We start from the raw sequence: 115,343 nt of genomic DNA, 5'->3' as shown, positions 1-115,343 counted from the left end.
AACGTCGCGGCCAGTAACATGGCGAATGCGGATAGCGTCAGCGGACCCGACGGTCAGCCGTATCGCGCGAAACAGGTTGTTTTTCAGGTAGATGCTGCGCCAGGTGCAGCAACCGGTGGCGTAAAAGTTGCTGACGTCATTGAAAGTCAGGCACCGGATAAGCTGGTTTATGAACCCGGTAATCCGCTGGCCGATGCGAATGGCTACGTAAAAATGCCGAATGTGGACGTCGTTGGCGAGATGGTCAACACCATGTCAGCCTCGCGTAGCTACCAGGCAAACGTCGAAGTGCTCAACACCGTGAAAAGCTTGATGCTCAAAACGCTTACGTTAGGCCAGTAAAGGAGGCGCATATGTCTATTGCTGTAACCATGAATGACCCGAGCAATGCAGGCGTTAAAGCTGCCACCGGGAATAGCTCCCTGACGGGCAGCAATGCCGCTGACCTGCAAAGCAGTTTTCTGACGCTGCTGGTCGCACAACTGAAAAACCAGGACCCAACTAATCCGCTGCAAAACAACGAACTGACTACCCAGTTGGCGCAAATCAGTACCGTGAGCGGGATTGAGAAACTGAACACCACGTTAGGGTCGATCTCCGGGCAGATCGACAACAGTCAGTCGCTGCAGGCCAGTACGCTGATTGGCCACGGGGTCATGATCCCGGGTACCACCATCCTGACCGGTAAAGGGGCGGAAGAGGGTGCCAAAACCACGACAACACCATTTGGCGTTGAGCTGCAGCAACCGGCAGATAAGGTTACCGCAACCATTACCGATAAAGACGGCAAAGTGGTACGCACCATTGACATTGGCGGATTGAAAGCGGGCGTTCATACCTTTACCTGGGACGGCACCATGACCGATGGCACGGATGCACCAAGCGGTTCTTACAACGTGTCAATTGCTGCCAGCAATGGCGGAACGCAACTGGTGGCACAGCCGCTTCAGTTTGCGCTGGTGCAGGGCGTTATTCGCAGTAACGGCGGTAATACGCTGGATCTGGGCACCTATGGAACCACCACCCTCGACGAAGTACGGCAGATAATTTAAGCCTTCACACTTATCAGGAGTAAGTCATGGCCTTTTCTCAAGCGGTCAGCGGTCTGAACGCTGCAGCGACCAACCTCGATGTCATTGGTAACAACATCGCCAACTCCGCCACCTACGGTTTTAAATCCGGTACGGCATCTTTTGCCGATATGTTTGCCGGTTCGAAAGTCGGTTTGGGCGTTAAAGTTGCGGGTATTACTCAGGACTTTACCGACGGTACTACCACCAACACCGGACGTGGTCTGGATGTTGCTATCAGCCAGAACGGTTTTTTCCGTATGGTAGACAGCAACGGTTCCGTTTTCTACAGCCGTAACGGTCAGTTCAAGCTCGATGAAAATCGCAATATCGTTAACATGCAGGGGCTGCAGTTGACGGGCTATCCGGCTACCGGTACCCCACCGACAGTTCAGCAGGGTGCAAACCCGGCACCGATCACTATCCCGAATACGCTGATGGCGGCTAAATCAACCACCACTGCGTCAATGCAGGTCAACCTGAACTCCACTGACAAGGTCCCTACCAAAACCCCGTTTAACCCAAGCGATGCCGATTCCTACAACAAAAAAGGCAGTGTTACCGTTTTCGATAGCCAGGGTAACGCTCATGACATGAACATTTTTTATGTCAAAAATGCGCAGAGCAACACTTGGGAAGTTTTCACTCAAGATGCTTCTACTGGGGATGCTGAGAAATCGGCAGGGTTTATGCGTTTTGATAATAATGGTTTGTTTTTAGGTATTAGTGCCACGGCAGCCGAGTTACCACCGACGGCTCCAGCCGTCTGGCCAAAGGATATCAAAATTACAACCGGTCCGATCAATGGCGCAGTTCCGGCGAACTTCTCCCTGAGCTTCCTGAACTCCATGCAGCAGAACACCGGTGCCAACAACATCGTTGCCACGAATCAGAACGGCTACAAGCCGGGCGATCTGGTGAGCTACCAGATTAACAATGACGGTACGGTGGTCGGTAACTACTCCAACGAACAGCAACAGGTTCTGGGGCAGATCGTGCTGGCAAACTTTGCCAATAACGAAGGTCTGGCGTCTCAGGGCGATAACGTCTGGGCGGCGACTCAGGCTTCCGGCGTGGCGCTGCTGGGTACCGCAGGCGAAGGTAACTTTGGCAAACTGACCAACGGTGCGCTGGAAGCGTCAAACGTGGATTTGAGTAAAGAACTGGTGAATATGATTGTCGCCCAGCGTAACTATCAGTCGAACGCGCAGACTATCAAAACCCAGGATCAGATCCTCAACACGCTGGTCAACCTGCGCTAAGCGCCTGACGGGATGGCTTAATGGATCACGCAATTTATACCGCCATGGGCGCGGCCAGTCAGACGCTGAATCAACAGGCGGTGACGGCCAGCAACCTGGCAAACGCCTCCACGCCAGGGTTTCGTGCGCAGCTCAATGCACTGCGCGCGGTTCCTGTAGAAGGATTGTCTTTACCGACACGTACGCTGGTCGTGGCCTCCACGCCGGGGGCCGATATGACGCCGGGTCAGATGGACTATACCTCCCGCCCGCTGGATGTGGCGCTGCAACAGGATGGCTGGTTGGCTGTGCAGACCGCAGATGGTAGCGAAGGATATACCCGTAACGGCGCTATTCAGGTAAGCCCAACGGGTGAACTGACTATTCAGGGACACCCGGTAATTGGCGAAGCCGGACCGATAGCCGTACCAGAAGGTTCAGAAGTCACCATTGCGGCGGACGGGACAATTTCTGCACTTAACCCTGGCGATCCGGCTAATACGGTCGCGCCAGTGGGGCGGTTGAAGCTGGTGAAGGCAACAGGGATCGAAGTGCAACGTGGCGATGACGGTATGTTCCGTCTGACCCAGGCCGCGCAGGCTACCCGTGGTGCGACGTTACAGGCCGACCCCAGCATCCGTGTGATGTCGGGCGTGCTGGAAGGCAGTAACGTTAAACCGGTTGCTGCGATGAGCGACATGATCGCCAACGCCCGCCGCTTTGAAATGCAGATGAAAATTATCAGTAGCGTGGATGATAACGCGGGCCGCGCCAACCAACTGCTGTCGATGAGTTAATACAGGACATTTTATGATCAGTTCATTATGGATCGCCAAAACCGGCCTGGATGCGCAGCAAACCAACATGGATGTGATTGCCAACAACCTGGCAAACGTCAGCACCAACGGATTTAAGCGCCAGCGCGCCGTGTTCGAAGATCTGTTGTACCAGACGATTCGTCAGCCTGGCGCACAGTCTTCTGAACAAACCACGCTGCCGTCTGGTTTGCAGATTGGTACTGGTGTACGTCCGGTTGCAACCGAGCGTTTACACAGCCAGGGTAACCTGTCGCAGACCAACAACAGTAAAGATGTGGCGATTAAAGGCCAGGGCTTTTTCCAGGTCATGTTGCCCGATGGTACGTCCGCTTATACCCGCGACGGTTCTTTCCAGGTGGATCAGAACGGTCAGTTGGTGACTGCGGGTGGTTTTCAGGTTCAGCCTGCCATCACTATTCCGGCTAACTCGCTCAGTATCACCATTGGACGCGACGGTATTGTCAGTGTGACCCAACAGGGACAGGCGGCGCCTGTTCAGGTTGGGCAGCTTAACCTGACAACCTTTATGAACGATACCGGTCTGGAAAGCATTGGTGAGAATCTGTACACCGAAACGCAGTCATCCGGTGCGCCGAACGAGAGCACGCCGGGGCTGAACGGCGCGGGTCTGCTGTATCAGGGCTATGTTGAAACCTCTAACGTCAACGTGGCGGAAGAGCTGGTAAACATGATCCAGGTTCAGCGCGCTTACGAAATCAACAGTAAAGCGGTATCGACCACCGATCAGATGCTGCAAAAACTGACGCAACTCTAAAGTGGAGTCCGGTGGGGTGAAAACCTCACCGGCACACTGATTTTGAAGATGACCGCAATGCGAAAACACGCGCTTCACCCATACCCTATTTTAGCCCTGCTGGTGGTTTCACTAACAGGATGTGCCTGGATCCCGGCCACGCCCCTCGTGCAGGGCGCGACGACTGCCCAGCCCGTTCCAGGTCCAACGCCGGTGGCGAATGGCTCAATCTTCCAGTCGGCACAACCGATTAACTATGGTTATCAGCCACTCTTTGAAGACCGTCGTCCACGCAATATTGGCGATACGCTGACCATCGTATTGCAGGAAAACGTCAGCGCGAGCAAAAGCTCTTCGGCGAATGCCAGTCGCGACGGCAAGACAAACTTTGGCTTTGATACCGTACCGCGCTATCTGCAAGGTCTGTTCGGTAACGAACGTGCCGACGTAGAAGCCTCAGGCGGTAACTCCTTTAACGGTAAAGGCGGCGCGAACGCCAGAAATACCTTCAGCGGTACGCTGACCGTAACGGTCGATCAGGTACTGGTGAATGGCAACTTACATGTCGTGGGTGAAAAACAGATCGCCATAAATCAGGGCACTGAATTCATTCGCTTCTCCGGGGTCGTTAACCCGCGCACCATCAGTGGCAGCAACTCCGTACCGTCAACCCAGGTTGCGGACGCGCGTATTGAGTACGTCGGCAACGGCTACATCAATGAAGCGCAAAATATGGGCTGGTTGCAGCGTTTCTTCCTTAATTTGTCGCCGATGTAAGCGAGGTACCCCGTGTTTAAATTTTTTGTTGGAATGGCACTGGTGCTGGTAACCGCCTTCGCGCATGCCGACCGTATTCGTGACCTGACCAGCGTGCAGGGCGTGCGGGAAAACTCGCTGATTGGTTATGGGTTGGTGGTGGGTCTGGATGGTACAGGTGACCAGACCACCCAGACGCCGTTTACCACGCAAACGCTCAACAACATGCTGTCGCAGTTGGGGATCACCGTGCCCACCGGCACCAATATGCAGTTGAAAAACGTGGCAGCGGTAATGGTCACCGCGCAGTTCCCGGCCTTTGGTCGTCAGGGGCAAACTATTGACGTTGTGGTCTCTTCCATGGGTAATGCTAAAAGTCTGCGCGGCGGAACGCTGCTGATGACCCCGCTGAAAGGGGTCGATAGCCAGGTATATGCGTTGGCGCAAGGGAATATTCTGGTTGGCGGTGCGGGCGCGGCTGCGGGTGGCAGCAGCGTGCAGGTAAACCAGCTCAATGGCGGACGCATTACCAACGGCGCGACCATCGAACGTGAATTACCCAGCCAGTTCGGCGGCGGTAACACCATTAATCTGCAACTGAATAATGAAGATTTCACGATGGCGCAGCAGATTACCGACACCATTAACCGCTCGCGTGGCTTTGGCAGCGCAACGGCGTTGGATGCCCGCACTATTCAGGTGCGCGTGCCAAGCGGCAACAGCTCGCAGGTGCGTTTCCTTGCTGATATCCAGAATATGGAGGTGAACGTCACGCCGCAGGATGCGAAAGTGATTATCAACTCACGCACCGGATCTGTCGTCATGAACCGCGAAGTAACGCTGGATAGCTGTGCCGTGGCACAAGGCAACTTGTCGATCACGGTGAACCGCCAGGCGAACGTCAGCCAGCCGGACACACCGTTTGGCGGTGGACAAACCGTAGTGACGCCACAAACCCAGATTGACCTGCGCCAAAGCGGTGGTTCGCTGCAAAGCGTACGTTCCAGCGCCAACCTGAACAATGTTGTGCGTGCGCTGAATGCACTGGGGGCAACGCCGATGGATCTGATGTCCATTCTGCAATCGATGCAGAGCGCGGGTTGCTTACGCGCCAAACTGGAAATCATCTAATGATTGGTGACAGCAAACTGCTGACCAGTGCCGCCTGGGATGCGCAATCTCTGAACGAACTGAAAGCGAAAGCGGGTCAGGACCCGGCGGCGAATATCCGCCCGGTCGCCCGTCAGGTTGAAGGGATGTTCGTGCAAATGATGTTGAAAAGCATGCGTGAAGCGCTGCCGAAAGATGGCATGTTTAGCAGCGATTCAACGCGCTTGTATACCAGCATGTATGACCAACAAATTGCACAGCAGATGACCGCAGGCAAAGGTCTGGGGCTGGCTGAAATGATGGTCAAGCAGATGACTGAAGGGCAAGCGCAACCTGCGGGTGACGCGCCGCAGGTGCCGATGAAGTTTTCACTGGAAACGGTGACCAGCTATCAAAATCAGGCACTGACGCAACTGGTCCGCAAAGCCATCCCCCGGGCGACAGAAAGCAATGATGAGCCGCTGTCAGGTGACAGCAAAGACTTCCTCGCCCAGCTGTCACTGCCGGCTAAGCTGGCCAGTCAGCAGAGCGGGGTCCCGCATCATCTGATTTTGGCGCAGGCGGCGCTGGAGTCCGGATGGGGGCAGCGACAAATTCGTCGCGAGAATGGCGAACCGAGTTTCAACATTTTTGGTGTGAAGGCTTCGGGAAGCTGGAAAGGTCCAACCACTGAAATCACGACCACTGAATATGAGAACGGTGAGGCGAAAAAGGTGAAAGCCAGATTCCGCGTCTATAGCTCTTACCTTGAGGCGTTGTCGGATTATGTCGGTCTGATATCCCGTAACCCGCGCTATGCGGCGGTGACCGCTGCTGCGACCGCCGAACAGGGGGCGCAGGCATTGCAAAATGCGGGTTACGCCACAGACCCTAACTATGCACGTAAATTAACCAGCATGATCCAGCAGTTGAAATCGATGAGCGAAAAGGTGAGTAAAACCTACAGCACGAATCTCGATAATCTCTTTTAAATAGCTCAAGTCTACCGACCTGCTGCCGATAATAACGAGTATTGAAGGATTACAAGGAACCTCCATGTCCAGCTTGATTAATAACGCGATGAGTGGACTCAGCGCAGCGCAGGCCGCGTTGAATACTGCCAGTAATAACATCTCCAGCTATAACGTTGCCGGATATACCCGACAAACAACAATTATGGCGCAAGCGAACAGCACGCTGGGTGCGGGGGGCTGGGTAGGCAATGGCGTCTATGTTTCTGGTGTACAACGTGAATATGACTCCTTTATCACTAACCAGTTGCGAGCAGCGCAGAACCAGAGCAGCGGTCTGACGACGCGTTATGAGCAAATGTCAAAGATAGACAATTTGCTCTCCAGCAAAACCAGTTCTATTTCGACCTCAATGCAGGACTTTTTTACCAGCCTGCAAACGCTGGTCAGCAACGCCGAAGATCCGGCGGCACGCCAGGCGCTGATCGGTAAAGCTGATGGATTGGTAAATCAGTTTAAAACGACCGATCAGTATCTGCGCGATCAGGATAAGCAGGTTAATACCGCGATTAAAGCCAGCGTCGATCAGATCAACAACTATTCGAAGCAAATTGCCAGCCTCAACGACCAGATTTCTCGTATGACAGGCGTCGGCGCAGGTGCATCTCCTAACGACCTGCTTGACCAACGCGACCAGCTGGTCAGTGAACTGAATCAGATTGTCGGTGTTGAAGTCAGCGTTCAGGATGGTGGCACCTACAACCTGACAATGGCCAACGGCTATTCGCTGGTGCAGGGCAGCAATGCACGTCAACTGGCGGCAGTGCCTTCCAGCGATGATCCTAATCGTACAACGGTGGCCTACGTTGATGGCGTTGCCGGAGCTGTTGAAATTCCTGAGAAACTGTTGAATACCGGTTCACTGGGCGGACTGCTCACCTTCCGTTCTCAGGAGCTGGATCAGACGCGTAATACCCTAGGCCAACTGGCGCTTGCATTTGCCAGTGCATTTAACGCCCAGCATAAAGAAGGTTTTGATGCCAACGGCGATAAGGGTGAGAATTTCTTCGATATCGGCAGCCCGTCTGTACTGAGTAATGCTAAAAATACTGGCAAAGCGGAATTAACTGCAGAAGTTGGTGACAGTTCGAAAGTACAGGCTACCGACTATAAGATTGTGTTCAGTGGCGGTAAGTGGCAGGTGACGCGTCTGGCAGATAACACAACGTTTGAAGCTAAACCTGGTACAGACGGAAAACTGGATATTGATGGTCTGAAAGTAACGGTTAAGGCTAATCCAACCGGAGCTAATGATAACGACAGCTTTATTCTGAAACCGGTAGAAAACGTTATCGTCGATATGAAAGTCAAGGTGACCGACGAGTCGAAAATCGCCATGGCGTCAGAGAAAAACACTGATCCTGCTGCGGATACAGGTGCAAGCGATAACCGTAACGGTCAGAAACTGCTGGATCTGCAAACCAAAGAAACTGTTGGTAAAAAAACCTTTAATGACGCTTACGCCACACTGGTGAGCGACGTGGGCAACAAAACGGCGACGCTGAAGACTAGCAGTACCACGCAAAATAATGTGGTCAAGCAGCTTTATAACCAACAGCAGTCTATTTCCGGCGTTAACCTCGACGAAGAGTACGGTAATTTACAGCGTTTTCAGCAGTATTACCTGGCTAACGCTCAAGTGCTGCAGACCGCGAATGCGTTGTTTGATGCACTGATTAATATCCGCTAAGGGAGAGGGACACAATGCGTATCAGCACCCAGATGATGTACCAGCAGAATATGCGTGGCATCACTAACTCTCAGGCTGAATGGATGAAGTTCGGCGAGCAAATGTCAACGGGTAAACGCGTGATCAACCCATCAGACGATCCGATTGCCGCCTCGCAGGCCGTGGTACTTTCTCAGGCTCAGGCGCAGAACAGCCAATATACGCTGGCACGCTCGTTCGCGACGCAAAAGGTGTCGCTGGAAGAGAACGTTCTGAGCCAGGTGACGACGGCAATTCAGGCTGCGCAGGAAAAAATTGTTTATGCCGGGAATGGAACGTTAAGCGATGACGACCGTGCATCGCTGGCCACCGACCTGCAGGGGATCCGCGATCAACTGATGAACCTGGCAAACAGTACCGACGGTAATGGTCGCTATATTTTCGGTGGATATAAAACAGAATCCGCACCGTTTGCGCAGGCTGATGGTTCCTACAGTGGTGGTGCCACAAATGTGACCCAGCAGGTTGATGCTTCCCGTACCATGGTCATTGGCCATACGGGCGATAAAATCTTCGCCAACCTGACCAGCAACGCCGTACCGGAACCAGGTGGCGGTACTCAGGAAAAGAACCTGTTCAAAATGCTGGATAGCGCGATTAAAGAGCTAAAAATTCCTATTGCAGGTAATGATGTGGCAAAGGACAAAGCCGCAGCAGCTATCGATAAAACCAATCGAGGTCTGAAAAACTCACTGAATAACGTGCTTTCCGTTCGTGCAGAATTAGGTACGCAACTTAGTGAATTAAGCTCGCTGGATTCACTGGGCGCCGATCGTGCATTAGGGCAAACCCAACAGATGAGTAACCTGGTGGATGTCGACTGGAATGCGGCTATTTCGTCCTACGTCATGCAGCAGGCCGCACTTCAGGCTTCTTATAAAGCGTTTACCGATATGCAGGGAATGTCGTTGTTCCAGCTTAATCGGTAATAACTCTTTTTGAACATATCTTGAAACTGGGTATGTTTGACTGCCCGCTCCTTTAACACCCCGGAGCGGGCATTTTTTTAGGCAACCGACGCCTTACTAAGCGACAGGTTCCCCGTCAGTCTTATGACCAACGCGATCGCACTGCTGAAGGTTGCCAGCGTCACCACACCTTCCCAGTTGGCAAGCGCATAGACCTGACTCCCGAGAACGGAACCCAGCGCCATACCGATAAACACCATCGTAAACAGCAGAGCGTTCAATCGTCCTCGTGCCTGAGGCTCCAGGCTATAGACCAGGTTTTGGTGGGCAACCAGGCTGGATTGCAATCCGAGATCAAAACCTACCGCCGAAAGGGCGATAAGCAGCCACTGCCCCTGAACGGGCAGGGCGGGTAACAAAAACATCAGTGCGAAAGATACCGTTACCAGCAAAGCACCCAATTGCGTCACTTTTGCTGCACCCACTTTATCGGCAAGATGGCCCGCCATCGGTGCAGCAAGCGCTCCGGCTGCTCCCGCGATACCAAAAGCACCCGCTATAGCGCTACCCAAGTGGTAATGCTCAGATAACATTACCGCCAGCGTAGACCAGAAGGCGCTAAAAGCAATGGACAGAAAGCCTTGTGCCAGTGCTGCGCGGCGTAAGGTGGAATATCGTTGCCAAAGTTGCACCATCGAGAGCATTAATGATGGATAGCTCAACGCGGAATGGACCGTAAAACGAGGCAGTGCTTTCCACATAATCGCGGTAATTACGGCAATACTGACGGCAGCAAGTTGGTACATCTCACGCCAGCCAAACGCCTCACCGACCAGTCCACTGACGGTACGTGAGAGTAAAATTCCCAGCAGAAGGCCCGTCATCACGGTGCCCACCGTTTTTCCCTGTTTGCCTTCGGGTGCCAGTATTGCCGCCGCAGGCACAATATCTTGTGCCATGGTTGCCGCCATGCCCATCAACAGGCTCACTATTAACAGTGAATGCAACTGCCCGGTAAAGCTGCATGCCAGAAGCAGCACAGCAAGAGAGATACTTTTCAACAGGATTAATGTCCTGCGGTCATAACGATCGCCCAATGGCAATAAAAACAAAATACCCAGCGCGTATCCCGCTTGGGTCAGCGTCGGGACCAACCCCATGCCGGTAATACTTAAGTTCAGATCCTGACCCATTAAAGGCAGAAGGGGTTGAGCATAGTAGATAGCAGCGACACTGAATCCGGCACCTACTGCCAGAACGAAAGTGACCCAACGGGAAAGTGCGATATATGTGTTCACAAATGATTCCTCAATCACAGGATGTGCGGCTATTTTTATCCTTCAGCGAGTGGCGTGGTAGCGAGCGCAGTGGTAAAACAGTTATACGTCAGACGTATGATGAAACTGAAAATGATAAAAAATGAGCGTATAGACAGGGTGGAGCTGATGCGTACGTTTGTGCGTATTGTCGAAGCAGGATCGCTTTCGGCAGCGGCAAAACAGATGGGGACAACGCAAGCGACCGTAAGCCGACGGTTGCAATCCCTGGAAACTCTGCTGGGTGTGAAACTGATCATGCGTACCACGCATGCGATGAAATTGACCGACGACGGCGAAAGAGGCTACCAGCATGCCAAGAAGATTATTGATGCCTGGCTGGCGCTGGAAGATGGACTTAATGTCACGGAAGATGAACCGGTGGGGACGTTGCGAGTCCGTGCACCGCATGCGTTCGGGCAACAACAACTGCTTGAGCCGCTTTTGCAGTTTCTTTCGCGCTATCCCCAGGTGGCAGTAGAGTGGATGCTCAACGATAAAACCGTTGATTTTCTGAGCGATAATATTGATTGCGCTATCAGGGTTGGTGCCGAGGTGGATCCGGCCACGGTTGCCGTTTTACTGGCTGAAGTTCCCCGTAGTATGGTGGCGAGCCCTGGGCTGCTGGAGCAATACGGCGAGCTTTCTCATCCTGAGCAGTTATCAGCACTGCCCTGGATTGCCGTGAATACGTTTTATCAACATAGCGTTTCGTTGTTGCACCAATTGCGTAATGAGCCAGTCACGTTGAATATTTCACCCAGATTAAGTACCGACAGTATTTATGTCGCAGGGAATGCCGCGCTGGCGGGGTTGGGAGTGACTATTGTTTCAAGTTGGATGGTGGCGGAGGATATTGCCAACGGACGTCTGGTTGCGTTGCTACCTGAGTGGCATGCAGCGCCGTTGCCTGTACATTTGGTTTATCCGTGGGCGCGTTACTATCCGACTCGCTTACGCAAGTTTCTGGCCTTAATGAAGGAGGTTATGCCGCAGCTGACGGGGATGAAAGGTGTAGATCAGATATAAAAAAGCCGACCCGAAGGCCGGCTTTGATATTGATTATGGCTTACTCGACAGGCTGAGGACGTGTTGCTGGCGCAGTCGCTTGATGCGTTGCGCTGTGTCCACCTGCGGCACCTTTGCCTTCAAAGGCGAATGCCGGACGCTGCCAGTCGCTATGACGCGGCGCTTCTGGCACATATTCTGGTGCCGGGGCGCGGGTCATCGGTGCGGTCGCATGGCTGTGAAGGTGTTCAGCGTCAACACTGGCTGCGACAACTTCAGGCTTAACGACAGTCGCTTCTACAATTGGCGCTGCAACAACTTCCTGCGGTGCAGCAACTTCTTCAACAACTGGCGCTGTTTCCACAACTTCGGCAATCTCTTCAACCACTTCTGGCTGGGAAATAACAACCTCTGCAGGCTCTTCAACAACCGGCGCAGTCACAACGTCAGCCACAGGTTCGGCTTCAGCGGCGATTTTTTCTGCAACGGGCGCATCAGATGCAGCGATAATTTGTGGTTGTTCCTCGACCGGGGTCGCAATGACTTCCGGATGCGTGGTTTCAACCTGTGTGGTTTCAACAACGGGGGCCTGAGGCTCAGCTACGACAATCTCTGGCTGCATGGCTTCAACCGGCGCAGGGGCATCCACAATATGTTCCACGGCAGCTGCAGCAACCTGAGGCTCTACGGCGACAGGTGCGACTTGCTGCTGGACCATTTCTTGTTCGCGCTGTTCTTCAACCTGCTGATCCTGAGGACGTGCGACAGGGTAGCGGATCCAAACTTTACCGGACGCTAATTCAGGAGATGCACAGGCGACAGTTAACGGCATTGGTGACTGAACCGGATAACGCTCGTCACGGTAACGACGACGACGCTGTCCACTGACGCGCAAATGGCGAGGGGAGCGACGGGAACGACGCGGCATACCATTGGAGTCACGCGCGTCGCTGTTGTCTTCCTGCTCAGTCGCAACGACGGCTGGCAGATCAACTTTCGCCAGTTCGGTGCGTTGTGCTGGTGCAGGCTGTTCTGTTGGCTGAGCGGCAGCGGTTTCAGCAACTACTGCGGCAGTTGCTACTTCGGCTTCAACCGCCGGGCTGTCAGTGAAACGCACTTTCTGAGTCAACTGACGCTGTTTACGGCGAGTCTGAGGCTGACGTACGCGCTCTTCCTGCTCGGCATCCTGCACAGGTTGTTCAGCCTGGTTCAGCTCTTTAACTTCCTGCTGAGCCTGACGCTTGTCATCGTTACGACGGCGGTTGCGTTCGCGACGCGGAGCCTGCTGCTCATCGCCAGATTTCGCTTTGTCTGCAACGTCAGTAGTTTGCTGGCGGTTATCGCGAGCTTCCGCATTTTGCTGCTGTGACTGACGACGGTTACGGCGGTTATCTTCACGGTTTTCGCCGTTTTCTGAACGTTCGTTACGGTTGTCACGGTCACCGCGATTATCACGGTTATCACGACGATCGTTACGGTCGCGACGATTGTTCTGACGCGGTTTACGACGATCCTGCTGGCGTTCGGTTTTCTCTTCAGCTTTCGGTGCAGGCTGTTCAACCGGTTTCACTTCTTCGCTACCACCGAAGATGGACTTCAGTGCGCCAAAGAAACGGCTAATCAAACCGGGCTGTGCGGCAACGGCTGCGGTCGCTGCCGCTGCTTTAGGCGCGGCGGCTTTCGCGGCAGGTTCCTGCAGAGCAGGGGCTGGCGGAACGTCTGGCATGGCGAAGGTGGCCAGCGCCGGTTGCTCAGGCTGTTTACGCTCGACGTACTCTTCTTCCGTCGGCAATGCCATTGCCTCTTCATGCAGTTTCGGCAGTAGATAGCTCAGGGTCGGCGTTTCTTCCCCTTTACGTACGCGCAGCACAGAATAGTGCGGGGTTTCCATCTGATCGTTTGGCACGATCACACAGCGCACGCCATTCTGACGCGTCTCGATTGCATTTACCGCGGTACGCTTTTCGTTGAGCAGGTAGGAAGCGATCGGCACAGGAACAATAGCGTGTACTTCCTGCGTATTTTCTTTCAGTGCTTCTTCTTCGATCAGACGCAGAATAGACAGCGACAGTGATTCGTTATCACGTACGGTACCAGTACCGGAGCAGCGCGGGCACACGTGATGGCTGGATTCACCCAGTGACGGGCTCAGACGCTGACGGGACATTTCCAGCAGACCGAAGCGAGAAATATGGCTGATCTGAATACGCGCTCTGTCCTGGCGTACGGCCTCGCGCAGACGGTTTTCAACCGCGCGCTGGTGACGAACCGGCGTCATATCAATGAAGTCGATTACAATCAGACCGCCGAGGTCGCGCAGACGCAGCTGACGTGCAATTTCATCGGCTGCTTCAAGGTTGGTGTTGAACGCTGTTTCTTCGATGTCGCCGCCGCGGGTTGCGCGTGCGGAGTTGATATCGATAGCGGTCAGTGCTTCAGTGCTGTCGATAACGATTGAGCCGCCGGACGGCAGACGCACTTCGCGTTGGAACGCGGACTCAATCTGAGACTCGATCTGATAGTGGCTGAACAGCGGGATTTCGCCGGTGTACAGTTTGATTTTGCTGCTGAAATCCGGACGACCCAGCGCCGCGATGTGCTGACGCGCCATCTCCATGACTTTTGGGTTGTCGATGAGGATTTCGCCGATGTCCTGGCGCAGATAGTCGCGGAAGGCACGCACGATTACGTTGCTTTCCTGATGGATCAGGAACGGAGCAGGGCGGCTGTCAGCGGCTTTTTGAATCGCTTCCCAGTGCTTCAGGCGGAAGCTCAGGTCCCACTGCAGCGCTTCGGCGGATTTGCCTACCCCTGCGGTACGCACGATAAGCCCCATGCCATCAGGCAGTTCCAGGCTTGCCAGCGCTTCTTTTAATTCGGTACGGTCGTCGCCTTCAATGCGACGGGAGATGCCGCCCGCGCGCGGGTTGTTCGGCATCAGAACCAGATAACTACCCGCCAGGCTGATAAAGGTAGTCAGCGCAGCGCCTTTGTTGCCGCGTTCTTCTTTATCGATCTGAACGATGACTTCCTGACCTTCACGCAACACGTCTTTAATGTTGGGGCGACCATGGGAGTTGTAGTTAGCGGGAAAGTATTCGCGGGCAATTTCTTTTAACGGGAGGAAACCGTGACGTTCAGCGCCGTAATCAACAAAAGCAGCTTCCAGACTCGGTTCAATACGGGTAATTTTGCCTTTATAGATGTTGGCTTTTTTCTGTTCGTGTCCAGGACTTTCGATATCCAGATCGTACAGACGTTGCCCATCTACAAGGGCGACACGCAACTCTTCCTGCTGAGTCGCGTTAATTAACATTCTTTTCATCGTAACTTACTCATTATTCTTACATTGACGACTAAGCTGCGGGCAGAGTAATGCCTTTCCGGGTGTGAACCGATGGCCTCGTGTCTATTCGCGTCGCCAACCTCACGGTTATCGTCAGCTCAAAGAGGCGCAGAGTGTCGGTTGCCTGTATTTCATACGGAAACACAGCGCAATTATCAGGGGAACAGTCTGGGTGTTACTCTCCAGAGAAGCTTCCATTGTGCTTGTCGTCTTTCACGCTGTCGGTGCGTTGGCTTTATCTTCTCACCCTGGTCACTTACAGGAGTAAGAACCTGGGGGTATCCAGACTTGCCGCCTTCCTACAATGTGAAATCCATAGAGCACTTACCGGTAAGGACTGCAACCCGCAGCCCGCTAACTGCCTGAAAGATCAATACGTCTTACGCCATTGCTGCGTTGATGATCGGTCGGGCAAAATTGGGTCATTCCGGAAAAGTTCTTGTTTTAACAAGATTCAACACGGAAACAACCGCATTATTCCACTGCTAACCTTGTTATAGCAAGATGACTTTTGCCATTTATCACCCGGTTACTCACAGTTTTTTCACTTCCGCGTAGTGATTGCTTTAATAACCACCAAATCGGCTATGTCAAACTTAAGTAATAAGGTATAGCAGTTAATATAAGCATAGAAAAATGTGTGGCGCGAATCTTGATGGCTATTTAAAATCGGCCCCCATGAAAACAGAGACTCCAGCCGTAAAAACAGTTGCCATTACTGCCGACGAAGCAGGGCAACGCATCGACAACTTTTTGCGCACCCAGCTTAAGGGCGTGCCGAAAAGTATGATTTATCGCATTTTGCGTAAAGGCGAAGTGCGGGTGAATAAAAAACGCATTAAACCCGAGTACAAACTCGAAGATGGGGATATTGTGCGTATTCCACCTGTGCGTGTCGCTGAACGTGAAGAAGAGGCCATTTCGCCAAACCTGCAGAAGGTTGCGGCGCTGACCGATGTCATTTTATATGAAGATGACCACATTCTGGTGCTTAACAAACCTTCAGGTACGGCCGTGCATGGCGGAAGCGGGTTAAGCTTTGGCGTCATTGAAGGATTACGTGCGTTGCGTCCGGAAGCGCGTTTCCTTGAGCTGGTGCATCGCCTCGACCGGGATACCTCCGGTGTGCTGCTGGTTGCCAAAAAACGCTCAGCCTTGCGTTCATTGCATGAACAACTGCGTGAAAAAGGCATGCAGAAAGATTACCTCGCGCTGGTTCGAGGCCAATGGCAGTCGCATGTCAAAACCGTGCAGGCGCCGCTGTTAAAGAACATTCTGCAAAGCGGTGAGCGTATCGTGCGGGTGAATCAGGAAGGCAAACCGTCAGAAACACGTTTTAAAGTGGAAGAGCGCTATGCGTTTGCCACACTTGTGCGCTGTAGCCCGGTGACCGGACGTACGCACCAGATCCGTGTGCATACCCAGTATGCCGGTCATCCAATTGCTTTTGACGATCGCTACGGTGACCGTGAGTTCGATAAGCAACTGGCGGATACGGGGTTGAACCGACTTTTCCTGCATGCCGCAGCGTTGAAGTTTACTCATCCGGGAACGGGGGAAGTGATGCGTATTGAAGCGCCAATGGATAAGCAGTTGAAGCGCTGCCTCGAGGTATTACGCAGCAAAGCCTGATGCGCGTTGCTTATCAGGCCTACAATCGAGTGATGGACCGTAGGCCTGATAAGACGCATCGCGTCGACATCATGCAGATTAATCAGGCATTCAACGGGTTCATTTCTTCCCGCCGCAGCATTTGACACAACGCGATCAGCGGCAAACCTACCAAGGTATTTGGGTCACGACCCTCCAGGCGTTCAAAGAGTGCAATACCTAACCCTTCACTTTTGAAACTACCTGCACAATGGAGCGGACGCTCTTTGCGCAGATAATCGTCAATTTCCGCCTCGCTTAAATGACGGAAATGGACGTCAAAAGGTTCTACTTCAGTTTGTAAATGTCCGCTCGCAGAATTATACAGCGCCAGTCCGGTGTAAAACGTCACAATATTGCCACGGGCTTTGAGTAACTGTTGGCGCGCATTTTCTTCTGTTAATGGTTTGCCGGTTATTTCACCATCAAGAACACAAATTTGATCGGAGCCAATAATCAGATGCGAGGGATAACGGTGGGCGAGTGATTGTGCTTTTTGCTGCGCCAGTCGCAACACCAGATGACGCGGCGCCTCGCCTGGTAATGGTGTTTCATCAACCTCTGGTGCTGCGCATTCGAACGGAATTGCCAGTTTTTCGAGTAAAGCGCGACGCCAGGGAGAGGTGGAAGCAAGAATAAGTTGAGGCATATTTTTTCCCTCGCATATAGCGTATTGATGAGAGCCATTTTAAACTATGGACTTCGACCTACAAGCTGGCTGTAGTGGCTTGTCTTGAGCGATTTTAAGTCGATGACCCGCAATGTGTGCGAATTATTGGCAAAAGGCAACCACAGGCTGCCTTTTTCTTTGACTATATGACGTTACAAAGTTAATATGCGCGCCCTATGCAAAAGGTAAAATTACCCCTGACTCTTGATCCGGTTCGTACGGCTCAGAAACGCCTCGATTATGAAGGTATCTATACTTCTGATCTGGTTGAGCGCGTCGCCGATTCTGTAGTCAGTGTGGACAGTGATGTGGAATGCTCCATGTCGTTCGCTATCGATAACCAGCGTCTCGCCGTTATAACCGGTGATGCGAAGGTATCGGTTACGCTCGAATGTCAGCGTTGCGGGAAACCGTTTCCACTTCATGTTCACACAACATATTGTTTTAGTCCTGTCCGTTCTGACGAGCAGGCTGAAGCACTCCCGGAAGCGTATGAGCCGATTGAGGTTAACGAATTCGGTGAAATCGATCTGCTTGCAATGGTTGAAGATGAGATTATCCTCTCCTTGCCGGTAGTTCCGGTGCATGATTCTGAACACTGTGAAGTGTCCGAGGCGGACATGGTCTTTGGCGAATTGCCTGATGAAGCGCAAAAACCAAACCCATTTGCCGTATTAGCCAGCTTAAAGCGTAAGTAATTGAGGAGTAAGGTCCATGGCCGTACAACAGAATAAACCAACCCGTTCCAAACGTGGCATGCGTCGTTCTCATGACGCTCTGACCGCAGTCACCAGCCTGTCTGTAGACAAAACTTCTGGTGAACAACACCTGCGTCACCACATCACTGCCGACGGTTTCTACCGTGGCCGTAAGGTAATCGCTAAGTAATCACGCATGACTCAATGGCTTTCCACCGCTGGTGAGAAAGACAAAGAGTGAACGCGTGATGAAGCTTAGTGAGGCTTTCCCCGGGTAACTGGGGAAACACCTAACCGGGCAGCGACGATACCTTGACACGTCTAACCCTGGCGTTAGATGTCATGGGGGGAGATTTTGGCCCTACCGTGACAGTGCCTGCAGCATTGCAGGCACTGAATTCTAATTCGCAACTCACACTTCTTTTAGTCGGGGATCCCGATACAATCACGCCATTACTTGCCAAAGCTGACTTCGAACAACGTTCGCGTCTGCAGATTATCCCTGCTCAGTCAGTTATTGCCAGTGATGCCCGGCCCTCGCAAGCTATTCGCGCCAGTCGTGGAAGCTCAATGCGTGTTGCCCTGGAGCTCGTGAAAGAAGGTCAGGCACAAGCTTGTGTCAGCGCCGGTAATACGGGCGCACTGATGGGACTTGCGAAGTTATTGCTCAAACCCCTTGAGGGGATTGAGCGTCCGGCGTTGGTGACGGTTTTACCGCATCAGCAAAAGGGCAAAACGGTGGTGCTGGATTTGGGCGCCAACGTAGATTGTGATAGCACGATGTTGGTGCAATTTGCCGTCATGGGTTCCGTGCTGGCAGAAGAGGTTGTTGGCATTGCCAATCCTCGCGTAGCGTTACTCAACATCGGCGAAGAAGAAACGAAAGGTCTCGACAGTATTCGAGATGCTTCAGCTGTGCTAAAAACAATCCCTTCCATTAATTATATCGGCTATCTTGAAGCCAATGAGTTACTGACTGGCAAAACCGATGTGTTGGTCTGTGACGGCTTTACAGGTAATGTCACATTAAAGACGATGGAAGGTGTTGTCAGAATGTTCCTTTCACTGCTGAAATCTCAGGGTGAGGGCAAAAAACGGTCGTGGTGGCTTCTGTTATTAAAACGTTGGTTACAAAAAAGCCTGACAAGGCGATTTAGTCACCTCAACCCCGACCAGTATAATGGCGCCTGTCTGTTAGGATTGCGCGGCACGGTGATTAAGAGTCATGGTGCGGCCAATCAGCGAGCATTTGAAGTCGCGATTGAACAGGCAGTGCAGGCGGTGCAGCGACAAGTTCCTCAGCGAATTGCCGCTCGCCTGGAATCTGTATACCCAGCTGGATTCGAACTGCTGGACGGTGGCGAAAGCGCAACCTCACGAGCACACAGATAACGGTGCGTTTGTGAATGTGGCCAACGTATCAGCGATTTGCTCGTGGCGGTATATAACCAAAAAGTGACTGAGCGTACATGTATACGAAGATTATTGGTACTGGCAGCTATCTGCCTGAACAAGTGCGTACTAACGCCGATTTGGAAAAAATGGTTGAGACATCTGATGAGTGGATCGTCACTCGTACAGGTATCCGTGAACGCCATATTGCAGCGCCAAATGAAACAGTTGCGACGATGGGCTTTGCCGCCGCAAACCGTGCGATTGAAATGGCGGGCATCGACAAAGAGCAAATTGGTCTGATTGTGGTTGCTACCACATCATCCACTCACGCATTTCCAAGCGCGGCGTGCCAGATCCAAAGTATGCTGGAGATCAAAGGCTGTCCGGCGTTTGACGTTGCAGCAGCTTGCGCTGGTTTCACTTACGCCCTGAGCGTTGCCGACCAGTATGTTAAATCTGGCGCAGTTAAGCATGCTCTGGTCGTTGGCTCTGATGTTCTGGCGCGCACCTGTGATCCAACCGATCGCGGAACGATCATCATTTTCGGTGATGGGGCGGGCGCGGTTGTACTGAGCGCATCAGAAGAGCCAGGCATTCTCTCCACGCATCTGCACGCTGACGGTCGCTATGGCGAACTGTTGACGCTGCCTAACGCCGATCGCGTGAACCCAGAAAACCCGATCCATCTGACGATGGCGGGTAACGAAGTATTTAAAGTCGCGGTGACCGAGCTTGCGCACATCGTTGATGAAACGCTGGAAGCCAATAATCTCGACCGTTCTGCGCTGGACTGGCTGGTACCGCATCAGGCTAACCTGCGCATTATCAGCGCGACAGCTAAAAAGCTGGGTATGTCGATGGATAATGTTGTCGTGACGCTCGACAGACATGGTAATACCTCTGCTGCCTCCGTACCGTGCGCGCTGGACGAAGCCGTCCGCGACGGGCGTATTAAAGCTGGGCAGTTGATATTGCTTGAAGCCTTCGGGGGTGGATTCACCTGGGGCTCCGCGCTGGTTCGTTTCTAGTATAAGGATTTAAACATGACGCAATTTGCATTTGTGTTTCCGGGGCAGGGTTCCCAGACCGTTGGGATGTTGTCTGAAATGGCAGCAAACTACCCAATTGTTGAAGAAACATTTGCTGAAGCATCAGCTGCGCTGGGCTATGATCTGTGGGCGTTGACTCAGCAGGGGCCGGCCGAAGAACTGAATAAAACCTGGCAGACGCAGCCAGCGCTATTGACCGCATCTGTCGCGCTTTACCGCGTATGGCAGCAGCAGGGTGGTAAAACACCTGCGCTGATGGCGGGTCACAGCCTGGGCGAATATTCTGCGCTGGTCTGCGCAGGCGTGATCGCATTTGCTGATGCCGTACGTCTGGTAGAACTGCGCGGTAAGTTCATGCAGGAAGCTGTACCAGAAGGCACAGGCGGTATGTCTGCGATTATCGGTCTTGATGATGCGTCTATCGCTAAAGCATGTGAAGAGTCAGCAGAAGGTCAGGTTGTTTCTCCGGTTAACTTCAACTCGCCAGGCCAGGTGGTTATCGCGGGTCATAAAGAAGCGGTTGAACGTGCGGGCGCTGCCTGTAAAGCTGCGGGTGCGAAACGTGCTCTGCCACTGCCAGTTAGCGTGCCGTCTCACTGTGCGCTGATGAAGCCTGCTGCTGAGAAACTGGCCGTTGAGCTGCAGAAAATCACCTTTAACGCACCGACAGTTCCGGTCGTGAACAACGTCGATGTGAAGTGTGAAACCACGGCAGACGCAATTCGCGATGCGCTGGTTCGTCAGCTGTATAGCCCGGTTCAGTGGACTAAAACCGTTGAATTTATGGCATCCCAGGGCGTAGAGCACCTGTATGAAGTCGGTCCGGGTAAAGTTCTGACCGGTTTGACGAAACGTATTGTTGACACCCTGACTGCTTCGGCACTGAATGAGCCGGCGGCACTGTCTGCGGCGCTAGAGCAATAAAAGAGGAAGACCATGAGTTTTGAAGGAAAAATCGCGCTGGTTACCGGTGCAAGCCGTGGCATTGGCCGCGCAATTGCTGAGACACTCGTTGCCCGTGGCGCGAAAGTTATCGGTACTGCTACCAGCGAAAGCGGCGCGCAGGCCATTAGCGATTATTTAGGTGCAAATGGTAAAGGTCTGATGTTGAATGTGACCGATCCTGCATCTATCGAATCTGTTCTGGAAAATATTCGCGCAGAATTTGGTGAAGTCGATATCCTGGTCAATAATGCCGGGATTACTCGTGATAACCTGTTAATGCGCATGAAAGATGACGAGTGGAACGATATCATTGAAACCAACCTGTCATCTGTTTTCCGTCTGTCAAAAGCGGTAATGCGAGCTATGATGAAAAAGCGTCATGGGCGTATTATCACTATCGGTTCTGTGGTTGGTACCATGGGAAATGCAGGTCAGGCTAACTACGCTGCGGCGAAAGCGGGTCTGATCGGCTTCAGTAAATCACTGGCGCGCGAAGTTGCGTCTCGTGGCATTACTGTAAACGTTGTTGCTCCGGGCTTTATTGAAACGGACATGACGCGTGCGCTGTCTGATGATCAGCGTGCGGGTATTCTGGCGCAGGTTCCTGCGGGTCGCCTTGGCGGCGCTCAGGAAATCGCCAGTGCGGTTGCATTTTTAGCTTCTGACGAAGCAAGTTACATCACAGGTGAGACTTTGCACGTCAACGGCGGGATGTACATGGTTTAACCACGATTGAAAAATATTTGCGTTATTAGGGTGAATGGCCTCAAAATAGCGCAAAATCGTGGTAAGACCTGCCGGGATTTAGTTGCAAATTTTTCAACATTTTATACACTACGAAAACCATCGCGAAAGCGAGTTTTGATAGGAAATTTAAGAGTATGAGCACTATCGAAGAACGCGTTAAGAAAATTATCGGCGAACAGCTGGGCGTTAAGCAGGAAGAAGTAACCAACAATGCTTCCTTCGTTGAAGACCTGGGCGCAGATTCTCTTGACACCGTTGAGCTGGTAATGGCTCTGGAAGAAGAGTTTGATACTGAGATTCCGGACGAAGAAGCTGAGAAAATCACTACCGTTCAGGCTGCCATTGATTACATCAACGGCCACCAGGCGTAAGTGAACATCTCCAGGCGGTCATTCGACCGCCTGAGTTTTATCTTTTTATCCCACTTGAATTATTTTCCCTCCCTGGAGGACAACCGTGTCTAAGCGTCGTGTAGTTGTGACCGGACTGGGCATGTTGTCTCCTGTCGGCAATACCGTAGAGTCTACCTGGAAAGCTCTCCTTGCCGGTCAGAGTGGCATCAGCCTGATCGACCATTTCGATACTAGCGCCTATGCAACGAAATTTGCTGGCTTAGTAAAGGATTTTAACTGTGAAGACATTATCTCGCGCAAAGAACAGCGCAAGATGGATGCTTTCATTCAATATGGAATTGTCGCTGGCGTTCAGGCCATGCAGGATTCTGGCCTCGAAATAACGGAAGAGAACGCCCACCGTATTGGCGCCGCTATCGGCTCTGGTATTGGCGGTCTCGGTCTTATCGAAGAAAACCATACCTCTCTGGTAAATGGTGGACCGCGTAAGATCAGCCCGTTCTTCGTTCCGTCGACGATTGTTAACATGGTGGCAGGTCACCTGACCATCATGTACGGCCTGCAAGGGCCAAGCATCTCCATCGCGACCGCCTGTACTTCAGGCGTGCATAACATCGGTCATGCCGCACGTATCATTGCATACGGGGATGCGGACGCGATGGTTGCGGGTGGTGCAGAAAAAGCCAGTACGCCGCTGGGCGTGGGTGGTTTTGGCGCGGCACGTGCGCTGTCTACACGTAATGATAACCCGCAAGCGGCAAGCCGTCCGTGGGACAAAGAACGTGATGGCTTTGTGCTGGGCGACGGCGCAGGCATGGTTGTACTGGAAGAGTACGAACATGCGAAAGCGCGCGGTGCAAAAATCTATGCTGAAGTCGTTGGCTTCGGTATGAGCAGTGATGCTTACCACATGACGTCACCACCGGAAAACGGTGCAGGTGCTGCGCTGGCAATGGTCAACGCGCTGCGTGATGCGGCTATCGAAGCGGGTCAGATTGGCTATGTCAACGCGCATGGTACGTCTACGCCTGCAGGCGATAAAGCAGAAACCCAAGCAGTGAAATCTGTCTTTGGTGATGCGGCAAGCCGTGTAATGGTAAGCTCCACCAAATCTATGACCGGACACCTGTTGGGTGCGGCGGGCGCGGTAGAGTCTATTTTCTCTATCCTGGCGCTGCGCGATCAGGCTATTCCGCCAACCATCAACCTGGATAATCCGGATGAAGGTTGTGATCTGGACTTCGTACCTCACGAAGCGCGTCAGGTTAGTGGTCTGGAGTATGCGCTGTGTAACTCCTTTGGCTTCGGTGGTACCAACGGCTCTTTGATCTTTAAAAAGATTTAAGCCCGTTAGGTGATGCGCTAGCATCGATAGCAAATTGAAAAGGTCCGCTTGTCGGGCCTTTTTTTATTCGGTTTTCCGCCCTTGTCCTGTGTTACTCATCCTGCCAAACTAGCGGACCAGAAATAAGGAGCCACCATGTTCTTAATTAATGGCTGCGAGCAGAATATGCTGGCAGCAAGCGATCGAGCGACCCAATTTGGTGATGGCTGTTTTACCACTGCCTGTATTATCGACGGCGAAATCCCTCTCTTTGCAGCGCATCTTGAGCGTTTACAAGACGCTTGCCAAAAACTGCTGATCTCTTTTGAAAATTGGTCCGAGCTGCAAAATGAAATGAAAATGCTGGCGAAAGGGCACGTACGCGGGGTGTTGAAAGTGATTATCAGCCGTGGCAGTGGAGGCCGGGGCTACAGTGGCAAAAATTGTCACAGCGCCACACGCATCCTCTCCGTTTCAGCCTGGCCCGTTCATTACGATCGTTGGCGGCAAGATGGCATTATGCTGGCGCTAAGCCCAGTACGTCTGGGACGTAATCCACTGCTTGCCGGGCTTAAACATCTGAATCGACTGGAGCAGGTGTTGATTCGCTCTCATCTTGAACAGACGGACGCAGATGAAGCACTGGTTCTTGACAGCGAGGGATGGGTTACGGAATGCTGTGCGGCTAATTTGTTCTGGCGTAAAGGTGATGTGGTTTACACGCCCCGCCTGGATCAGGCCGGAGTAAACGGCATTATGCGACAATTCTGTATCCGGATGCTGGCACAATCGCCATTCAGTATTGTCGAAGTGTATGCCGGGTTGGAGGAGGTTATGCAGGCTGATGAAATCGTCGTCTGTAACGCGTTAATGCCCATTATTCCCGTGCGTGCCTGTGGCGACACATTGCTGTCTTCACGTTTGTTATTCGATTTTTTAGCCCCACTTTGTGAGCACCCGAATTAGTCATGAAAAAACTGTTACTCGTTGTCCTGTTATTGCTGGTTGTGCTGGGCATTGCCGCGGGAGTGGGAATGTGGAAAGTTCGCCATCTGGCGGACAGTAAATTATTGATTAAAGAAGAGACGATTTTTACGCTGAAAGCGGGGACGGGCCGCCTGGCCCTGGGCGAACAGCTGTATGCGGACAAGGTTATTAACCGTCCGCGCGTGTTCCAATGGCTGCTGCGTGTGGAACCCGAACTGTCGCATTTTAAGGCCGGAACCTACCGTTTTACACCCGACATGACGGTTCGGGATATGCTGCAACTGCTGGAAAGCGGAAAAGAGGCGCAGTTCCCGTTACGTCTGGTTGAAGGGATGCGCCTAAGCGATTACCTGAAACAGCTGCGCGATGCCCCGTATATCAAACATACGTTAAGCGACGATAGCTATGAGACCGTGGCCCAGGCGCTGAAGCTGGAAAACCCGCAATGGGTGGAAGGTTGGTTCTGGCCAGATACCTGGATGTATACCGCCAATACGACTGACGTAGCGTTGCTAAAACGCGCGCATCAGAAAATGGTTAAAGCGGTGGATACTGTCTGGGAAGGACGCGCTGATGGCCTGCCTTATCAGGACAAAAATCAGCTGGTAACTATGGCTTCTATTATTGAAAAAGAGACTGCGGTTGCCAGCGAGCGTGACCAGGTGGCTTCGGTGTTTATTAACCGTTTACGTATTGGTATGCGTTTACAAACCGATCCAACGGTGATTTACGGTATGGGGTCACGGTATAATGGCAAATTGTCGCGTGTGGATTTAGACACCCCGACCGCTTATAACACCTATACCATTACAGGACTGCCACCTGGCCCGATTGCCATGCCGGGAGAGGCATCATTGCAGGCCGCGGCACATCCGGCAAAAACGCCGTATCTTTATTTTGTGGCTGACGGTAAAGGTGGCCACACGTTTAACACCAATCTTGCCAGCCACAACCGGTCCGTGCAGGATTACCTGAAAGTGCTTAAGGAAAAAAATGGGCAGTAACTATATCGTCATCGAGGGCCTGGAAGGCGCCGGAAAAACCACCGCGCGTAACGTAGTGGTAGAGACACTTGAGCAACTCGGTATTCGTGACATGGTTTTCACCCGCGAACCTGGCGGCACGCAGCTGGCTGAGAAACTAAGAAGCCTGGTGCTGGACATTAAGTCGGTGGGTGACGAGGTTATCACTGACAAAGCCGAAGTTCTGATGTTTTACGCCGCGCGCGTACAGCTGGTCGAAACCGTTATTAAACCTGCGCTGGCGAAAGGCGCGTGGGTAATTGGCGATCGTCACGATCTGTCGACTCAAGCGTATCAGGGCGGCGGACGCGGCATCGATCAAAACATGCTGGCAACCCTGCGCGATGCAGTGCTCGGCGATTTTCGCCCGGATCTGACTATCTATCTGGATGTGACACCAGAAGTCGGGTTGAAGCGTGCACGCGCACGCGGCGAGCTGGATCGTATTGAGCAGGAATCTTTCGATTTCTTTAATCGTACCCGCGCGCGCTATCTTGAGCTGGCTGCCAAAGACGCCAGCATTCGCACTATAGACGCTACGCAGCCGCTGGAGGCTGTGATGGCTGATATTCGCAATACCATCACCCAATGGGTGAAGGAGCAGGGCGCATGAAATGGTACCCATGGTTACGACCGGATTTTGAAAAACTGGTGGCCAGCTACCAGGCGGGTCGTGGTCACCATGCGTTACTGATTCAGGCGTTACCCGGAATGGGCGACGACGCGCTTATTTACGCCCTCAGCCGCTATTTAATGTGCCAGCAGCCGGAAGGACATAAAAGCTGCGGACAGTGCCGTGGCTGTCAGCTGATGCAGGCGGGGACACACCCTGACTACTATTCGCTGCTGCCAGAAAAAGGCAAAAGCTCGCTGGGGGTTGATGCTGTACGCGAAGTCAGTGAAAAGCTGTACGAGCATTCGCGTCTCGGCGGTGCGAAGGTCGTGTGGATCCCTGATGCCGCCCAGTTAACCGATGCTGCCGCCAATGCCCTGTTGAAAACGCTGGAAGAACCCCCGGCACAGACCTGGTTTTTCCTCGCCAGCACAGAGCCAGCTCGTTTGCTGGCGACATTACGCAGCCGTTGTCGGTTACATCATCTTGCGCCACCTCCGGAGTCGTATGCTATCTCCTGGCTTGCTCGTGAAGTGACTGCGTCGTCAGAAGCGCTGCTTAGCGCGTTACGTCTAAGTGCCGGTTCGCCAGGCGCGGCACTCACGCTGTTACAGGCTGAAAGCTGGGCACACCGTACAGATTTTTGTGCGGCACTGGTGAATACATTAAACGCCGGTGATTGGTATATCTTGCTCGCGGCGTTAAACCATGATCAGGCTGCCGCCCGTTTACACTGGCTGGCAACGTTGTTTACGGATGCGTTGAAACGTCCGTATGGGATTGCCCATTTAACCAATCCCGATGCCCTGGACCTGATATCTTCCATCGCAGAACGGTTATCCGTTGCCCAGATACAGGCGATACTCGGTGACGTTTGTCATTGCCGTCAGCAGTTGCTGAACGTGACGGGCGTAAACCGCGAGCTGGTATTAACCGATCTTATTCTTCGTATTGAGCATTACCTGCAACCAGGCACCGTACTGCCTGTTCCCCATCTTTGAGAGAGACATTATGTTTTTAGTCGACTCACACTGCCATCTTGATGGCCTGGATTATCAATCTCTGCATAAGGACGTGGACGACGTGCTGGCGAAAGCGGCCGCACGCGATGTGAAATTCTGTCTTGCCGTTGCAACCACCTTGCCAGGATACCGCAGTATGCGTGAACTGGTTGGTGAGCGTGACAATGTGGTTTTTTCCTGCGGCGTGCATCCGTTAAATCAGGATGAAACCTATGATGTTGAGGAGCTGCGTCGTTTTGCCGCCGAAGAGGGGGTTGTGGCGATGGGAGAAACCGGGCTGGACTATTTTTACACGCCGGAAACAAAGGTGCGCCAGCAGGAATCTTTTATCCACCATATTCAGATTGGCCGTGAGTTACAGAAGCCAGTTATCGTGCATACCCGCGATGCGCGAGCCGACACGCTGTCTATTCTGCGCGAAGAAAAAGTGACGGATTGTGGCGGCGTACTACACTGTTTTACAGAGGACAGAGAAACGGCGGGCAAATTACTGGACCTTGGATTCTATATCTCGTTTTCCGGCATCGTCACGTTCCGAAATGCAGAGCAGCTCCGTGATGCCGCCCGCTATGTTCCTCTGGACCGGTTATTGGTCGAGACGGATTCTCCCTACCTTGCGCCTGTACCGCATCGTGGAAAAGAGAACCAGCCCGCCATGACTCGTGACGTTGCAGAGTACATGGCCGTAGTGAAAGGTGTTGCCGTTGAAGAACTGGCGCAGGCAACCACTGATAACTTTGCCCGCCTGTTTCACATCGACGCTTCTCGCCTGCAATCTGTTCGTTAACTGACTTTTTTTAAAGCTCGTAATTAATCACTAATGCGAGTAAAGTTCACCGCCACAAAATGGGCGGTGAATAACCAGCTTGACACATTCAGAAACGCATTTTATCGGAATGTGCGGATTTTGCGGCCATTCACGACTGAACTGTGATAGCCGTCAAACAAAAACAAACTGAATTATTTTACTCTGTGTAATAAATAAAGGGTACTTAGATGCCCTGTACACGGCGAGGTTCTCCCCCCTCGCTAATGCGTGAGAACGTAGAAAAGCACAAATACTCAGGAGCACTCCTAATTATGTTTAAGAATGCATTTGCTAACCTGCAAAAGGTCGGTAAATCGCTGATGCTGCCGGTATCCGTACTCCCAATTGCAGGTATCCTGCTGGGCGTCGGTTCCGCTAACTTCAGCTGGCTGCCAGCCGTTGTATCGCACGTAATGGCAGAAGCGGGCGGTTCTGTTTTTGCGAACATGCCGCTGATTTTTGCTATCGGTGTTGCATTAGGCTTCACTAATAATGACGGTGTATCTGCACTGGCATCCGTTGTTGCTTACGGCATCATGGTTAAGACCATGGCTGTAGTTGCGCCGCTGGTTCTGCATTTACCTGCTGAAGAGATCGCAGCTAAACACCTTGCTGATACGGGTGTTCTCGGGGGGATTATCTCCGGTGCGATTGCAGCGTATATGTTCAACCGCTTCTACCGTATTAAATTGCCTGAGTATCTTGGCTTCTTTGCGGGTAAGCGCTTCGTTCCTATCATTTCTGGTCTGGCTGCTATCTTCACAGGTGTGGTTCTGTCCTTCATTTGGCCACCAATCGGTACTGCTATTCAGACGTTCTCCCAGTGGGCTGCATACCAGAACCCGGTCGTGGCGTTCGGTATCTATGGCTTCATTGAACGCTGCCTGGTGCCGTTTGGTCTGCACCATATCTGGAACGTCCCATTCCAGATGCAGATCGGTGAATACACCAACGCTGCAGGTCAGGTGTTCCACGGCGACATCCCTCGCTATATGGCGGGTGACCCGACTGCGGGCAAACTGTCCGGTGGCTTCCTGTTCAAAATGTACGGTCTGCCAGCTGCTGCTATCGCTATCTGGCACTCTGCTAAACCAGAAAACCGCGCGAAAGTGGGCGGTATCATGATCTCCGCGGCGCTGACCTCGTTCCTGACCGGTATTACCGAGCCGATCGAGTTCTCCTTCATGTTCGTGGCGCCGATCCTGTACATCATCCACGCGATTCTGGCTGGTCTGGCATTCCCGATCTGTATCCTGCTGGGTATGCGTGACGGTACGTCGTTCTCCCACGGTCTGATCGACTTTATCGTTCTTTCCGGTAACAGCAGCAAACTGTGGCTGTTCCCGATTGTCGGTATCGGTTATGCGATTGTTTACTACACCATCTTCCGTGTGCTGATCAAAGCGCTGGACCTGAAAACTCCGGGTCGTGAAGATGCCACCGAAGACAGCAAAGCAGGTGCGTCAGGCGAAATGGCTCCGGCTCTGGTTGCGGCGTTCGGCGGTAAAGAAAACATCACTAACCTTGATGCGTGTATCACCCGTCTGCGTGTCAGCGTGGCTGACGTTGCCAAAGTGGATCAGGCTGGCCTGAAGAAACTGGGTGCGGCGGGCGTTGTGGTAGCTGGTTCCGGTGTTCAGGCGATTTTCGGTACTAAGTCCGATAACCTGAAAACTGAAATGGATGAGTACATCCGTAACAGCTAAGCAGTAAGAAATTGGGGAGAACTAAGGCAGCCTACGGGCTGCCTTTTTTATTGCATTAATTAGCCTGAACGCGAATCGGCGCGGTGACGGCGAACAGCCACGGACGAGCCTCTGCATTCACGCGAGGGGATAACGTCTCTCTGACCTGCTGGTGGTAATCATCAATCCATTGCTTTTCAGCTTCACCCAACAGATGCAGTTCAACCAGGTTCAAATCAATCGGCACCAGCGTCAGCGTTGAGAAACGACAGAAGCCAGGGCGGCTGTTGATTATTTCCACCTGGTTCTCAATACGGATCCCATATTGCCCGGCCAGATAGTAACCCGGTTCGATAGTGATGATATTGCCCGCGACCAGAGGCCAGGGGTTTACTTTCTTGGCAATGCGATGGGGCTGTTCATGGATAAGCAACTGGTGGCCTACTCCGTGTCCTGTTCCATGATCAAAATCCAGGCCTAAATCCCACAACGCCCGACGGCTAAAGGCATCCAGTTGATGGCCCTGAGTGCCGCTGGGAAACTGCAGTGAAATAAGCGACAAAAAGCCTTTCAGCACGGCGGTGTAATGCAGACGACGTTGCGGATCCTGTGGACCAAACGCGAAGGTACGCGTCGTATCCGTCGTACCATTGTGGTACTGGCCGCCGGAATCATTCAGATACATGGCCTGCGAGGTAATTGGCGTATTGGTTTTTTCACTGGAGTGGTAATGACACATCGCCGCATTGCTGGCAGAGGCCGATATCGTGCTGAAGCTTTGCTCAATAAATCCCGGCTGCTGCTGGCGAAATTCCAGTTGCTTTGCCTGGGCTTCCAGTTCGGTGACCGGATTGCCAGCCGCTTCGCGCAAAGGGACTTCATGGGCCAGCCAGGCAAGGAAATTAACCCAGGCTGCGCCATCTTGTTCATGGCATTCCCGATAGCCCGCCAGTTCAACGTCATTTTTGTGGGCTTTCATCAAGGTGATGGGATCAGGGGCCCATAAGACGTTGCCACCGTGTTCTTCAATGGCAAAACGCAACGCAACCGGGGCGTAGTCTTTATCGACCAGGAAGCGTTTCCCACTGGCCAGTTGCTGGCAACGTACCAGGAAACTCTCTTGCGGGGCCAGCGTGAGCGTGTTCAGCAGTGATACGGGGAGTTGCTGCGTTTTGTTGCTATCCACAAACCATTCCAGCTCACCGCTGCGATGGAGCAGGGCAAACGAAAACGGTACTGGCACCATAGCCAGATCTGAACCGCGTACATTCAACAGCCAGGCAATGTTATCCGGCAGGGTAATTGCCAGTACGTCAGCCTCATGTTGAGCGAGTTGTTCCACGACGCGGGCACGCTTTTGCGTGCTGTTTTCCCCGCTGATTTCAATGGGCATTTCACGAATGATGCCGCAGGGGGCTGCCGGTCGGTCAAGCCACACCTGGTCAAAAGGATCTTGCTCAAGAGGTACCAGCTCGCAATGAGTTGCCGACAAGGCTTCAAACTGGCTGTTGACCATCAGCAGCGGTTCAAAGCCGATACGTGTACCCGCTGCAACGTGAGACTGCAAATAGTCGGCCAGCGGTTCATCGTGTAAATGATGAATTTCAAAATCATCCAGCGAGACTTCATTGCGTACCTGGACCTGATAGCGTCCATCGACAAACATTAACGCGCGATCCCGAAGGACCAACGCGAGGCCGGCAGAGCCGCTAAATCCGGTCAGCCAGGCCAGTTTATTGTCATGCGGCGTACAATCTTCGCTTTGATGAGCGTCGGCGCGCGGAACAATCATGCCATCCAGCCCCTGCGCTATCAGCAGGTTGCGCAGGGCGGAAAGAGGAGTTGAGTTGTGCATAGTTAACCTTCAGGTCTTAACGGAACGGCGGTTCGTTGAATGTACGTAATTTACGGGAGTGCAGTCGGTCGCCTTCAGCACGCAGACGATCGATAGCCCGGATACCTATTTGCAGATGCTCAGAAATAGCACCTTCATAAAAACGGTTGGCCTGACCAGGTAGTTTGATCTCACCGTGCAGCGGCTTGTCGGAAACGCACAGCAGCGTGCCGTACGGAACGCGGAAACGGTATCCCTGAGCGGCGATGGTGGCGCTTTCCATATCGATAGCCACCGCGCGACTGAGGTTGAAACGCAGCGCAGAAGCGGAATAGCGTAGCTCCCAGTTACGATCGTCGGTGGTGACGACAGTACCGGTACGCAAGCGCTGTTTAACTTCTTCACCGGGCATACCGCTGACTTCTTTGGTGGCGTCATACAGGGCGCGTTGTACTTCCGCAATGCTCGGAATCGGAATATCCGGCGGTAGTACGGCATCCAGAACGTGATCGTCACGCAGATAAGCGTGGGCCAGAACATAGTCGCCAATCGCCTGGCTTTCACGCAGACCACCGCAGTGACCAATCATCAGCCAGACGTCAGGACGCAGTACGGCCAGATGATCGCAAATGGTTTTGGCGTTAGACGGGCCAACGCCGATATTGACCAGCGTGATCCCCTGACCGTCAGCCGTGATTAAATGCCAGGCGGGCATCTGGTGTTTCTTCCAGGCGAGATCGGAGATGGCTTCTTCTGGCGCTTCGGTTTCGGCGGTGATCCAGATCCCACCCGCACAAGAAAGCGCGATATATGGGCTGTTCGGGTCGAGGATCTGGCTGCAACCCCAACGCACAAACTCATCGACGTAGCGGGTGTAGTTGGTGAACAGCACAAAAGGTTGAAAATGTTCAACCGGCGTTCCCGTGTAATGACGTAGTCGCGCCAGCGAAAAATCCACGCGTCGGGCATCGAAGTGAGACAGCGGAGAAAATTCCGCCGGATGAAAAATCCCGTCTGCCGTTTCGTCACCAATCTGCGACAATTCAGTGGTGGGGAAATGGCGCGTTAATCCGGCGCTCATCGAGCGATCCAGCGTCAGTTCTGAACCGTCAATCACATAGGGATAGGGGATTTCATGCTGCGACGGCTCGACGGAGATATGCGCATCATAATCCTGATACAGCAGCGTGAGCTGTTCTTCAAGATACGGACGAAAAAGCGACGGGCGGGTAATCGTAGTGGTGTAGCTGCCCGCATGGGTAAAACGACCATAGGCTCGGGTTTTCGGGGGATTGGTGGCGATGCCATCCCAGGTGACACACAGTGATGGGTAAACAAAAAGACCGTTATGGCGGGCGATTACATCAGGGAGCGTCCCTGTTTCAATATACTTACCAATGGCGCTACGCAGTGCTTTAACCGACTGCTCGTACAGCGCGTCCAGTTTATCCAGTGCCTGAGCCGGGGTCAGGCTGGAGCCCTTATTGTTCATGTCTGTCTCCTTGTTCCACAGATGTACTGCTCTCCCGATAGTATGTCACAGGAATGTGAAACAAAAGTCAGACGTTGAGGAAGATTGCGCGAAGACCGGACGGCCTCCGCACCCTGGCTTAACCGTGCTGCTTATCCCGCATCAGCAATGCTGTAGTCGCGGAAATAAGACAACCCGCCATCAGATAAATGGCTACACTGTGCCAGTCTCCGCCGGAGAATGTTACCAGTGCAGCAGCAATGAAGGGGGTAAAACCGCCGCCAACTACGCTTGCTACCTGATAACCAACGCCTGCGCCGCTGTAACGATAGCTTGCGCCAAACAAACCGGTAAACATAGGCTGCTGTACGCAGACCACCATATCGTGTGCAATGTTGGCCAACATAATCGCGAAGAACACGATCCAGAAAATGGATTGCGCTTCTAACGCCATAAAGAACGGGAATGCGCTAAGCGTCCCGACCAGTGCGCCAGTAATGTAAACGCGCCGGCGACCAAAGCGGTCGGCGAGCCAGGCAAAGCAGGGGATGGTCAGACAGCTCAGTCCACCCACCAACAAGCCGATATTCAGAAACAGTTCACGAGGTAAACCCAGATTCTGCGTGGAGTAATTAAGGGCAAACGCGGTGACGATATACATCGTCAGCAGTTCACACAGGCGCAGAGCGATAATTTTCAAAAACGCACCTGGATGACGGATTAATGCCTCGACTACCGGTAGTCTCTTTTTCTCTGGTTGCGGTGCCTGCTGCTGCTGTTCGAATTCGGCCGATTCATCCATTCGGTTACGCATCCACAACGCGCCCAATACCAGCACGATGCTGAACAGGAATGGAATACGCCAGCCCCAACTCAGGAACTGCTCATCGGTGGTTTGCGAGCTAATCAGCGAGACCAGACCGGTAGAAAGTAACAGTCCGACGCCGTAACCAACCTGGACGCCGCTGCTGTAGAAGGCTTTTTTATTTTTCGGCGCGCTTTCGACCGAGAGCAACGCTGCGCCGCCCCATTCACCGCCAACGGCGAATCCCTGAATGGCGCGTAGTGTCACCAGCAGCACAGGAGCCCACCAGCCAATGGTGTCAAAAGAGGGAATAATCCCGATCAGCGCAGTGGCAATACCCATCATCCAGACGGTAAGCATCAGCATACGTTTACGGCCCAGACGATCGCCGAAGTGGCCGAAGATCACCCCGCCTAACGGACGGAACAAAAATCCGACGCCAAAGGTAGCAAATGCGGCAAGTGTCCCCATCGCTGGGCTGACCTGCGGGAAGAACTCGCGGTTAAAGACCAGTGCGGCAGTAATGCCATAAAGCAGAAAATCATACCAGTCGACCACGGCACCCGCGAAGCTGCCAAGCGCAGCGCGTCGGGCGCGGTTAAGCGAAGAGGCGTCCTGTTGGGGACCCGTGGAGGTGAGGGTGGAATCCATAGTTATCCTGTCTGTACTGTTTTTTAGTTATTAGTATTTGAGTTGGGTTACACACATTGCAGTCGCAATATTAACGACCGTTATGAGATTACCGCGACAGACGGGAAGTGAAAACGATTATCTCCCTCATCTGATGGCAACATGAAAAATAAGATGAATGAAAAATCTGAATCTGGTGGAATCGTGGCCTGTCAGGAGTGTTCTGATTTCAGGCGGAGCATTAGGAGTACTGTATTTGGGGAAGCTATAAACCCACTTTCATAATGGCATACGGAGATTCAGTGAAACCACATCGCTCATAAGCACGAATCGCACGCCTGTTATCTCCGTAGACATATAAGCGAAGCTCCAGTGCCTTTTGTTCAAAGTGCGTGCGGTAGCCCAGCGCATTAAGCAACATCGCGTCGGCCGGTGTGGCCACGGATTTGTAATGTCATGAATGATTCCCATCCTGGTAATAAATTGACGATTACTGAATTATATCAAAACTGTCAGTGATACAGTGGGATGCGAATATTTCAGAGGCTTGTCAGTATGAAGATTGTTTTTATCCCTGCGTTGATCGTAGTCCTGATTGATAAAGAACAGGACATAGGACGGGAATTGACCCGCGATGAGGTTGAGTCCATTCGCGATGGCGCTACAGCCATCCGCCTGCCGGCCGAAGCAGCCGAGGATATAATCAGAGAGCGTGGCTACCGCGATATTGATCCTGAGAATGTCTGGCGCGAGTGGCAGGCGTATAAAGCTGACTGAATGTCGATGGGAACACACTGCTTTAGTGCCACATGAAAATTGTGCACTTACACGGATGCGTTTGTTCAGCAGCTGGCGTGGAGCTGAGGGGCAACTTTGAGCGAGGAGCAGACGTTCTTGTACAAAGCATGTCGCCAGATTACAGTGAAGCCATTGATTGACAAGTGAGTCGAATCACACGCGCAACAGGCTTGCATGTAATAGTGAGCGCTTTAAAAAACGTGGTCGTCTCAGGCCGGACTGGAATCGTGCATTGTTTCATCCGTGTTGGGAAGACGTGCCGATTGTTGAGCCTAAAGGCACAGTTTCCTGTGCTGCTACATACAGATGAGGCGATCCTCGATTTCGACCTGTCCATAGAAAAGGCCCTCTTTCCTGGCAAGCTAAATGGTTCATTCAGATAATTGATCGGTTCCTGAGGACAACAAATAATGCTTTTCAATAATAAAAATCTGTTTATTACTCTCTTATCCCTCTGCACGTTCCAGACTTATGCAGCACAATGCACAGCGGAAACCATCGCTAAAAACAAACTGAACAACTTCATTCTCATGAGCCAGCAGACAAGAACAGAAATCCCCAAATCGGTTGAAATGACTATTGATAGTCCTGATTGGTATCTTCGTGCATCGGTTCAAGGCAACTTCAGTCAGTGCGGTGAGCTAATTGGCGGCAGTGTAAAAGAGGTCAAAACCTCAAGAGGCCCGAAAGCAGTATTCACGGCTACCAATGAAATTCAGCTGAACAGAACGGACTTTGGCTGGCGCATCCAGATGGATGCAAACGGGGTCATAGTCGATAACAACAGTAAGAAGACCACACAGCTATACCAGCAGACTCTGGAGGGAATGTACCTGCTTAACAATAAAGGATTAATCAGCCACGCAGTTACACGCTCGACTATCGCGGCCACAAAAGCAGAAGATAAAGACAAAACCACAGTGAGCAAAATAGATTACGTTTTCAATTCATCAGGGTTGCTGGCAAGGATGGTAAGCAAAGGAAGTTTGCCGATAGATAACAATACGATTGTATACAGCTATGATGACAATCATCGCCTGATCAAAACCCAGTCCCCCTCAACCATAGAAGAGTATACCTATGATAACGAGGGCCGTGAGCTGACCCTGAGCAAGACCCAGACCTATTTCACCATCGAAAAAAACCTGTCCACGTGCGAGGAGTGGAACTCGCATGGAGAATGCACACGCGCCAATATGAACATCATGATTGTCCCAGTCGATCAGACGGGTAAACAGGATGTGGACAAATATAAAGCCGTCATAACAGCGAAATACGAATACTGGAACTGACTATTTCATCCGCCATATCGGTTGCCAAAATGATACTGGCTCCTTTATCACATCCTGATACTGAGCTGAGCAGCTCCGGTATTCATTCAGAGCATTAACGTCCGCTTCTGGCACGAATCTGACGTTTACTATGCTCTGCAGAATGGCTCGACACCTGGATTATTATTTCAGAGATTAGCGCTGACTTTTTTCTCGCTTCCAGGCAGCAGAATGAGGCCAATTTTTAACACCCGACCATGGCTTGCACGGCCGGGTAATGGCTAAGAATGCGCGTAAACAAAAGGTTATGCCACTTATGTGCCTAAATGTTTATAAAAGAATGGAATAATCTCCGACAGTGCTTGTGCCGTCGCTTCCGGACGATCATACAGATCATAGTGAGATACCCCTTTCACAACCTGCAGCGTCTTCTCAACGGAGCGCGCGCGCTGATAAAGTTCATAACCGTCGCGATAAGAACCAAAACCACCAGGAACATCGCCAATAACAATATGTAATGGCTGTATCAGTAGCTTTTCCGTAAAGGCAAAAGCATCCCAGTTTAAGGCCGGTGCGGTGCTGGTAAGTCGCAGTTTGTTAGGCGAGCCTGGCTTTTGCCCGCGCGGGGTCGTGTAGTAATCAACTGCCTCAATGAGGTCGATATCGTTGATGTTCGCATTCGCCAACGCTTCTGCATTGTCAGGAATATAACCGACAACAAGAGCAGCGGCTCCCCGAGCTTCAGCAGTACGCTGTTTACCCAGCGCGTCAATCGTTCTGAGCGCGGCATCCGGACTGGAGTCCCCCTCACGCATAATGCGCCCATAATTGGCGGCAACCACAGTGGCAACGGCTTTGAAACGGTGATCAATGGTAGCGGCGCTAACGGCATATCCACCGCCGCCACAAACGCCTAAAACCCCAATACGATCTTCATCCACGTAGGCTAAAGTCACCAGATAGTCTATCGCGCAGCGAAAGTCTTCCACGCGGGTGGATGGATTTTCGCTAAAGCGTGGTTCACCCCCACTTTCACCCTGGGTAGAGGCATCGAAAGCAAGAGTAATAAATCCAGCTTCAGTCAGCTTCTGGCCGTAGACTGCGCCGGATGTCTGTTCTTTACAACTGCTGATAGGATGGGCGCAAACAATCGCCGGGTATTTCTGGTTGGCATCAAATCCCTCAGGTAAGCGGAGAGTGGCGGCAACTTGCCAGCTGTTGTGCCGGAATGAAACGACTTGTTCATGAGACATAGCAGGAGTTCCTCAAGTTAATGGCGACGTTCTGAGCATTAATGCGGGACGTTAATGTAAGGATAGACGGGTGACTTAAGCATCAACTGGCGGTCGGTATTGACGATGCCCACCGTACTGTCGCTGTCAAACAGTTGCCATGTGTAATCCGCCAGCTTTTCCGCGGTAATAAATGAGTCCTCGGCAAACAATCCATCGCCACTGATGCCACCATTGTCTGAAGAATGAACAACGAATTCACTCTGTGTTGGACCTGGCGCGATCACCTTAGCCCGCATTTTTTTGCCCTTGTCACGCAGATTCTGCGCCAGTCCCTCGGTAAATGCGGCAACAAAGAACTTAGTCGCGCAATAGGTAACGGCGATATCAAAGAGTGAATAACCGCCGACGGATGACACGTTAATCAGCGTCGCCTCCCGATCGGCATAATCCCGTGTATACAGAAGGGAGAGCGTGGTCAGGGCCTTAACATTTAAATCCAGCATCCGAGTCGCTTTCGCTAAATCGATATCCCAGGGCATGGAGAAATCGCCAAACCCCGCATTATTGATAAGCATAACGAGATCGAAATCAGCCAACTGGCGATACAGGTGTTCTGCCTGGCCTTCCTGAGCCAGATCGCACGGTTTTGTGATGACCTGCATCGCATACCGGCTTTCAATATCCTGTTTAAGTTTCTGCAACTCGTCCTCGCGCCGGGCGGTGAGAATCAGGTTGTAGCCGCGAGAAGCGAACTTATAGCTAAGGGCTTTGCCGATGCCTGAACTGGCGCCGGTGATAAGGGTATATTTCATGATGTCGTTCTCTGGTCAGTGGTAGCCCGGTGGGCAAGGCGTGGGTCTACAGGTGTTCTGCGAAGAAAGAGACAAATTTGCCTGCCGCTTCCGACACATATTCAGGCTGGTCATACATGGCGATATGGGTAGCACCATTAACGATATGCAGGTTTTTATTCTGGCTTGCGGCTCGCTGATAAATCTCTTCCGTCATCCAGCGCGTTCCCGCCTCGCTGCCCGCAATTACCAGCATGGGCTGAGTCAAAAAAATATTGGCGAGGTTGAAGGCATCATAGGTAACCAGCTGAGCAAGGCTACGAGTGGTGAATCGACTGGGTGCGTTTCGGTGCATCGCTCGTGGCGTACGGTAATACTCATAAGCCTCAGCAAAATCCCTGTTTTGTGCCTCCTCTACGGAGCTTGGGGTGGTGGGCAGATAGCCAGTGGCTGCGCCTTTTGCCTCCGCAGTACGTTGTTCCGCAGCCATTTGCAGAAGTTCAAGGGATGATGCAGGCTGTTGATTGCCTTCCCATCCCTGGCGATACATGTCGCCATAGTTAACGGCGCTGACGGTGCCAAGTGCTTTAATTCGGCGATCCAGCATGGTGGCGTGAATGGCATAGCCGCCGCCAGCGCAGATGCCAACGACACCGATTCGCTGCTCATCGACGCAGTGCTGAGCCACCAGATAGTCTATAGCTGCGCTGATATCTTCCACCCGGTGATATGGGTTTTCAAGCTGACGAGGTTCTCCGCTGCTTTCACCCTGATAAGCGGCATCAAACGCCAGGGTAATGTAGCCATGACGCGCCAGTTCTTCAGCATACAGGCCTGACGTTTGTTCTTTGACGCCGCCGCTCGGGTGAACGACCACAATAGCTGGATAGCATGCGGATTCGTTAAAATTCTCGGGCAGGAACAGATTCCCCGCCATGGTGATTTCGGCATTGGTAAAGCGAATGGATTTCATCATTTTGTCCCCCCGGAGTCGACGTGTGTTGTGACGGTGAAATGATGATAGAACTGGACAGTTCATTTGATTAGCGTGGATAATTTGATGTCAGTTATTAGCGTGGCTTATTAATCAATGAAAGAGAATCTTAACGACCTGATCACCTTCCTGACGGTTGTTCAGGAGGGAAGCTTCACGCGGGCGGCAGTGAAATCAGGGACATCACAGTCGGCGGTGAGTCAGACTATCGGGAATCTTGAAGCGCGTCTGCAGCTAAAGTTACTTAATCGCACGACGCGGAGCCTGACTCTGACGGAGGCGGGAGAGCGTCTGGCACAGTTGATTGGCCCGGCTATCGAAGAAATTTCTACCGGTCTTGATCAGCTTGCTGACCTGCGGGATAAACCCGCGGGCAGAGTGCGTATATCTGCCGATGAATACGCTATCCAGCAGGTTCTGTGGCCAAAACTGGCACCGGTTTTGAAGGACTATCCTGATATTCACCTGGAACTGATCACTGATTATGGCCTAGTTGATATCGCCAAAGAGCGTTTTGATGCCGGCGTGCGGCGAGGTGGCTTGATAGCCCAGGATATGGTGGCCATTCCGATTAGCGCGGAACACCGTATGGTGGTCGTAGCCTCGCCTCAGTGTCTGCAGGAACAGGATTTCCCGACAACTCCCGCACAATTGCTGACGCTGCCGTGTATCAATTTACAGTTACCCACTCATGGACAGAATTTGCCGTGGACGTTTTTAATTAACGGGCAAGAGCAAAAGTTGCGCGTTCAGGGGCAGGTTATCGTTAACGGCATCAATCAGGTTCATCAGGCCTGTCTTGACGGTTACGGGCTGGCTTATGTTCCGCAGGCATTAGTGCAGGATGATATCGCCTCTGGCCGACTGCTCACCGTTCTGGACGACTTCACTATCACTTTCCCGGGGTATTATCTGTATTACACCAGCCGGCTGAAATCCTCGGCTGCGTTTAATATCATTGTTGAAGCGCTGAGAATGCCCGCATTATAGCGACGTGTTATCACTCGTTAAATGCAAAAATTACCGAAGTTACGAGAACTTGCATTAGCCACGGATAATCAGCGTACCGAAACCTGCATTTCACGGGTTGCTAAGGTGCCGAGAGTAATCCCTGAACACCGCCTGTCTGCAGTTTATGAACCGATGATTAACATGGTTTTACTGGTCCTAAACGCATGATGATTGATGATAGAACGCTGCAATATTATTCAGCTCAGAACAGTTGAAATGTTACCTGGGCAGAGCGAAGTCATCACAGCGCAAGTGATATGACAGGCGACCTGTTGAGACCATGGTAACATTACAGCTTGTGTCATTTACCTAACTACACACATCGGCCTACCAGATACTGGTTCGGGGTGTATTTCCGTATCCACGTTGAATACGGTTCTCAGCAATCCAGGGTTCATCACCGCTTCTGGTGTGCCTTGCGCCATAATATGTCCGTTCGCCATTACCACCAGATGATCGCAGTACCGGCTGGCCTGATTAAGGTCGTGCAGCACTGCGACTACCGTTTTCCCCTGAGCCCGGAGTTCGCCCATCAACCGCATCAGTTCCACCTGGTGATTGATATCGAGATAGGTGGTTGGCTCATCGAGTAGTATGACGGGTGTATTCTGGGCCAGGACCATCGCCAGAAAGGCGCGCTGGCGCTGACCGCCGGAAAGATCGGTTAACCGTCGGTCGGCAAGATGTTGGATCCGGGTCTGGTGCATAGCATCTTGGACCCGCGCATTGTCTTCAACGGAGAGGCGCCCCCAGAGTGACAACCACGGGTTGCGACCGTACGAAACAAGCTCCTGGACGGTGATCCCCTCTGGCGTTAAATGGTGCTGGGGCAGCAGCGCTAGCCTGCGGGCTAGCTGGCGTGATGAGAGCGTGTTGATGGCATTATCGCCGAGAAATACGCCACCGGATTGCGGCGCTAACAGCCGTGAAAAACAGTTTAGCAACGTCGATTTCCCGCAGCCGTTAGGGCCGAGCAGGGCGGTTGTCTTCCCCGCTGGTAGGGCGAGTGAAACGCCATCAAGGATCTTGTTTGTACCGTAACAGACCGTCAGATTTTCAGTTCGTAATGTCATTTATCGCATTCTCACAAGCAGCCAGACAAACCACGGTGCACCGATAATGGCGGTCAGTACGCCAGCCGGAAGCTCCAGCGGGGGATGAGTAATTCGCGCCAGCAGGTCGGCAACCACCAGTAGCAACGCACCTGTCATGGCCGATATGGGCAGCAGCCAGCGGTGACGCCCACCGGTAATACTGCGCACCATATGCGGCACCACAAGACCAATAAAACTAATTGGGCCGCAGACGGCCACGCCGGTAGATGTCATGGCGACGGCCAGTAGCAAAGCCAGGAACCGGATACGCGGCACCGACATACCGAGCGTGGTGGCGCGCGCATCGCCCAGTGCCAGAAGGTCGAGATCGCGGCAAAAACTCAGGCTCAGCGGCAGAAACAACATCAGCAGCGGGACGGCAATCTTCACAAAGCTCCAGTCACGGCCCCATAAGCTGCCGGTTAGCCACAGCAGAGCGCTGTTCACATCTTGCGGGCGCGAAAGCATCAGCCAGTCCGTCAGGCTGGCCCAGCAGGCAGACAGCGCGATACCCGTGAGTGCCAGCTTCATCGGCTGGCTGGTGTTCGCCAGCATTCTCAGCAGGATCAGGCCCACCATGCCACCGGCAAAGGCCAGCAGCGGCAGAGCAATCACCGGCAGTGACGGTACGAGAAGCAGTGCGCCCACAGAGGCAAGGCTGGCGGCATGGTTTACGCCGAGAATATCCGGCGACGCCAGAGGGTTACGAACGATCCCTTGTACCAGAACGCCTGCCACCGCGAGGGCTGCACCGACAAACAACGCCAGCAGCAGTCGCGGCAGGCGGTACGCCGTTAACACGTAATGATACTCACGCCCGGCCTGCCAGTCGGTCAGCAGGGCGCGCCAGGGAACGGCGATCACCCCCATTTGCAGAGACAGCAGCGAAAATCCTGCCAGTGCGAGGGCGATAAAAATGACTAACACAATTTTCAACCACGCCTCCTAACCAGCCAGACAAAGCAGGGCGCACCAATCAGAGCCACCACAGCCCCCGCGGGTAATTCGCCAGGGAAGGCCAGCGCGCGGGCCAGAACATCCGCCACTAGCATCAGCGTGGCGCCCATCAGTATGCTCATCGGCAGGACCTTGCGCTGGTCGAATCCTACCCAGAAGCGAGCCAGATGCGGCATCAACAGACCGATAAAAGCCACCGGGCCGGCCACGCTGACGCAGGTACCGACCAGAAGCAGCACCAGAATGTTGATGATTAAACGCAGCTTCGGCAGATTCACCCCCAGCGTACGGGCGGTGCTGTCGCTGACGTTAAGCAGATTCAGTTGATTGGCCAGCAGCAACACCACCGGTATAGCAACTGCCACCACCGGGAAAAGCTGCCAGAACTCCTGCCAGCGTACGTGGGATACGCCTCCCGCGAGCCAGTAAAAAATGCCGTAGGCGTGATCTTCCGTCAGCAGCAGGGTGATGCGGGTCAGGGCCATGCAAAACGCCGAGAACGCGATACCCGCGAGGATCAGTTTGTTTCTGTCCTGGGTATGGCGAAATCCGCCGCCTGCGGTCATCACCAGCAGCCAGCTTACGCCGCCGCCACAGGCGGCGATAAAGGCGATGGAGTAACCCGCGACGGGCACGGGGCTGAGCGCGCTGGTCAGTGCCATCGCCAGCGCCGCGCCGCTGTTAATACCGAGCAGCGAAGGAGATGCCATTGAATTATGCGTCAAAGTCTGCAGCAGCGTTCCCGCGAGAGCCAGGCTTGCGCCGATCAGAATGGCGACCAGGCTTCGCGGCAGACGTAGGTTTTGCACCAGCGTTTGTGGAAGCGTCGGCGCGTGGCCCGGCAGCAGGGCGCGAATGGCGTCAACGCCAGAAACAGGAATGGCCGAGTAGCAAAACAGACTCAGCCAGAAAACTGCGATAAGCGCGGCAAGGGGTAGCCCCCATTGCAACGCCGGATGTCTGAGAACTGTCATTTCACATCGGATAAAGGCTGGTGATGGAAGATTTTTACCGTGTCGCTGGCAATACGTTCGGCCGCAAAAATGCCGCGCATCCGCGCCCAGGCGTTACTGTCGACCGACGCCGTCTGCTGTTTTTGCGCAGCCGTTAACATCTGCCACAGCGGGTCTTGCTGCCAGCGTTTCACGATGCTCTCTTCGCGATAATGTGCGACCAGCAGCCATGCAGGATTGAGCGCCAGCAGCTGTTCCAGGCCGATGGACGGCATAGACGCACCAGCCATCGCCGCAGGTACCTTCAGCCCCAGAGAGGTCAGGACGCCCCCGGTCCAGGTCCCCTGCGTATGAAGGTTAAACTGCTGCTCCCGGGACGTACCAAATAACACCAGCGTGCCTTTTGGCAACTGGCTGGCCCACGCTGACATCTGTTGTTGGTGTTGCGCCAGACGTGACTGCATCTGTGTCTTTTTTCCCACGACTTCGCCGATGATGGCCGCAGATTGTAGATTTTCAGCGTAGGTTTCATTGCGGGACTTAAGCAGCAGCACCGGTGCTATTTGCTGTAAGGCGCTGTAAATACCCGCATGACGGCTGCTGTCGGCGATGATCAGGTCCGGTTTCAGCGCGCTAATGGCTTCTAAACTCGGCTGCGCACGCGTGCCGACAGACTGCCAGGGTTTCAGATGGGCGCGAACTTCGGGAAGAATGCGCGTGGCATCGTTATCGTCGGCAATGCCGACCGGACTGACATCGACGGCAGCCAGCGCGTCCGCGAACGACAGCTCCAGTACCACTATCCGCTGTGGCGTTTTATCAAGCGTAAAGGTGCCATGTTCGTCCTGAACCGTGGCGGCAAAAGCGTGGCTGGTGACCAGCAGCAGAGCGGCGAAAAGTGTGCGGATAAATGTGAACATCGGTGCTCCTGAAAGCCGGGTGGCGCTGCGCTTACCCGGCCAACGAAATCGGTGTGAATTAGAACTTCAACGACCCCTGCATATACAGCGTGCGCGGCTGGCCTGCGTAGATGCCTTTGTTGTTGTCGTCATAAGAGCGGGTGAAGTACGCCTGGTCGAAGATATTCTTCACGCCGAACGCCAGGTTCAGGTCTGCCATTTGCGGACCAAAATCATAAGCTACGCGTGCGCCCCAGAGCATAAAGCCAGGGATGCGACCAGTACTGCCGTCGGCGCTCTCTTTCACTGTGTTGGCGTTATCCGCAAACTGGCTGGACTGGAAATCGCTATTCAGGTTGAACGTCCAGCTACCCGGTTTATAGTCCACGCCCAATGTGCCTTTGTGTTTCGGCGAGAACGGCACCTGGTTGCCGTAGGTGTCGCCTTTCTCGCGGATCTCGGCGTTCACATACGCATAGCTTGCGTAGACCGAAACGTTGTCGAGCGTTGGCGTCAGCGTGCCGAGGTCATAGCGGGCCTGGGTTTCCAGCCCGGTATGGCGCGTTTTACCCCGTGCGGTTACGGTGTCGTTGGTCTGGTTGGAGTCGTACTGATTATTAAAGTTAATCAGGAACAGCCCCATTTCCGCGGTCAGCGCGCCATCGTCGTATCGGGTTCCGAGCTCCCAGGTTCGCGCTTTTTCCGGTTCCACATTGCCGCTTTGCACAGCCTTGCCAATTTGGCTGTACTGTACGGTGCCGAATGAGCCTTCAGTGTTTGCATAAAGATTCCAGCTATCAGTCAGGTGATAAAGCACGTTTAGCGCCGGAAGTGGGGCGTTGTAGCTCACTTCTTCATGTGTGCCTTTGATGGCGTTGTTCTGGTATGACTCGATATGTTCAAAGCGCATACCCGGTGTGATAGTCCAGTTGCCAATGTCGATTTTGTCATCCAGATACCAGGCGTGCGCTTCGGTGCCGGAACGGGTGTCGCGATCGTATGGGCTAGCGCTGGACGGGAGTTGTCCGCTGCTGGTGGCGGTGTAGTAACGCATTTCATGCGTCGACTCGCTCACATAGCGGTATCCCACGCCCACTTCGTGCGCGGAAGGACCCACCATAAAGCTCTGACTGTAGCGCGGTTCAATGCCGCGTACCCAGTAGTTACGCGGTGACAGGGTGAGGCGTTTGCCCTGTTCCAGATAGCCGCTACGCAGGGTTTCGGTGTAGAAGCCCTGAATATTGAATTTATGCTGGCTGTCCGGCTGGAACTGATAGCCGAGGCTTGCCAGCTTGCGGCGCCCCCAGAAGCGATCGTAAGGGCGCGTGGACTGCCAGCGGTCGGCGTTGTAATCCGCGCGCGACAGGCCGCCGGGCATGTCGGCTTCTCCGTCGTAGTATTGCAGCAGGCTGTTGAAAGTATGCACGTCATTCGGCGCATATTTGCTTTTCAGCATCAGGTCGTCGATGCGCGTCGCGCTGTGCTCGCGCCAGTCGCTGCCGCGGGTGCCGGAGTAAAGCAGGGCGGTACCAAAACCGTTATCCGCCGTGCCGCCCATCATCAGGTTGTGCGTCTCTTTTGGATTATTTTGTGAGGACGTTGGGCTGAGCTGGCCTTCCATGCCGGCTTCGATACCGAAGTCTTGCGGAATGGCGCGGGTGACAAAGTTCACCACGCCGCCCACGCTCTGCGGCCCGTAACGCACAGCACCGCCGCCGCGCACCACATCGATGGCGTCCATATTTCCGAGCGAAACAGGTGCCAGGGAAAGCTGCGGCTGGCCGTAAGGGGCAAACGGCACCGGAATACCGTCCATCAGTACCGTTGAACGGCTGGCCAGGCGCGGGTTCAGGCCGCGAATACCAAAGTTCATCGCCAGATCGTGGCTACCGGTGCCGTTATTTTCCGGGGCGGTAACGCCAGGAATACGGTTCAACACCTCGCGCATGGTCGTCGCGCCGGTTTTGGCGAAATCTTCACGGCGGATAACGTCACGTGCGCCAGCATGTTCGAAAACGTCGTTTTCGCGCGCATCGCCCAGCCAGTCGCCCACAACCGTGAGCGCATCTTCCTGCGGCGCAGGAACGTGTTCGAGCGTCCAGCTGTTATTCCCTAACGGCTTCACCTGCAGGCCACTGCCCAGGAGCAGCTGCTGCAAACCACTCTCAACATCGTAATCGCCGTGCAAACCGTTGCTGTGTTTGCCGCGCGTCAGGCTGGCGTCAACAGACAGGGTAATTCCGCTGCGTGCGGCATATTGGTTTAGCGCTTTATCGAGTGAGCCTGGTGCAATATCAATCTGCGCTGCGAAAGCGGATAACGAGAGCCCAGCCAGCGGCAGCAGGCTCAGGCGAATGGCGTTAACCAAAGGTGTTGTTTTGCTATAAACGCGTAAAGGCGTCATACCTTCTCCATCATCATTTTTGTTGTGTTCAGCTATGAGTCGAATGAGAAGGGGAAAAAGGACAATGAAAATGAGAATTATTTTTCTTACGGTGCCAAAATATTGACCCAGTATCGCGTAATAGTCTGAATTTTCACTGGAAGTGTCTGGGCAATAATATCCAGAATCGCATCGGTATTTTTCAGCGGGAAAGTGCCACTCAGGCGCAGCCCGGCCACCGCCGGATCGCAACGCAGCACGCCGTTGCGATAACGGCTCAGCGTGGCAATCACTTCACCCAGCGGTTTATCGCTAAAGCTCAGAATGCCCTGCGTCCAGGCGGCGCTTTCATCATCCGCTGAGGTAATTGCACTAAATTCAGACGCGCTAAACTGCAGGCTCTCGCCAGCGCTGACGATGCGTTTTTCCTGCGGACGGTTTGCCAGTAAGACTTCAACCGCGTGTTGTTGAACGGTAACGCGTGTGACGTTGTCCTGCTGGTAGACGGTAAATTCTGTGCCTAACGCGGTGAGCCGGCCCTGGCGGGTCACAACGTGGAAAGGTCTCTGCTGCGCGTCTTTTGCGGTAGTAATAGCAATTTCGCCGTACCAGAGATGGACAGCGCGTTGACGCGTATCAAAACGAACGTCCGCGGCGCTTTGCGTGTTGAGCGTCAGCAGCGAGCCATCGTCCAGCCGCTGATGGCTGACAGCCCCTTTGGCGGTGCGGTAGTCCGCGCGCAGACCTTCTCCGGCTTCAGATTGCCAGAGCTGCCAGCCGCCGCCCACGCCGAGCAGCAGCAGTAGCCCTTTCATGACATGACGACGTGTAAGACGCGTATCGTGCAGCGCCCGGCTGGCGACATCGCCCGGAACGCTGCTGAGCTGGCTGCGCAGGTTTTCAACCTGTTGCCAGGCCCACTGATGATCTTTGTCCTCTTCATACCATTGTTGCCAGCGCGCTTCCTGCTGTGGGCTGACACGCTCGCCGCTCAATACGGCATACCAGTGTGATGCCGAGCGCAAAGCCTGACGGCGAGAATCGGTGATAGAAGCGTTCACAGACCGTGCTCCAGACGAAACAGCAGACAATGTTCGATAGCCTTTGCCATATATTTTTTCACTGAACTGACCGAAACACCGAGCTTTAGCGCTATTTCGCTGTAGGTCAGACCATCCAGCTGCGAAAGGAGAAACGCTTCGCGTGTTTTTCCGCTTAGCCCGTCAAGCATGCTGTCGATGAGTTGCAGGGTTTCGAGCTGACTCTCGCGTTCCTCGGGCGAAGGCGCGAGCGCCTCCGGCATCAGCGCCAGCATCTCCAGATAGGCTTTTTCCAGCGCGTTTCGACGAAACAGGTCGACCATTACCCGTTTGGCGAGAGTGCACAGGAAGGAGCGCGGATCGCGGATCGTCGAGAGCGACCCGCTGCCCATTACCCGTAGAAAAGTGTCCTGGGCAATGTCATCTGCATCAAAGGCGGACTGGAGTTTGCGCGTCAGCCAGCTTTTCAGCCAGCCGTGATGTGCGCCATAAAGCGACTCGAGCGTAAAGGAAGCAGTGGTAGTGGCGTGGTCAGACATGCGGAATGTATCAAAAGTTAATTATCACGCGATTATAGTAATATGAGAATGGTTATCATTACAATTGGTAATATAATTGTATTACGTTGAACGTATTAACGCATTGTTTTTTATAAAAATATTATGATGTGGATATTAGACGGGAAAAGGAGTCTGCTTTTGGCATGTGATGGTTGGAATGACATCTGACCATGTCTGTTGTGAGTGAGAATCGGACACCTCACTTCCTGTCACCAGTGGCGGAAACCTTGCTCATGCTGCTGGTGTTAGCGTTTATCTGGATGATGCGGGCACTAAAACGACGGGCGTTATTCGTCGTGATCAGCCCAGAACTATTGATATGGAACCTCGGAACGGCAAGCGCCTGGAACAAATACCTGCGGTCATTATGAATGAAGTGTTGGCCAGACTGAGCTGGGGCTTTGATATGCGCAATGAGCAATAGCATAAAAGCAAAAAGCCTGCTTAGTTTCCTGAGCAGGCTTCTTAAATATGGCTCCTCTGACTGGACTCGAACCAGTGACATACGGATTAACAGTCCGCCGTTCTACCGACTGAACTACAGAGGAATCGTTTGAACGAGGCGCATATTAGCGAGGGTGGTGAGGCTTGTCAAAGGGGTAAATACATTTGTGTGTTCGTTTGCTGACAAAATCAGCAAAGCGGCGATCTTTCCGTCTTTTTATGCTTTTGCCCCATTCTGGTGCGCGTCTACCTCTTCCAGGGCAGCCTGAATGAGATATTTAGGTGTGCAGAATGATCTTCCTTCGCTTTTACTCCTGACTTTGTGCGGCTTTAACCATAAAACACCGTTTTAGACGAAAGTGGCAAGTATCTTGCAATCCTGAATTCAATGACTGCCAGCACGGGTTCTGGTATTCCGACAGGAGGCAAAATGAACTTTAGACGACTGAAATATTTCGTGAAAATCGTCGATATTGGTAGCCTGACCCAGGCAGCGGAAGTATTGCACATTGCGCAACCCGCGCTGAGCCAGCAGGTCGCTACGCTGGAAGGTGAGCTTGATCAGCAATTGCTGATTCGTACCAAGCGTGGCGTCACGCCGACGGAAGCAGGAAAAGTGTTATATACCCACGCCCGGACGATTTTACGTCAGTGTGAACAGGCGCAACTTGCGGTTAATAACGTGGGACAGACCTTGACAGGCCAGGTCTCTATCGGCCTAGCGCCGGGGACAGCAGCGTCATCCATTACCATGCCGTTATTACAGACGCTACGTGCCGAACTGCCCGATGTGCAGGTTTATCTGCATGAAAATAGTGGGGCAGTGCTGAATGACAAGCTGCTCAGCGGGCAATTAGATATGGCAGTGCTCTATGAGCGTTCACCCGTGGCGGGCATCAGCAGTCAACCGTTGCTTAAAGAGGATCTATATCTGGTCGGCACGCGTGAGTGTCCGGGGCAAAGCGTCGATTTAGCCGCGGTGGCGCAGATGAATTTATTCTTGCCACGGGATTACAGCGCGGTTCGCCTGCGCGTGGATGAAGCTTTTTCGCTACGTCGCTTAACGGCTAAAGTGATTGGCGAAATTGAGTCTATCTCCACCCTGACGGCTGCCATTGCCAGTGGTATGGGCGTCACAGTGTTGCCCGAGTCGGCCGCCCGTTCATTATGCAATGCAGCGAACGGCTGGATGGCGCGCATCACAACCCCATCGATGAATCTGCCATTATCGTTGAACGTATCAGCCAGAGGGAGCTTGTCGCCCCAGGCGCAGGCAGTGAAGGAGATCCTGTTGTCGCTGGTTAGCCGTCCGGCGCTGGAAAATCGCGAATTGCAGCTGGTCAGCTAAACCTTATTCCCACGAGGAATAAGATGCAGGTTTTTATTATTTGTTATGCCGGGCATCAGACTTTAACAATAGCGTAATGTCTGATGTGCCCGGAGTGAAACGTGAATTTCCAGCAACTCAAAATAATCCGCGAGGCGGCCCGTCAGGATTACAACCTGACGGAGGTCGCGAATATACTGTACACCTCGCAGTCGGGCGTCAGCCGACACATTCGTGAACTTGAAGATGAACTTGGCATCGAAATTTTTATCCGTCGCGGTAAACGCCTGTTGGGCATGACTGAACCGGGTAAAGCCTTGCTGATCATTGCTGAGCGTATTCTGAATGAGGCCAGCAATGTTCGTCGACTGGCGGATCTGTTTACCAATGACACGTCCGGCGTTCTGACGATTGCCACCACGCATACCCAGGCATGCTATAGCTTGCCTGCGGTGATAAAAGCCTTTCGTGAGTTGTTCCCTGAGGTGCGTCTGGAACTTATTCAGGGCACACCACAGGAGATTGATGTCCTGCTACAAAATGGCGGGGCAGATATCGGAATTGCCAGTGAGCGGCTGAGCAGCGATCCATTGTTGGTGGCTTTTCCCTGGTTTCGTTGGCACCACAGCCTGCTTGTTCCTCAGGACCATCCATTAGTGAAGGCTTCTCCGCTAACGCTGGAGTCCATCGCTCACTGGCCGTTAATTACCTATCGTCAGGGGATTACAGGGCGTTCCCGCATCGATGAGGCGTTTGCTCGCAAGGGGCTGATACCTGATATTATTCTCAGTGCCCAGGACTCGGATGTGATTAAAACTTACGTGTCACTGGGATTGGGGATTGGGCTGGTGGCAGAGCAATCCAGCGGCGAGCAGGAAGAGGGGACGTTAACCCGTCTGGATACCCGGCATTTGTTTGATGCAAATACCGTTTGGCTAGGGCTTAAACGCGGACAACTGCAGCGCAACTACGTCTGGCGATTCATCGAGCTATGCAACGCAGGGTTATCCGTCGATGAAATTAAGCGTCAGGCGATGGAGCCAGATGAAGCGGTGATTGATTATCAGATTTAACAATAAAAGCCCGTGAGAAACGGGCTTCTCTCGTTGCCAGTATGGAAAAGCCTGGGTGTGAAATGAAGCGCTCTACCTGGCTAATGGGATCGCAGAAAAGCAAAAAGCCTGCTTAGTTTCCTGAGCAGGCTTCTTAAATATGGCTCCTCTGACTGGACTCGAACCAGTGACATACGGATTAACAGTCCGCCGTTCTACCGACTGAACTACAGAGGAATCGTTTGAACGAGGCGAATATTAGCGATGCCGCTCAGCGTTGTCAAAGCCTGAATGGATAAATGCGAACGTTTGCTGAAATATTCCTCATTTCGCCGATTATTCAGACGCAACCGGTTGTTTTATGCACTTTTCGCGTTCGGGGCGTGGGTATTTCCACAACCAGCGGCCTGTGACCATACGCCAGTAAAATAACGCGGCGCGCACGGCCCAGTCGAAGAACATACCTAACCAAACGCCGACAACTCCCCATCCTAATACGATACCCAGAGTGTAGCCCGCGACTACGCGGCAGCCCCACATGCCCAGCATCGATACCCACATAGCAAAACGTGCATCTCGCGCACCTTTAAAGCCCGCTGGTAACACCCAGGAGGCTGCCCATATCGGCATAAATGCTGCGTTGAGCCAAATCAGGATGACTATGACCTCTTTTACATCCTGATCGTGGGTATAAAATGAGGCCATCACCCCGGCGAAAGGTGCGGTTAGCCAGGCAATTGCCGTTAGCCCAATCGTCGACAGCCAGAACACATGCCGTAGCTGGATTTCAGCCTGGGCAATCTGGCCATTTCCCAGACGCCTGCCGGTAATGATTGTCGACGCGGAACCTAAAGCATTCCCCGGTAAATTGATAAGCGCGGCGATAGAAAATGCAATAAAGTTCCCGGCGATAACGCTGGTTCCCATGCCTGAAACAAACATCTGCGTCAAAAGTTTACCGCCATTGAACAGCACTGACTCGATACTTGCCGGAATGCCGATCCCCATGACCTCCCATATAATGGCGAGATTGAGTGGCTTAAAATAGCTTTTGAAGGGAATTCGCAGCGCGGGGTTAAAACCAATCATCAGTACCCAGATGATGGCAATCGCCCCGATGTAGCGCGAAATGGTCAGTCCCAGGCCTGCTCCCACAAATCCCAGACCTTGCCAGAAAAAGATTCCGTAAATCAGGATGCTACTGATGATGATATTCAGGATGTTCATACCGCCGTTAATCAACAACGGTATTTTAGTATTTCCGGCTCCACGTAGTGCGCCACTGCCGATCAGCGCAATGGCTGCCGCCGGGTAGCTGAGCACCGTCAGCTCCAGATAGGTAAGTGCCAAAGCTTTAACGTCTGGCGTTGCTTCACCTGCAACAACGTCAATAATCTGTTGACCAAAATAGTGAATGACCGCTGCCAGCACGGTAGCAAAAATTGTCATGATCACCAGCGATTGTCTGGCTGCGGCTCTGGCCCGTCGACGATCTCGTTTCCCGAGGCTAAATGCTACAACTACGGTGGTACCCAGATCGATGGCGGCGAAAAATGCCATGATGACCATATTAAAACTGTCGGCGAGTCCGACACCGGCCATTGCTTCTTTTCCCAACCAGCTTACCAGGAAAGTACTGAGAACACCCATCAATAGCACACAGGTGTTTTCCAGGAAAATGGGGACAGCCAGCGGAGTGATTTCGCGCCAAAAGAGAACCTTATAACTCTTGCGTTTGGCATACCAGGGCGTGCGGGAAGCGACCTGGCGTAAGGCAGCGGAGACGTTCAAAGTGGACCTTAACGAAGAAAGTTGAAACCTCATTTCAAATGATGAGGGAGAATCAAAAAAGCTGCAAAGTTTTTTCTATTTAAAATGTCTGTAAATGCAACAAACTGTCGAGAGAAGCATCAATTGATTCGCATTCGAAGAAATGAGGTTTGACAAAAATTTTTTCGCCGCTAAGATAAGCCTCCACAACGATTCCTCTGTAGTTCAGTCGGTAGAACGGCGGACTGTTAATCCGTATGTCACTGGTTCGAGTCCAGTCAGAGGAGCCATATTTAAGAAGCCTGCTCAGGAAACTAAGCAGGCTTTTTGCTTTTTGTTTCAAGTCTGGTCGCGCGAAGCGACACCGGGTTCTTAAGCCGGGAAATCCCCATGCTGACGCGCAACCAACGTCAGAATGGAATACAGCGCCACCGCCTGCTGGTGCTGATTGAAAATCTCCACCGCCCATTCCACCACGCCAGTCGCTTTTTCTTCGGCATTGCGCTGAAGTTTCACCGTTTTGCGTTTGCAGGTTAAACGCACCTGGATAGTGTCGCCCGGCTTAACCGGCTCGATAAAGCGCAGATTTTCCATACCGTAGTTGGCGATAACCGGGCCAACGCCCGCGTCTACAAATAGACCGGCAGCGGCGGAAATCAGGAAATAGCCGTGCACCACGCGTTCGCCGAAAATAGACTCGGCCGCTGCAATTTTGTCCATATGAGCGTAGAAGTGATCGCCGCTCAAACAGGCAAAATTGACGATATCCGCTTCAGTCAGCGTGCGGCGCGGAGTCAGCAGGCTATCGCCCGGTTGGATCTCTTCGAAATATTTGCGGAACGGGTGAATGCGATCTTCCGTAACCTGCGCGCCGCGTACCCACTGCTGGCTAACGGCGGCCAGCATGGTTGGACTGCCCTGAATGGCAGTGCGTTGCATGTAGTGTTTCACCGCACGCAGACCGCCCAGCTCTTCACCGCCGCCTGCACGTCCAGGCCCACCGTGGACCAGCTGTGGCAGTGGAGAGCCGTGGCCGGTCGATTCCGCCGAGGATTCTTCGTTCAGCACCTGAATACGCCCGTGGGCGCGGGCTGCACCGAGGATAAACTCTCGCGCCAGTTCGCCGCTCGCCGTCACCAGCGTTCCTGCCAGACTGCCTTCACCAGCGCGCGCCAGCGTCATGGCATGCTCGGTATTCTGATACGGCATCAGCGTGGCGACCGGACCAAAGGCTTCAATTGCATGTACCGCGGTAATTTCATCCGGCTGCGGACAAAACAGCAGCGTTGGCGGGAAGAAAGCTCCAGCGGTGCTCAGATCTGCCTTTCCGCCCAGCAGTACCTCACATCCGGCTTCAACCAGACGATTCACATTATCCTGCACGTCCTGACGCTGATCGTTATTCACCAGCGACCCCATCTTCACGCCTTCCTGCGCCGGATCGCCCACTACCACCTTTTGCAGGCGGGCAATCAGCGCTTCACTGACGGCTTTCACCTGCGCCTGCGGCACGATAATGCGGCGGATAGCGGTACATTTCTGCCCGGCTTTGGTCGTCATCTCGCGCACAACTTCACGTACAAACAGTGCAAACTCAGGCTGTTCTGGGGTGACGTCCTCACCCAGCACGCAGCAGTTGAGTGAATCCGCTTCCATGGTGAAGGGCACAGATTTCTCCACCAGATTCGGATGCACGCGCAATTGCTGTCCGGTATGCGCAGAGCCGGTAAAGGTCACTACGTCCTGGCTATCCAGATTATCCAGCAGATCGCCCGCGCCGCCGCAGATCAGGCTTATTGCGCCGTCCGGCACCAGCCCGCTGTCGACAATGGCTTTGACCATCGCCTGCGTCAGCTGCGCGGTGGCGGTCGCCGGTTTAACGATCGCGGGCATGCCGGCAAGCCAGGTCGGCGCCAGCTTTTCTAACATCCCCCAGCAGGGGAAGTTAAAGGCGTTGATATGTACCGCAACGCCGGATTTTGACGTCAGCACATGGCGCGCGGCAAAACCGCCCTGTTTGGACAACGGAATCAGCTCATCTTCCGGCCACAGCACATCATCCGGCAGCTCACGCCCGCCGAGGCTGGCATAGGTGAAAAGCGTGCCGATGCCGCCTTCGATATCGACCCAGCTGTCACCGCGTGTTGCTCCGGTTTGCGCGGATATGGCATAGAAATCGGCTTTCAGTTCCATTAAATGCTTCGCCACCGCTTTTAGCATCGCGCTGCGCTGAATAAAGCTCATTGCCTGTAACGCTTTGCCGCCGTGCTCGATGGCGAAGCGGCGCGCCTGCGCCATATCCAGTCCTTCGCTTGTCACTTCCCAAAGCGGTTCGCCGCTGATGGCGTGGTGGATAGTACGGGTGCGGCCTCGGCCGGTCTGCCAGGCGCCGGATAAATAGCTGGCTAACTGCTGCATCGTTAATCTCCAGATGTGTTCCGTAATCTCTCTATAAATAGTTATTTTGTGAATCATAAAATGCAAGCGTGATTTTAATAATTTATTAACAATGCGATCGCGAACACTTTATCTAAATTGATTATGATTCTGTTTTTACTCAATAAACTAAAAGGCTTTGCGTAGCGTGTCACAAAATCCACAAACAAAATTTGTGGTTTTATTTAACCAGGATGTAACTTTTACAAAACAAAATGATTCACAAAAAATTAATTTCTTGATTTATCGGAATCATAAGGTGATGACGTGACAGAAGAACAACGCTTTGACCAGCGCATCGCGCAGGAAACGGCCATCGAGCCGCAGGACTGGATGCCGGACGCATACCGTAAGACGCTGATCCGCCAGATTGGCCAGCATGCGCACTCGGAAATCGTCGGCATGCTGCCAGAAGGCAACTGGATAACCCGCGCACCCACGCTGCGGCGTAAGGCCATTCTGCTGGCAAAAGTACAGGACGAGGCCGGACACGGCCTGTACCTCTATAGCGCGGCGGAAACACTGGGCTGCGCGCGTGAGGATCTGTACCAGAAGATGCTCGACGGGCAGATGAAATACTCCTCCATCTTCAACTACCCAACCCTGAGCTGGGCGGATATTGGCGTGATCGGCTGGCTGGTCGATGGCGCGGCGATCGTCAACCAGGTGGCACTGTGTCGTACCTCCTACGGCCCGTATGCCAGGGCGATGGTCAAAATCTGCAAAGAAGAAAGCTTCCACCAGCGTCAGGGCTTTGAAGCCTGTATGGCGCTGGCGGCGGGCAGCGAAGAACAGCGGCAGATGCTCCAGGATGCGATCAACCGTTTCTGGTGGCCCGCGCTGATGATGTTCGGGCCGAGCGACGACAACTCGCCGAACAGCGCCCGCAGTATGGCGTGGAAAATCAAACTGCATTCCAACGACGAACTGCGCCAGCGCTTTGTGGATAACACCGTTCCGCAGGTTGAAATTCTCGGCATGACCGTGCCGGATGCCGATCTGCAGCTTGATGAAGCGACGGGGAAATACCGATTCGGCGAGATCGACTGGCAGGAATTTAATGAGGTCATCAACGGTCGTGGTGTCTGCAATCACGAACGTTTGGGCGCCAAGCGTAAGGCCTGGGAAGAGGGGGCATGGGTGCGCGAAGCTGCGCTGGCGCATGCCCAAAAACAACAGGCCCGCGATGCGGCGTAAGGAGAGAACCATGAGCAAAACATACTGGCCGTTATACGAAGTGTTTGTCCGCAGCAAGCAGGGTCTGTCGCATCGTCACGTGGGCAGCCTGCACGCCGCCGATGACCAGATGGCGCTGGAGAACGCCCGCGATGCGTACACCCGCCGCAGCGAAGGCTGCTCCATTTGGGTCGTGAAGGCGAGTGAAATTGTTGCCTCGCAGCCGGAGGATCGCGGTGAATTCTTCGACCCGGCAGAAAGCAAAGTCTACCGCCACCCGACGTTCTACACCGTGCCGGACGGCATGGAACATATGTGAGGCAACGATGACGACTCTCAATCCCGTTGCAACCTATGCCCTGCGTCTGGGCGATAACGGCCTGATCCTGGCACAGCGTTTAGGCGCATGGTGCGGCCACGCACCGGAGCTGGAAATCGACCTGGCGCTGGCCAATATCGGTCTCGATCTGTTGGGACAGGCGCGCAATTTTCTCAGCTACGCCGCCGAACTGAACGGTAACGGCGACGAAGACACGCTGGCCTTCGGCCGCGATGAACGCCAGTTCAGCAATCTGCTGCTGGTTGAACAGCCGAACGGCAACTTTGCCGACACCATTGCCCGCCAGTTCTTTATCGACGTCTGGCACATGGCGCTGTTCAGCCGTCTGGTCTATAGCCGCGACGCGCAGCTCGCCGCCATTGCGGCCAAAGGGTTGAAAGAGGTGCGTTATCACCAGCGCTTCAGCCGCGGCTGGCTGGAACGTCTGGGCAACGGTACCGACTACTCCGCGCAACTGATGCAGCAGGCGGTCAACAGCCTGTGGCGCTATACCGGTGAACTGTTCGTTGCCGATGCGCTGGAAATTGACCTGAGCGAGCAGGGGATCGCCGTCGATCCGCGCACGCTCCAGGCGGAATGGCAGGCAACGGTTCACACCGCGCTGCTCGATTCCGGCCTGCAAATTCCCCAGGAGGCGGCGTTCCGCAGCGGCGGTAAGCAGGGGCTACACAGCGAACATCTCGGCCCGATGCTGGCAGAGATGCAGTATTTACAGCGGTCGTATCCCGGCCAGCAGTGGTAGCAGGAGGTGGCTATGCAACGTCTCGCCGCAATCGCACCCCCGGAGGTTCGTACCGTCTGGGGATTGTTAAGCGCCATTCCAGACCCGGAAGTGCCAGTGCTGACCATTACCGATTTGGGGATGGTACGCCGGGTTGAACGCCTCGGCGACGGCTGGGTGATTGGCTTTACGCCAACCTACTCGGGCTGCCCGGCTACCGAGCACCTGTTGGGTGAGATTCGTACGGTGATGACCACGCATGGCTACACGCCGGTACATATTGTGCTACAGCTCGACCCGCCGTGGACCACCGACTGGATGAGCCCTGATGCCCGCGAGCGTTTGCGCCAGTATGGTATCAGCCCGCCGCATGCCCATGCCTGCCACGCCGGCGAGATGCCAAAGGATGTGGTCTGCCCACGCTGCGGCAGCACCCACAGCTCACTGATTAGTGAATTCGGTTCCACGGCCTGTAAAGCGCTGTATCGCTGCGATAGCTGCCGTGAACCCTTTGATTACTTTAAATGTATTTGAGGCTGCGATGACAACATTTCATTCGCTTACCGTGGCAAACGTTGAGCCGGAAACCCGTGATTCGGTCACCATTACCTTTGCCATTCCCGACGCGCTGCGTAGCGTGTACGCCTTCTGTCCGGGCCAGCACCTGACGCTGAAAACCCGCCTGGGCGGGGAAGAGTTACGCCGCTGCTACTCCATTTGCCGCAGCCGTTCGCCGTCAGAAATCAGCGTGGCGGTCAAAGCCATCGACGGCGGCCGTTTCTCCCGCTATGCCCAGAGCGATATTCAGCAGGGTATGGAATTTGAGGTGATGGTGCCGCAGGGGCACTTTGGCTACCAGCCGCAGGCCGAGCGTGAAGCGGAATATCTGGCGATTGCCGCCGGTTCCGGCATTACGCCGATGATGGCGATTATTGAAGCGACGCTGGCGACCGAACCGGCCAGTCAGTTCACCCTGATTTACGGCAACCGCAGCAGCCACAGCATGATGTTCCGTCAGGCGCTGGCCGACCTGAAAGACCGCTACCCGCAGCGTTTGCAGGTGGTGCATCTGTTCAGCCAGGAGTCGATGGACAGCGACCTGCTGCAAGGGCGCATTGACGGCGACAAGCTGCATGCGCTGGGCAAAACGCTGCTTGATTTCAGCCGTTTTGATGATGCGTTTATCTGCGGCCCGTCGGCGATGATGGACGAAGCCGAAGTGGCGCTGCGTGAACTGGGCGTGCCGGAAAAATCTATTCACCTTGAGCGCTTCAATACGCCGGGCACCAGCGTGAAACGCGCCACCGGCGTGCAGGCTGAAGGCCGCACGGTGACTATTCGCCAGGACGGCCGCGATCGCCTGATTTCGCTGAACGCCGAAGATGACAGCATTCTTGATGCGGCGCTGCGTCAGGGCGCAGACCTGCCGTTTGCCTGTAAAGGCGGCGTCTGTGCCACCTGTAAATGCAAAGTGGTGCAGGGCGAAGTGGCAATGGCCGCCAACTATAGCCTGGAAGCCGATGAAGTGGCGGCGGGCTATGTGCTGAGCTGCCAGGCGCTGCCCAAAAGCGCGGATGTGGTGGTCGACTTTGACGCGCGGGGGACGGCATGAGCGAACTGCTATTGACCCGTCATGACCGCGTGCTGCAACTGACCCTGAACCGTCCGCAGGCGCGTAATGCGTTAAACAACGCGCTGCTGACGCAGATAGCCGACGCGCTGGAAAGTGCGGCTGCAGATGCCTGCGTGAGCGTGTGCGTGATTAGCGGCAACCCGCGCTATTTCGCGGCCGGTGCCGATCTCAACGAGATGGCGGAAAAAGACCTGCCCGCCACCTTCGACGATATTCGTCCGCGTCTATGGGCGCGCATCGATGCCTTCAACAAGCCGCTGATTGCGGTGGTGAACGGCTACGCGCTGGGGGCGGGCTGCGAGCTGGCGCTGCTGTGTGACCTGGTGATCGCCGGGGATAACGCCCGCTTCGGCCTGCCGGAAATTACCCTCGGCACCATGCCGGGGGCGGGTGGTACGCAGCGGCTTATCCGCAGCGTTGGTAAAGCGCTGGCGAGCCGGATGGTGCTGAGCGGCGAAAGCATTGACGCCGAACGCGCACAGCAGGCTGGGCTGGTGAGCGACATTCACCCGGCGAACCTCTCTGATGAATATGCCTTGAAGCTGGCTGCAAACATCGCTCGCCACTCGCCGCTGGCGCTGCGGGCGGCGAAACAGTCGCTGCGTCTGGCGCATGAAGTGGGCTTACAGGCCGGTCTGGTGCAGGAACGTCAGTTATTTACGCTGCTGAGCGGTACCGAAGATCGTCGTGAAGGCGTGAGCGCCTTTTTAGAAAAACGTACCCCGGAATTTAAAGGACGCTAATCGTGGACGCATTCATTCTCAGCGAAGTGGAACAGGGTGTAATGACCCTCACCCTGAACCGCCCAGACCGACTCAACAGCTTTAATGACGTGATGCACCAGCAGCTCGCCAACTGCCTGAAACAGGCCGAGCGCGACGACACCATTCGCTGCCTGCTGATTACCGGTGCCGGGCGCGGTTTTTGCGCCGGACAGGATCTGAACGACCGTAACGTTGACCCGAGTGGCCCTGCGCCGGATCTGGGCATGTCGGTGGAACGCTTTTACAACCCGCTGGTGCGCCGTTTAGCCGCGCTGCCGAAGCCGGTTATCTGCGCCGTTAACGGCGTGGCCGCCGGGGCGGGTGCAACGTTAGCGCTGGGCTGCGATATCGTGCTGGCCGCGCGTTCGGCGAAGTTTGTGATGGCCTTCAGCAAGCTTGGCCTGGTGCCGGACTGCGGCGGTAGTTGGCTGCTGCCGCGCGTTGCCGGTCGCGCTCGCGCCGTCGGCCTGCTGATGCTCGGCGATAACCTCAGCGCCGAACAGGCTGCGCAGTGGGGGATGATCTGGCAGGTGGTGGACGACGCTGAACTGAAAGACACTGCGTTAGCCATGGCGCGTCATTTTGCTACGCAGCCGACCTATGGGCTGGGGTTAATTAAGAAAGCTTTGCAGCTTTCCGAAACCAATACGCTGGATCAGCAGCTTGAGCTTGAGCGCGACTACCAGCGCATGGCCGGTCGCAGCGACGACTATCGCGAAGGCGTCAGCGCCTTCCTCGCCAAACGTCAGCCACAGTTCAGCGGGAAATAAGCCATGAGCCAGACTCTTCACACCGTCGCCGTGATTGGCGGCGGCACCATGGGGGCCGGGATCGTCGAAGTGGCGGCCAGTGCCGGACACGCGGTGCGGCTGTATGACATTTCGTCTGAGGCGATTACCCGCGCTATCGACGGCATTGCCGAGCGCCTCAACGCCCGCGTTAGCCGCGGCAAAGTCAGCGCCGAGCAGGCGCAGGCGCTGCTGGCACGCATTACGCCAGCAACCGAATTAACACAGCTAGCCGATGCGCAGTTAGTAATTGAAGCCGCTTCGGAACGCCTGGAGATTAAACAGGCGCTGTTCAGCCAACTGGCGGAAATCTGTTCGCCGTCAACGCTGCTGACCAGCAATACCTCGTCGATTTCCATTACCGCAATTGCGGCGGGAGTGAAGCATCCGGAACGGGTGGCGGGGCTGCACTTCTTTAATCCGGCGCCAGTGATGAAGCTGGTCGAGGTCGTCAGCGGCCTTGCCACCTCCACGGAAGTGGTTGAGCAGCTTTGCCAGTGCGTCAGCGCCTGGGGCAAACAGCCGGTGCGCTGCCGCTCCACGCCGGGCTTTATCGTCAACCGCGTGGCGCGCCCGTATTACGCCGAAGCCTGGCGGGCGCTGGAGGAACAGGTCGCCGCGCCGGAAGTGATTGACGCGGCGCTGCGCGACGGCGGCGGTTTCCCGATGGGGCCGCTGGCGCTGACCGATCTGATCGGTCAGGACGTCAACTTTGCCGTTACCTGTTCGGTATTTAACGCCTTCTGGCAGGATCGCCGCTTTCTGCCGTCTTTGCTGCAACAGGAGCTCGCTCTGGCGGGGCGTCTGGGCAAGAAGAGTGGACACGGTGTCTATCGCTGGCCTGTTGAAGTATCGCCTGATCTGGCTGTTGCAGCGGTACAGCCTGAAAATGCAGCAAAAAACATTAAACGTGACGTTGTCACTGAACTGGATGATGTGCTGCTTCTTGAAACCACTGGTGAAACCGCGCTGGCTTTAAGCGTGCAGCATCAGCGCCCGGTAGTGGTTTATGACCATGCGGCGGGCGACACGGTCGTACTGGCGAGCGCTCAAACCAATCCACAGTCGGCAACCGACAAAGCGGTGTACTACTTCCAGCAGCAGGGCAAAAAAGTGCTGCGTATTGCCGACTATCCAGGGCTTTTGGTATGGCGCACGGTAGCGATGCTGGCGAACGAAGCGCTGGATGCGGTGCAAAAAGGCGTTGCTAACGCGGATGATATCGATACCGCCATGCGGCTGGGTGTCAACTACCCGCGTGGGCCGCTGGCCTGGGGCGAATCGCTTGGCTGGGGGCGCGTGCTGCGCCTGCTGGAAAACCTACAACAGCACTACGGCGAAGAACGCTACCGCCCGAGTGCGCTGCTGCGCCAGAAAGCGCTGATGGAGATGCGTCATGAGTAACCAGGCCTGGCGCAACGCCCGCGCCATGTACGAGAAAGATACCTGCGCCCGCGCGCTGGGCATCGAGATTATCGAAATGGATGAAGGCTATGCGCAGATGACGATGGCGGTGCTGCCATCGATGCTCAACGGCCACCAGACCTGTCACGGCGGGCAGCTGTTTTCGCTCGCGGACACCGCCTTTGCCTACGCCTGTAACAGCCAGGGGCTGGCGGCGGTGGCGGCGGCGGCGAGCATCGATTTCCTGCGCCCGGCCTTCACTGGCGATCTGCTGACCGCCACCGCGCGGGTGAAACAGCAGGGCAAGCTGACCGGCGTTTACGACATTGAGATTGTTAATCAACAGCAAAAAACCGTTGCCCTGTTTCGCGGAAAATCGCACCGCATCGGCGGCACAATCACAGGAGAAGCCTAATGCGTGACGCCTTTATTTGTGACGGAATTCGTACCCCGATTGGCCGCTACGGCGGCGCGCTGGCGGGGGTTCGCGCTGACGATCTGGCGGCGATCCCGCTGCGTGAATTGCTCCGTCGCAACCCGCGCCTGGATGCCAGCGCCATCGACGATGTGATTTTCGGCTGCGCCAACCAGGCCGGTGAAGACAACCGTAACGTGGCGCATATGGCAACGTTGCTGGCGGGTTATCCGCACAGCGTGGCGGGCACCACCATCAACCGTCTGTGCGGTTCCGGGCTGGACGCCATCGGCTTTGCCGCACGAGCCATTAAGGCGGGCGATGCGGATCTGTTGATTGCCGGCGGCGTCGAGTCGATGTCTCGCGCGCCGTTCGTCATGGGCAAGGCCACCGCGCCGTTCCAGCGTCAGGCGGAAATGTTCGATACCACCATCGGCTGGCGTTTTGTGAACCCGCTCATGCAGCAACAATTTGGTACTGACAGCATGCCGGAAACGGCGGAGAATGTAGCTGAATTGTTAAATATAAGCCGTGAAGATCAGGACGCCTTCGCCTACCGCAGCCAGCAGCGCACGTCAAAAGCGCAGCGTGACGGCATTCTGGCGCAGGAAATCGTACCGGTACAGATTATTGGTAAGAAGGGCGCGGTCAGCGCGGTGCGCGACGATGAGCACCCGCGTGCGGAAACCACAATGGAACAGCTTGCTCAGTTGAAAACCCCGTTCCGCAAGGGCGGCGTGGTGACGGCAGGCAACGCCTCGGGCGTGAACGACGGCGCGGCGGCGATGATTATCGCCAGTGAACAGCAGGTAAAAGAACAGGGACTGACGCCGCGGGCGCGCATCGTGGCGATGGCGACGGCGGGCGTTGAGCCGAAGTACATGGGGCTTGGGCCGGTTCCGGCGGTGCGTAAAGTGCTGGAGCGCGCCGGGCTGAATATTAACGATATGGATGTAATTGAGCTGAATGAAGCCTTTGCCGCCCAGGCGTTGGGCGTGATGAGACAGCTTGGACTGGCAGATGATGCAGAACACGTAAATCCCAATGGGGGGGCTATCGCTTTAGGTCACCCGCTGGGGATGAGCGGTGTGCGGTTAGCGCTGGCCGCGACGCTGGAGCTGGAACGACGCAATGGACGCTATGCGCTGTGTACGATGTGTATTGGCGTGGGTCAGGGCATTGCCATGATCCTTGAGCGAGTGTGAGCTAATTGACCTGCGAGTACCCTACAACATGACAACTACAACAAAATTAGATCCAATTGAAACCGCATCGCGTGACGAATTAGTCGCTCTGCAGACCGAGCGCCTGAAATGGACGTTAAAACACGCCTATGAAAACGTGCCGATGTACCGCCGCAAATTTGATGCGGCGGGGGTTCACCCGGCTGATTTCCGTGAGCTGAGCGACCTGAGCAAATTCCCGTGCACCACCAAGCAGGACCTGCGCGATAACTATCCGTTTGATACCTTCGCGGTACCGATGGAGCAGGTAGTGCGTATCCATGCGTCATCCGGTACCACGGGTAAACCGACGGTGGTGGGCTATACGCAAAATGATATCGATACCTGGGCTAACATCGTCGCCCGTTCGCTACGTGCCGCAGGCGGTACCGCGAAAGATAAAATCCACGTCGCTTATGGCTATGGCCTTTTCACAGGCGGCCTGGGCGCGCACTACGGTGCCGAGCGTTTAGGGGCGACGGTGATCCCGATGTCCGGCGGCCAGACCGAGAAACAGGCGCAGCTGATCCGTGATTTTAAGCCCGACATGATCATGGTTACGCCATCCTACTGCCTGAACCTGATTGAAGAGCTGGAGCGCCAGATGGGCGGTGACGCGCGCGGCTGTTCGCTGCGTACCGGTGTCTTTGGCGCAGAGCCGTGGACAACGGGGATGCGCGCGGAGATCGAACGTCGCCTCGGTATTACGGGGCTCGATATTTATGGCCTGTCGGAAGTGATGGGGCCGGGCGTGGCGATGGAGTGCATCGAAACGGGTGATGGTCCGACAATCTGGGAGGATCATTTCTTCCCGGAAGTGGTTAATCCGGATGACGGTACGCCACTGGCTGACGGTGAGCAAGGCGAACTGCTGTTCACCACGCTGACGAAAGAAGCGCTGCCGGTCATTCGTTATCGTACCCGCGACCTGACGCGCCTGCTGCCGGGAACCGCGCGCACGATGCGTCGTATGGATCGCATTAGCGGGCGCAGCGACGACATGCTGATTATTCGCGGCGTCAACGTATTCCCGTCTCAGGTGGAAGAAGAGATCCTCAAGATTGATCATCTGGCCCCGCATTATCAGCTTGAAGTGGATCGCCGTGGCCATCTTGATTCACTTTCGGTACGCGTGGAGCTTAAAGAGAGTAGCCTGGTGCTAAGCCACGAGCAGCGCTGCCAGATTTGCCACCATCTGCGTCATCGCATTAAGTCGATGGTCGGCATTTCAACGGATGTCAGCATCGTCAATTGCGGCAGCATTCCACGCTCCGAAGGCAAGGCCTGCCGCGTGTTTGACCTGCGTAAAGCTGCCGCCAACGGCTAAGTCTCGTAGGCCTGATAAGCGTAGCGCCATCAGGCACAATGGCGCAACGCTGCCGGATGGCGGCGTTGCCTTATCCGGCCTACAAACTCCTGGCGTATCGCTGATCTATTCCTGTGCTATGATTCAAAAAGCACAAAAAAGACAACAGTATGAATCATATGGAAAAGCTCGATAGTTTTATTCAGCAGGCGGTAACCGCAATGCCGGTCAGCGGCACCTCGCTTATCGCCTCGCTTTACGGGGACTGTTTATCGCAACGCGGTGGAGAAGTCTGGTTGGGTAGTGTTGCCGCGCTGCTGGAAGGGCTTGGCTTCGGTGAGCGTTTTGTACGTACCGCACTGTTTCGCCTTAATAAAGAAGAATGGCTGGACGTGGTACGTATCGGCCGACGCAGTTTCTACCGCCTGAGCGATAAAGGGCTACGCTTGACGCGTCGCGCCGAGAGCAAAATCTACCGTGCCAGCGCCCCTGAGTGGGACGGTACCTGGCTGCTGCTGCTCTCCGAAGGGCTGGAAAAAAACACCCTCGCCGAAGTTAAAAAGCAGCTGTTATGGCAAGGTTTTGGCGTACTGGCGCCGAGTCTGCTGGCGTCACCATCGCAAAAGCTGGCGGACGTCCAGTCGCTGCTCCATGAAGCTGGGGTGGCGGAAAACGTCATCGTTTTTGAGGCGCATTCGCCGTTGGCACTCTCCCGTGCCGCGCTGCGTGAGCGGGTAGAAGGGTGCTGGCACTTAACCGAACAAAATGCCATGTACGAGGCGTTTATCACTCTGTTCCGTCCGTTGTTACCGTTGCTGCGTGACGTCGGGCCGGACGAACTTACGCCAGAGCGCTGCTTCCAGATCCGCCTGTTGCTCATTCACCTTTATCGTCGGGTTGTGCTCAAAGATCCGCTGCTGCCGGAAGAATTGTTGCCTGCTCACTGGCTAGGGCAGACGGCGCGTCAGCTGTGTATTAATATTTATCAACGTGTTGCGCCCGGCGCCCAGGTTTTCGTCAGCGAAAAAGGCGAGAGCTCGGTGGGGGAACTACCCGCGCCAGGGCCGCTCTATTATCAACGCTTCGGCGGATTAGCCGAGGCGTAACAGGAGAAGCCATGCCGATTTACCAGATTGACGGGATGATCCCGGTAGTTCCTGCGGAAAGCTATGTTCACCCAACCGCAGTGCTGATTGGCGATGTCATTCTCGGCAAAGGTGTTTATGTTGGCCCCAATGCCAGCCTGCGCGGAGATTTTGGGCGTATCGTGGTTAAAGATGGGGCGAATATCCAGGATAACTGCGTGATGCACGGATTTCCCGGCCAGGATACGGTGGTGGAAGAGGACGGACATATCGGCCACGGAGCGATTCTGCACGGCTGTGTGATAGGGCGTAACGCGCTGGTCGGCATGAGCGCGGTGATTATCGATGGCGCGACAATCGGTGAGAACAGTATCGTTGGTGCTTCGGCGTTTGTGAAAGCGCGCGCCGAGATGCCTGCCAACCATCTGATTGTCGGCAGCCCGGCGAAAGCGATTCGCATGTTAACTGAGCAGGAGCTGGTGTGGAAAAAACAGGGCACTCGCGAATATCAGGTGCTGGTGGAGCGCTGTCAGCAGACGCTTGCAGAAGTGAAGCCGCTGACTGCGGTAGAACCCGACAGAAAGCGGCTGGAGTTTGATGAGAATTTGCAACCTAAGTCAGCGGGTTAGCGATTCTACGCAATACCTGGTGTCAGAACTGATAGCTGGCGGTGATGCTGACGTTGCGCGGCTCACCATAAACGATAGAACCGTCGATATTCGTGTCGTAGGTTTTATCGAACAGGTTATTGAGGTTACCCTGCACTGAGAAGTTTTTTGTTACCTGGTAACGGGTGAACAAATCTACCAGGGCGTAGCTTCCCTGTTCCGCGCGGAATGTGCCATAAGGCGTGACCGTATCGCTGTAAACACGATTCTGCCAATTGACTCCGCCGCCTACGGTCAGTTCCGGCATGGCTGGCAGGCGATAACGGGTGAACAGTTTTACCGTGGTCCGTGGCAGGTTAGGGTTTACAGCATTGCCTTCGTTGTCTTCAGCAACATAGCGTGTCGCGCCAAACGTCATCTGCCAGTTATCGGTGATCGCACCGTTAATTTCGAATTCGACCCCTTTGCTGACTGTACCATCCATCGCTTTAAAGGCCGTATCGCCATTGCTACCGGCGATTGGCACGCCGGTTGATTGCGCTACGTTATCCTGTTCAATGCGGAACACCGCGAGCGTGGTGGTTAAACGGCTGTTCATCCAGTCGGACTTCAGGCCAAGCTCATAGTTGTTGCCGGTAATCGGAGAGAGATATTTACCGGAACTGTCGCGCTTGTTCTGCGGCTGGAAGATTGAGGTATAGCTGGCGTAGGTAGACCAGTTGTCGTCAATGTCATACACCAGGCCCGCGTACGGGGTGGTGTGGTTTTGCTCCATGCTGTAGGTCAGGGTGTCGATACGCCAATTGGTATAACGCGCGCCGACAATCAAATGCAGTGGGTCGGCCAGCGAAATACGCGTTGCGGCGTACAGCGATTTCATGTGCGTGGTATCGTCCTGAGCCAATGACTGCGGTTTCCAGTTAGTTTCCGGGAAGTTACCATCGTAGGTATAGAAGCTGCCGATTTCGTTGGGGAAAACGTTCGCCCACGAGCTTTCATAACGGTTATTCTGTTTATTGTAGCTGCCGCCCAGCATCAGATTATGCTGACGACCAAACAGATCGTAACCGCCGTCGGCAAATAGATCGACAGCATCCACTTTACGTTTGCCGCTGTTCCAGCCGGTTCCCCCGACGTAGTCATATCCCGGACCATAGTTGCCATATGGGCCAATCAGCGTGCCGTCGGCCTTATTAACATAGGCATCGACGTACATCATTTTACTGTCGAACTTGACCTCGGAGTGGGTGGCGTTCATGGTCGCCTGCCAGGTATCGGCAAAACGTTGTTTGATGGTGACAAACACTTTGTTGAAGTCTTTATCGTTGTAAGCCCAGTCCGGCGCAGTGCTGCGCGAACGGTCATAGCTGTTTTTACTGCCATCGGTATTCCAGCGCGGTAATCCACCCCAGGTTGGGCTGTTGATATCAATGCGCTGGTATTCATAACCCGCAGACAGGCTGGTGGTGTCACCCAAATCGGCATCGACAATCCCGGAGAAGAACATTTTTTCGCTATTGTAGCGATCAAGCCAGGAGTCGTTATTCTGGTAACCCGCCACGATGCGACCGCGCACATTGCCGTCTGCCGTAAGCGGGCTTTGCAGATCGGTCACATAGCGTTGTTTGTTCCAACTGCCATATTCTGCAGAAACATTACCGGTGAACTCGCGGCTGGTGGCATGCTTACGGATCATGTTAATGGAGGCTGAAGGGTTACCCGTCCCGGTCATCAGTCCGTTTGCACCACGGACCACTTCGACACGCTCAAAAAGGGCGGTGTCGGAAAGGGCGTCACCAAGATTCCAGCGGGATTCAAAATAGGTCGGGATCCCATCGACCATATAGTTATCAATCTGAAATCCGCGCGAGTAATAGCTGCTGCGATCGGAATCCGCCTGGCTTTTGCTTATCCCCAACGTGTTGTCCATCACATCGCCCAGCGTTTGCAACTGCTGATCTTCCATGCGCTGCTGGCTGACAATGCTGACCGATTGCGGAATATCGCGCTGTGTCATCTGCATTTTTGTGCCCGCGGTCGTCGATTTAACGCTGTAATCCTGTTCGTCGCTGGATGCGGCTGGAGCAGAACCCTCCACGATCACTGTCTCTTCAGCAGGGGCTGCGAGGCTGGTGGAAGGTAAAAGCGCTAGCGTGATGCAGACTGCCAGCGCAGAAGGGGCAAGCCCCGGTTGGCGTTGAATATTCCCGTTGAGTGTTGTGAAAGACATCGAAAAGTCCTTGATAATTATTAATATTAAGTTCGAATCACCGGTAGTTGTGATGAGCCCTTTGGTTGTAAATTATTAAATGCGCATGTAAATACAAATGCGAAATATACGCATTAGCACTTAATGTGTAAACGGATGCTACGACATAAATGAAATATTGTTTCAGTACTATGCTTGAGCAATAGCGCTGGGAAATGGTTATAAGAGCAGCATTGACTGGGGTTTTCGCTTAAAAAATCGAGGGTTAAAGTTGAAAGAGCGTGAGTAACTCGCTCATACTCTATACTCGCAGAGTTACCCGGCGTAGCATGGCAAAACGCTTGGGCTGTTAATGAAAAAGGAAAACGTCGTGGCAGAAGAAACTATATTCAGCAAAATTATCCGTCGTGAAATTCCGTCGGATATCGTATACCAGGATGAACTGGTCACTGCGTTTCGTGATATTTCCCCTCAGGCACCTACGCATATTCTGATCATTCCTAACATCCTGATCCCAACCGTCAACGATGTGACGGCTGAACATGAACAGGCATTGGGCCGCATGATTACCGTTGCAGCGAAAATTGCTGAGCAGGAAGGCATTGCTGCAGATGGGTACCGCTTAATCATGAACACCAACCGCCACGGGGGTCAGGAGGTGTATCACATTCATATGCATCTGCTGGGTGGCCGTGCGCTTGGCCCAATGCTCGCGCATAAAGGTCTGTAGGCATGATCAGAGGATGCATTGCACTTTCACTGGGCTTGCTGCTACTGGCGGGTTGTCGAACACACCCAGAAATTCCGGTAAGTGATGAACAGTCGCTGGTGATGGAGTCAACGATTCTGGCGGCAGGTATAACAGCAGAACAGCCCACGTTAACCACGTCTGATATTCAGGCCTCGGCATCCTCGCGACTCTATAACGAAAGACAAGAACCCGTCACCGTTCATTATCGGTTTTACTGGTATGACGCCAGAGGACTGGAAATGCATCCTCTGGAAGCGCCACGCAGTGTGACTATTCCGGCTCATTCGTCGGTGACGCTGTACGGCAGCGCCAATTTTCTGGGGGCGCACAAGGTTAGACTTTATCTTTATTTGTAAGGGGTGAATCTTGATGATCAAAATGAATCGCTACGCACTGGTTGCCGCGCTGGCGATGTTTCTCTCTGGCTGTGTGGTGCAACGAGAGCCCGCACCGGTAGAGGAAGTCAAGCCGGTGCCGGAACAGCCTGTGCAGCCGCAACAGCCGGTGCCGGTAGTGCCAACGGTGCCAACCATACCGCAGCAGCCGGGTCCGATTGAGCACGAGGACCAAACGGCGCAGCCGACGCCACGTCAACGTCATTATGACTGGAACGGGGCTATGCAGCCGATGGTCGGAAAAATGCTGCAGGCTGACGGCGTAAAAGCGGGCGGCGTTCTGCTGGTTGATAGCGTGAATAACCGCACCAACGGCTCGCTGAACGCGGGTGAAGCCACCGAAACCTTACGTAATGCTCTGGCGAATAACGGTAAGTTTACTCTGGTTTCCGCTCAGCAACTGGCAGTCGCCAAGCAGCAGTTAGGTCTGTCGCCGAACGATAGCCTGGGAACGCGCAGTAAAGCGATTGGTATCGCCCGTAACGTTGGCGCGCAGTATGTGCTTTATTCCAGCGCATCCGGCAACGTCAATTCGCCTGCGCTGCAAATGCAATTAATGCTGGTACAAACTGGCGAGATAATCTGGTCAGGTAAAGGTGCCGTTCAGCAACAATAACAGACTCACGCGCGGCGAAGTGTTGTCGCGCTATTTCCCGCAGTATCATCCCGTCGCAGCCAGCCAAACTGGCCTGAGCGGCGGGAGCTGCATCATTGAGCATCATTCTCACCGGCTGGTACTGCGTTGTCATCACGACCCTGATGCGCCGGAATCGCATTTCTTACGCCAATATCATGCGTTAAAACACCTGCCAGAAAACCTTGCGCCACGTCCTTATTTTTATACGCGTGGGTGGATGGCCGTCGAGTTTTTTCACGGTAAGGCAGAATCCAGATTACCGGACGCCGACGAACTCGCAGGCTTACTGTATCATCTGCACCAGCAACCCCGATTGGGCTGGCGAATCAGCCTGCTGCCGCTACTTGAACAGTACTGGCAGTGTGGCGATCCGGCGCGTCGTACACCATGCTGGCTGCGCGCGCTGAAGCGGCTGAGGAAACGAGGTGAGCCTCGACCTTTGCGTCTGGGGCCGCTGCATATGGATGTTCACGGTGACAACATCGTACGCACAGCCTCAGGGCTGCGGCTGATTGACTGGGAATACGCCGGAGACGGTGATATTGCCCTGGAGCTGGCGGCGGTATGGGTCAGCGATGAATCCCAGCACCAACAGCTGGTTAGCACCTACGCTCAACGAGCGCACATTGAGCCAGACGTTTTGTGGCGACAAGTCAGACAATGGCAACCCTGGATAATGATGCTGAAGGCGGGGTGGTTTGAGTATCGCTGGCGGCAAACCGGCGATAGACAATTTATCAGGCTGGCCGATGAAACCTGGCGGCAGCTAACAATGAAAGGATAAGGAGAGCAGTGTGGGCCCAGTAATGTTGGATGTCGAAGGGTATGAGCTGGACGCAGAAGAGCGTGAGATTCTGGCGCATCCGCTGGTAGGTGGGTTGATCCTCTTTACCCGAAATTATCATGACCCGGAACAGCTGCGTGAATTAGTGCGACAAATCCGGACTGCGTCGCGTAACCATCTGGTGGTGGCGGTAGATCAGGAAGGCGGACGCGTACAGCGCTTTCGAGAAGGCTTTACTCGCCTGCCTGCGGCTCAATCGTTTGCCGCGCTGCACGGTCTGGAAGAGGGCGGCAAACTGGCTCACGACGCCGGATGGTTGATGGCCAGCGAAATGATCGCGATGGACATTGATATCAGCTTTGCACCGGTACTGGATGTGGGCCATATCAGCGCCGCAATCGGCGAGCGTTCTTACCACGCCGATCCGCTAAAAGCATTGGCGATGGCGACCCGCTTCATTGACGGTATGCATGCCGCAGGTATGAAAACGACCGGTAAACATTTCCCTGGTCATGGGGCCGTGACGGCGGATTCACACAAAGAAACCCCAACCGATCCTCGCTCAGAAGCCGAGATTCGTGCGAAAGATATGTCCGTGTTCCAGACGTTGATTACTGAGAACAAACTGGATGCCATTATGCCTGCGCACGTTATCTACAGTGATGTAGATCCGCGTCCGGCGAGTGGCTCATCTCACTGGCTGAAAACGGTGCTGCGCCAGGAGCTTGGCTTCGATGGTGTCATTTTCTCCGACGATTTGTCGATGGAAGGGGCGGCGATTATGGGAAGCTATGCCCAGCGTGGACAGGCATCGCTGGATGCAGGTTGCGATATGATCCTGGTCTGCAATAATCGTAAGGGAGCGGTCAGTGTGTTAGATAATCTGTCGCCGATCAATGCAGAACGTGTTACACGTTTGTATCATAAAGGTTCATTTTCACGTCAGGAACTGATGGATTCGGCACGCTGGAAGACGGTAAGCGCTCAGCTAAACCAACTTCATGAGCGCTGGCAGGAAGAGAAAGCAGGTCATTAACGCAAGTTTGGCGAGGATGCGATGATTATCTATTTACACGGTTTTGACTCTAACAGCCCGGGCAACCATGAGAAGGTGTTGCAGCTGCAATTCATCGACCCGGATGTCAGGCTGATTAGCTACAGTACGCGGCATCCCAAACATGATATGCAGCATCTGCTGAAAGAAGTGGACAAAATGCTGCAGCTGAATGTGGATGACCGTCCGCTGATTTGTGGTGTGGGGCTCGGGGGATATTGGGCTGAACGGATTGGTTTTCTGTGTGATATTCGTCAGGTCGTGTTTAATCCTAACCTGTTCCCGTATGAGAACATGGAAGGCAAAATTGACAGACCTGAGGAGTATGCAGACATCGCAACAAAATGCGTGACTAATTTCCGCGAAAAGAATCGCGATCGCTGTCTGGTTATCCTGTCGCGTCATGATGAAGCGCTCAATAGCCAGCGTTCGTCGGAAGAGCTGCATCACTTTTACGAGATAGTCTGGGACGAAGAGCAGACGCATAAGTTTAAGAATATCTCTCCGCATTTGCAGCGCATCAAAGCGTTCAAGACGTTAGGTTAATCCTTATTGAGTGCGTAAAAAACCAGCCATCGGGCTGGTTTTTTTGTTCTTAAAGTTCCGGTTGTCTATCTTTTCAGCATCAAAACTTGATACACATCAATTTTGGTATGACCAATGCACCGTTCGTGTTATTCTCACTCTCGAAGAACATTTTCATTACTGTAACTTGTTGTTAATTAAGAGCTATATTAATAACTTTTAATTAACAATTGGTTAATAAATTTGAGGGGGTCACGTTGACTACACCATTGAAAAGGATCGTGATTGTCGGCGGCGGTGCTGGCGGACTGGAGATGGCGACGCAGTTGGGTAAAAAACTCGGGCGTAAGAAAAAGGCCAAAATCACACTGGTAGACAGAAACCACAGTCATTTGTGGAAACCGTTACTGCATGAAGTGGCGACGGGTTCACTGGATGAAGGCGTGGATGCGCTGAGCTATCTGGCACATGCCCGTAACCATGGTTTCCAGTTTCAGTTAGGTTCGGTGATCGATATCGATCGTGAAGCGAAGACCATTACTCTCGCTGAGCTGCGCGATGAGAAGGGGGATCTGCTGGTTCCTGAGCGTAAAGTGCCGTATGACACGCTGGTGATGGCGTTGGGCAGTACCTCCAACGATTTCAACACTCCTGGCGTGAAAGAAAACTGCATTTTCCTCGATAACCCGCATCAGGCGCGTCGTTTCCACCAGGAGATGCTGAATCTGTTCCTGAAGTATTCCGCGAATCTGGGCGCTAACGGAAAAGTGAATATCGCCATTGTGGGCGGTGGTGCGACGGGGGTTGAGCTCTCCGCTGAGCTGCACAATGCGGTAAAACAGCTGCACAGCTATGGTTACAAAGGACTGACCAACGACGCGCTGAACGTTACGCTGGTGGAAGCTGGCGAGCGCATTCTGCCTGCGTTGCCGCCGCGTATTTCCGGTGCTGCGCATAATGAGTTAACCAAACTGGGCGTACGCGTACTGACCCAGACGATGGTTACCAGCGCTGACGAAGGCGGACTGCACACCAAAGATGGCGAATACATTAAAGCCGACCTGATGGTGTGGGCGGCGGGTATCAAAGCGCCAGACTTTATGAAAGACATTGGCGGTCTCGAAACGAACCGTATTAACCAACTGGTGGTTGAGCCAACTTTGCAGAGCACGCGCGATCCTGACGTGTACGCGATTGGCGACTGCGCTTCCTGCGCGCGCCCGGAAGGGGGTTTTGTGCCTCCGCGCGCTCAGGCAGCACACCAGATGGCGACCTGTGCGATGAACAATATTCTGGCACAGATGAACGGCAAGCCACTGAAAGCGTATCAGTACAAAGATCACGGCTCTCTGGTCTCGCTCTCTAACTTTTCTACCGTGGGTAGCCTGATGGGCAACCTGACCCGTGGTTCGATGATGGTGGAAGGGCGTATTGCGCGCTTTGTATACATCTCACTGTACCGCATGCACCAGATTGCTTTACACGGCTACTTCAAAACCGGCCTGATGATGCTGGTCGGCAGTATCAACCGGGTGATTCGCCCGCGTCTGAAACTGCATTAATATCGACTTGTGGCGCCGGATGATTTTACGCATCCGGCGCCTTCCTTCAGAGTTCTCCGAATCATCCTGCGTTCGTGCCTCATCCTGCTATTTTCATCCGTAATCTGATTGGCATTCCTTACCTTCTGTTGCAAAGTTGTTGCTAATAGCAAAAAAGGAGGAAGTCCCGTGAATAAATCAATGTTGGCGGGTATAGGGATTGGCGTAGCTGCTGCGCTGGGTGTTGCAGCAGTGGCCAGTCTGAACGTTTTCGAGCGTGGCCCACAGTATGCGCAAGTTGTCTCTGCAACACCGATTAAAGAGTCGGTAAAAACACCGCGTCAGGAGTGCCGGAACGTAACTGTCACGCACCGTAAGCCGGTACAAGATGAAAACCGTATTGCGGGTTCCGTATTGGGTGCGGTTGCGGGTGGCGTTATTGGCCATCAGTTTGGCGGCGGACGTGGTAAAGATATTGCCACCGTGGCCGGGGCTTTAGGCGGCGGCTATGCAGGTAATCAGATTCAGGGTTCGATGCAGGAAAACGATACTTACACCACCACGCAGCAGCGTTGTAAAACGGTGTATGACAAATCTGAAAAGATGCTGGGCTACGACGTGACGTACAAAATTGGCGATCAGCAGGGGAAAATCCGTATGGATAAGGACCCCGGCGCGCAAATTCCGTTGGATAACAACGGACAGTTGGTACTGAATAACAAAGCGTAAAATAGCATTATCCTGAACATTAGCCCCCCATTCGCTCAGGCTGGGGGGCCTTTTTTATCAGAAGGTTAAGGCATAGTTCAGACCAAAGGTGCGGCCCCGGCCCTTGTACTCATACAGTGACGGACTGCCGTAGGTTGGGCTGTACAGCAGTGGCGCACGTTGTCCCCACAGCGTGGTGTACTCTTCATTCAGCAGGTTTTCCACGCTAAAGGTCAGCTTACCCAACGGGAGCTGATAGCTGCCGATAAAGTCCATGGTGTTATAGCCATCCAGCTTATTGCCGCTGGCGTCGGTCAGATCAAATGTTTGCTGGCTCTGTACGCGTAAGGTCCACGGTTCTGGTGCCCAGCCGACCCACGCGGTTGCTTTCGACGGTGAGGCCAGAGTCACATCCCATTTTTGCCATTTACCGTTCTGTTTCACTTCCGATTTAATGACATTGAAGTTGCCGCCCAGGCTCCAGTCCGTATCCGCAATGAAATAATCCACCGCGCCTTCAAGGCCATAAATGCGGCGATCGTCGGGTTGAACGTTAATGGTCATATCGCTGCGGTTGATAACGATCGATTTATCCGAAGTCGAGTAGTAAGCGGCCAGTTGCGTGCGCAGACTATCGCCGGTGTAGCGCCATCCCAGTTCGTACGAGTTAACTTTAATCCCTTCCAGACGTGAATCCGCCACGTTGACGCTGCGCAGGAGCTGGTAATGATCGCCAACCAGCGAATAGGTGCCGTTACCGTAATATTTCCCTGGATCCGGAAGCTCCACGCCCTGAGAGAAATTAAACCACGTTTGCTGACGGTCAGTCAGATGGGCGAGGATACCGGCGTTGAACAGGAAATTATCGTAATCGGTTTTGCCGCCCGGAATGGTATCGGCAGAGTTCGCAAGCCCGGTCGCGATTCCCTGCTGTTGAGCATAGCCAACGAAATCATCAACCCTGTTTTCGGTCCATTGATAGCGCACGCCGCCGCTGAGGGTAAAGATGTCGTTAATGTCATAGCTGTTTTGCAGGAAAGGCGCAAAGTTGGTGATGCTGTAACCGGGGTAACGCCCGGTGGTATAAGCGGTGCGGTTATCCATGCCGCCGGAGGGCAGGGACCAGGCCAGATCGAAGAATTTCTGATTGGAATCGAAGGTCTCGTGATCGGCATCGATACCCCACGTCAGCTCCCAGTTATCCATCAACTGGCTGTTGAGGGTAATTTTGGCGCCAAACTGGTCTGTGTCCTGCTGAGATGCGGAGAAACTGGTGACCTTACCTTTGCTGAGCGTCGGGAAAGGATAGAATTTCAGCGATTCGTCGCGGTAATAGATTTGGCTGACCAGGTTCTGGCCGAAAAAATCCGCATCTGAATATTGCAGGCTGATCAGATGACGTTCGGTTCCGGGAATACGATCGGAATTCAGTCCGCTGCTGGTATAAGCTTTACCGTTTCCGGTTACGGCGGACATGTTCTCGCCGAGATCCAGCCCGTAATCATCATCCCCCTGGCTCTTGTAATACTGTGTAACCAGTTGCAACTGACGGTTGTCGTCAAGTTCAATCGTCCCGGTGCCCATCACGTCCAGACGATCGGAGTGCTGTAGCCCGGTTTGGGTGTTATCCAGCAGCAGGGCATCGTGATTACCGTCATACCAGCCGCCAAATCGTTGATACGCGACGGACATACGCCCGGAAGCGCGATCTGTTCCTCCACTCACCGCCGCGGCAACGCGTTCATCATGATCATTACTGTTGTTGAAGCCGCTTTTGCTCCCCAGTTCGAGTTCTACTTCACGCTCCGGCTGGCCTTTTTTGGTGACGATGTTGATTAATCCGCCGGTACTGCCACCGCCATAAAGTGAGGTTGCGCCTGAAATGACTTCAATGTGCGCAATGTTAAACGGGTCAATGGAGTCAAGCTGACGGCTGTCGGTTCGCGAGGAGTTCAGACGGACACCGTCAATGAGCACGACAATGGCGCGACCACGCATGTTCATGCCGTAGTTTGTACGCCCCTGGCTACTGACATCGATTCCTGGGATTAACTGAGCAAGAACATCCTTGAACTCTTTCCCCCCCTGAACCTGTTGTTCAATCTCGCTTCCTTCAATAACCCAGGTCGTTTGCGCCATTTCTGCCACGGTGCGTTGGCTACGGTTGGCGCTGACGATAAGGTTCTCTTCCTCAGCCGCAATGGCCGGGAGGGTTAAAGACAACAGGAGAGGATTGAGCACCCAGAGACGCTTATTCATTTGTATTCCTTTTAAAAAGAGTCGATCTGTTTTTGTTATGGCGGTAGAGAAACCGATGGTTACATTGTGAAACAGGCATTAAAACAAATGCGAATATTGCTGATAACAATTGTCGTTATCAATACCCTTTACAAAAAATGATCGGATAACACGATGAAAACAATGAGAAATGTAGGGACAATGGAACGGGAATCTAACCGGGGCTTAATCAGCTCCCGGGGGGGTTAGTACAGCGGGGGAATTGCGGGAAAGGGTTAAGCTTTGACGAGTTCGGGCCACAGCCGCAGGGTGGTACGTGCGATCTGCATCAGTTTTTCAAACGTTGCACCTTCACGGGCGCTGATCGACATACCTTGTAAAATACAGTTCAGGTATTCAGCCAGTTTTTGCACGTCACAGTAGGCGGGGATTTCACCTCGTTGCTGACGTTGATGAAGAAACTGAGTAAGCGTCTGTTCCTGCATTGCATGGCGGGATTTCACCGTGTGCGCAATATCACGGGAAGAGGCTGCCAGCGTCGCAGAAGTGTTAATCATGAAACATCCCGCCGGGGTGTCCTTGCTGGTAAAGCAGGTCGCTATGGCGGTGAAATAGTCTTCCAGTGCGGACTCAAGGCTTTTTTCTTCACAAAACAGTTGGGCTTCGTGTTTCGCCGCAAAGCGGGTGATGTAGCGGTCCAGTACGGCACGGAACAACCCTTCTTTATTGGTGAACTCCGCATACAGCGTGGGCGCTTTTGCGCCGGTAGCTTCTACGAGATCGGCGAGCGAGGTCGCTTCATATCCGTGCTGCCAGAAGAGTGTCATGGCCTTATCAAGCGCGGCTTCCCTGTCGAACACTTTTGGTCGGCCACGGCTTTTTTTTGCACAACCTGTCGTTTCAGTTGTCATGGCGCCGATGTACCTTTGTTGGGTTTATTGAACAACCATTATAAAAATATTCGACTGCACACTCCAGCGGATTCACGATAAAAATAAATTATAGCTATTGGCATGAAAAATAAGACCTTTATATTTTATATAACGATCATTATAAAAAAGTATTGACGTGTGACCTGGATCACATCTATGATTTACCTATCGATCGTTAAGTTAATCTTTTCGACACCCATTCATCTGCTAAAGGTCACTATCATGAAAAACGTAAAAACACTGTTTGTTGCTGCTGTTCTTAGCTCACTGTCATTTGCAAGCTTTGCCGCTGTTGAAGTTCAGTCCACACCTGCGGGTCAAGAGAAAGTTGGTACTATTTCTGCGAATGCGGGGACTAACTTAGGTTCACTGGAAGATCAACTGGCGCAGAAAGCCGATGAGATGGGTGCGAAGTCTTTCCGTATTACTTCCGTTACCGGTCCTAACACCCTTCATGGGACTGCTGTTATCTACAAATAAGATTTAACCCATCGCAATGCCACTGCGAGTTAAATAAAAAACCCCCGCGGAATAAAATCCAGCGGGGGTTTTTTAATACGCTACGTTTACAGCGGTTGTTGAGCAACGTCGTGATGACGGGTCACATCGACCGGCATGCCTGAGCGAATCTCCATCGCATGATCCATGACGGCGGTATCTGTTTGCGCCGAATTTTTAAATGTCTGCATGGACGCGTTCAGCACGATTGGCAACAGTTGCGGGTCGTCATTGATTTTTTCGGACAGCGGCTGATGTACTTCTACTAGCCGCACGCCGTTAGGCTCAACGGATGCTTTGATCGGCGTATTGATAATATTGACCTTAGTTCCGGGCGTTACCTGACGGAACAGGGTTTCGATATCACCGTCGCGCAGACGAATACAGCCGGAACTGACGCGCATGCCGATGCCAAAGTCAGCATTGGTGCCGTGCAGCAGATAAACGCCGCCGTATGCCGCTAAGCGAATTGCATGATGGCCCATCGGGTTATCCGGACCGGCAGGTACAACGGCAGGCAGGTCAATTCCGTTTGCTTTGTATCGCGCGCGGATATTTGCCGTCGGCGTCCAGGTGGGGTTGGCGCGTTTATCAGAAATGGTGGTTACCATCGTAGGCGTCAGCGTGTCACCACCTAACTGGCCAATACCAATAGGATAAACGGTCACCGAATTGGTCCCCGGCTGGTAATAATAAAGACGCAGTTCGGCGAGGTTGATAACAATACCTTCGCGCGGGGCGTCAGGTAGCAGAGTTTGTAACGGTATAGTCAGCACGCTGCCCGGACGTGGTACGTAAGGGTCAACGCCGGGGTTGGCCTGCAGCAGCGCTAAAAAGCCGACATTATATTTTTTCGCAATCGCCTCCAGAGAACCGCCATTGTCTTCAACAACGTGAACGGTATTCTGGCCCACCAGACGGCTTCCCGGCGGTGGCAGCGGCCAGGTGTTTGCCTGAGCCGGAAGTGCTAACGCGAAGGTCGCTGCCAGCGTAAAAAACGCGAGCCAGCGAGAGAGTCGTTTATTGTTTAACATCACCATAAATCCATTGTTTTTACGTGGTTTTTATTATGTAAAAGTAAACGAGAATTATGGCGGTTTGCTGTGTCTGGAAGTGCAGGGAAGTGCAAAGAGTTTGTAAATTCATCAGGCCGGGTGAGTGGTGTGCTCACCCGGCCTGTTCACTATGCTACGGCGTTTTCTTCAAGCTGACGCATAAACTGGCGGACCCAGTCGATCCGCGTTTTACGCTCGCCCAGATCCTGCATAAATTTCAGTCGGGTTGGGCCGTCCAGACGGAAGTGTTGCGGTTGTTTTTGCAGTAAACCAATCAGCCAGACCGGGTTGACGTGGTTTTTCTCGGCAAATTCAATGGTACCGCCTTTGTCATGACCTTCGAGCTTTCTGATCCCCAGTTTCTGCGCCTGCTGGCGTAAACGAGCGATATCCAGCAACGTACGAGCCGGGTCGGGCAGCAGGCCAAAACGATCTATCAGCTCGACCTTAATCTCTTCCAGTTCGTTTTCGCCTTTCGCGCTGGCAATGCGCTTGTAGAACGATAGTCGGGTGTTAACATCCGGTATATAGTCATCCGGCAGCAGAGACGGCATACGCAATTCAACTTCGGTTTGCTGGCTGGTGAGATCTTCCAGTGATGGTTCGCGTCCCTCTTTGAGCGCATCGACAGCATTTTCCAGCAGCTCCATATACAACGAGAAGCCGATGCTTTCCATGGAACCACTTTGATCTTCACCCAGCAGTTCCCCGGCGCCGCGAATTTCAAGGTCGTGGGTCGCCAGCGCAAATCCTGCACCCAAATCTTCCAGCGAAGCGATGGCTTCCAGACGCTTTTGCGCGTCGGTGGTCATTGCTTTTGGATGCGGCGTCAGCAGCCAGGCGTACGCCTGATGGTGTGAGCGTCCCACACGACCGCGTAGCTGGTGCAATTGCGCTAAACCAAAGTGATCGGCGCGTTCGATGATAATGGTGTTGGCGGTCGGAATGTCGATCCCGGTTTCGATAATGGTGGTACACACCAGCACGTTAAAACGCTGATGGTGGAAATCGTTCATTACGCGTTCCAGCTCGCGCTCGCGCATTTGCCCGTGGCCGATGCCAATACGCGCTTCCGGCACCAGTTCCGCTAATCTGTTAGCGGTTTTCTGGATATTTTCGACGTCGTTAAACAGATAATAAACTTGTCCCCCGCGCAGAACTTCACGCAGGATCGCCTCGCGTACCACCAGGCTGTCGTATTCGCGCACGAAGGTTTTGACCGCCAGACGACGAGCGGGCGGCGTGGCGATGATCGACAGATCGCGCATGCCGCTCATCGCCATATTGAGCGTACGCGGAATAGGCGTTGCCGTCAGGGTCAGAATATCGACATCCGCGCGCATCGCCTTAATGCGTTCTTTGTGGCGAACGCCGAAACGGTGCTCTTCATCGACAATTAGCAGACCCAGATCTTTTAGCTTCACATCCGCTTGCAGCAGTTTGTGCGTACCGATGAGAATATCAATTTTCCCCTCGGCAACCTGCTCCAGAATATGCGCTTGCTCTTTGGCGCTACGGAAACGGGACAACATCTCAATGCGTACCGGCCAGTTGGCAAAACGATCGCGGAAGTTGTCGAAGTGCTGCTGTGCGAGCAGGGTAGTCGGAACCAGCACGGCAACCTGTTTGTGGTTCTCTACGGCAAGGAAGGCGGCGCGCATCGCGACTTCGGTTTTACCAAAACCGACGTCGCCGCACACCAGGCGGTCCATGGCCAGCGGTTGACACATATCGCTGAGTACAGCGTTGATCGCCTGCGCCTGGTCAGGCGTGGTTTCAAACGGGAAGCTGTCGCAAAACAACTGATACTGTTCACGGTCATGCTTAAAGGCAAAGCCTTCTTTCGCCGCGCGCTGGGCATAAATATCCAGCAGCTCTGCCGCGACATCGCGCACCTTCTCAGCGGCTTTCTGTCGGGCGCGTGACCAGGCATCGCCGCCCAGTTTATGCAGCGGTGCATTCTCTTCTGCACCGCCCGCATAGCGGCTGATCAGATGCAGTGACGACACCGGCACGTACAGTTTGGCGTCGTTGGCATAGGTGAGCATCAGATATTCACCGGTGATACCGCCCGCTTCCAGCGTGGTCATCCCGGCATAGCGACCCACGCCGTGTTCCAGATGCACTACCGGCTGACCGGGATGCAGCTCTGCAAGGTTACGAATTAATGTATCCGGGTTGATGGTGCGACGCGAATCCTGGCGGCGACGCGCCACGCGTTCCCCAAGCAGATCGCTTTCACAAATCAGTGCCAGATTGCGTTTGCTATCGATGAAGCCGTGCTCAGCTGCGCCAATCATCAGATAACGACCGTTATCTACGGCTTCATCGAGTCGCAATATCCGCTTCGGTGCCACTTTGATACGAGCGAGCAACTCGCCAAGCGCTTCACGTCGGCCTTCACTTTCGACCGAGAAAATCACCGGGCCGGTAAAGCCCTCAAGGAATTTACGTAACGCATCTAACGGTGATTTTTGCTGTGCCTGCACGGCGATGTCCGGCAGCTTCTGGAACCCGAGGTTGGTATTCGCAGCTTTGTTCGCCAGACTCTCGGTTTTCAGTTGAACGCGCGGCCAGCGTTTAAGTTCAGAAAACAGCTCATCAACCCGCAGCCACAGCGATTCCGGCGGCAGAAGCGGGCGCATCGGATCAACACCGCGATTTTCAAAGCGTGACAGGGTATCGGCCTGGAAGCGTTCTGCGCTGGTCTCGATATCACCGGTATTGACCAATAACGTATTGGCGGGGAAGTAGCTGAACAGCGGCGGCAGCGGCTCGCTGAAAAACAGCGGTTGCCAGTATTCAATACCCGCAGGTAACGTGCCTTTGCTGACCTGCTGATAAATATGTTCGGCGTCGCGTTTAACCTCAAAGGTATCGCGCCACTGACTACGGAATAGCTCGATGGCCGTTTTGTCAGTCGGGAATTCGTGCGCGGGAAGCAAATTAATGGCATCGACTTCTTCCAGCGTGCGCTGGGTGTCGGTATCAAACAGACGCAGGCTGTCGATTTCGTCATCAAAGAAATCCAGACGATAAGGCAACTCGCTGCCCATCGGGAACAGATCCAACAACGCGCCGCGCGTGGCGTATTCGCCGTGTTCCATGACCTGATCAACATGGCGATAGCCAGCGCTATCCAGCTGTTCGCGCAGGGCGTCGCGCGAAAGCCGCTGACCTTTTTTCATGACCAGCGCATGCCCGTGCAGATAGCTGTGCGGACAGACACGCTGCATCAGAGTATTTACCGGAACGATCAGCACACCTCGCTGCATGGCAGGCAGTTGATACAGCGTAGAGAGACGCGAAGAGATAATCTCCTGATGGGGAGAAAAACTGTCATAGGGCAGCGTTTCCCAGTCGGCCAGGTTCATCACCATCTGGTCGGTAAACTGACGAATTTCATCATGCAGGCGCAAAGCATTTTGCATGTCCGGCGCGATCAGCACCACTGGACCGGCGTGATGTTCGGCGATTTCGGCGACCAGCGTTGCGCAGGCGGCACCGGTAAGCTCACCCAACTGGCGCTGATCACCAGCTTTCGCTGGGAGCGTGTAACGATGTTGTTCAGGCATTCGGTTGTCAGGTTCTCGTTTAGATATACATCTGATAAGCAATGTTCTTTATTATCCGTGATCGTTTCTCATAAGCAAATTGATTCGCCCCCTGATGGGGGCAAAAAGCGCGTTGGGGTTAGCGCGAAACGACCGATAAAGAAGGCGGGGAAAATAGCAGGTCGGCCACTGTTTTTTGTGAAATTTTACGCACCAACAGGCCAAACGAGGTGCACAGCAGCAGGCAGGCGAATGGATACACCAGCAGCAGGGCCAGCTCTGCATATGCAGGCCAGGCGGCATGATTAATGTTGGGGATTAGCGTTAAGCTGAATAGCTCAACCAGAATTCGGTGGGTGGTGTAGATGGCGATGGTATTGGCACCAATCACGCTTAACGGGCCGGACTCACGCATACCAAAGCGCAGCTCAAATTGATAAAACAGCTTCATGATCAGCACAATGGAAAGAAGAGAAAGTAATAGTGAGACATTTGCCAGCCACGCGACGATGGCGGCGATTGCGCTAACCAGAACAATGAGCGCATGGCGGCGCAGGGGCACCTCCTTAATCCATACCATCAGCGTTGCGCCAAACCATGCACCGAGGCTGTACCAGGGCAGATTGCGAATCACGCTGTTCATTCCCCACCACGGCGTCGGGACAAAGTTGATCGCCACGCTCAGCGCCACAAATAACGCCAACAGCGGCACCGCCCAGCGGCTGAAAATTTTACACAGAACAAAATAGACAATCAGCGCGTACAGATACCACAAGCTGGTACTGGCGGTCAGCATCCCGTGGGTAAAACCTGCGATCGAACCAGCATAAGCGGCGTTGGCAGCATGGCTCAGATCGCGCTGTGGGGCCAGCCAGTTATTGAGCGTCACTAACGCCAGCCATTGCACCACACCCCAGAGTATCAGCACCCAGGCAATACTCCAGATCCGTTTATCCACGCAGGTGGTCCACGGGACGCTATCAATGTAGCGACGGATCAGATATCCCGAAATAAAGAAAAATACCGGCATGCGAAACGGCGCCAGGTACAAATTGAGGTAAATCCAGCATTTGCTCAGCAGCTCTGAAAGCGGATGCTGAAAAGTAGTGAGGTGCGGGTAAAATGTGATTACCGAGTGGTAAATCACCACCAGACAAATACATAACCCTTTGATTTGATTAATCCATAGTTCTTTTTTATTCATCGAGACGGCGTATCCATATTGTTGATTATAGCCTGCCATCCTGCGCAACCCGCTGTGCGCTGTAATGCGTAACTGTCTGCATTTTGATTTTTTAAGATAAAGATCAGGGACCAGGATGGAAGGGAAGACGGACAACTTTAGCGAATTGATTTATTTATACTTTTAGGAATAGTGCTGACGAACACTTACGGTTCAGTCATTTACCCATTCCGCTTTCGCTTATATACTCGTGACTTTGCTAACAGCAACCAGACGGATTTCATGTACCAACCTGTCGCTCTATTCATCGGCCTGCGTTATATGCGTGGGCGTGCAGCAGATCGCTTCGGTCGCTTCGTTTCCTGGCTCTCCACCATTGGCATTACCCTCGGGGTGATGGCGCTGGTCACGGTGTTGTCGGTGATGAACGGTTTTGAGCGCGAGCTGCAAAACAATATTCTTGGCCTGATGCCTCAGGCCGTTCTCTCGTCTGAACAGGGTTCCCTCAACCCGCAACAACTGCCGGAAAAAGCGGTGGTGTTGAACGGCGTCAACCGAGTTGCACCCATAACTACGGGAGATGTGGTGCTGCAAAGCGCGCGTAGCGTGGCGGTCGGCGTGATGCTCGGTATCGATCCGGCGCAAAAAGATCCGTTAACGCCGTATCTGGTCAATGTGAAACAAACAGATCTGCAACCGGGTAAGTATAATGTCATCCTCGGCGAGCAGCTTGCCGGGCAGTTGGGCGTGAACCGTGGCGATCAAATTCGCGTGATGGTGCCTTCGGCCAGCCAGTTTACGCCGATGGGGCGTTTGCCGAGCCAGCGTCTGTTTACGGTGATTGGCACCTTCGCCGCCAACAGCGAAGTAGACGGCTACCAGATGCTAACCAACATTCAGGATGCTTCCCGCTTGATGCGCTATCCGGTGGGCAATATTACCGGCTGGCGTCTGTGGCTGAACGAACCGTTAAAAGTTGATACGCTGAGCCAGCAAACGCTGCCGCAGGGCACCAAATGGCAGGACTGGCGCGAGCGCAAAGGGGAACTGTTCCAGGCCGTGCGCATGGAGAAGAACATGATGGGGCTACTGCTTAGCCTGATCGTGGCTGTGGCGGCTTTTAATATTATTACCTCGCTGGGTCTGATGGTAATGGAGAAGCAAGGGGAAGTGGCGATTCTACAAACGCAGGGGCTAACGCCGCGTCAGATAATGATGGTGTTTATGGTTCAGGGGGCCAGTGCCGGGATTATCGGCGCGCTGCTTGGCGCGGTGCTGGGCGCATTGCTCGCCAGTCAACTGAACAATTTAATGCCAATTATTGGTGTGCTGCTGGATGGCGCGGCGCTGCCGGTCGCTATCGAGCCGCTGCAGGTTATCGTCATTGCGCTGGTGGCGATGGCCATCGCGCTGCTGTCTACGCTTTATCCTTCCTGGCGCGCTGCCGCCACTCAACCCGCTGAGGCTTTACGTTATGAATAAGATCCTGTTGCAATGCGACAACCTGTGCAAACGCTATCAGGAAGGCACTGTGCAGACCGATGTCCTGCACGATGTCAGTTTTAGCGTCGGCGAAGGTGAGATGATGGCGATTGTCGGCAGCTCTGGCTCCGGAAAGAGTACGCTGCTGCATCTGCTGGGCGGATTGGATACGCCGACTTCCGGCGACGTGATTTTTAGCGGTCAGCCGATGAGCAAGCTCTCGTCGGCGGCGAAAGCGGAACTGCGCAATCAGAAGCTGGGCTTTATTTACCAGTTCCACCATTTACTGCCGGACTTTACCGCGCTGGAAAACGTAGCGATGCCGCTGCTGATCGGCAAGAAAAAACCGGCTGAAATAACCGAGCGCGCACGGGATATGCTGAAAGCCGTAGGACTGGATCATCGTGCCAGTCATCGCCCGTCTGAACTGTCTGGCGGCGAACGCCAGCGTGTGGCCATCGCTCGTGCGCTGGTGAATAACCCGCGTCTGGTCCTGGCGGATGAGCCAACGGGTAACCTGGATGCGCGTAACGCGGATAGCATTTTCGAGCTTCTGGGCGAGCTGAACCGCTCTCAGGGCACGGCATTTCTGGTGGTGACGCACGATCTGCAACTGGCGAAGCGGATGAGCCGCCAGCTTGAAATGCGCGATGGTCGCCTGACGGCTGAACTGAGCCTGATGGGAGCTGAGTAATGGCTTCGCCTTTATCGTTATTGATTGGTCTGCGCTTTAGCCGTGGTCGGCGGCGCGGCGGTATGGTTTCGCTGATATCTGTGATTTCCACCGTTGGCATCGCGTTGGGTGTGGCGGTGTTGATCGTTGGTTTAAGTGCCATGAACGGATTTGAGCGTGAGCTGAACAACCGTATTCTGGCCGTAGTCCCACACGGAGAGATTGAAGCCGTAAATCAGCCGTGGAATAACTGGCAGGAAGCGCTCGACAAAGTACAAAAAGTGCCGGGTATTGTCGCCGCGGCGCCTTATATCAACTTTACCGGACTGGTAGAGAGCGGGGCGAACTTACGCGCGGTGCAGGTGAAGGGCGTTGACCCAAAACAGGAACAGCGTTTAAGCGCACTGCCATCCTTCGTGCAAAACCACGCCTGGGATAATTTTAAAGCCGGTGAACAACAAATCATCATTGGTAAGGGTATTGCCGATGCGCTGAAAGTGAAGCAGGGCGACTGGGTGTCGATTATGATCCCTAACGCCAGCGCGGATCATAAGTTACAGCAGCCCAAACGCGTGCGTTTACACGTTACTGGGATCCTGCAACTGAGCGGTCAGCTCGATCACAGCTTTGCCATGATCCCAATGGAAGATGCGCAGCAATATCTGGATATGGGAACCAGCGTTTCCGGGATTGCGCTGAAAGTTAACGACGTGTTTAACGCCAATAAGCTGGTGCGGGACGCGGGCGAAGTGACCAATAACTATGTTTATATTAAGAGCTGGATCGGTACTTACGGCTATATGTATCGCGATATCCAGATGATTCGCGCCATTATGTATCTGGCGATGGTGCTGGTGATTGGTGTGGCCTGCTTTAATATCGTTTCCACGTTAGTGATGGCGGTAAAAGACAAAAGCGGCGATATTGCGGTATTAAGAACCCTCGGGGCGAAAGATGGGTTGATCCGTGCCATTTTTGTCTGGTACGGCCTGCTGGCGGGTCTGTTTGGTAGCCTGATAGGCGTCGTCATCGGGGTGGTTGTCTCGTTGCAACTGACGCCGATCATCAACGGAATCGAGGCGCTTATCGGTCATCAGTTCCTGTCCGGCGATATCTATTTCATTGACTTCCTGCCATCGGAATTACACTGGCTGGATGTGATTTACGTGCTGGTGACAGCACTCGTGCTGAGTCTTTTGGCAAGTTGGTATCCGGCGCGTCGCGCCAGCAATATTGATCCTGCGAGAGTACTTAGCGGCCAATAACAACAATAATACACGACAGCATTCATGCTGCATCAAGGCGTAGCCAACGCAGAGGCATCTTGAAGGATGACGTGTATCAAGGAGCGGTGATGTATTACGGATTTGACATCGGCGGGACCAAAATTGCGCTGGGCGTGTTTGATAAGCAACGTCGTCTGCAATGGGAAACTCGCGTCCCTACACCTCGCGACAGCTACGACGCTTTCCTTGATGCGGTCTGCAATCTGGTGACGGAAGCTGACCAGCGTTTTGGTATCAAAGGTTCGGTCGGTATCGGGATTCCTGGCATGCCGGAAACGGAAGACGGCACGTTGTACGCGGCCAACGTTCCTGCCGCCAGTGGCAAACCGCTCCGCGCCGATCTTAGCGCTCGCCTTGACCGCGATGTGCGTCTGGATAACGATGCGAACTGTTTTGCTCTCTCCGAAGCCTGGGATGACGAGTTTACCCAATATCCGCTGGTGATGGGGTTGATCCTCGGTACGGGCGTTGGCGGCGGCCTGGTGCTTAACGGGAAATCCATCACCGGACGCAGCTATATCACCGGCGAGTTTGGTCATATTCGTTTGCCGGTTGATGCGCTGACGCTGATGGGCTTTGATTTCCCGCTGCGCCGCTGCGGATGCGGCCAACTGGGATGCATCGAAAGCTATCTTTCCGGCGGTGGATTTGCGTGGTTGTATCAGCATTACTACCATCAACCGCTGGATGCCCGTGAAATTATCGCGTTGTGGGAGCAGGGCGATGAACATGCGCGTGCACACGTTGAACGCTATCTGGATTTGCTGGCGGTGTGTCTTGGGAATATCCTGACTATCGTCGATCCTGATTTGGTGGTGATTGGCGGAGGCTTGTCGAATTTTACCGCTATTACGACGCAACTGACGGACCGACTGCCACGTCATCTGTTGCCGGTTGCCCGGGTACCGCGTATTGAGCAGGCACGGCACGGTGATGCCGGCGGGATGCGCGGGGCTGCTTTCCTACATCTTACCGATTAATACAAAGAGGTTGTTATGCTGTCGCGTCGGGGTCATCGGTTAAGCCGCTTTCGTAAAAATAAACGCCATTTGCGCGATCGCCTGCGTCAACGAATCTTTTTCAGAGACAGAGTGGTGCCTGAATTGATGGAAAAACCAAGAGTGCTGGTACTGACGGGAGCGGGAATCTCCGCTGAGTCAGGAATTCGAACCTTCCGCGCGGCGGATGGTCTCTGGGAAGAACATCGGGTTGAGGACGTTGCGACTCCGGAAGGATTTAGTCGAAACCCGGAACTGGTTCAGTCGTTTTATAACGCCCGTCGCCATCAATTGCAACAGCCAGAAATCCAGCCCAACGCGGCGCATATCGCACTGGCAAAACTCGAAGCCGAACTGGGCGACCGTTTTTTACTGGTGACGCAGAACATTGATAACCTGCATGAGCGTGCGGGCAGCCAGAACGTTATCCATATGCACGGCGAACTGCTCAAGGTTCGCTGCTCGCAAAGCGGGCAGATTCTGGAATGGAAGGACGATGTGACCCCGGAAGATAAATGTCACTGCTGTCAATTTCCGGCACCGCTGCGACCACACGTGGTGTGGTTTGGTGAAATGCCGCTGGGCATGGATGAAATTTACATGGCGCTGGCAATGGCGGATGTATTCATTGCGATTGGCACATCGGGACATGTTTATCCGGCTGCGGGTTTTGTGCATGAGGCGCGGCTGCATGGGGCACATACGGTAGAACTAAATCTCGAACCGAGCCAGGTTGGCAGCGAGTTTGAAGAGAAGTATTACGGTCCGGCAAGCCAGGTGGTGCCAGAGTTTGTTGAGAAGTTATTGAAAGGTCTGTGAGAACGGATGGCGTAGGCCCGATAAGCGTAGCGCCATCGGGCAGTGATGATGCGCCGGATGCGACGCTGGCGCGTCTTATCCGGCCTATGAGGAGGGCAATTAACGTCCTGCTTTTAGCTTCTGATAATACTCTTCATAGATAGCGCTGGCGGAACCGACATCGTTCTGCCATTCCCCTTTGTTGATGGTTTCTGCGTCAGGGTACAGGGTTTTATCATTTGCGACTTCAGGGCTTAACAGCTTACGTGCTGCCAGGTTTGGCGTCGGATAACCAATTGTTTCCGCAACTTCTTTCGCCACGTCCGGGCGCAGCAGGAAGTTAATCAGCTTCAGTGCACCTTCTTTGTTTTTCGCGTTAGCCGGAATAGACAGGCTATCCATCCAGAAAATGCCACCTTCTTTAGGCCATACCACTTCCAGTGGTGTACCTGCCTGACGCGCAACATACGCGGAGCCGTTCCATACCATCCCCAGATTGACTTCACCTTCCATATACGGGTTGGCCGGGTTGTCAGAGTTAAACGCTGCGACGTTAGGCATCAGTTTCTTCAGCTCGTTATAGGCGGCTTCAATCTCTTTCGGGTCGGTGGTATTGCCGGAGTATCCCAGCTTGCGCAGCGCCATCTGGAACACTTCACGCGCATCATCCGTTAACAGCAGACTGCCTTTGTACTCCGGTTTCCATAGATCGGCCCAACTGGTGACGGTTTTCGGATCGATAGCATCGCTGTTTACGCCAATGGCCGTCGCACCCCAGATATACGGGATGGAGTAGTCATTGTTCGGGTCAAACGGCTTGTTGAGCATTTCCGGATCGAGGTTGTGGAAGTTGGTCAACGTCGACTTGTCGATCTTCTGGATCATGCCTTCTTTACGCATTTTATCGACGTAATAGGTGGACGGAACCACCAGATCATATGCGCCGTCTTTATAGGTTTTGAGCTTGGCGTACATGGTTTCGTTCGACTCGTAGGTCGAATAGATAACCTTAATGCCGGTCTCTTTGGTGAACTGTTCCAGCAGTCCTGGCGGGACATACTCGGTCCAGTTATAGAAATAGAGCGTGTTGTTGTCATTCGCGTGAGCGGCGCTCATGCCCAGTGCCAGAGCACCCGCCGCGAGCAGGTGGCGTGACCATTTTTTCATCATTTAACGTCCCCTGAATTAAGGGCCTCAGCGGCCCTTGGTTTTATCACGTGCAATAAGCTGGCTGGCAATCACCATAACCAGCGACAGAACCAACAAAATGGTCGCCAGCGCGTTCACCTCTGGTGATACGCCGACTTTGACCATTGAGTAGATTTTTAATGGCAAAATTTCATAACCCGGTCCGGTAACGAAGGACGAAACGACGACATCATCCATCGACAGCGTAAAGCTCAGCAACCAACCTGCAGCCACCGCAGGCATAGCCAGTGGCAGTATAATCTTGCGCAGAATAGTTACTTCGCTGGCACCCAAATCTTTAGCAGCCTCAAGCATGCGTACATCAAAACCTTTCAGGCGTGAGTAAACTGTCACCACCACAAAAGGCAGACAAAAAGTGATATGTGAGAACAACAGCGACCAGAAACCCAGTTGAATGCCGATCAGCATAAACAGCACCAGCAGAGATATTGCCATCACAATATCTGGCGACATCATCACCACGAACAACATACCACTGACGAACGGTTTACCGCGAAAACGGTAGCGGTACAGCGCAACCGCAGTGAGTGAGCCGATCAAGGTGGCAAACGTGGCGGATAGCACCGCCATCGTCAGCGAGTGCTGCGCCGCCTGCAACAGGCTGTCGTTATTCATCAGCAGGCCGTACCATTTGGTAGTAAAACCCTGCCAGTTGATGCCGAAGCGCGAGCTGTTAAAGGAGTTCACAATCAGAATGATGATTGGAATATACAGATACGCGTAGATAGCGGTCATAAAACCGCCGCGGAGCAGTCGACCGATCATTCGAGTTCCACCTTCTTGTTCAGCAAGCGCGAGGCACGCCAGTAGATCAGCAGCATCAGACCCATCACGATGGTCAGCGTAATGCTGGTGGCTGCACCAAACGGCCAGTCACGGATGTTCAGGAACTGAACTTTAATCACGTTGCCAATCAGCAGGTTTTTCGCGCCGCCCATTAAGTCGGAAACGTAAAACAGCCCCATTGCGGGCAGCATGACCAGCAGGCATCCGGCGATAATCCCCGGCATCGTTAACGGAATAATGATGCGGGTGAAGGTCTGAAGTTTACTGGCACCTAAATCGCGTGCGGCTTCCAGCAGCGGTTTATCGAGCTTTTCAATGCTGGAATAGAGCGGCATCACCATAAACGGTAGCAGGATGTATACCAGCCCGATAATCACCGCGCTGGGGGTAAACATGATGCGAATGGGTGTATCGATAACCCCGAGCCATAACAGAAACTCGTTGAGATAGCCTTTGGTACTGAGGAAAATTTTGAGTCCGTAGATGCGGATAAGTGAATTGGTCCAGAACGGAACAATCAGCAGGAACAGCAGCAGCGGGCGCACTTTTTCCGGCAGTTTCACCAAAAACCAGGCAAACGGGTAGCCGAGTACCAGACAGGCGAGCGTGGCAATCAGCGCCATATTGAGGGAGTGAACCAGCACCTCAAAATAGAGCGGATCGAGCAGGCGCGTATAGTTCTCCAGCGTAAAGACCATTTTGACGAAATTGGCGTCGTCGCGGGTCAAAAAGCTGGTACCGATGATCATCAGGTTGGGCAGAAAGACAAATAACACAAGCCAACCGACAATGGTGACGATCACCACACTCTGGAATTTACTTGTGTTCTTCATCAGCCAGTACGACCTCCCAGCTTTCTACCCAGTTAATCGCCATTTTCTGGTCGAGAGAGTGGTCAAAGTCAGGATCGTCTTCATTGAAGAATTCGCTGACCATCACCATCTTGCCATTTTCCAGTTCCACAACCGACTCCAGCGTCATGCCTTTGTAGTTGCGTTCGCGCACGTAGCCGATCAGGCCTTCGATATGATTATCATCGTTGATTTCATCTACGCGCAAATCTTCAGGACGTAACAGGACGTGCAGCTTTTGTCCGGGAACCACCGCGAAGTTGACATAAATATTGCACTCGCGGCCTTCAACGTTAGCACGAACACGCTGTTCATCCAGACGTTCAATCACTGTGGCGTTAAACATATTGATCTCGCCGATAAACCCGGCGACGAACAGATTCTTGGGCTCTTCGTAGATTTCGCGCGGCGTACCGTCCTGCTCAATCTTACCATCGCGCATCACCACGATGCGGTCGGACATAGTCAGCGCTTCTTCCTGATCGTGTGTGACAAAGACAAAAGTGATACCAAGCTTACGCTGCAGCGCTTTCAGTTCATTCTGCATCTGCTTACGCAGTTTGTAGTCCAGCGCAGAGAGGGATTCATCTAACAAGAGTAAGCGGGGTTTGTTGACCACAGCTCGGGCAATCGCTACGCGCTGCTGCTGGCCGCCGGAAAGTTGATGCGGTTTTCGCTGGGCGAACTCTTCCAGTTGCACCATGCGCAGGGCTTCGGTAACGCGGGGAGAAATGTCGGCTGCGGGCGTTTTTTGCATGCGTAAACCAAAGGCCACATTCTCAAATACGGTCATGTGGGGGAATAACGCATAGCTTTGGAAGACGGTATTCACGTAGCGGTTTTCCGCTGGAACGTGAGTAATGTCCTCGTTGTCCAACATAATATGACCGGAATCAACCGTTTCCAGACCGGCAATCAGGCGAAGAACGGTTGTTTTACCGCAGCCAGAGGGGCCAAGCAGCGTAAGAAACTCGCCATTATTGATGGTCAAATCCAGGCTGGAAATCACCTCTTTGCCATCGAAACTTTTGCGAATTCCCGCTAATTGCACCAGTGGAGAAAGCGAACGCGGTTGTTTATTCAATTTTTTACTCTGTCCCATGTAAACGCAACGGATGGCTGACCGATGCGGGGTTTGTGGTTAACCACCTTGATGACTCTTAATGAGGGCCGTTATTCTACGGCAAACCATTGTAATCGCCAATCCTTGTTGCGAATTACTGACTTAGCCCTATAGTCAGAGGGGATGTCAGGGCGAAATATTCTCACTTGCGGGGATAAAAGTGACCTGACGCAATATTTGTCTTTTGTTGCTTATTGATAATGTTGTCACAAAAAGTGAGGGTGACTGCATGGATAAACTACTTGAGCGTTTTTTACACTACGTGTCGCTGGACACCCAATCAAAATCGGGCGTGCGGCAGGTACCCAGCACCGAAGGACAGTGGAAATTATTACAACTGCTCAAACAACAGCTCGAAGATATGGGGCTGGTTAATATTTCACTGAGCGAAAAAGGCACGCTGATGGCAACGTTACCCGCTAACGTTGCTGGCAATATTCCTGCGATCGGCTTTATTTCCCATGTGGATACCTCACCGGATTTCAGTGGTAAAAATGTCAATCCGCAAATTGTTGAAAACTATCGCGGTGGCGATATTGCGTTAGGCATCGGTGATGAAGTTTTATCGCCAGTGATGTTCCCGGTGCTGCATCAACTTCTGGGTCAGACGCTGATCACCACAGATGGTAAAACGTTGCTGGGCGCGGATGATAAAGCAGGCGTGGCGGAAATCATGACCGCACTGGCTGTGCTTATCCAAAAAGATATTCCGCATGGCGATATCCGCGTGGCCTTTACACCGGACGAAGAGGTGGGTAAAGGGGCGAAGCATTTTGACGTTGCGGCATTCGATGCGCAGTGGGCCTATACCGTTGACGGTGGTGGCGTAGGTGAGTTGGAGTTTGAAAACTTCAACGCTGCGTCGGTTAATATTAAAATTGTTGGCAACAATGTGCATCCCGGCACCGCAAAAGGGGTGATGGTGAATGCGCTGTCGCTGGCGGCGCGTATTCATGCAGAGGTTCCGGCAGATGAAAGCCCGGAAAAGACGGAAGGTTACGAAGGCTTTTATCATCTGGCGAGCATGAAAGGGACGGTCGATCGGGCGGATATGCACTACATTATTCGTGATTTTGACCGTAAGCAGTTTGAAGCGCGTAAACGCAAGATCATGGATATCGCCAAGAAGGTCGGTAAAGGGTTACACCCCGACTGCTATATCGAACTGGTGATTGAAGACAGTTACTACAATATGCGCGAAAAAGTGATTGAGCATCCGCACGTACTGGATATCGCCCAGCAGGCGATGCGCGATTGCGATATTGAGCCGGTGCTGAAACCGATCCGTGGCGGCACTGACGGCGCGCAGCTGTCGTTTATGGGATTACCGTGTCCGAATCTGTTCACCGGTGGCTACAACTATCATGGTAAACATGAGTTTGTAACCCTGGAAGGAATGGAAAAAGCGGTACAGGTGATTGTGCGTATTGCTGAACTGGCCGCGCAACAAAAATAAAGTATGGGTAGTTGCCGGATGGCGCTTCGCTTATCCGGCCTACATTATTACACTCCAGTAGGCCTGATAAGACGCGTAGCGTCGCATCAGGCAAATTTCGCATTATCCTTCGAAGAACCAGTACCCGCTGTTGACCAGCGCGGCAAGCATGGCAAGGAAAGAAGGATCTTCCAGCGCATCCTCAAAGTTCTCAGCCGTCAGCACAATATGACTGGCCAGCGCTTCCAGGGCAGGACGATGCGGTGAATCAATTTTCTCACCGTTAGCGTAGACGTCGTCGCCAATACGCAATACACGCAATCCGCCCAGACGCACTAACACATCACCTTGCTTCAGGGCATCGTAAATTTCGTCTGGCTGATACGGTGGCTCCGGCGGGGCAATATCCAGTTCATGACGAGACTGAGAAATAAACTCGCCAAACCACTGCTGGAAATGTTCTGGTTGATTAATCAGCCCGAGCATCATTTCGCGCAGCTTATCCATCTCCTGCGGCAGAACGTCGGCCGGATGATCGCGCGGCGGCAGGTCCGGATCGCTGTAATAGGTGCTACCCAGTTCGCGTTGCAAAACGTAATCGGCGAACCCGCTGATCAGCTCGCGAGTGTTTGGCGCACGGAAACCGACCGAATAGTTCATCGCGTTTTCCAGCGCATAACCTTCGTGCGGGAATCCCGGTGGAATGTACAGGATATCGCCGGGTTCCAGCTCTTCATCGATGATAGCTTCAAACGGGTCGACCTGAAGGAGGTCCGGGTGAGGGCAGTGCTGTTTCAACTGCAGTTTTTCACCTACGCGCCAGCGACGACGACCGGTTCCCTGAATGATAAATACATCGTACTGATCCAGGTGCGGGCCAACGCCGCCGCCGGGGACAGAGAAAGAAATCATCAGATCGTCGATGCGCCAGTCCGGTAATTCACGGAACGGGCGCATCAGCGCGGCAGTTGGCTCGTGCCAGTGGTTGACCGCCTGCACCAGCAAAGACCAGTTGTTCTCGCCAAGATGGTCGTAGCTTTCGAAGGGACCGTGGCTAACCTGCCATTTTCCGTCCTGGTGGCTGACGAGTCGGCTGTCGACTTCGCTTTCCATTGCCAGTCCAGCCAGTTCGTCAGGAGAGAGAGGATCAATAAAATTGTTAAACCCGCGTTTTAAGACCACCGGGCGTTTCTGCCAGTGGCGTTCAAGAAAATCGGGCCAGTTAAGTGTGAGTTGGTATTCCATAATGAGCATCCCGCAGGCTGGTATCTGCAACCGATTATAACGGATACTTAACCTCAAGCGTGAAGTCAGTACATATTTATTACATGCGACGATTACTCGTCTTTCTGGCCCGGCTGCTGGCGGCCAAAAATAACTTCCATGCGCGCGCCACCCAGCAGGCTATCACCTGCAATAATCTGCCCGTCATACTGTTCGGTGATTTCTCGCGCCACCGCCAGACCGACGCCTTGTCCTGGACGTAGCGTATCTACGCGCTGTCCACGATCAAACACCACTTCCCGTTTGCTTTGCGGAATACCAGGACCATCATCTTCAACCAGAATATGCAGCTGATCCTCAGACAGTTGCGCTGAAATCTCGACAAACTCCAGACAATATTTACAGGCGTTATCCAGTACGTTGCCCAACACTTCGACAAAATCATTCTGTTCGCCCACAAAGCTGATTTCAGGTGAGATATCGAGATTAATGTTGACGCCTTTACGCTGATACACCTTATTCAGTGCCGAGGTCAGTTTATCCAGCAACGGCGCGATCGGGTGCAGTTCGCGGCTGAGTAGGGCACTGCTGCCACGCATGCTGGCGCGATGCAGGTAATAGCCTATCTGTTGGGAAATACGGCTGATTTGTTCCAGCATGATAGGCTCTGCGTCGCTGACGCTCATCTTTTCATTACGCATTGAGCGCAGAGTACTCTGCAATACCGCCAGTGGTGTTTTCAGACTATGGGTGAGGTCTGTTAACGTGGTGCGGTATTTGTCATAACGCTCACGTTCGCTTTTTAACAGCCGATTGAGATTACGAACCAGGCTGGTCAATTCGCGTGTGGTGGCGGGGTTTAGCATCTCACGATGATGTTCCTCAAGCTCACGGACTTCACGCGCCAGCGATTCAATCGGCCGCAGGCTCCACCACGCGGCCACCCATAACAGCGGAATGACCAGCAACAGATTGGCGACCAGCACATAAATAAACCAGCTCCAGACCATATACGAGCGCTTTAGCTCTATTGGAATGGTATCGACAACCACAATGGTCAGTTGCGGCATTCTGGCAGTAGCAGGGTAGACGTTTACCGCCACGGAGTGGGTCATTTCGGCGTCGTCGTCATCTTCTCTGACTTCTTTTAACTGCTGCTGAGCGGAGTGATCTTCGCCCAGTAAGGTACTGGTGGCGTCTACATTGGCTTCAATTTCATGAAAACCGTTCGTTTTTAGCCAGTCCGGTTGGATACTTTGCGTCAACCAGGGAACATTGCGCTGCGCCCACAACAACTCACCGCTTTCGTTATAGATCAGCGACATTGTTGGGCTTTGCATATCGAGATTTTCAGGCAACTCGACGTTTATCTTGCCGTTTTCCCACTTTGCCAGGGTATAGAATAGATTACTTTCACCCCGCAGCAGGCGGAACGTTGTCTTATCAAAGCTGACACTGTAACCCACAAGGGCAACCATGCCGTAGGCCAGCGACAGCACCAACACCACGCCTGCAGTTGCCAGTAAAAAGCGTAACCGCAGCGATAACGGGAAAAAATGACGCAATAGTTTATTCATTAGCGCAGTTCAAAAAGATATCCCTGGCCACGCACGGTAGTGATCACCTCATGCGGATATTGCGCCTGAATTTTTTTACGCAGACGCCCCATCAACACATCAATGGTGTGACTTTCGCGCAGCTCGGCATCCGGATAAAGCTGCAGCATGAGCGAATCTTTACTGACCACTTTGCCATTATTACGGATGAGTGTTTCCATAATGGTATATTCAAACGCCGTGAGCTTGATAACTTCATCATTGACGGATAACTCGCGTCGGGAGAGGTCCACCTGAAAAGGCGGAAGGGAGATAATTTGCGATGCCAGACCGCTGTTTCGACGCATCAGTGCCTGCATGCGCGCAGCCACTTCTTCGATGTGAAACGGTTTGGTGACATAATCGTCAGCGCCTGCACTGAGGACTTCCACTTTGTCCTGCCAGCCTTCGCGCGCGGTTAATACCAGAATTGGCAGCGAAACCTCATTACTGCGCCAGCGGCGGATTAGCGACAAACCATCTTCATCGGGGAGCCCTAAATCAACGATCGCGATATCCGGCAGATGCTCATTCAGATAATAGTCCGCTTCCTTCGCATCTTCTGCATCATCCACCTGATGCCCTAAATCCTGTAACTGAACCTTGAGGTGGTGGCGTAATAAAGCATTATCCTCGACAACCAGTACGCGCATCATCGTTTCTCCCTAAAATAATGGTATGAATAGTTTAACGCTGATTATGTGGCTGTGGGGATAAACATTTAATAAACCGGGGGAAGGGATAATGTAGCGGGCGATAAAAAGCCGGAATCGCTTACGCTTATCCGGCTTCTGTTCAGCATCTGGGGAGTTGCTGATTACTTCAGTTCATCAACCATGGCGATGGCGCGACCAATATAATTGGCAGGCGTCATTGCTTTCAGGCGAGTTTTCTCTTCTTCCGGCAGTGCCAGACCATCGATAAACTGCTTCATACCTTCGGCGTCAACGCGCTTGCCACGGGTCAGTTCTTTCAACTTCTCGTACGGCTTCTCAATACCGTAGCGACGCATCACGGTCTGAATCGGCTCTGCCAGAACTTCCCAGTTATGATCCAGTTCATCCAGCAGATGATCGCGGTTCACTTCCAGTTTGCTCACGCCCTTCAGCGTGGACTGATAGGCGATCAGCGCATAGCCAATACCTACGCCCAGGTTACGCAGAACGGTAGAATCAGTCAGGTCACGCTGCCAGCGGGAGACCGGCAGTTTGCTCGCCAGGTGCTGCAGAACCGCGTTAGACAGGCCCAGGTTACCCTCAGAGTTTTCGAAATCGATAGGGTTCACTTTGTGTGGCATGGTCGAAGAACCGATTTCGCCCGCGACAGTTTTCTGCTTGAAGTGACCCAACGCAATGTAACCCCAGACGTCGCGATCGAAATCGATCAGAATGGTATTAAAGCGGGCGATGCAATCAAACAGCTCAGCGATGTAATCGTGCGGCTCGATTTGTGTGGTGTATGGATTCCACTGGATCCCAAGCGAAGTGACGAACTCTTCGCTAAACTGATGCCAGTCAACTTCCGGGTAAGCGGCGATGTGGGCGTTATAGTTACCCACAGCACCGTTGATTTTTCCGAGGATTTCAACCTGGTTGAGTTGGCGGTACTGACGCTCCATGCGATACGCCACGTTTGCCATTTCTTTGCCCATCGTTGATGGGGTGGCCGGTTGCCCGTGAGTACGGGAGAGCAGGGGAATATCGCGATATTCAACAGAAAGTGCTGTGATGCCATCAATCAGTTGACGCCAGTACGGCAGGACTACTTCGTCGCGTGCGGTTTTCAGCATCAGCGCGTGAGACAGGTTGTTGATGTCTTCTGAGGTACACGCAAAGTGGATAAATTCGGAAACGGCGTACAGTTCCGGGATATCCGCTACTTTCTCTTTCAGGAAATACTCAACTGCCTTCACATCATGGTTGGTCGTACGTTCAATGGTTTTGATGCGCGCAGCATCTTCTTCATTGAAGTTAGCGACGATCGCATCAAGGAAACCGATTGCGTCGGCAGCAAAAGCAGGAACTTCCTTGATCGCTGCGTGCGCGGCCAGTTTTTGCAGCCAGCGTACTTCAACCTGTACGCGGAATTTCAGCAAACCGTATTCGCTGAAAATCCCGCGCAGCGCGCTGACTTTATCGCCGTAGCGTCCATCGACAGGGGAAACGGCGGTCAGTGAGGATAATTCCATAGATCACAACTCCGGGGTTAAATGAGCAAGAATTTGTTTTGCCTGAGTCGTCAGGCGATTACGAGAAAACATGAGTTGCAGACGGCCTCCACCAACCTGATGCCAGAGCACGGCAGCACGGATGCCAGCCAGCAGCGAAGCGCGTACTTTAGCCTGAACCTGCGGGCTCTGGAGGATGGCCGGGGAACCCGTGACCTGAATACGCGGGCCGAGTGGGCTGATGACGTCAACATAAATGCCAGCCATCGCACTCATCAACGTTTCTGACTGCAAATCAAAATGGTCCAGCTGGCGCTGCAAGCCGCTGATACGGTCTCCCAGCGTGTCCATAGCGCCCTTGGCCGCTGACAGCTTACGCTCCAGCACCATCAGGCTTAGCGTGTAACGAGTGAGTTCAGCGTTCAGTCCCTGGCGACTGCTGGCGTTCAGTACGCCGAGCATTGTTTCCAGCCCCAAACGCAGGTTGGCCTCGCTGCCGCCAAACACGCCCAGCGTAGAGCTGGGATTCATGTCGATGATACTGTTCAGTGAAACGTGTAATGCATCGGCATCACAATGCCCCTGGTGCGCCAGTTCCTGCACCAGGCGTGCCGACTGGCAAATGCCTGCCAGGGCGAGGGTGATGTCATAATAATTCTTTGCCACGTTCACTGCTTCCTTGTATCAAATGTGTAAGTAATTATACCGGCAGAGGCAATCGTTGTTCGATAATGCCGCCGCCGAGGCACACTTCGCCATTGTAAAAGACAGCCGACTGACCCGGCGTAACCGCCGCGACTGGCTCGTCGAAAATGACTTCAATACGCTCAGCATCCAGTGCCTTAACGGTGCACGGAATGTCGGTCTGACGATAGCGGGTTTTCACCGTACAGCGCATGGTACCGGTGAACGGTTCGCGATCGACCCAATGCAGCTGTTGCGCCACCAGGCCAACAGACATCAGACGTGGATGTTCATGACCCTGAGCGACAACCAGAATGTTGTTCTCAACGTCTTTATCCACCACATACCATGGATCTTCTGTCCCTTCTTTCGTTCCGCCAATACCCAGACCTTTACGCTGACCCAGAGTGTGGTACATCAGCCCCTGATGCTGGCCAATCTCTTCACCATCAACGGTGATGATTTTGCCTGGCTGAGCCGGCAGGTAGCGACCAAGAAACTCGCGGAACTTACGTTCGCCAATGAAGCAGATGCCGGTGGAGTCTTTTTTCTTGGCCGTAATCAGACCAAGGTCTTCGGCAATTTTACGCACCTGCGGTTTTTCCAGTTCACCGACCGGGAACAGGCTTTGCGCGATTTGCTCATGGCCGAGCGTATAGAGGAAATAACTTTGGTCTTTATTACCATCGAGCCCACGCAGCAGTCGGCTTTTGCCGTCGACATCTGCGCGACGCACGTAGTGACCGGTGGCGATGTAATCGGCACCTAAATCTTCGGCGGCAAACTCAAGGAAGGCTTTAAACTTAATTTCTTTATTGCACAGAATATCCGGGTTCGGCGTACGACCCGCTTTGTACTCTTCAAGGAACAGTTCAAAGACGTTGTCCCAGTATTCTGCGGCAAAGTTGACGGTATGCAGTTCAATGCCGAGTTTGTCACAAACAGCCTGTGCATCCGCAAGGTCGGCGGCTGCTGTGCAGTATTCCTCGCCATCGTCCTCTTCCCAGTTCTTCATGAACAGGCCTTCTACCTGATAGCCCTGTTGTTGTAACAGCCAGGCAGAAACGGAGGAATCGACACCGCCGGACATGCCGACGATCACTTTTTTTGGGCTTTCAGACATAGGAATACTCACAACATTGAACTTCAAGGCGGCATATTCTAGCACGCAGCCCTTTACTTGACACCCTCTGTAAATGGCCAGTTAAATTCACCGATCATGGACAGCGGGTAGCGCTGGCCGCTCTGATAACAGCGAATACTCTCTGCAACCAACGGCGAACGCAGGTTTGGCGCAGAGAAAATCTCTTCTGCGCTGATCCAACGACAGCAATCAATATCGCTGTCATGGGGTTCAGTAGCGCACATATTGGCAAGCTCGATAGCGAAAAGAAAACGCAAAAAGGGCGTTCTGTCCGGTGCAATCCATTGATGCATACGAACAAAATGCTGTGGCTGTGCTTTAATGCCCGTTTCTTCCCATAGTTCGCGTGCTGCGGCTTGCACCAGCGTTTCGTCGGCTTCCAGGTGTCCTGCGGGTTGATTCCACAAGGCCTTGCCATTGATCGTTTCTTCAACGACTAAGAATTTATCTTCTGCATGCACAATGCAGGCGACCGTGACGTGCGGTTTGAACATGTTTCCCCCTTATTCCTCAGCAAAACCTTCGGCAACATCTGGCCAGCTAATTTCACCGCTGGTCTTGTCGATACTGATATAAGCCACAGGAGGCGACGTTTGTGGGTCGGCCCCTCCGCGACACAATGCAGTTTGATGATCCTCGCGTACGATAATCTCAATGGCCTTTTTAGCATTCCAGCTTTCATAAAAAATACATTGATAGTCGTGACGTAGCCCAAGGGTGGCGACTCTCGTTGCCTTGTCTGTCGACAGCGGGTTGATGTCGTCGCGATAGCGGTCACCGCTGTTTAAAGCCTGTAACTGCGACTTTTTTAACCAGCCGCGTACGATATGGCGATCGGTGGTGTAGTAGACCGCTTCCATAAAATCATCGTTGGATTGTTCTTGTACAGAGACGAGGTCGCCGGGCACTAAAAATACGGATGGGCTGCGACACTGTTCGGTTGGCATCGCATAGAACCATGCGCGGGCGTCTCCCATTACCTGATAGTGGTTTGCGAAGGAGGAGGGCAAGTACCCACGCTGTGACATCTCTTTATTTGCCCATGACTGGCAAGACGCGCTTGCTGCAAGCGGGCTGGATAACAGTGTTAATCCATCAGCCGAGACCCACCCGGTGGCAAAGGTTCCTTTAGCGTCCCGATAACGTACGTAACGATAAGGCTCATCTTTGGAAAGCATGCCCGTGCTTTTGTAGCGCTGTGAACTCCTGAGCACCTCAACAGTGTCGCCATTGACCATGAACGCGGGGAGTTGACACTCTGTTGCTGGTGCAGAATAGAAATGCAGACGTGAGTCGGTTTTTACTTTGGCAGACTCATAAAGGTAGTTTGCCTCTCCTGCTGCAATTCCGGCAATCGCCTCACAGTCCAGTTTTGCTGAACAAAACGGTGACACGCTGAGCAGGATGAATGCTGCAAAAAGCTGTTTATCCATATTTTTCATTCTTCCCTGTTAACACTCACGTTAAACCGTACGGTTATGATTTCAGTTCCCGCCACTCGCCGTTAGCGAGATTTTCCAGCGTGTAATCACCCATGGCATAGCGGATGAGGCGCAGCGTAGGAAATCCAACATGCGCGGTCATACGACGTACCTGACGGTTGCGGCCTTCATATAAGGTGACTTTCAACCAACTGGTGGGAATGTTTTTTCGTTCCCGAATCGGCGGATTTCTCGGCCACAGCCATACGGGTTCCTCTACTACCTCAATGCCTGCGGGTAGCGTGGGGCCATCATTGAGCGTTACTCCGGTACGCAGGGCGTCCAGCGCTTCTGCCGTCGGCTCGCCTTCAACCTGGACGTAATAAATTTTCCCGGTACGCTTTCCGGGTTGCGTTAACCGCGCCTGCAGTGCGCCGTCATTGGTCAGCACCAAAAGCCCTTCGCTGTCCCGGTCGAGTCGGCCCGCCGCATAAATTCCCGGCAAGGGAATAAAATCTTTTAACGTGCTTCTGCCAGCCTCGTCAGTAAATTGTGGCAAAACATCGTAGGGTTTATTGAACAAAACCACGCGTTTTGGCTGGTTTTCTTTACGCTGCTTAGTGACTTGTCGTGAGCTGAATCGCTCAACCCGGTGATTTCTAAAAGAAGTTTTTTGCATGGTATTTTCAGATTATATCAATTGCCGCATTATAGCCTAAGAACGAGTGTCTTTCATGGCGACGAACATTAGGGTAGTATTGACATGCTCATTACAAAACATTAACAAAAAATTGCTCTAACGCATTCGTGCAGCAGGACGCAAACGCACATGCAGCGCGATGACAGACGAGCAGAACCAGAAGCGCTCGAAGGAGAGGTGAATGGAAAGCAAAGTAGTTGTTCCGGCGGAAGGTAAGAAGATCACCCTGCAAAACGGCAAACTCAACGTTCCTGAAAATCCGATTATCCCGTTCATTGAAGGCGACGGTATCGGCGTTGATGTAACCCCACCGATGATCAAAGTTGTCGATGCTGCTGTCGAGAAAGCCTATAAAGGCGAGCGTAAAATCTCCTGGATGGAAATCTACACCGGCGAGAAATCCACTCAGGTTTATGGCCAGGACGTCTGGCTGCCTGCTGAAACCTTAGATCTGATTCGTGAATATCGTGTTGCCATTAAAGGCCCTCTGACCACCCCTGTTGGCGGCGGTATTCGCTCTCTGAACGTAGCTCTGCGTCAGGAACTTGACCTGTATGTTTGCCTGCGTCCGGTGCGTTATTATCAGGGTACACCAAGCCCGGTTAAACATCCTGAACTGACCGATATGGTCATCTTCCGTGAAAACTCCGAAGATATCTACGCGGGTATCGAGTGGAAAGCTGACTCTGCCGATGCTGAGAAAGTGATTAAATTCCTGCGCGAAGAGATGGGTGTGAAGAAAATACGCTTCCCGGAACATTGCGGTATTGGTATCAAACCGTGTTCTGAAGAAGGGACTAAACGTCTGGTACGTGCAGCGATTGAATACGCCATCGCCAACGATCGTGATTCAGTTACCCTGGTACACAAAGGCAACATCATGAAGTTCACCGAAGGCGCGTTCAAAGACTGGGGTTACCAGTTAGCGCGTGAAGAATTTGGTGGCGAACTGATCGATGGCGGTCCATGGGTGAAAATCAAGAACCCGAAAACCGGTAAAGAGATCGTGGTTAAGGACGTCATTGCCGATGCGTTCCTGCAACAGATCCTGCTGCGCCCGGCTGAGTATGACGTGATTGCATGTATGAACCTGAACGGTGACTACATCTCCGATGCGCTGGCCGCACAGGTTGGTGGTATTGGTATCGCGCCGGGTGCAAACATCGGTGACGAATGCGCACTGTTCGAAGCAACCCACGGTACTGCACCGAAGTATGCAGGTCAGGATAAAGTGAACCCAGGTTCTATCATTCTGTCTGCAGAAATGATGCTGCGCCACATGGGTTGGGTAGAAGCGGCTGACTTAATTGTTAAAGGTATGGAAGGCGCAATTAACGCCAAGACTGTAACCTATGACTTCGAACGTCTGATGGACGGCGCTAAGCTGCTGAAATGTTCAGAGTTTGGTGACGCGATCATCGAAAATATGTAATCCACATTCTGGGTTGTATGAGAACGGGAGCCGATTGGTTCCCGTTTTTTTTGTGCCTGATAAATTCTTTCCCTGTCATTTTATCCGCCCAGTACCAGGGGGGATCAGGGCTTGTTGTGGTCTATTTATGTCTGGTTTAGCTAAAAAAAGGCAAAACGAGACTAAAGCCTCCGACATAAAGCGCTGACCAGGTCGCCGCAGAGATCAGACTGACTGCATACACTTTCACTGGATGAAGATGCAACATTCCAGCAACTAATGGCACAATGTAACGCAGCACGGCAATAAAGCGCGAAGTAAAAAGTATCGGTACAGAACTGTTTTGCAACCGGCGTCGAACCCGTACTACTGTATCGGCATGACGCGACATGATGCGTGCCAGCCAGGGTAGATGTCCCATCATCATTCCAAGGTGATAATTAACAATTGTCCCGCACCATGCGCCAATCATTACAGCAATTCCCGCTTCCCATGGCGCAATAGTCGCCTTGCCGACGGAAATTACAGCAACCAACATAACAGATGCTGGCGGTAATACAGCTGAAATGAGGAACGTAGATTTTGCGAATGCTATTCCAAAAAGCAGGCCCCACAGGCTGAAAGGATGAAGCGCGAAATGGCTCATCAACGCGTTTACCCACTCCATCAATGCTTCTCCATTTAAGGTTCCTTGGCTATTTAACCGCGATACGGCTTAATCAGGCCTCAACACAGATGAATTACTGACTGCTGCACTTAATCCCGGCTGTGACAGCTATCTGCGTATAGCAGCAGAATACAGTTGGGCGGGATAGGGTAAAGGAAGATGAATCGAACGCACTTAATCTGAAACCAGCCACATATCAGCCTCTTCAAACATTTCCTAGACAGTACGGCTTATCTGTTCCTTCTCGTGCTTGCTGGCGTCAGTGTTGATCGCCGGCAATGTCATCATCGGTTTAACCCGGACATCAGCGTCGGGGAAAATCCGGTGAACCCTCTTGGTCAATTCGCCCAGAATGATATCTTTTGCACCGGGCAGACCATCAAAATTCCTTTTGTCATAAACGAGTTCCACGAACATTGCTTATCGCTTCATTGCTGGATGGATATACAGTATTTGTGCTGTATTTTTTATCCGGTATTCAAGAGAGGGCATAAACATGGGCTTTCCTTCACCTGCGGCAGATTATGTTGAAACACGAATCTCCCTCGATCAGCGACTAATCAGCCAGCCCGCAGCGACTTATTTTATGTGGGCATCGCGTTCACATTTCAGGGAAGGAATACTTCAGGGGGCGCTGTTTGTTGTGGATGCGTCACTTACTGCCTGCGATGGCTCATTGCTGATATGTGCAATTGTAAGTAGCCCGCATAATCGTGCCGTTCGCATTTAGAGATCATCCGGCATAATCAATCTGCCAAAGCGGACATTGGTAAGCTCATGCAGTATGGATTCACGAAGAACATACGTTATATTTTGTCCTGATTGACACGGGATGAAAGCTCCTGATGACTCTCTTTTCGCTCGCTGTAACGATCTGCAAGATAACTGGTTTGTCCCTTAAGCAGCAGCGTGATTTTAAACAGCTCCTCGGCTACATCGACGATGCGGTCATACCATGAAGAAGGTTTCATTCGTCCGTTTTCGTCGAACTCTTGCCATGCCTTGGCTACAGAGGACTGGTTGGGGATCGTAAACATCCGCATCCAGCGACCAAGTATACGCATCTGGTTCACGGCATTGAAGGACTGTGAACCACCGCAGACCTGCATTACTGCAAGTGTTTTGCCCTGCGAAGGACGAATCGCTCCTTCACTTAAGGGGATCCAGTCAATCTGCGCCTTCATGACTGCGCTCATAGCACCGTGCCGTTCCGGAGAACTCCACACCATCCCATCACACCATCTGACCAGACCGCGCAGCTCGGTGACTTTGGGATGCGTGTCCGGCGCATCATCCGGCAGGGGTAAACCGGAGGGGTTAAACAGTTTCACCTCCGCGCCCATCGCCGTCAGCAGGCGACCGGCTTCCTCCGCGGCAAAGCGGCTGTAGGAGCGCTCTCTCACTGAACCATACAGGATCAGAATCCGTGGTGGCTCCTGCACGTTCAGGCGTTCAGCGATGTGTTGATCAAAGCATGCAGTATTCAGGGCAGGAAATTGTTCCATTTTTCTCCTCCAGAGAGAGCAGATGATTTCAAAGTTGATACATATGATTTACCATATGTGTATTCTAAAGGGAGCGGAGAGAAAAATGCTACAACCTGTTCAGCTTTTCAAAATCCTGTCAGATGAAACACGTCTCGCCATTGTCATGCTTCTGCGGGAGTCCGGAGAACTGTGCGTGTGCGATATCTGTGCAGCTACCGCCGAATCACAGCCCAAAATATCACGCCATATGGCCGTCCTGCGCGAGGCAAAGCTTGTTCTTGATCGTCGGGAAGGAAAATGGATCCACTATCGTCTGTCACCTCATATTCCGGCGTGGGCCGCTGAGACAATCACGACATCCTGGCTGTGCCTTCGGGAGGATGTGCGGGAATGGTTGGCAAAGTCGGCCTGTACCTCCTGCTGAGGCAGGAAAACATATTTACATAATCATATATAACGGAGTCTGAAATGTTTTTGGCAGGGAGTATATTTTTACTGACGCTGGTACTGGTTATCTGGCAACCCAGAGGCCTGAGTATTGGCTGGAGCGCGAGTATTGGAGCTGCGCTGGCGCTGGGAACCGGAGTCATCCATATCGCTGATATTCCCGTTGTCTGGAATATCGTCTGGAACGCGACAGCGGCATTTATTGCGGTCATTATCATCAGCCTGTTGCTTGATGAGTCCGGCTTCTTTGAATGGGCCGCACTGCACGTCTCCAGCTGGGGTAACGGACGTGGCCGCCTTTTGTTTACCTGGATAGTCTTGCTTGGTGCCGCTGTTGCTGCGTTGTTTGCCAATGACGGCGCTGCGCTGATCCTAACGCCGATTGTAATTGCGATGCTGCTCGCACTGGGATTCAGCCAGGGCACGACATTGGCGTTTGTCATGGCTGCAGGATTTATTGCAGATACGGCCAGCCTGCCGCTAATTGTTTCTAACCTGGTGAATATCGTCTCGGCGGACTTTTTCGGTCTGGGCTTTACGCAGTATGCCTCCGTTATGATCCCCGTAGATGTGGCAGCGATTGCGGCCACTCTGGTCATGCTGCATCTCTTCTTCCGCAGGGACATTCCGGCGACGTATGACGTTTCGCTGCTGAAGACGCCTGCCAGTGTGATAAAGGATCCGGCAACGTTCAGGGCGGGCTGGATTGTCCTGTTATTGCTGCTTGTCGGTTTCTTTGTTCTGGAGCCACTGGGGATCCCGGTCAGTGCGATAGCGGCTAGTGGCGCAGCAATACTGTTTATAGTGGCGAAAAGAGGTCATGCCATCAACACCGGAAAAGTCCTCCGCGGTGCGCCATGGCAGATCGTTATTTTTTCGTTGGGTATGTACCTGGTGGTCTATGGCCTGCGCAATGCAGGGCTTACGGAGTATCTGTCTGACGTGCTGAACCTACTGGCAGAAAAGGGGTTATGGGTAGCAACGTTCGCCACCGGCTTCCTGACCGCGTTCCTGTCGTCGGTGATGAACAATATGCCGACGGTGCTGATTGGCGCACTGGCGATTGACGGGAGCACGGCGACTGGCATCGTCAAAGAGGCAATGATTTATGCCAACGTGATTGGCTGCGATTTAGGTCCGAAAATCACCCCGATTGGCAGTCTGGCAACCCTGCTTTGGCTGCATGTGCTTGCCCAGAAAAATATAACGATTACCTGGGGATATTACTTCCGCACGGGTATTATCATGATTCTGCCCGTGCTGTTTGTCACTCTGGCCGCGCTGGCGTTGCGGCTCTCCATCACTTTGTAATGAGATACAGATATGAGCAACATTACCATCTATCATAACCCTGCCTGCGGCACTTCTCGCAACACGCTGGAGATGATCCGTAACAGCGGCAACGAACCAACGATAATTTATTATCTCGATACGCCACCGACCCGTGATGAGCTGATTCAACTTATTTCAGATATGGGAATTACGGTGCGTGCATTACTGCGTAAGAATGTTGAGCCTTATGAACACCTGGGTCTTGATGAAGAGAAATTTAGTGATGAGCAGTTGATTGATTTCATGCTTCAACATCCGATCCTGATTAATCGGCCGGTAGTCGTTACGCCGCTTGGCACTCGTCTTTGCCGCCCTTCAGAAATAGTGTTGGATATCCTACCGGAAGGTCAGAAAGGAGCGTTTACCAAAGAGGATGGCGAGAAGGTCATTGACGAAACGGGTAAGCAGATTAAGTAATCTGCCACTTCAAAATACCGGATGTCTGTTCACGCTATGCGGGCGTCCGGTTTTCGCTCAAATCGGACCTCTGCGGCAGCAACAGCTTTACCATCGAGGCTTGCCATTAGCGGTAGTGTGTTGAATGAGCTGGCGTGAAAAACTTGGATTCTTGGCGAAAACTCTTCCCCAAAACTAAAATCAAAGTTTAGATAATCAATGAGTTTAAAATGGTAGCTACTGGCTGATTTGAAAGTAGAGAGGATGATAATTTCAACTTTATCAAATGATTGCTATGATTTTAGCAATGTAATGCTGCGCCACATGGGTTGGACCGAAGCGGCTGACTTAATTGTTAAAGGTATGGAAGGCGCGATCATCGAAAACATGTAATCCAGATTCTGGGTTGTATAAGAATTGGAACCGATTGGTTCCCGTTTTTTTACCTGCAAAGTGCTTTCCTGGAACTTAGACTATTAAACTCATTTTAATAGCACTAAAGATTTAATTTTTATCTTTGTCATTACAATTCTATTTATTGATAAAAGATATCCATATCTTTCAATATTTATTTAAACCGATTCGGGCATGAGAACTAAATATAATTGAGTGGAGTTTGTATGTTATTAATTATTATATGTTAAACAGTCGTTTTAAAAACAAGAAAATATTGGGAGTATATTAAAGATGGTGCGTTTTAATGTTGTTTTACTCTAATGTTAAATCCATTTTTATCAACATGTTATGATAATTTATTATCCTGAATATTAATAATGTCCAAAAAAGAACATTTTTCTCGATTGATTTTTTATTACCTTTCTGTTTTTATCTTGGCGACATGTTTGAGAAATAAAATTCAAAGCATGACTCCTTGTTATGTATGTAACTTACTATATGAATAAATTAATGATAATACTGGTTGCGTTTTCTACTGTTTCTTTGATGTCTGGTTGCGTATCAGAAGAACAACGCTTAGCAAAGTGCGAAGCGAAGGGAATTAGCCGTGATGTTTGTTATCACGAAGAAAAAGAATATTGGAATAATTACAGTGCTAACATGAGTCGACTGCAGGCTGCTAATACACAAGCAGATGCTTTTAAAGAGTCTATGAGTGATCGCAAGAAGCATAAGCATTATGATGACGATTAATATTTTAGACCACGTACATACTGTCTTGAGTGCTTATTTTCTTAACATTATAATCATTTATTAATTATTCAAATGCTTATGCTCAGGAATCACTCTCAAAAGCGTATTTTTTTCTGTATATAGTGATGAAATAATGCAGCGCCAGTATGGACTGCAATCAGAAGTAACAGATATTAGCGAGTTGACTCCCCCCAAGGCCAGAGGTATTTATGATAACAATGGCCTTACTTTGGTTTGAGAAAAACGCTTCGCCTGCTGAATGCAATCATTCTTTTGATGAAAGTTTGTATGGGAATACGTGCAGGGCATTGGCTGCAATGGGGTAAACACCAAGGCCTTCTGTTCGAGCTTTAATTTCCTCGAATGAGAGTGAAGGGGAAGGTTCTCGTCCTCCCCACAGATTAATACCTTCAGGAACATCGTCCCGACTGTACTCCTCGGCGATCTCAATAGTTCCGCCGCTATTCAATTCGATCACGACGCTTTTTCCGTCAACAGGAATGAGATTCCCTTCATTGTCAGTGATAAAGATTTTCATTTGCTTACCTCTTATTAGTACATTCATATGATAGCAAAATCGGAAGGAGGGATGTCATTATTGTTATGATCTTTTCAGGGTTAATTTTATATAAAAATCAATTTCTTATGTTGTGGCTTTGGAAGTGTGACTGGGCGCATGGCGACTTTTGATTCTATCTACCATGCTCTGTAGAGATAAACTAGAACACGTCAATGCTCATCGCAACGACTGATCAGTTTTCGCCACGGGACATGAGAATGCGCAAAGTACTTTTACCGGTAACCGCTGCGGTGTGTCTTTTTTTGATCGGTGTTTTTATTCTTAATATGCAGCTTTGGTATTCCTCTTCGACAGAAACCCTTGGAGGAGCCAGATATGCCGCGAAAAATATGGATAACATACTGGATGAAGCTTTCCAGGCAACTCGAACCGCTATGCACATCGCCGAAAAAAAATGCGATCTGGAGGGTCAATACCAACTTGGAACTGAAGCTGCACTTCGCCCTCATTTGCGAACGCTGATCATTATCCGACAGGGGAAGCTTTGGTGTACGTCACTGCCAGGTAATCGGATCTTGCTTAAGCAAATTCCGGTGATTGCTGATACAAATTTGCTGCTTACTCCCGCAAGAAATACGGAAAATGAGATACCCGTTCTGCTGTATCAAACTCGTTTTCAAACCAACCACATCATTGTCACCATTAGCGGGGTGCATATCCGTGGAGCATTGAATGTTCCGTTAAAGGGGGTGACATATTCACTACTCGTAGGTGACGAAGTGCTTGGTTTATTGGGCGATGTGGAAACCGTTACAGCAAGCTCACAGATGTCTGGTCAGGTGAATTCCGCAAAGTATCCGTTCAGCATTATTTATAATGAACCGCCATTGTTTAGTGCAAAAAGGCTGGTTACACAAGGTTCAGGGATTCTGGTTTTTATCCTGTTAATATCTTTCGCAGCCGCTTATGCCATTGATAAATATCTAAATAAGAACGATACCCCAGAAGAAACGTTGCGCAGAGCGATAGTAAAAGGAGAGATCGTGCCTTTTTATCAACCTATCGTAAATGGTCGTGAAGGGACGTTACGCGGTGTTGAAGTACTGGCCCGATGGAAACATCCAAAAGCCGGATATATCTCTCCTGCCTCCTTCATTCCCGTCGCCGAAAAATCAGGCCTGATAATGCCACTAACTCAAAGTCTGATGAGGCAGGTTGCGGCGAATATGAACGCCATTGCCAGCAAACTGCCATCTGGATTCCATGTTGGTATTAACTTCAGCGCATCCCATATCACTTCCCCTACATTTGTTGAAGAGTGTCTGAAATTCAAAGATAGCTTCAGCCGCCATGATCTCAACCTGGTGATTGAAGTTACTGAGCGTGAGCCATTACATGTAGATGAAGAACTTGTGCAGAGGCTCAATATCCTGCATGAAAATGGCTTTGTGATTGCGCTTGATGATTTTGGTACGGGCTATTCTGGGCTTTCTTATTTGCATGACCTGCACATTGATTACATTAAAATCGATCAGAGCTTTGTGGGAAGGGTTAATGAGCTTCCCGATTCAACCCGAATTTTGGATTGTGTTCTCGACCTGGCGCGCAAGCTGTCTTTAAGCATCGTTGCAGAAGGAGTTGAAACGAAGGCTCAGCTCGATTATCTCAACAAAAACAACATTGTTTTCCTGCAAGGGTACTATTTCTATAAACCAGTAACCTTCACTGAGTTCGTCATGATTCTGCTGGCAAAGCCTAAAGTGAAGGTTTTTGTCGAATAAATACAGGATAACCTTATTGATGAAAAGGGAGCATGAAATCTGCTTCGGGAGTAAAAATCCGACGATTATCTTTATCGTGAGACAAATCTCAGATTCTGTTATGTAAAACCTATACCCTTATTGATGTGGTGGTTATTTGTGTTTTCATATACAGCAACTGGATAATGGCATGGCAGATATAACATTCGCGATGGAGCGTGATTCAAGTCACAGAGCGGCGAAAAAAAAGTTGGATGTGCGAGACAATACGAAGTACGCAAACCGCAACCAGCTTGCGATTGCCGCAGTACTGTTTTTAGGCGGTATCGTCGGGGTTATTGTTTTGGCATTGTATCTCATGGCGCAAGAAGGGGTGTTTCTGTATTAATTGTTTAAATATTCTCACCGTTGGTGTATTGCTAGTAGGAGGTGGAACAAGCTATTTCTTCTGTATTGATGAATGGAATAACATCGTAGGGAATAGCTGTTTGTGGAGAAAGATTGTAGATCTTACCGTCATAGTGGCTACTTACATAAGAAAATGACCTTAATATAAAGCTAAGATCAGCAGGTAGAGTCGTGGGTTGAGCGTTAACTTCATTGTAAAACCGTTTACAGCCACCTTTCAAATCTAAACCTGAAAAAATTATTCTATCAAATTTTAGACTAATGGCTATTTGTAACGCGCTAAATGCGACTGTAGCACTACCAAAATGACCATGTGTTACATCAGTTGAAAATGCGATTGTTTTCACTTTTCTGAATGCAGAGCATTTAATTCGGAGATTCCTGTTAGTCATTGTTTTTATTTTATAGCGAATCTTTCTACCGATACCACCTCTGGATTTGCAAATGTCCTTTAACAGAAAACATGTGTTGAGCAAGTTCCCTGCCTCTGTTGAATCAGCTCTTTTAATAACATCTTCACTAATAAAGGTATGCTGAGCATAGGCGGAATACTTATAAAATAAGTCTTTATTGTTTTCATAAAAAGAACCGTCACAAACAACATAAAGAAATACAGGGATATTGTTGTTAATTAAATAGCCTGCGCTACCATTTACGCAAATGCAGCTTTTACTACGCATTATCTCAAGGGGCGTATCTAATGATGAAGGTCCAGACAAGTAAATAATACAATCATCGGAAACTCTTTCACCCATTATTCCATTAAGTATTTCGTGTGTGATGAGCATGGCGGTTACCGTGGATGTTATTTTTGAAATAATAACATTGAGTATCCGTTCCAAATCAAAGAAGATGTTTCTTTTTGTTTTTCAAA

109 protein-coding genes, 3 tRNA genes and 2 pseudogenes (1 of these 114 only partly in view) are annotated in these 115,343 nt (G+C 52.7%); 69 read left to right on the top strand and 45 right to left on the bottom strand.

The window, feature by feature from the left end:
• The 10 genes from flgC to flgL all read left to right on the top strand — a co-directional run.
• Positions 1-342 carry the 3' portion of a flagellar basal body rod protein FlgC gene (flgC, locus tag GFB57_RS18680; protein WP_003036191.1) on the top strand. The gene continues 63 nt to the left of window position 1, outside the view, so only the last 342 of its 405 coding nucleotides appear in the window; the start codon falls outside the window, past its left edge; the stop codon is at positions 340-342.
• A gap of 11 nt (positions 343-353) precedes the next feature.
• A complete protein-coding gene (gene flgD / locus GFB57_RS18675) occupies positions 354-1,052 on the top strand; it encodes a flagellar hook assembly protein FlgD (RefSeq protein ID WP_003036194.1) in 699 nt (232 codons plus the stop codon).
• A gap of 26 nt (positions 1,053-1,078) precedes the next feature.
• Positions 1,079-2,332: a flagellar hook protein FlgE gene (gene flgE, locus GFB57_RS18670; protein WP_003036197.1), complete on the top strand. Its 1,254-nt coding sequence runs from the start codon at positions 1,079-1,081 to the stop codon at positions 2,330-2,332.
• A gap of 20 nt (positions 2,333-2,352) precedes the next feature.
• The gene (locus GFB57_RS18665) at positions 2,353-3,108 is read left to right on the top strand and encodes a flagellar basal body rod protein FlgF (protein WP_003036200.1); all 756 of its coding nucleotides are present in this window, start codon (positions 2,353-2,355) and stop codon (positions 3,106-3,108) included.
• A gap of 13 nt (positions 3,109-3,121) precedes the next feature.
• Entirely contained in the window at positions 3,122-3,904 is a 783-nt protein-coding gene (gene flgG, locus GFB57_RS18660; protein WP_003036202.1) for a flagellar basal-body rod protein FlgG, read from the top strand.
• A gap of 57 nt (positions 3,905-3,961) precedes the next feature.
• Positions 3,962-4,660 (top strand): flagellar basal body L-ring protein FlgH, encoded by a 699-nt coding sequence (gene flgH / locus GFB57_RS18655; protein WP_003036206.1) that lies wholly within the window; start codon positions 3,962-3,964, stop codon positions 4,658-4,660.
• 33 nt (positions 4,661-4,693) lie between these two features.
• The gene (locus GFB57_RS18650; protein ID WP_057063917.1) at positions 4,694-5,770 is read left to right on the top strand and encodes a flagellar basal body P-ring protein FlgI; all 1,077 of its coding nucleotides are present in this window, start codon (positions 4,694-4,696) and stop codon (positions 5,768-5,770) included.
• Complete coding sequence (gene flgJ, locus GFB57_RS18645) at positions 5,770-6,720, top strand: flagellar assembly peptidoglycan hydrolase FlgJ (protein WP_003036212.1); 951 nt, start codon at positions 5,770-5,772, stop codon at positions 6,718-6,720. The genes GFB57_RS18650 and flgJ overlap by 1 nt, the downstream gene beginning before the upstream one ends.
• Before the next feature lie 64 nt (positions 6,721-6,784).
• A complete protein-coding gene (flgK, locus tag GFB57_RS18640; protein ID WP_003036215.1) occupies positions 6,785-8,449 on the top strand; it encodes a flagellar hook-associated protein FlgK in 1,665 nt (554 codons plus the stop codon).
• 14 nt (positions 8,450-8,463) lie between these two features.
• Complete coding sequence (gene flgL / locus GFB57_RS18635) at positions 8,464-9,417, top strand: flagellar hook-associated protein FlgL (RefSeq protein WP_003036218.1); 954 nt, start codon at positions 8,464-8,466, stop codon at positions 9,415-9,417.
• A 77-nt stretch (positions 9,418-9,494) separates the two neighbouring features.
• Here flgL and GFB57_RS18630 read toward each other — a convergent pair whose 3' ends face one another.
• On the bottom strand, positions 9,495-10,694 hold the full coding sequence (locus GFB57_RS18630) for an MFS transporter (RefSeq protein WP_008320332.1): 1,200 nt from the start codon (positions 10,692-10,694) through the stop codon (positions 9,495-9,497).
• A 21-nt stretch (positions 10,695-10,715) separates the two neighbouring features.
• Between GFB57_RS18630 and GFB57_RS18625 the strand changes: the two genes are divergently transcribed.
• Positions 10,716-11,741, top strand: a complete 1,026-nt coding sequence (locus GFB57_RS18625) for a LysR family transcriptional regulator (RefSeq protein ID WP_003036225.1) — start codon at positions 10,716-10,718, stop codon at positions 11,739-11,741.
• A gap of 40 nt (positions 11,742-11,781) precedes the next feature.
• Here GFB57_RS18625 and rne read toward each other — a convergent pair whose 3' ends face one another.
• Positions 11,782-15,045, bottom strand: coding sequence for a ribonuclease E (gene rne / locus GFB57_RS18620; protein ID WP_003036226.1), 3,264 nt, complete (start codon positions 15,043-15,045; stop codon positions 11,782-11,784).
• Positions 15,046-15,744: 699 nt separating this feature from the next.
• Between rne and rluC the strand changes: the two genes are divergently transcribed.
• The gene (gene rluC / locus GFB57_RS18615; protein ID WP_003036228.1) at positions 15,745-16,698 is read left to right on the top strand and encodes a 23S rRNA pseudouridine(955/2504/2580) synthase RluC; all 954 of its coding nucleotides are present in this window, start codon (positions 15,745-15,747) and stop codon (positions 16,696-16,698) included.
• Positions 16,699-16,780: 82 nt separating this feature from the next.
• On the opposite strand, the gene GFB57_RS18610 is transcribed toward rluC, so the two are convergent.
• Positions 16,781-17,365: a nucleoside triphosphate pyrophosphatase gene (locus GFB57_RS18610; RefSeq protein ID WP_003036231.1), complete on the bottom strand. Its 585-nt coding sequence runs from the start codon at positions 17,363-17,365 to the stop codon at positions 16,781-16,783.
• A 197-nt stretch (positions 17,366-17,562) separates the two neighbouring features.
• Between GFB57_RS18610 and yceD the strand changes: the two genes are divergently transcribed.
• The 14 genes from yceD (at position 17,563) to ptsG (ending at position 30,055) form a co-directional block, all read left to right on the top strand.
• The gene (gene yceD, locus GFB57_RS18605; protein ID WP_003036239.1) at positions 17,563-18,084 is read left to right on the top strand and encodes a 23S rRNA accumulation protein YceD; all 522 of its coding nucleotides are present in this window, start codon (positions 17,563-17,565) and stop codon (positions 18,082-18,084) included.
• A 16-nt stretch (positions 18,085-18,100) separates the two neighbouring features.
• Positions 18,101-18,274, top strand: coding sequence for a 50S ribosomal protein L32 (gene rpmF / locus GFB57_RS18600; protein ID WP_003036242.1), 174 nt, complete (start codon positions 18,101-18,103; stop codon positions 18,272-18,274).
• A 122-nt stretch (positions 18,275-18,396) separates the two neighbouring features.
• Positions 18,397-19,476 (top strand): phosphate acyltransferase PlsX, encoded by a 1,080-nt coding sequence (plsX, locus tag GFB57_RS18595; protein ID WP_003846798.1) that lies wholly within the window; start codon positions 18,397-18,399, stop codon positions 19,474-19,476.
• A gap of 77 nt (positions 19,477-19,553) precedes the next feature.
• Positions 19,554-20,507: a beta-ketoacyl-ACP synthase III gene (fabH, locus tag GFB57_RS18590; protein WP_003036247.1), complete on the top strand. Its 954-nt coding sequence runs from the start codon at positions 19,554-19,556 to the stop codon at positions 20,505-20,507.
• Between the two features lie 15 nt (positions 20,508-20,522).
• Positions 20,523-21,452: an ACP S-malonyltransferase gene (fabD, locus tag GFB57_RS18585; RefSeq protein WP_008320343.1), complete on the top strand. Its 930-nt coding sequence runs from the start codon at positions 20,523-20,525 to the stop codon at positions 21,450-21,452.
• Between the two features lie 12 nt (positions 21,453-21,464).
• On the top strand, positions 21,465-22,199 hold the full coding sequence (fabG, locus tag GFB57_RS18580) for a 3-oxoacyl-ACP reductase FabG (RefSeq protein WP_003036255.1): 735 nt from the start codon (positions 21,465-21,467) through the stop codon (positions 22,197-22,199).
• 155 nt (positions 22,200-22,354) lie between these two features.
• A complete protein-coding gene (gene acpP, locus GFB57_RS18575) occupies positions 22,355-22,591 on the top strand; it encodes an acyl carrier protein (protein ID WP_000103754.1) in 237 nt (78 codons plus the stop codon).
• Between the two features lie 85 nt (positions 22,592-22,676).
• Positions 22,677-23,918, top strand: a complete 1,242-nt coding sequence (gene fabF / locus GFB57_RS18570) for a beta-ketoacyl-ACP synthase II (protein ID WP_003036260.1) — start codon at positions 22,677-22,679, stop codon at positions 23,916-23,918.
• A gap of 135 nt (positions 23,919-24,053) precedes the next feature.
• Positions 24,054-24,863 (top strand): aminodeoxychorismate lyase, encoded by an 810-nt coding sequence (pabC, locus tag GFB57_RS18565; RefSeq protein ID WP_003036263.1) that lies wholly within the window; start codon positions 24,054-24,056, stop codon positions 24,861-24,863.
• A gap of 2 nt (positions 24,864-24,865) precedes the next feature.
• Complete coding sequence (yceG, locus tag GFB57_RS18560; RefSeq protein ID WP_003036266.1) at positions 24,866-25,888, top strand: cell division protein YceG; 1,023 nt, start codon at positions 24,866-24,868, stop codon at positions 25,886-25,888.
• Positions 25,878-26,519 carry a dTMP kinase gene (gene tmk / locus GFB57_RS18555; RefSeq protein WP_003036268.1) on the top strand — a complete coding sequence of 214 codons (642 nt, stop codon included), beginning with the start codon at positions 25,878-25,880 and terminating at the stop codon, positions 26,517-26,519. The genes yceG and tmk overlap by 11 nt, the downstream gene beginning before the upstream one ends.
• Entirely contained in the window at positions 26,516-27,520 is a 1,005-nt protein-coding gene (gene holB, locus GFB57_RS18550) for a DNA polymerase III subunit delta' (RefSeq protein WP_003036270.1), read from the top strand. The genes tmk and holB overlap by 4 nt, the downstream gene beginning before the upstream one ends.
• A gap of 10 nt (positions 27,521-27,530) precedes the next feature.
• On the top strand, positions 27,531-28,328 hold the full coding sequence (locus GFB57_RS18545; protein ID WP_003036276.1) for a metal-dependent hydrolase: 798 nt from the start codon (positions 27,531-27,533) through the stop codon (positions 28,326-28,328).
• Between the two features lie 293 nt (positions 28,329-28,621).
• Positions 28,622-30,055 carry a PTS glucose transporter subunit IIBC gene (ptsG, locus tag GFB57_RS18540; protein WP_003036277.1) on the top strand — a complete coding sequence of 478 codons (1,434 nt, stop codon included), beginning with the start codon at positions 28,622-28,624 and terminating at the stop codon, positions 30,053-30,055.
• A 55-nt stretch (positions 30,056-30,110) separates the two neighbouring features.
• Here the strand turns inward: ptsG and GFB57_RS18535 are convergent, their stop codons facing one another.
• The 3 genes from GFB57_RS18535 to shiA form a co-directional block, all read right to left on the bottom strand.
• The gene (locus GFB57_RS18535) at positions 30,111-31,889 is read right to left on the bottom strand and encodes an aminopeptidase P family protein (RefSeq protein ID WP_003036280.1); all 1,779 of its coding nucleotides are present in this window, start codon (positions 31,887-31,889) and stop codon (positions 30,111-30,113) included.
• Between the two features lie 16 nt (positions 31,890-31,905).
• Positions 31,906-33,360 carry an AMP nucleosidase gene (locus GFB57_RS18530; RefSeq protein ID WP_003036283.1) on the bottom strand — a complete coding sequence of 485 codons (1,455 nt, stop codon included), beginning with the start codon at positions 33,358-33,360 and terminating at the stop codon, positions 31,906-31,908.
• Between the two features lie 118 nt (positions 33,361-33,478).
• The gene (gene shiA, locus GFB57_RS18525) at positions 33,479-34,795 is read right to left on the bottom strand and encodes a shikimate transporter (protein ID WP_003036285.1); all 1,317 of its coding nucleotides are present in this window, start codon (positions 34,793-34,795) and stop codon (positions 33,479-33,481) included.
• Positions 34,796-35,329: 534 nt separating this feature from the next.
• On the opposite strand from shiA, the gene GFB57_RS18520 reads away from it, so the two are divergent.
• On the top strand, positions 35,330-35,551 hold the full coding sequence (locus GFB57_RS18520) for a hypothetical protein (RefSeq protein WP_003036289.1): 222 nt from the start codon (positions 35,330-35,332) through the stop codon (positions 35,549-35,551).
• A 431-nt stretch (positions 35,552-35,982) separates the two neighbouring features.
• Positions 35,983-36,864, top strand: coding sequence for a hypothetical protein (locus tag GFB57_RS18515; RefSeq protein WP_003036291.1), 882 nt, complete (start codon positions 35,983-35,985; stop codon positions 36,862-36,864).
• A 293-nt stretch (positions 36,865-37,157) separates the two neighbouring features.
• Here GFB57_RS18515 and GFB57_RS18510 read toward each other — a convergent pair whose 3' ends face one another.
• The 3 genes from GFB57_RS18510 to GFB57_RS18500 are packed head-to-tail and all read right to left on the bottom strand — an operon-like array spanning position 37,158 to position 39,845.
• Positions 37,158-38,096, bottom strand: a complete 939-nt coding sequence (locus tag GFB57_RS18510; RefSeq protein ID WP_003036294.1) for an alpha/beta hydrolase — start codon at positions 38,094-38,096, stop codon at positions 37,158-37,160.
• Positions 38,097-38,134: 38 nt separating this feature from the next.
• On the bottom strand, positions 38,135-38,890 hold the full coding sequence (locus tag GFB57_RS18505; protein WP_003036296.1) for an SDR family NAD(P)-dependent oxidoreductase: 756 nt from the start codon (positions 38,888-38,890) through the stop codon (positions 38,135-38,137).
• 46 nt (positions 38,891-38,936) lie between these two features.
• Positions 38,937-39,845, bottom strand: a complete 909-nt coding sequence (locus GFB57_RS18500) for an alpha/beta hydrolase (RefSeq protein WP_003036298.1) — start codon at positions 39,843-39,845, stop codon at positions 38,937-38,939.
• A gap of 114 nt (positions 39,846-39,959) precedes the next feature.
• Between GFB57_RS18500 and GFB57_RS18495 the strand changes: the two genes are divergently transcribed.
• Positions 39,960-40,853, top strand: a complete 894-nt coding sequence (locus GFB57_RS18495; RefSeq protein ID WP_003036300.1) for a LysR family transcriptional regulator — start codon at positions 39,960-39,962, stop codon at positions 40,851-40,853.
• Between the two features lie 326 nt (positions 40,854-41,179).
• On the opposite strand, the gene fecE is transcribed toward GFB57_RS18495, so the two are convergent.
• The 7 genes from fecE to fecI form a co-directional block, all read right to left on the bottom strand.
• On the bottom strand, positions 41,180-41,947 hold the full coding sequence (gene fecE, locus GFB57_RS18490) for a Fe(3+) dicitrate ABC transporter ATP-binding protein FecE (RefSeq protein WP_003036301.1): 768 nt from the start codon (positions 41,945-41,947) through the stop codon (positions 41,180-41,182).
• The gene (gene fecD, locus GFB57_RS18485) at positions 41,948-42,904 is read right to left on the bottom strand and encodes a Fe(3+) dicitrate ABC transporter permease subunit FecD (RefSeq protein ID WP_003036303.1); all 957 of its coding nucleotides are present in this window, start codon (positions 42,902-42,904) and stop codon (positions 41,948-41,950) included.
• Entirely contained in the window at positions 42,901-43,899 is a 999-nt protein-coding gene (fecC, locus tag GFB57_RS18480; protein ID WP_003036305.1) for an iron-dicitrate ABC transporter permease FecC, read from the bottom strand. Before fecC ends, fecD begins: the two co-directional genes overlap by 4 nt.
• Positions 43,896-44,798 (bottom strand): Fe(3+) dicitrate ABC transporter substrate-binding protein FecB, encoded by a 903-nt coding sequence (locus tag GFB57_RS18475; RefSeq protein ID WP_003036307.1) that lies wholly within the window; start codon positions 44,796-44,798, stop codon positions 43,896-43,898. Before GFB57_RS18475 ends, fecC begins: the two co-directional genes overlap by 4 nt.
• 58 nt (positions 44,799-44,856) lie before the next feature.
• Positions 44,857-47,181 carry a TonB-dependent Fe(3+) dicitrate receptor FecA gene (gene fecA / locus GFB57_RS18470; RefSeq protein ID WP_003036309.1) on the bottom strand — a complete coding sequence of 775 codons (2,325 nt, stop codon included), beginning with the start codon at positions 47,179-47,181 and terminating at the stop codon, positions 44,857-44,859.
• Positions 47,182-47,267: 86 nt separating this feature from the next.
• Entirely contained in the window at positions 47,268-48,221 is a 954-nt protein-coding gene (gene fecR / locus GFB57_RS18465) for a ferric citrate uptake sigma factor regulator FecR (RefSeq protein WP_003036311.1), read from the bottom strand.
• Positions 48,218-48,739, bottom strand: a complete 522-nt coding sequence (gene fecI / locus GFB57_RS18460; RefSeq protein WP_003036312.1) for a ferric citrate uptake sigma factor FecI — start codon at positions 48,737-48,739, stop codon at positions 48,218-48,220. The genes fecR and fecI overlap by 4 nt, the downstream gene beginning before the upstream one ends.
• Before the next feature lie 226 nt (positions 48,740-48,965).
• Between fecI and GFB57_RS18455 the strand changes: the two are divergent.
• Positions 48,966-49,184 (top strand): annotated as a pseudogene (locus GFB57_RS18455) (type II toxin-antitoxin system PemK/MazF family toxin); the annotation flags it as partial.
• A 48-nt stretch (positions 49,185-49,232) separates the two neighbouring features.
• Here the strand turns inward: GFB57_RS18455 and GFB57_RS18450 are convergent.
• Positions 49,233-49,308: transfer RNA gene (locus GFB57_RS18450), tRNA-Asn, on the bottom strand.
• 326 nt (positions 49,309-49,634) lie between these two features.
• On the opposite strand from GFB57_RS18450, the gene nac reads away from it, so the two are divergent.
• Together nac and cbl are read left to right on the top strand one after the other, a co-directional pair.
• A complete protein-coding gene (gene nac, locus GFB57_RS18445) occupies positions 49,635-50,552 on the top strand; it encodes a nitrogen assimilation transcriptional regulator NAC (protein WP_003030855.1) in 918 nt (305 codons plus the stop codon).
• 101 nt (positions 50,553-50,653) lie between these two features.
• A complete protein-coding gene (gene cbl, locus GFB57_RS18440; RefSeq protein ID WP_008320362.1) occupies positions 50,654-51,604 on the top strand; it encodes an HTH-type transcriptional regulator Cbl in 951 nt (316 codons plus the stop codon).
• Between the two features lie 140 nt (positions 51,605-51,744).
• Here the strand turns inward: cbl and GFB57_RS18435 are convergent.
• The 3 genes from GFB57_RS18435 to GFB57_RS25865 form a co-directional block, all read right to left on the bottom strand.
• Positions 51,745-51,820 (bottom strand) — tRNA-Asn (locus GFB57_RS18435).
• Positions 51,821-51,919: 99 nt separating this feature from the next.
• On the bottom strand, positions 51,920-53,407 hold the full coding sequence (locus GFB57_RS18430; RefSeq protein ID WP_003030849.1) for an EmmdR/YeeO family multidrug/toxin efflux MATE transporter: 1,488 nt from the start codon (positions 53,405-53,407) through the stop codon (positions 51,920-51,922).
• Between the two features lie 46 nt (positions 53,408-53,453).
• Positions 53,454-53,561, bottom strand: a complete 108-nt coding sequence (locus GFB57_RS25865) for a DUF5951 family protein (protein WP_219339467.1) — start codon at positions 53,559-53,561, stop codon at positions 53,454-53,456.
• A gap of 6 nt (positions 53,562-53,567) precedes the next feature.
• Here GFB57_RS25865 and GFB57_RS18425 point away from each other — a divergent pair.
• Positions 53,568-53,643, top strand: a tRNA-Asn gene (locus tag GFB57_RS18425).
• Between the two features lie 82 nt (positions 53,644-53,725).
• Here the strand turns inward: GFB57_RS18425 and paaZ are convergent.
• Positions 53,726-55,771: a phenylacetic acid degradation bifunctional protein PaaZ gene (gene paaZ / locus GFB57_RS18420; protein ID WP_003030847.1), complete on the bottom strand. Its 2,046-nt coding sequence runs from the start codon at positions 55,769-55,771 to the stop codon at positions 53,726-53,728.
• Positions 55,772-56,056: 285 nt separating this feature from the next.
• Between paaZ and paaA the strand changes: the two genes are divergently transcribed.
• The 13 genes from paaA to paaY all read left to right on the top strand — a co-directional run bounded on the left by paaA (position 56,057) and on the right by paaY (position 67,273).
• Positions 56,057-56,986, top strand: coding sequence for a 1,2-phenylacetyl-CoA epoxidase subunit PaaA (paaA, locus tag GFB57_RS18415; RefSeq protein WP_003030845.1), 930 nt, complete (start codon positions 56,057-56,059; stop codon positions 56,984-56,986).
• A 10-nt stretch (positions 56,987-56,996) separates the two neighbouring features.
• Positions 56,997-57,284, top strand: coding sequence for a 1,2-phenylacetyl-CoA epoxidase subunit PaaB (paaB, locus tag GFB57_RS18410; protein WP_003030843.1), 288 nt, complete (start codon positions 56,997-56,999; stop codon positions 57,282-57,284).
• 7 nt (positions 57,285-57,291) lie between these two features.
• Complete coding sequence (gene paaC, locus GFB57_RS18405; RefSeq protein WP_003030842.1) at positions 57,292-58,047, top strand: 1,2-phenylacetyl-CoA epoxidase subunit PaaC; 756 nt, start codon at positions 57,292-57,294, stop codon at positions 58,045-58,047.
• A gap of 12 nt (positions 58,048-58,059) precedes the next feature.
• Positions 58,060-58,560, top strand: a complete 501-nt coding sequence (paaD, locus tag GFB57_RS18400) for a 1,2-phenylacetyl-CoA epoxidase subunit PaaD (protein WP_003030841.1) — start codon at positions 58,060-58,062, stop codon at positions 58,558-58,560.
• 7 nt (positions 58,561-58,567) lie between these two features.
• A complete protein-coding gene (gene paaE / locus GFB57_RS18395; protein ID WP_003030840.1) occupies positions 58,568-59,638 on the top strand; it encodes a 1,2-phenylacetyl-CoA epoxidase subunit PaaE in 1,071 nt (356 codons plus the stop codon).
• The gene (paaF, locus tag GFB57_RS18390; protein WP_003030839.1) at positions 59,635-60,402 is read left to right on the top strand and encodes a 2,3-dehydroadipyl-CoA hydratase PaaF; all 768 of its coding nucleotides are present in this window, start codon (positions 59,635-59,637) and stop codon (positions 60,400-60,402) included. The genes paaE and paaF overlap by 4 nt, the downstream gene beginning before the upstream one ends.
• 2 nt (positions 60,403-60,404) lie before the next feature.
• Positions 60,405-61,193 (top strand): 2-(1,2-epoxy-1,2-dihydrophenyl)acetyl-CoA isomerase PaaG, encoded by a 789-nt coding sequence (gene paaG, locus GFB57_RS18385; protein ID WP_003030838.1) that lies wholly within the window; start codon positions 60,405-60,407, stop codon positions 61,191-61,193.
• A 3-nt stretch (positions 61,194-61,196) separates the two neighbouring features.
• Complete coding sequence (locus tag GFB57_RS18380) at positions 61,197-62,615, top strand: 3-hydroxyacyl-CoA dehydrogenase (protein ID WP_003030837.1); 1,419 nt, start codon at positions 61,197-61,199, stop codon at positions 62,613-62,615.
• A complete protein-coding gene (gene paaI / locus GFB57_RS18375; RefSeq protein ID WP_003030836.1) occupies positions 62,608-63,030 on the top strand; it encodes a hydroxyphenylacetyl-CoA thioesterase PaaI in 423 nt (140 codons plus the stop codon). The genes GFB57_RS18380 and paaI overlap by 8 nt, the downstream gene beginning before the upstream one ends.
• Positions 63,030-64,235 (top strand): 3-oxoadipyl-CoA thiolase, encoded by a 1,206-nt coding sequence (pcaF, locus tag GFB57_RS18370; protein ID WP_003030835.1) that lies wholly within the window; start codon positions 63,030-63,032, stop codon positions 64,233-64,235. Before paaI ends, pcaF begins: the two co-directional genes overlap by 1 nt.
• A gap of 28 nt (positions 64,236-64,263) precedes the next feature.
• Positions 64,264-65,580 carry a phenylacetate--CoA ligase PaaK gene (paaK, locus tag GFB57_RS18365; protein ID WP_290366871.1) on the top strand — a complete coding sequence of 439 codons (1,317 nt, stop codon included), beginning with the start codon at positions 64,264-64,266 and terminating at the stop codon, positions 65,578-65,580.
• A gap of 158 nt (positions 65,581-65,738) precedes the next feature.
• Positions 65,739-66,665 carry a phenylacetic acid degradation operon negative regulatory protein PaaX gene (gene paaX, locus GFB57_RS18360; protein ID WP_161799265.1) on the top strand — a complete coding sequence of 309 codons (927 nt, stop codon included), beginning with the start codon at positions 65,739-65,741 and terminating at the stop codon, positions 66,663-66,665.
• Between the two features lie 11 nt (positions 66,666-66,676).
• Entirely contained in the window at positions 66,677-67,273 is a 597-nt protein-coding gene (gene paaY, locus GFB57_RS18355; protein ID WP_003030829.1) for a phenylacetic acid degradation protein PaaY, read from the top strand.
• Between the two features lie 22 nt (positions 67,274-67,295).
• Here paaY and fhuE read toward each other — a convergent pair whose 3' ends face one another.
• Positions 67,296-69,482 (bottom strand): ferric-rhodotorulic acid/ferric-coprogen receptor FhuE, encoded by a 2,187-nt coding sequence (gene fhuE, locus GFB57_RS18350; protein WP_003030828.1) that lies wholly within the window; start codon positions 69,480-69,482, stop codon positions 67,296-67,298.
• A 349-nt stretch (positions 69,483-69,831) separates the two neighbouring features.
• Between fhuE and hinT the strand changes: the two genes are divergently transcribed.
• From hinT to GFB57_RS18310, 8 genes are all read left to right on the top strand, one after another.
• Positions 69,832-70,191 (top strand): purine nucleoside phosphoramidase, encoded by a 360-nt coding sequence (hinT, locus tag GFB57_RS18345; RefSeq protein ID WP_003030826.1) that lies wholly within the window; start codon positions 69,832-69,834, stop codon positions 70,189-70,191.
• 2 nt (positions 70,192-70,193) lie between these two features.
• Positions 70,194-70,568 (top strand): YcfL family protein, encoded by a 375-nt coding sequence (locus GFB57_RS18340; RefSeq protein ID WP_003030823.1) that lies wholly within the window; start codon positions 70,194-70,196, stop codon positions 70,566-70,568.
• A gap of 13 nt (positions 70,569-70,581) precedes the next feature.
• Positions 70,582-71,223: a penicillin-binding protein activator LpoB gene (gene lpoB, locus GFB57_RS18335; RefSeq protein WP_003030820.1), complete on the top strand. Its 642-nt coding sequence runs from the start codon at positions 70,582-70,584 to the stop codon at positions 71,221-71,223.
• Positions 71,204-72,028 carry a thiamine kinase gene (gene thiK, locus GFB57_RS18330; RefSeq protein WP_003030819.1) on the top strand — a complete coding sequence of 275 codons (825 nt, stop codon included), beginning with the start codon at positions 71,204-71,206 and terminating at the stop codon, positions 72,026-72,028. Before lpoB ends, thiK begins: the two co-directional genes overlap by 20 nt.
• A 10-nt stretch (positions 72,029-72,038) precedes the next feature.
• Positions 72,039-73,064, top strand: a complete 1,026-nt coding sequence (gene nagZ / locus GFB57_RS18325; RefSeq protein WP_003030818.1) for a beta-N-acetylhexosaminidase — start codon at positions 72,039-72,041, stop codon at positions 73,062-73,064.
• 21 nt (positions 73,065-73,085) lie between these two features.
• Positions 73,086-73,628 carry an alpha/beta hydrolase YcfP gene (gene ycfP / locus GFB57_RS18320; RefSeq protein ID WP_003030817.1) on the top strand — a complete coding sequence of 181 codons (543 nt, stop codon included), beginning with the start codon at positions 73,086-73,088 and terminating at the stop codon, positions 73,626-73,628.
• Between the two features lie 236 nt (positions 73,629-73,864).
• Entirely contained in the window at positions 73,865-75,169 is a 1,305-nt protein-coding gene (gene ndh / locus GFB57_RS18315) for an NADH-quinone dehydrogenase (protein WP_003030815.1), read from the top strand.
• 168 nt (positions 75,170-75,337) lie between these two features.
• Entirely contained in the window at positions 75,338-75,877 is a 540-nt protein-coding gene (locus GFB57_RS18310; protein ID WP_003030814.1) for a glycine zipper 2TM domain-containing protein, read from the top strand.
• Between the two features lie 57 nt (positions 75,878-75,934).
• Here GFB57_RS18310 and GFB57_RS18305 read toward each other — a convergent pair whose 3' ends face one another.
• Both GFB57_RS18305 and comR read right to left on the bottom strand, forming a co-directional pair.
• On the bottom strand, positions 75,935-78,115 hold the full coding sequence (locus tag GFB57_RS18305; protein WP_003030813.1) for a TonB-dependent siderophore receptor: 2,181 nt from the start codon (positions 78,113-78,115) through the stop codon (positions 75,935-75,937).
• A 254-nt stretch (positions 78,116-78,369) separates the two neighbouring features.
• Positions 78,370-79,005, bottom strand: a complete 636-nt coding sequence (comR, locus tag GFB57_RS18300) for a TetR family copper-responsive transcriptional repressor ComR (RefSeq protein ID WP_003030812.1) — start codon at positions 79,003-79,005, stop codon at positions 78,370-78,372.
• A gap of 243 nt (positions 79,006-79,248) precedes the next feature.
• Here comR and bhsA point away from each other — a divergent pair, with 243 nt between their 5' ends.
• The gene (gene bhsA / locus GFB57_RS18295; protein ID WP_003030810.1) at positions 79,249-79,506 is read left to right on the top strand and encodes a multiple stress resistance protein BhsA; all 258 of its coding nucleotides are present in this window, start codon (positions 79,249-79,251) and stop codon (positions 79,504-79,506) included.
• 86 nt (positions 79,507-79,592) lie between these two features.
• Here bhsA and GFB57_RS18290 read toward each other — a convergent pair whose 3' ends face one another.
• From GFB57_RS18290 to GFB57_RS18280, 3 genes are all read right to left on the bottom strand, one after another.
• Complete coding sequence (locus GFB57_RS18290; protein WP_003030809.1) at positions 79,593-80,558, bottom strand: L,D-transpeptidase family protein; 966 nt, start codon at positions 80,556-80,558, stop codon at positions 79,593-79,595.
• A gap of 149 nt (positions 80,559-80,707) precedes the next feature.
• Positions 80,708-84,154, bottom strand: a complete 3,447-nt coding sequence (gene mfd, locus GFB57_RS18285) for a transcription-repair coupling factor (protein ID WP_003030808.1) — start codon at positions 84,152-84,154, stop codon at positions 80,708-80,710.
• A 118-nt stretch (positions 84,155-84,272) separates the two neighbouring features.
• Positions 84,273-85,337, bottom strand: coding sequence for an acyltransferase family protein (locus tag GFB57_RS18280; RefSeq protein WP_003030807.1), 1,065 nt, complete (start codon positions 85,335-85,337; stop codon positions 84,273-84,275).
• Between the two features lie 261 nt (positions 85,338-85,598).
• Between GFB57_RS18280 and lolC the strand changes: the two genes are divergently transcribed.
• The 5 genes from lolC (at position 85,599) to cobB (ending at position 90,574) form a co-directional block, all read left to right on the top strand.
• Positions 85,599-86,798, top strand: a complete 1,200-nt coding sequence (gene lolC / locus GFB57_RS18275; protein ID WP_003030806.1) for a lipoprotein-releasing ABC transporter permease subunit LolC — start codon at positions 85,599-85,601, stop codon at positions 86,796-86,798.
• On the top strand, positions 86,791-87,492 hold the full coding sequence (gene lolD / locus GFB57_RS18270) for a lipoprotein-releasing ABC transporter ATP-binding protein LolD (protein ID WP_003030805.1): 702 nt from the start codon (positions 86,791-86,793) through the stop codon (positions 87,490-87,492). The genes lolC and lolD overlap by 8 nt, the downstream gene beginning before the upstream one ends.
• Positions 87,492-88,736, top strand: coding sequence for a lipoprotein-releasing ABC transporter permease subunit LolE (lolE, locus tag GFB57_RS18265; protein WP_003030804.1), 1,245 nt, complete (start codon positions 87,492-87,494; stop codon positions 88,734-88,736). Before lolD ends, lolE begins: the two co-directional genes overlap by 1 nt.
• Before the next feature lie 89 nt (positions 88,737-88,825).
• Complete coding sequence (gene nagK, locus GFB57_RS18260) at positions 88,826-89,737, top strand: N-acetylglucosamine kinase (protein ID WP_003030802.1); 912 nt, start codon at positions 88,826-88,828, stop codon at positions 89,735-89,737.
• Positions 89,738-89,752: 15 nt separating this feature from the next.
• Complete coding sequence (gene cobB / locus GFB57_RS18255) at positions 89,753-90,574, top strand: Sir2 family NAD+-dependent deacetylase (protein ID WP_003030799.1); 822 nt, start codon at positions 89,753-89,755, stop codon at positions 90,572-90,574.
• A 99-nt stretch (positions 90,575-90,673) separates the two neighbouring features.
• On the opposite strand, the gene potD is transcribed toward cobB, so the two are convergent.
• From potD to potA, 4 genes are read right to left on the bottom strand one after another with little or no spacing between them, the layout of a single operon-like run.
• Positions 90,674-91,720, bottom strand: coding sequence for a spermidine/putrescine ABC transporter substrate-binding protein PotD (gene potD / locus GFB57_RS18250; protein ID WP_003030797.1), 1,047 nt, complete (start codon positions 91,718-91,720; stop codon positions 90,674-90,676).
• A gap of 27 nt (positions 91,721-91,747) precedes the next feature.
• On the bottom strand, positions 91,748-92,527 hold the full coding sequence (gene potC, locus GFB57_RS18245; RefSeq protein ID WP_003030794.1) for a spermidine/putrescine ABC transporter permease PotC: 780 nt from the start codon (positions 92,525-92,527) through the stop codon (positions 91,748-91,750).
• Positions 92,524-93,381 (bottom strand): spermidine/putrescine ABC transporter permease PotB, encoded by an 858-nt coding sequence (gene potB, locus GFB57_RS18240; protein ID WP_003030793.1) that lies wholly within the window; start codon positions 93,379-93,381, stop codon positions 92,524-92,526. The genes potC and potB overlap by 4 nt, the downstream gene beginning before the upstream one ends.
• A complete protein-coding gene (gene potA, locus GFB57_RS18235; RefSeq protein WP_003030791.1) occupies positions 93,365-94,501 on the bottom strand; it encodes a spermidine/putrescine ABC transporter ATP-binding protein PotA in 1,137 nt (378 codons plus the stop codon). The genes potB and potA overlap by 17 nt, the downstream gene beginning before the upstream one ends.
• A gap of 250 nt (positions 94,502-94,751) precedes the next feature.
• Here potA and pepT point away from each other — a divergent pair, with 250 nt between their 5' ends.
• Positions 94,752-95,978, top strand: a complete 1,227-nt coding sequence (gene pepT, locus GFB57_RS18230; protein ID WP_003030788.1) for a peptidase T — start codon at positions 94,752-94,754, stop codon at positions 95,976-95,978.
• A gap of 102 nt (positions 95,979-96,080) precedes the next feature.
• On the opposite strand, the gene roxA is transcribed toward pepT, so the two are convergent.
• The 9 genes from roxA to rluE all read right to left on the bottom strand — a co-directional run bounded on the left by roxA (position 96,081) and on the right by rluE (position 104,871).
• Positions 96,081-97,202 (bottom strand): [50S ribosomal protein L16]-arginine 3-hydroxylase, encoded by a 1,122-nt coding sequence (roxA, locus tag GFB57_RS18225; protein WP_003030786.1) that lies wholly within the window; start codon positions 97,200-97,202, stop codon positions 96,081-96,083.
• Between the two features lie 92 nt (positions 97,203-97,294).
• The gene (phoQ, locus tag GFB57_RS18220; RefSeq protein ID WP_003030784.1) at positions 97,295-98,758 is read right to left on the bottom strand and encodes a two-component system sensor histidine kinase PhoQ; all 1,464 of its coding nucleotides are present in this window, start codon (positions 98,756-98,758) and stop codon (positions 97,295-97,297) included.
• Complete coding sequence (phoP, locus tag GFB57_RS18215; RefSeq protein ID WP_003030783.1) at positions 98,758-99,429, bottom strand: two-component system response regulator PhoP; 672 nt, start codon at positions 99,427-99,429, stop codon at positions 98,758-98,760. Before phoP ends, phoQ begins: the two co-directional genes overlap by 1 nt.
• 164 nt (positions 99,430-99,593) lie before the next feature.
• The gene (gene purB / locus GFB57_RS18210) at positions 99,594-100,964 is read right to left on the bottom strand and encodes an adenylosuccinate lyase (RefSeq protein ID WP_003030781.1); all 1,371 of its coding nucleotides are present in this window, start codon (positions 100,962-100,964) and stop codon (positions 99,594-99,596) included.
• Positions 100,965-100,967: 3 nt separating this feature from the next.
• Complete coding sequence (gene hflD / locus GFB57_RS18205) at positions 100,968-101,609, bottom strand: high frequency lysogenization protein HflD (protein WP_003030779.1); 642 nt, start codon at positions 101,607-101,609, stop codon at positions 100,968-100,970.
• 34 nt (positions 101,610-101,643) lie between these two features.
• Entirely contained in the window at positions 101,644-102,750 is a 1,107-nt protein-coding gene (gene mnmA / locus GFB57_RS18200; RefSeq protein ID WP_003832402.1) for a tRNA 2-thiouridine(34) synthase MnmA, read from the bottom strand.
• A 53-nt stretch (positions 102,751-102,803) separates the two neighbouring features.
• Positions 102,804-103,265, bottom strand: coding sequence for an NUDIX hydrolase (locus GFB57_RS18195; RefSeq protein ID WP_003030774.1), 462 nt, complete (start codon positions 103,263-103,265; stop codon positions 102,804-102,806).
• Positions 103,266-103,274: 9 nt separating this feature from the next.
• Complete coding sequence (locus GFB57_RS18190; RefSeq protein ID WP_003030772.1) at positions 103,275-104,213, bottom strand: hypothetical protein; 939 nt, start codon at positions 104,211-104,213, stop codon at positions 103,275-103,277.
• A 34-nt stretch (positions 104,214-104,247) separates the two neighbouring features.
• The gene (rluE, locus tag GFB57_RS18185) at positions 104,248-104,871 is read right to left on the bottom strand and encodes a 23S rRNA pseudouridine(2457) synthase RluE (protein WP_003030770.1); all 624 of its coding nucleotides are present in this window, start codon (positions 104,869-104,871) and stop codon (positions 104,248-104,250) included.
• 202 nt (positions 104,872-105,073) lie between these two features.
• Here rluE and icd point away from each other — a divergent pair, with 202 nt between their 5' ends.
• Positions 105,074-106,324, top strand: coding sequence for an NADP-dependent isocitrate dehydrogenase (gene icd, locus GFB57_RS18180; protein ID WP_003030769.1), 1,251 nt, complete (start codon positions 105,074-105,076; stop codon positions 106,322-106,324).
• 136 nt (positions 106,325-106,460) lie between these two features.
• On the opposite strand, the gene GFB57_RS18175 is transcribed toward icd, so the two are convergent.
• Both GFB57_RS18175 and GFB57_RS18170 read right to left on the bottom strand, forming a co-directional pair.
• On the bottom strand, positions 106,461-106,970 hold the full coding sequence (locus tag GFB57_RS18175; RefSeq protein ID WP_003030767.1) for a VTT domain-containing protein: 510 nt from the start codon (positions 106,968-106,970) through the stop codon (positions 106,461-106,463).
• Between the two features lie 216 nt (positions 106,971-107,186).
• Positions 107,187-107,387, bottom strand: a complete 201-nt coding sequence (locus GFB57_RS18170) for a DinI-like family protein (protein ID WP_003030766.1) — start codon at positions 107,385-107,387, stop codon at positions 107,187-107,189.
• Between the two features lie 79 nt (positions 107,388-107,466).
• Here GFB57_RS18170 and GFB57_RS18165 point away from each other — a divergent pair.
• Positions 107,467-107,664 (top strand): annotated as a pseudogene (locus GFB57_RS18165) (DNA polymerase V); the annotation flags it as partial.
• Between the two features lie 112 nt (positions 107,665-107,776).
• On the opposite strand, the gene arsH reads toward GFB57_RS18165, so the two are convergent.
• Positions 107,777-108,475 (bottom strand): arsenical resistance protein ArsH, encoded by a 699-nt coding sequence (gene arsH, locus GFB57_RS18160; RefSeq protein ID WP_008320415.1) that lies wholly within the window; start codon positions 108,473-108,475, stop codon positions 107,777-107,779.
• 85 nt (positions 108,476-108,560) lie between these two features.
• Between arsH and GFB57_RS18155 the strand changes: the two genes are divergently transcribed.
• The 4 genes from GFB57_RS18155 (at position 108,561) to GFB57_RS18140 (ending at position 111,781) form a co-directional block, all read left to right on the top strand.
• On the top strand, positions 108,561-108,881 hold the full coding sequence (locus GFB57_RS18155) for a transcriptional regulator (RefSeq protein WP_003030762.1): 321 nt from the start codon (positions 108,561-108,563) through the stop codon (positions 108,879-108,881).
• Between the two features lie 44 nt (positions 108,882-108,925).
• Positions 108,926-110,215 (top strand): arsenic transporter, encoded by a 1,290-nt coding sequence (locus tag GFB57_RS18150; protein WP_290366870.1) that lies wholly within the window; start codon positions 108,926-108,928, stop codon positions 110,213-110,215.
• Positions 110,216-110,227: 12 nt separating this feature from the next.
• Positions 110,228-110,653 carry a glutaredoxin-dependent arsenate reductase gene (gene arsC / locus GFB57_RS18145; protein WP_003030760.1) on the top strand — a complete coding sequence of 142 codons (426 nt, stop codon included), beginning with the start codon at positions 110,228-110,230 and terminating at the stop codon, positions 110,651-110,653.
• An 873-nt stretch (positions 110,654-111,526) separates the two neighbouring features.
• Positions 111,527-111,781 (top strand): hypothetical protein, encoded by a 255-nt coding sequence (locus tag GFB57_RS18140; protein ID WP_003846687.1) that lies wholly within the window; start codon positions 111,527-111,529, stop codon positions 111,779-111,781.
• 265 nt (positions 111,782-112,046) lie between these two features.
• Here GFB57_RS18140 and GFB57_RS18135 read toward each other — a convergent pair whose 3' ends face one another.
• Positions 112,047-112,319, bottom strand: coding sequence for a hypothetical protein (locus GFB57_RS18135; protein WP_003030757.1), 273 nt, complete (start codon positions 112,317-112,319; stop codon positions 112,047-112,049).
• 239 nt (positions 112,320-112,558) lie between these two features.
• Between GFB57_RS18135 and GFB57_RS18130 the strand changes: the two genes are divergently transcribed.
• Together GFB57_RS18130 and GFB57_RS18125 are read left to right on the top strand one after the other, a co-directional pair.
• Positions 112,559-114,082: a cyclic diguanylate phosphodiesterase gene (locus GFB57_RS18130; protein ID WP_003030756.1), complete on the top strand. Its 1,524-nt coding sequence runs from the start codon at positions 112,559-112,561 to the stop codon at positions 114,080-114,082.
• A 169-nt stretch (positions 114,083-114,251) separates the two neighbouring features.
• The gene (locus GFB57_RS18125; protein WP_003030753.1) at positions 114,252-114,449 is read left to right on the top strand and encodes a hypothetical protein; all 198 of its coding nucleotides are present in this window, start codon (positions 114,252-114,254) and stop codon (positions 114,447-114,449) included.
• 31 nt (positions 114,450-114,480) lie between these two features.
• On the opposite strand, the gene waaZ is transcribed toward GFB57_RS18125, so the two are convergent.
• Positions 114,481-115,257 (bottom strand): 3-deoxy-D-manno-oct-2-ulosonate III transferase WaaZ, encoded by a 777-nt coding sequence (waaZ, locus tag GFB57_RS18120; protein ID WP_003030751.1) that lies wholly within the window; start codon positions 115,255-115,257, stop codon positions 114,481-114,483.
• Positions 115,258-115,343 lie beyond the last annotated feature (86 nt).

The sequence above is a fragment of the Citrobacter sp. S39 genome (assembly GCF_009495675.1).
GTDB classification, from domain to species: Bacteria; Pseudomonadota; Gammaproteobacteria; order Enterobacterales; family Enterobacteriaceae; genus Citrobacter; species Citrobacter freundii.
This window is presented reverse-complemented; position numbering and strand designations above follow the sequence as displayed.

Coding starts and splice junctions, on each gene's coding strand:
- mfd (WP_003030808.1), bottom strand. CDS start 84,154: ATGCCTGAACAACATCGTTACACGCTCCCAGCGAAAGCTGGTGATCAG.
- lolE (WP_003030804.1), top strand. CDS start 87,492: ATGGCTTCGCCTTTATCGTTATTGATTGGTCTGCGCTTTAGCCGTGGT.
- flgD (WP_003036194.1), top strand. CDS start 354: ATGTCTATTGCTGTAACCATGAATGACCCGAGCAATGCAGGCGTTAAA.
- flgJ (WP_003036212.1), top strand. CDS start 5,770: ATGATTGGTGACAGCAAACTGCTGACCAGTGCCGCCTGGGATGCGCAA.
- fecA (WP_003036309.1), bottom strand. CDS start 47,181: ATGACGCCTTTACGCGTTTATAGCAAAACAACACCTTTGGTTAACGCC.
- GFB57_RS18610 (WP_003036231.1), bottom strand. CDS start 17,365: ATGCCTCAACTTATTCTTGCTTCCACCTCTCCCTGGCGTCGCGCTTTA.
- ptsG (WP_003036277.1), top strand. CDS start 28,622: ATGTTTAAGAATGCATTTGCTAACCTGCAAAAGGTCGGTAAATCGCTG.
- holB (WP_003036270.1), top strand. CDS start 26,516: ATGAAATGGTACCCATGGTTACGACCGGATTTTGAAAAACTGGTGGCC.
- roxA (WP_003030786.1), bottom strand. CDS start 97,202: ATGGAATACCAACTCACACTTAACTGGCCCGATTTTCTTGAACGCCAC.
- bhsA (WP_003030810.1), top strand. CDS start 79,249: ATGAAAAACGTAAAAACACTGTTTGTTGCTGCTGTTCTTAGCTCACTG.
- GFB57_RS18520 (WP_003036289.1), top strand. CDS start 35,330: ATGAAGATTGTTTTTATCCCTGCGTTGATCGTAGTCCTGATTGATAAA.
- GFB57_RS18500 (WP_003036298.1), bottom strand. CDS start 39,845: ATGATGAAATCCATTCGCTTTACCAATGCCGAAATCACCATGGCGGGG.
- lolD (WP_003030805.1), top strand. CDS start 86,791: ATGAATAAGATCCTGTTGCAATGCGACAACCTGTGCAAACGCTATCAG.
- pabC (WP_003036263.1), top strand. CDS start 24,054: ATGTTCTTAATTAATGGCTGCGAGCAGAATATGCTGGCAGCAAGCGAT.
- GFB57_RS18650 (WP_057063917.1), top strand. CDS start 4,694: ATGGCACTGGTGCTGGTAACCGCCTTCGCGCATGCCGACCGTATTCGT.
- GFB57_RS18155 (WP_003030762.1), top strand. CDS start 108,561: ATGCTACAACCTGTTCAGCTTTTCAAAATCCTGTCAGATGAAACACGT.
- paaK (WP_290366871.1), top strand. CDS start 64,264: ATGACAACTACAACAAAATTAGATCCAATTGAAACCGCATCGCGTGAC.
- shiA (WP_003036285.1), bottom strand. CDS start 34,795: ATGGATTCCACCCTCACCTCCACGGGTCCCCAACAGGACGCCTCTTCG.
- GFB57_RS18190 (WP_003030772.1), bottom strand. CDS start 104,213: ATGAAAAATATGGATAAACAGCTTTTTGCAGCATTCATCCTGCTCAGC.
- paaB (WP_003030843.1), top strand. CDS start 56,997: ATGAGCAAAACATACTGGCCGTTATACGAAGTGTTTGTCCGCAGCAAG.
- fecI (WP_003036312.1), bottom strand. CDS start 48,739: ATGTCTGACCACGCCACTACCACTGCTTCCTTTACGCTCGAGTCGCTT.
- comR (WP_003030812.1), bottom strand. CDS start 79,005: ATGACAACTGAAACGACAGGTTGTGCAAAAAAAAGCCGTGGCCGACCA.
- GFB57_RS18150 (WP_290366870.1), top strand. CDS start 108,926: ATGTTTTTGGCAGGGAGTATATTTTTACTGACGCTGGTACTGGTTATC.
- lolC (WP_003030806.1), top strand. CDS start 85,599: ATGTACCAACCTGTCGCTCTATTCATCGGCCTGCGTTATATGCGTGGG.
- rpmF (WP_003036242.1), top strand. CDS start 18,101: ATGGCCGTACAACAGAATAAACCAACCCGTTCCAAACGTGGCATGCGT.
- potB (WP_003030793.1), bottom strand. CDS start 93,381: ATGAAGAACACAAGTAAATTCCAGAGTGTGGTGATCGTCACCATTGTC.
- paaD (WP_003030841.1), top strand. CDS start 58,060: ATGCAACGTCTCGCCGCAATCGCACCCCCGGAGGTTCGTACCGTCTGG.
- fabD (WP_008320343.1), top strand. CDS start 20,523: ATGACGCAATTTGCATTTGTGTTTCCGGGGCAGGGTTCCCAGACCGTT.
- GFB57_RS18530 (WP_003036283.1), bottom strand. CDS start 33,360: ATGAACAATAAGGGCTCCAGCCTGACCCCGGCTCAGGCACTGGATAAA.
- GFB57_RS18175 (WP_003030767.1), bottom strand. CDS start 106,970: ATGGAGTGGGTAAACGCGTTGATGAGCCATTTCGCGCTTCATCCTTTC.
- GFB57_RS18280 (WP_003030807.1), bottom strand. CDS start 85,337: ATGAATAAAAAAGAACTATGGATTAATCAAATCAAAGGGTTATGTATT.
- GFB57_RS18140 (WP_003846687.1), top strand. CDS start 111,527: ATGAATAAATTAATGATAATACTGGTTGCGTTTTCTACTGTTTCTTTG.
- GFB57_RS18170 (WP_003030766.1), bottom strand. CDS start 107,387: ATGTTCGTGGAACTCGTTTATGACAAAAGGAATTTTGATGGTCTGCCC.
- cobB (WP_003030799.1), top strand. CDS start 89,753: ATGCTGTCGCGTCGGGGTCATCGGTTAAGCCGCTTTCGTAAAAATAAA.
- GFB57_RS18495 (WP_003036300.1), top strand. CDS start 39,960: ATGAAAGAGAATCTTAACGACCTGATCACCTTCCTGACGGTTGTTCAG.
- GFB57_RS18475 (WP_003036307.1), bottom strand. CDS start 44,798: ATGTTCACATTTATCCGCACACTTTTCGCCGCTCTGCTGCTGGTCACC.
- acpP (WP_000103754.1), top strand. CDS start 22,355: ATGAGCACTATCGAAGAACGCGTTAAGAAAATTATCGGCGAACAGCTG.
- paaF (WP_003030839.1), top strand. CDS start 59,635: ATGAGCGAACTGCTATTGACCCGTCATGACCGCGTGCTGCAACTGACC.
- GFB57_RS18125 (WP_003030753.1), top strand. CDS start 114,252: ATGGCAGATATAACATTCGCGATGGAGCGTGATTCAAGTCACAGAGCG.
- flgK (WP_003036215.1), top strand. CDS start 6,785: ATGTCCAGCTTGATTAATAACGCGATGAGTGGACTCAGCGCAGCGCAG.
- pepT (WP_003030788.1), top strand. CDS start 94,752: ATGGATAAACTACTTGAGCGTTTTTTACACTACGTGTCGCTGGACACC.
- GFB57_RS18625 (WP_003036225.1), top strand. CDS start 10,716: ATGTGCGGCTATTTTTATCCTTCAGCGAGTGGCGTGGTAGCGAGCGCA.
- fhuE (WP_003030828.1), bottom strand. CDS start 69,482: ATGTCTTTCACAACACTCAACGGGAATATTCAACGCCAACCGGGGCTT.
- purB (WP_003030781.1), bottom strand. CDS start 100,964: ATGGAATTATCCTCACTGACCGCCGTTTCCCCTGTCGATGGACGCTAC.
- paaI (WP_003030836.1), top strand. CDS start 62,608: ATGAGTAACCAGGCCTGGCGCAACGCCCGCGCCATGTACGAGAAAGAT.
- GFB57_RS18380 (WP_003030837.1), top strand. CDS start 61,197: ATGAGCCAGACTCTTCACACCGTCGCCGTGATTGGCGGCGGCACCATG.
- GFB57_RS18430 (WP_003030849.1), bottom strand. CDS start 53,407: ATGAGGTTTCAACTTTCTTCGTTAAGGTCCACTTTGAACGTCTCCGCT.
- phoP (WP_003030783.1), bottom strand. CDS start 99,429: ATGCGCGTACTGGTTGTCGAGGATAATGCTTTATTACGCCACCACCTC.
- GFB57_RS18545 (WP_003036276.1), top strand. CDS start 27,531: ATGTTTTTAGTCGACTCACACTGCCATCTTGATGGCCTGGATTATCAA.
- paaZ (WP_003030847.1), bottom strand. CDS start 55,771: ATGCAGCAGTTAGCCAGCTATTTATCCGGCGCCTGGCAGACCGGCCGA.
- GFB57_RS18290 (WP_003030809.1), bottom strand. CDS start 80,558: ATGTTAAACAATAAACGACTCTCTCGCTGGCTCGCGTTTTTTACGCTG.
- potA (WP_003030791.1), bottom strand. CDS start 94,501: ATGGGACAGAGTAAAAAATTGAATAAACAACCGCGTTCGCTTTCTCCA.
- flgL (WP_003036218.1), top strand. CDS start 8,464: ATGCGTATCAGCACCCAGATGATGTACCAGCAGAATATGCGTGGCATC.
- flgG (WP_003036202.1), top strand. CDS start 3,122: ATGATCAGTTCATTATGGATCGCCAAAACCGGCCTGGATGCGCAGCAA.
- pcaF (WP_003030835.1), top strand. CDS start 63,030: ATGCGTGACGCCTTTATTTGTGACGGAATTCGTACCCCGATTGGCCGC.
- GFB57_RS18505 (WP_003036296.1), bottom strand. CDS start 38,890: ATGAAATATACCCTTATCACCGGCGCCAGTTCAGGCATCGGCAAAGCC.
- GFB57_RS18510 (WP_003036294.1), bottom strand. CDS start 38,096: ATGTCTCATGAACAAGTCGTTTCATTCCGGCACAACAGCTGGCAAGTT.
- paaY (WP_003030829.1), top strand. CDS start 66,677: ATGCCGATTTACCAGATTGACGGGATGATCCCGGTAGTTCCTGCGGAA.
- nagK (WP_003030802.1), top strand. CDS start 88,826: ATGTATTACGGATTTGACATCGGCGGGACCAAAATTGCGCTGGGCGTG.
- ycfP (WP_003030817.1), top strand. CDS start 73,086: ATGATTATCTATTTACACGGTTTTGACTCTAACAGCCCGGGCAACCAT.
- GFB57_RS18130 (WP_003030756.1), top strand. CDS start 112,559: ATGCGCAAAGTACTTTTACCGGTAACCGCTGCGGTGTGTCTTTTTTTG.
- GFB57_RS18195 (WP_003030774.1), bottom strand. CDS start 103,265: ATGTTCAAACCGCACGTCACGGTCGCCTGCATTGTGCATGCAGAAGAT.
- paaX (WP_161799265.1), top strand. CDS start 65,739: ATGGAAAAGCTCGATAGTTTTATTCAGCAGGCGGTAACCGCAATGCCG.
- fecC (WP_003036305.1), bottom strand. CDS start 43,899: ATGACAGTTCTCAGACATCCGGCGTTGCAATGGGGGCTACCCCTTGCC.
- rne (WP_003036226.1), bottom strand. CDS start 15,045: ATGAAAAGAATGTTAATTAACGCGACTCAGCAGGAAGAGTTGCGTGTC.
- flgH (WP_003036206.1), top strand. CDS start 3,962: ATGCGAAAACACGCGCTTCACCCATACCCTATTTTAGCCCTGCTGGTG.
- arsC (WP_003030760.1), top strand. CDS start 110,228: ATGAGCAACATTACCATCTATCATAACCCTGCCTGCGGCACTTCTCGC.
- GFB57_RS18535 (WP_003036280.1), bottom strand. CDS start 31,889: ATGCACAACTCAACTCCTCTTTCCGCCCTGCGCAACCTGCTGATAGCG.
- paaC (WP_003030842.1), top strand. CDS start 57,292: ATGACGACTCTCAATCCCGTTGCAACCTATGCCCTGCGTCTGGGCGAT.
- lpoB (WP_003030820.1), top strand. CDS start 70,582: ATGATCAAAATGAATCGCTACGCACTGGTTGCCGCGCTGGCGATGTTT.
- yceD (WP_003036239.1), top strand. CDS start 17,563: ATGCAAAAGGTAAAATTACCCCTGACTCTTGATCCGGTTCGTACGGCT.
- GFB57_RS18305 (WP_003030813.1), bottom strand. CDS start 78,115: ATGAATAAGCGTCTCTGGGTGCTCAATCCTCTCCTGTTGTCTTTAACC.
- mnmA (WP_003832402.1), bottom strand. CDS start 102,750: ATGTCTGAAAGCCCAAAAAAAGTGATCGTCGGCATGTCCGGCGGTGTC.
- yceG (WP_003036266.1), top strand. CDS start 24,866: ATGAAAAAACTGTTACTCGTTGTCCTGTTATTGCTGGTTGTGCTGGGC.
- flgE (WP_003036197.1), top strand. CDS start 1,079: ATGGCCTTTTCTCAAGCGGTCAGCGGTCTGAACGCTGCAGCGACCAAC.
- icd (WP_003030769.1), top strand. CDS start 105,074: ATGGAAAGCAAAGTAGTTGTTCCGGCGGAAGGTAAGAAGATCACCCTG.
- tmk (WP_003036268.1), top strand. CDS start 25,878: ATGGGCAGTAACTATATCGTCATCGAGGGCCTGGAAGGCGCCGGAAAA.
- waaZ (WP_003030751.1), bottom strand. CDS start 115,257: ATGCTCATCACACACGAAATACTTAATGGAATAATGGGTGAAAGAGTT.
- fabH (WP_003036247.1), top strand. CDS start 19,554: ATGTATACGAAGATTATTGGTACTGGCAGCTATCTGCCTGAACAAGTG.
- rluE (WP_003030770.1), bottom strand. CDS start 104,871: ATGCAAAAAACTTCTTTTAGAAATCACCGGGTTGAGCGATTCAGCTCA.
- GFB57_RS18135 (WP_003030757.1), bottom strand. CDS start 112,319: ATGAAAATCTTTATCACTGACAATGAAGGGAATCTCATTCCTGTTGAC.
- potC (WP_003030794.1), bottom strand. CDS start 92,527: ATGATCGGTCGACTGCTCCGCGGCGGTTTTATGACCGCTATCTACGCG.
- GFB57_RS18665 (WP_003036200.1), top strand. CDS start 2,353: ATGGATCACGCAATTTATACCGCCATGGGCGCGGCCAGTCAGACGCTG.
- arsH (WP_008320415.1), bottom strand. CDS start 108,475: ATGGAACAATTTCCTGCCCTGAATACTGCATGCTTTGATCAACACATC.
- rluC (WP_003036228.1), top strand. CDS start 15,745: ATGAAAACAGAGACTCCAGCCGTAAAAACAGTTGCCATTACTGCCGAC.
- potD (WP_003030797.1), bottom strand. CDS start 91,720: ATGAAAAAATGGTCACGCCACCTGCTCGCGGCGGGTGCTCTGGCACTG.
- fecE (WP_003036301.1), bottom strand. CDS start 41,947: ATGACATTACGAACTGAAAATCTGACGGTCTGTTACGGTACAAACAAG.
- fabG (WP_003036255.1), top strand. CDS start 21,465: ATGAGTTTTGAAGGAAAAATCGCGCTGGTTACCGGTGCAAGCCGTGGC.
- paaE (WP_003030840.1), top strand. CDS start 58,568: ATGACAACATTTCATTCGCTTACCGTGGCAAACGTTGAGCCGGAAACC.
- phoQ (WP_003030784.1), bottom strand. CDS start 98,758: ATGAATAAACTATTGCGTCATTTTTTCCCGTTATCGCTGCGGTTACGC.
- nac (WP_003030855.1), top strand. CDS start 49,635: ATGAACTTTAGACGACTGAAATATTTCGTGAAAATCGTCGATATTGGT.
- GFB57_RS18515 (WP_003036291.1), top strand. CDS start 35,983: ATGCTTTTCAATAATAAAAATCTGTTTATTACTCTCTTATCCCTCTGC.
- GFB57_RS18340 (WP_003030823.1), top strand. CDS start 70,194: ATGATCAGAGGATGCATTGCACTTTCACTGGGCTTGCTGCTACTGGCG.